Raw genomic sequence first — 110,155 nt, 5'->3', positions numbered from 1 at the left:
GCCCGCCGGCATCGTGGAGGCGCTCGGCTCGGGCAGGCGGCCCGCCGTGACGGTCACGGTCAACGGCTACAGCTACCGCAGCACGGTCGCCGTCATGGGCGGGCGCTACCTGCTGCCGCTCAGCGCCGAGCACCGGCAGGGCGCCGGGGTGGCGGCGGGCGACGAGGTCGAGGTGACGCTGGAGCTCGACACCGCGCCGCGCGAGGTGGCGGTCCCCGGCGACCTGGCCGAGGCGCTCGACCGGGCGCCGGAGGCGAAGGCGTTCTTCGACGGCCTGTCCTACTCCCGGAGGCGCCGGGTGGTCCTCCAGGTCGAGGGCGCCAAGAAGGCCGAGACCCGGCGGCGCCGCGTCGCCGACGCGGTCACCAAGCTGGCCGCCGGCGAGGCGTGACCTCCCGGCCGGGCCGTGCCGGTGAGGCGGATCGGTCGTGCCGGTGAGGCCGCCTCGCTCTTGAGAGTGAGAGCCAGGATCGCCCCGGGCGGCGATCCCTTTCGCGGCGGGAAATCCGAGGATGGGGACGTCAACCAGCGCCTTCCCCAGGAGAAGATCATGCGGATCCACCCCGCCTACCTCGCCGCGCCACTGCTCTCCGCGGGCTACGGAATCCTGCGGCTCGTCGACGGGATCGACGGCAGCCGAGGGCCGGGACCGGCCTGGACGGCCGGACATCTGGCATTCATGGGCGCACTGGTGCTCTTTGTCTACATATTTCGGGAAATGTGGCTGATGCTCGGGCGCAGCCGGGGCGCCACCGCCGTGCTCGTCGCCGGAGCGGCCGGGGCCGGGCTGGCGTTCGTCCAGTTCGCGATCGACGTCGTCGTGGGGTTCATGGCGGCCGACCACGAGGCGATGGGGCCGCTGTTCGACCAGGTGCAGGCGGTGCCGGGGGTGTCGTTGCTGGTCTACCAGGCCGGGCCGGTCCTCTTCTACGTCGCGCAGGTCGTGCTCGTGGCCATGCTCGCGGTCCGGCGCCAGGTGCCGGTCTGGGTTCCGGCGCTGGTGCTGGTCCAGGTGCTGCTGCCGTTCGTGTCGCTGGACCTGATCCCGCTCGGCGGGCTGCTCGCGCTGATCGCGTTCCTGCCGCTGGCGGTGAGTGACCGGCGAGTCCCCGCACATGCCTGATCTTGCGCGAAACTGGGACATCGTGCCCGAACCTCCGCTCGTCACCGTGCTCCGCCGCCGCTACCGGGCGCTCCCCCAGCCGCTGCTGGACGTGGCCCTCACCGGCGCGATCACGCTGGCCCAGCTCTGGCCGCTGCTGTCGAGCACCAGCTACTTCGGGGTGCCGTGGTCCTGGTGGGGCTACGCGGTGGCGGTCGGCTCGTCGCTGCCGGTGCTGTGGCGCCGCCGCTTCCCGGTGACCGTGCTGGTGACGTCGCTGATCGTGAGCGGGCTGTACGACCTCGCCGACAGCGTGGCCGACCAGCCGATCTGGTACGGCTCCCTGGTCGCCCTCTACACCGTGGCCACGAGCTCGCCCCGCTGGGTCCGCATCACCGCGCTCTGCCTCATGGCCGGCGGCATGTTCGCGCTGGTCGGCTCGTCGGAGACGGCCCTGCGCAGCACCGTGCTGTACGTGGCCGCGTACGCCATCGGCAGGGCGGCGGCCACGTCGCGCGCGCACGCGGCGGCGCTGGAGGAACGGGCCGCGAGGCTGGAAAGGGAGCGCGAGATGGAAGCCGAACGCGCGGCCGAACGCGAGCGGGCGCGGATCGCCCGCGACATGCACGACATCCTCGCCCACGCGGTCAGCCTCATGGTCGTGCAGGCGGAGGCGGGCCCGGTGGCGGTCAGGACCGACCCGGACCGCGCGGAGGCGGCGTTCGACGCGATCGCGGGGGCGGGCCGCGACGCGATGGTGCAGCTCAGGCGGATGCTCGGCGCGCTCAAGGAGGAGCACGCGCCGCTCGCCCCGCAGCCGACGCTCGACGAGCTGCCCGGCCTGGCGGACCAGGTGGCGGGCACGGGGCTGAAGGTCGCCTTCGAGACCACCGGCGAGCCGCGCCCGCTCCGGTCCGACTCGGCGGTCGCGGCGTACCGGATCACGCAGGAAGCGCTCACCAACATCGTCAAGCACGCCGGCGCGACCCGCGCGGACATCCGGCTCACCTGGGAGGACGACACCCTGATGATCGACATCACCGACGACGGCCGGGGCTCGGGCCGGGCCCTGCCCTCGGGCGGCAACGGGCTGATCGGCGTCCGCGAGCGCGCCGCCTCCTGCGGCGGCTCCGCTACGGCCGGGCCGCGCACCGACGGTCCCGGCTTCCGCGTCACCGCCCGGCTGCCGGCATGACGGTCCGGGTGGTCGTGGCCGACGACCAGGAGCTGGTCAGGGGCGGGTTCGCGATGATCCTGGCCGCGCAGCCCGACATCGACGTGGTGGCCGAGGCCGGCGACGGCGTCGAGGCGGTGGTGGCGGTGCGCGAGCACGCGCCCGACGTGCTGCTGCTCGACATCCGCATGCCCCGGATGGACGGCATCGAGGCGGCCCGGATCGTGTGCGCCGAGACGGCCTGCCGGGTGCTCATGCTGACGACGTTCGACCTGGACGACTACGTGTTCGACGCGTTGCGGGCGGGGGCGAGCGGGTTCCTGCTCAAGGACGTGCGCCGCGACGACCTGGTCAACGCGGTGCGGGTGGTCGCCGGCGGCGAGTCGCTGCTCGCGCCGGCGGTCACCACGCGGCTGATCCACGAGTTCGCCTCGCGGCCGGCGGCCAGGCCGGGCGCCGCTCCCGGGGCGCTGGACGTGCTGACGGCCAGGGAACGCGAGACGCTGCAGCTGATCGCGCGCGGCCTGTCCAACGCGGAGATCGCGCGGACGCTGGTGGTCAGCGAGCACACGGTGAAGACGCACGTCAGCAACCTGCTGACCAAGCTCGGGCTGCGTGACAGAGTGCAGGCGGTGATCGCCGCGTACGAGTCGGGGCTGGCCGTGCCGGGAGCGTAACGGGCCCGCGGACGGGTAGGCGGGCTCGTATGAGTGAGGGCTTCGAGACGGACATGCTCTGGGACGAGTTCCATCGGGTGGTCAACATGAACTCCGAGGAGCTGCGTTCCTACCTGCTGGCCGACGCCTCCGGCGAGGACGGTTTCAGCGCCGATCCCGACCTGGGCATCGACGAGCTCGGCAGGGGCGTGCTGCACGTGCTGAGCAAGCGGAAGATGGACCTGACCGACGCCGACCGCGACGTCATGCGCCGGGTGGTCGAGCTGGTGGAGACGGTCGGCAACAAGAGCGACGACCAGGCGCGGCACATGCTGATGTCCGCGGGGCACGACCCGCTGCGGGCATAGGCGATGATCCAGCCGCAGGACTGGATCGCGGGCTACCTGCGGGCCTGGGAGTCCAACGATCCGGACGAGATCGCCGCCCTCTTCACCGAGGACGCGGTGTACTACAACGAGCCGTACAGCATGCCGGTGCGCGGCCGGGACGCGATCGTCTCCAACTGGCTGGCCAGGCAGGACAGGCCAGGTGAGACGACGTTCCAGTGGCATCCGGTGTGCGTGACGGCCGAGGTGAGCGTCATCCAAGGTGTCACGACATATCCGGACAAGACGTACAGCAACCTCTGGGTGATCCGGTTCGTTCCCGACGGCAGGTGCCGGGAATTCACCGAATGGTGGATGGAGCATGACATCAGGTGATGCAATGAGCCGACGACCATCCGAGGAGGCCCGTTGAGAGACAACCTCGACCTCGCCGCGAGCGCCCAGCAGCTCGCCGACGCCGCGCCGGCCGGTTCGCTGGACCGGGCGGCGGCGAAGTCCGTGGCGATCACGCTGGCGACGACCCGCGACATCGCGCAGGCCAGGCAGACCCTGGACGGGGTCACGCCCGACGACGTGCGGCAGGCGGCGCTGGCCCTGTTCGAGCGCATCTCAGCGGACTGATCCCCCGAGCCGCGTCAGCCCGGGCCTGATCGGCGCCGGGCCTTCCGTCATGTCCCGGCCAGGTGCGCGACCAGGCGCCGGACCTGCTCGGCGTAGTGGCCGGCGAACTCCGGCGATTCCGGGTCGAGGCCGGTGGCGGCCCTGACGACCTGCGGGAACGTGATGCCGGCCGCCGCCATCGCGAACAGCGCCACCAGCACCGCCGCCGGGTCGAGGTCGGCGGGCAGCTCCCCCGCCTCCTGCCGCCGTCGTAGTTGCTCGACGTCGCGGCGCAGGTCGTCGGCGAAGCCCGGGTCGGGCGGGGCGTCGTCGGTCAGCCCCTGCCAGGCCATCAGCCTGCCGTAGTCGCGCCGCTCGGCGTTGGCCCGCACGTAGCCCGCCGCGAGCTCGCCCAGCGTGGCGCCCCGGTCGGCGAACGCGCTCTCCTCACGCTGCCAGCTCGCGCTGAGCGCCTGGTAGAGGCCCTCTTTTCCGCCGAAGTAGTAGGAGATGAGCTGCTTGTTCATCCCCGCTCTGGCGGCGATCTCGCCGACCCTCGCCCCGGCGAACCCCTTGGCCGCGAACTCCTCCAGCGCCGCCTGAAGGATGCGGGCCTTGGTCCGCTCGGGGTCGCGCTGCTTCTCCTCGGGTGCTCGCCTCATACCTGCACACTTTATCATCCATCCGTTTGGTTGACAGTTTCATCCATACGGGTGATAGTTGCGGCATGACGAACGACATCGCGATCATCGGCGGCGGCATCGGCGGGCTCTGCCTGGCGCACGGGCTGCGCAAGGCGGGCCTCGACGTGACGGTCTACGAGCGGGACCGCACCCCGGCCGACCGGCTGCAGGGCTACCGGGTGCACATCGACCCCCACGGCGCGCGGGCGCTGCGCGACTGCCTGCCGGCCCACCTGTGGCAGGCGTTCCTGGACACGACCGGGCAGGGCGGCCAGGACTTCGGCTTCCTCACCGAACAGCTCGACCTGCTCGCGCTCATCGAGACCCCGCCCGCCGCCGACCCGGCCGACGACCACCACTCGGTCAGCCGCATCACGCTCAGGCAGGTGCTGCTGTCGGACCTGGACGACGTCGTACGGTTCGGCAGGGCGTACGAGAGGTACGAACGGCTGCCCGACGGACGGGTCAGGCTGTTCTTCGCCGACGGCGCCAGCGAGACGGCCGGGATCGTGGTGGCGGCCGACGGCGGCAACTCGCGGGTGCGCAGGCAGTATCTGCCGCACGCGCGGCGGGTCGACACCGGCATCACCACGGTCGCCGGCAAGTTCCCGCTCACCGAGCGGACGCGGCGGCTGCTGAGCCCCCGGCTGGTCGACGGGCCCAACAACGTGATCCCGCCGTCGGGCCTGGGCCTGTTCTGCGCCCCGCACGACCTGAGCGACGCGCCCGCCACCGGCATCGGGCGCACCGAGCAGGAGGGCGCGCTGATGGACAACGGCAGCAGCTACATCCTGTGGGCGGTCGGCGCGGCCCTCGACCGCTTCCCGGGCGACATTTCAGAAATGTCCGGCCAGCAGCTCCGCGACGCCGTCTCCGCCATGATCACCTCCTGGCACCCCGACCTGCGCCGCCTCGTCGCCGACTCGGACCCCGACACGGTCTCGCTGCTGCCGATCCGCACGTCGGTCCCCGTCGACGCCTGGGAGCCGTCCACCATCACCCTGCTCGGCGACGCCATCCACAGCATGACCCCGATGCGCGGCATCGGCGCCAACACCGCCCTGCGCGACGCCCGCCTCCTCACCCAGGCACTCTCCGGTGGCGGCGACCCCGTCCAGGCCATCGGCCGTTACGAGGCGGAGATGCGCGGGTACGGTTTCACCGCCGTGCGCGACTCGCTGCGCGCGGCCGAGCAGTTCGTCGGCGGCGGCCGGCTGGCCCGCTTCGGCTTCAAGACGTTCCTGCGCACGGTCCAGCGGGTTCCGTCGCTCAAGGCCAAGGTCTTCGCCTGACTGCGGGGAGCGCACTGTAGCGGGTCGGGTACGCTCCGGGTGACGGGCGCCCGGCGCGACAGGCGATCTTCCGCAATGTCGGCGGATAAGCCAGTCTGGGGACAGCTACCGTCGCAACATGAGGAGACCAGTGGCCGATCCCGTCAAGCTAGAGACGCGGGGCAGCGATTTCGCCAGACTCGCCACCAAGATCACCGAAGCCGGGCTTCTGGACCGGCGTCCCGTCTATTACGCGGTCAGGATCAGCCTCGTCATGGGCGCCTATCTGGGCGGCTGGGGGCTGTTCGTCTGGGTCGGCGACTCCTGGCTGCAGCTTCTCGTCGCCGTCCTCATGGCCGTGGTCTTCACCCAGATCGGGTTCGTCGCCCATGACATCGGCCACCGGCAGGTGTTCCGCACCCGGCGGGCCAGTGACATGGCCGGGCTGCTGATCGGCAACCTGGCCATCGGCCTCGGCTGGGGGTGGTGGAACACCAAGCACAACCGCCACCACGCCAACCCCAACCACGAGGACCACGACCCCGACGTCTCCCCCGCGGTCATCGTCTGGTCGGAGGACCAGGTGGCCAGGAGTGTCGGGCTGCCCAAGTTCATCGCCAAGTGGCAGGCCTACTGGTTCTTCCCGCTGCTCACGCTGGAGGCCTGGCACCTGCACGTGGCCAGCGTGAAGGCCGTGTTCAAGCCGACGACCAAGCGCCGGGGCATGGAGGGCGCGCTGCTGCTGGCGCACTTCGCGCTCTACTTCGGCCTCGTCTTCGCCGTGCTGCCGTTCTGGATGGCGGTGGCCTTCCTGGTCGTGCACCAGGGCGTGTTCGGCGTCTACCTGGGCTGCTCGTTCGCGCCCAACCACAAGGGGATGCCGATCCTCACCGCCGAGGACAAGCTCGACTTCCTGCGCAAGCAGGTGCTCACCTCGCGCAACGTCAAGGGCGGCCTGCTCACCGACATCGGGCTGGGCCAGCTCAACTACCAGATCGAGCACCACCTGTTCCCCAACATGCCGGCCCCCAACCTGCGCAAGGCGCAGCCGATCGTCCAGCGCTACTGCGCGGAGATCGGGGTCAGCTATCTGGAGACGGGCCTGTTCAGATCGTACGGCCAGGCTCTCCAGCACCTGCACGAGGTCGGCGCGGCGCTGAGGTGATCAGCCCTGCTCCAGGCGCCGGCGCAGGGCCTCCCTGCGCTGCTCCAGCTCGGCGATGATCTCGGCCTGCTCGTCCGCCTGGGCGATCTGGGCCGAGATCTCGAACTGGTCGGTGGCGCCCTGGTCGCGGATCTGGTCGCGCTGCTCCTGGTTGTCCCGCTTCAGCTTCGCCAGCTCCTCGTCGAGTCGGGCGAGCTCGTCCTCTGTGCTCATCTCCCGCACCTACCCAGCGACCGGCCCGGGTCACGTCCCGTACAGAATGGGAGACATGCGGAGGAGCACCATCGTCTCGGTGGCCGCGGTGGCGATCATGCTGCTCGGCGTCCTGGCCGCCTGGATCATCCGGGCCGACCAGCCGCCCAACGCGCTCGACGTGGTGCTGCCGCTGATCACGGCGGCCGGGGTGCTGCTGCGCAAGCGCTACCCGGTGCTGACGCTGATCGTGGTGTCGGCCGCGGTGGTGGCCTACTACCCGTTCGCCCGGCTGGACGGGCCGCTCATCTTCGTGCCGTTCCTGATGCTCTACACCGCGGCCGACCACGGGCACCTCACCGCGGCCATCACCACCGGGTCGGCGTCACTGCTGCTCATGGGGCTCGGCGAGACCGGTGACGTGCGGCACGTCGACGACAGCGCGCTGGCGATGATCGCGGGCTGGGTGGTGGCGGCCATCGCGGCGGGCAGCGTGAGCCGCAACCGCCGCGCCTACCTCGAGGAGGCCGACCGCCGGGTGCGCGAGGCCGAGCACGGGCGTGAGGAGGAGGCCAGGCGGCGGGCCGGCGAGGAGCGGCTGCGCATCGCCAGGGAGCTGCACGACGTGCTCGGGCACAACGTCTCGATGATCAACGTGCAGGCGTCGGCGGCGCTGCACGGGCTGAAGAAGCGGCCGGAGGACGCCGAGGCGGCGCTGCGCGCGATCAAGGACACCAGCAAGGAGACGCTGCGCGAGCTGCGCACCACGCTGGGGGTGCTGCGCCAGGTGGACGAGGACGCGCCGACCGCGCCCGCCGACAGCCTGGGCCGCATCGACGCGCTGGTGGCGGCGTCGGGGCTGGAGGTGCGGACCGAGCTGTCGGGGCCGCTGGAGGAGGTGCCGGTCGAGGTGGACCTCGCGGCGACGCGGATCATCCGCGAGGCGCTGACGAACGTGTCACGGCACTCCGGGACGAAGGCGGCGACGCTCTCCGTCAGCAACACGTCCGGAAATATCCTGATCTGCGTGGAGGATGATGGACCGGGGGCCGTGTTCACCGAGGGCAGCGGCTACGGGCTGCAGGGCATGCGCGAGCGCGCCACGGCCCTGGGCGGCAGGCTCGACGCCGGCCCCCGCCCGGAGGGCGGCTTCCGGGTCGTCGCCGAACTACCCCTGAACGGAGCCACATGATCCGCACGCTGCTGGCCGACGACCAGACCCTGGTACGGGCCGGCTTCCGGTCCATCCTCAGCGACGAGGACGACATCGAGGTCGTCGCCGAGGCCGCCAACGGCACGCAGGCCGTGACCCTGGCCCGCGAGACCCGGCCGGACGTGGTGCTCATGGACATCCGCATGCCCGAGCTCGACGGCCTGGAGGCCACCCGCCAGATCGTCACCGACCCCCGGCTGGACGAGGTCAAGGTCATCATCCTGACCACGTTCGACCTCGACGACTACGTCTACGGCGCGCTGCGCTCCGGGGCCAGCGGCTTCCTGGTCAAGGACACCGAGCCGGCCGAGCTGATCCACGCCGTCCGGGTCGTGGCCAGGGGCGACGCGCTGATCGCGCCGTCGATCACCCGGCGGCTGATCGCCGAGTTCGCCGGCCGCGTCAAGCGCCCCGAGCCCGGCCCCGAGCTCAACTCCCTCACCGAGCGCGAGCGCGAGGTGATGAGCCTGGTCGCGGGCGGCCTGTCGAACGACGAGATCGCCGCCCGGCTGGTGCTGAGCCCCGCGACGGCCAAGACGCACGTCAGCCGCATCATGACCAAGCTCGGCGTGCGCGACCGGGCCCAGCTCGTGGTCCTCGCCTACGAGGCCGGCATGATCACCCCGGGCTGGCTTACAACCTGAGGTGTACGCCGCGGCCCGCCGTGTCACCCCAGGGGTACGGCGGGTGCCCGCCTGAGGTGGACGACCCGGGCGTAACCGTCATCGGATCCTGCTACGCATGGACACCGTTGAACTGGCCCGCCTGCAGTTCGCGCTCACCGCGGGCGCGCACTTCCTGTTCGTGGCGCTGACACTCGGCCTGGCGACGCTCGTGGCCGTCATCCAGACCCGGGCCACCTTCGGCGGCAACCCCGTCCACCAGGGGATGACGCGCTTCTGGGGGCAGCTCTACATCATCAACTACGCGATGGGCATCGTCACCGGGCTCGTCATGGAGTTCCAGCTCGGGCTGTCGTGGAGCGGGCTCACGGAGTTCGCGGGCAACGCGTTCGGCTCGGCGCTGGCCCTGGAGACGATGGTCGCGTTCTTCGTCGAGGCCACGTTCCTGGGCCTGTGGATCTTCGGCTGGAACAAGCTCAACCGGTGGGCGCACCTGGCGCTGATCTGGGTGGTCACGCTCACCGCGTACGCGTCCGCGTTCTGGATCATGGTGTCGAACGGCTTCCTGCAGAACCCGGTCGGCTACCGGCTCGACGGCGGCGTGCTGCACCTGGCGGACTTCGGCGCGATGGTCGCCAACCCGGCGGCGCTGGTGGCGTTCGCGCACATCCTGAGCGGCGCGATGGTCGTCGGCGGGTTCTTCATGGCCGGGGTGAGCGCCTACCACCTGAGCAAGCGGACCCCCGAGCAGGACTTCTTCCGCAAGTCGCTGCGGCTCGGGCTGGGCGTGGCCGCGCCCGCGCTGATGGTCACGGCGACGTTCGGCGGCATGGGGTTCGGCACGATGCAGGTGACCAAGCTCGCCGCCTGGTCGGGCGACCTGGCGGCGGCCCAGGCCGAGATGGTGGCCCGGCACGGGCCGGGCGACTGGCTGCCCCCGGTGGGCTGGGTGCAGGCAGGCGGCACCTGGATGATGGGGCTGTTCGCGCTCATGCTGTTCGTGGCCGCGCCGAGCACGCTGCTCATGCTGTTCAGGCCGGTGGTGCGCGGGCTGCGGGTGTGGCACTGGCTGCTGGTGGCGATGATCCCGGTGCCGTTCGCCACGATGCTCGCCGGGTGGATCTTCCGGGAGATGGGCCGCCAGCCGTGGGCCGTCTACGGGCTGCTGACCACCTCCGAGGCGATGTCGCCGGTGTCGGCCGGGCAGATGCGGTTCTCGGTCATCGCCTTCACCTCGGTGTTCGCCGTACTGGTCCTGATCAACTACTGGCTGCTGGCCAGGGCCGCCAAGGCGGGGCCGGCGGCCGTGGCCCTGGGCGACCGGCCCATCGACGCCCCCCAGCCCGTCCTGACCTTCTGAGGAGCCGACATGGAGATCTTCGTTCTGGCCTTCTTCGCGCTCGGCTACCTGGTGCTGGCCGGGGCCGACATCGGGGTCGGCATGGTGCTGCCGTACCTGGGGCGGACGCCGGGAGAGCGGCGGGAGACGATCGCCGCGATCGCGCCGTTCTTCCTCGGCAACGAGGTGTGGCTGGTGGTGACCGCGGGCGTGCTGGCCGGGCTGTTCCCGGCGCTGGAGGCGGAGCTGCTGCACGAGAATTACCCGCTGGTCGTGGTGCTGCTGCTGGCGTGGGTGATCCGCGACATGGGGCTGTGGCTGCGCGGCCGGGTGCCGGGACGCGGCTGGCAGGCGGTGTGGGACGGCGCGATCGTCGCCGGGAGCTGGGGGCTGGCGCTGTGCTGGGGGGCGCTGCTCAGCGTCGTGGCGCTGGGCATCCAGGGGCCGCTCCTGGCGCTGCCGGCGCTGGCTCTGGCCGCGCTGTTCGGCACGCACGGGCTGGCGTTCGCCGCGCTGCGGCTGCGCGGAGTGCTGCGCGAGCGGGCGGCGGTGCTGTCGGGCGGCGCGGGCGAGCTGCGCACGTTCGCGCTGACGGCGGTGGCGCTGGCCGCGGTCGGCGTGCTGGCGGGAGTGCGGCTGGAGCCGGTGGCCGGAACGTCCGGGGCGCTGCTGGTGCCGGTGACCCTGGTGATGATCCCGTTGCTGGTCGCGGCCCAGGCGTGGGTGTGGTGGACGTTCCGCCACCGCGTGACCGGCCCGTCGTACCTCTAGGGCCTCTTGGTCCTCCAGGGCCTCTAGAGGTTGCCGCCGCCGGTGGCGTCGAGCGTGGTGCCGGTCATGAAGCTCGCCTCGGGCGACGCGGCGAAGGCCACCACGTCGGCGATCTCCTCCGGGCGGCCGACCCGGCCCACCGCGTGATAGCCCGCCGCGTTCGCCAGGCCCTCCGGGTTGTCGCGCAGGAAGCCCGCGTTCATGTCGGTGTCGATGATGCCGGGGGCGACGTTGTTGACCGTGATCCCGCGCGGGCCGAGCTGCTTGGCCAGTGCCAGCGTGAACGTCTGGACGGCGCCCTTGGTCATCGAGTACGCGATCGCGCCGGGGAAGGCGATGCGCGTGACGCCGGAGGTGACGTTGACGATGCGGCCGCCGTCGGGGATGAGCGGCAGCAGCCGCTGGGTCAGGAAGAACAGGCCCTTGACGTTGACCGCGAAGTGCCGGTCGAACGACTCGGGCGTCTCCTCCTCGATGGGCCGGTGCACGGCGACGCCGGCGTTGTTGACCAGCACGTCCAGCACGCCGCTCTCCAGCTTGACCCGTTCGGCCAGCGCCTCCACCTGGGCCGGGTCGCCCAGGTCGGCCTGGACGGCGAGCGCACTGCCGCCCTGTTCCTCCACGAGCCGGACGACTTCCTTGGCGGCGGCCTCGTCGGCGGCGTAGTTGACGATGACGCGGAAGCCGTCACGCGCCAGGCGCAGCGCGATGGCACGGCCGATCCCCCTGCTGGAACCGGTGACGAGGGCAGTCTTCATGACGGGCTCTTTCTGTAGTGATCGATACAAAAGGAACCATAACATAGCGATCACTACAAAACCGACGCCCCGTCGCCGAAGTGCTCGTTTTATAGCGATCGCTCTAGAATGGGGTTATGGCGAGACAACGGGCGTTCGACCGGGACACGGCACTGCACAGCGCGGTGCTGGCGTTCTGGCGGCACGGCTACGAGGCCACCTCCGTCGCCGAGCTGACCGCCGCCATGGGCATCAGGCCCCCCAGCCTGTACGCGGCGTTCGGCGACAAGCGGCGGCTGTTCGAGGAGGCGCTGGGCCTCTACCAGGAGACCTACGGGGCGTTCACCGCCCGGGCGCTGGCCGAGGAGCCGACCGGCCGCCAGGCGATCGAACGGGTGCTGCGCGAGGCGGCCACCGAGTTCTCCGCCCCGGAGCACCCGCCCGGCTGCATGGTCGTCTCCGCCGGGGTCAACTGCGGGCCGGAGTCGGCCGAGGTGCAGGAGCTGCTGCGGCGGCAGCGCGAGCGGACGAAGGCGGCGATCCAGGCACGGTTCGACGACGACGCGGCGGCCGGGCGGCTGCCCCCGGGCACGGACACGGCGGCGCTGGCGACCTACTACGCGGCGGTGCTGCAGGGCATGTCCAACCAGGCACGCGACGGGGCCTCCCCCGAGGCGCTCACCGAGCTGGCCGCGCTCGCCATGCGCGCCTTCCCCGCCACCGCGGCAGCCTGACGTCACGGGGCCCTGACGTCACGGGGCTTGATGTCATTGGCCTTGACGTCACTGGGCCTTGACGGAGGCGTCCTCCGGGGAGACCTCGGGGGCCGACACCCGGAGCCAGCGGCAGCCGTACGGGTCCAGCGGGAGCCGCACCCGGCCCGAGCCGGGCACCTTCACCGTGCCGTCGACCAGGAGGTCGGTGAGCACGCAGCGTTCCAGGCCGGTCAGGTCGAGCTCGGCCTCGCACTCCCGGTCGTCCAGGTTGTGCACGGCCACGATCGTCGCCCCGTCGGCGTCGCAGCGGTGGGCCAGCACGGCCGGGTCGCCCGCGTCCAGCACCGTGTGGTCGCCCCAGGCCAGCTCCAGCGACTCCCGGTAGCGCTCGATGAGCAGCTGGATCCAGCGCAGCAGCGAGTCGTTGTCACGCCTCTGGTCGGCGACGTTCGGCCCGTCGGGCATGGCGCGCACGGGCCGCTCGGCCTGGGTGAAGCCGCCCTCGGCCGACCAGCGCATGGGGGTTCGCACAGCCATCCGGCCCTCCGCCGACAGGTCCTCGCCCAGCCCGATCTCCTCGCCGTAGAAGAGCACCGGCGTGCCCGGCAGCGAGAACAGCAGGCTGTAGGCCATCTTGATCCGCCTCTCGTCGCCGCCGAACATGGGCGGCAGCCGCCTGCGCAGGCCCCGGCCGAAGATCTGCATGTCCTTGTCCGGCCCGAACGCGGCGAAGATCTCCTGCCGCTCGTCCTCGGTGAGCTTGTCCAGCGTCAGCTCGTCGTGGTTGCGCAGGAACATCGCCCACTGGCAGTCCTTGGGCGGCTCGGGCCGTTCGCGCAGCGCCGAGGCGAGCGGCCCGGCGTCGCGTCTGGCCAGCGACAGCCAGGCGCGTTGCATGGCGACGAAGTCGAAGCACATCGTGAGCTGGTCGCCCAGCCCGTCGCCGAAGTACTCGAGAAGCTGGTCGTACTCCAGGTTGACCTCGCCGAGCAGGACCGAGCCGCCCTTGCGGCGGGTCATGAACGCGCGCAGCTCGGCCAGGAAGTCGTGCGGGTCGGCGAGCTCCGGCGAGACGTTCTCGATGAGGAACGGCACCGCGTCCACCCGGAACCCCGACAGCCCCAGCTCCATCCAGAAGCCGAGCACCCGGGCGATCTCGTCGCGCACCTCGGGGTTGGCGACGTTGAGGTCGGGCTGGTGGCGGTAGAAGGTGTGCAGGTAGTACTGGCCGGTGTGCGGGTCGTGCTCCCAGACGCTGTCCTCCTTGTCGGGGAAGACGACCTCCTTCGGGTTCGGCTCGGGCGTGTCGGACCAGACGTACCAGTCGCGTCTGGGCGAGTCGCGGCCGGACCTGGACTCCACGAACCACGGGTGCTGGTCGGAGGTGTGGTTGACGACGAGGTCGGCGATGACCCGCAGGCCGCGGTCGTGGGCGGTGCGCATGAACTCCACGAAGTCGCCCAGCGTGCCGAGCCTGGGGTCGACGCTGTAGAAGTCGGTGACGTCGTAGCCGTCGTCCTTGTTGGGCGTCGGGTAGAACGGCATCAGCCACAGGCAGGTGATGCCGAGGCCGGCGAGGTAGTCGATCTCCTGCGTGAGCCCGCGGAAGTCGCCGATGCCGTCGCCGTTGCCGTCCTTGAACGTCTCGACGTCGAGGCAGTAGACGACGGCGTTCTTCCACCACAGGTCGCTGGTGTACGTCATTCGCATGGGGGCCCAGCTACCCCCAAATGCGGTTAAAGAAGCGTCCCGCCCGTCACCTCGAACCGGCCGAGCGCTTCGTCGATGGTCGCGAGCGTGTCGGCGTGCAGCGTGATGCCGGCCGCTTCCACGTTCTCCCTGATGTGCGCGGGGGTGCGGCTGCCGGGGATGGCCACGACGTGGTCGTCCTGGTGCAGCAGCCAGGCCAGGGCGAGCTGGGCCGGGGTGATGCCGAGCCGGTCGGCCAGGCCGCGGATCGGCGCGTAGCGGTCGTTGTTGGCGGCCAGGTTCTCGGCGGAGAAGCGCGGCGCGTTGTGCCGGAAGTCGTTCTCGCCGAGCTGCTGGACGGTGCCGGTGAGGAAGCCGTTGCCGAGCGGGCTCCACGCCACGATGCCCACCCCGAGCTCGCCGGCCGTGCGCAGCAGGAGCGGGTCGATCGGCCGCCACATGGACCACTCGTTCTGCACGGCCGCCACCGGGTGCACGGCGTGCGCCCGGCGCAGTTGCGCGGCCGTCACGTTCGACAGGCCCAGGTGCCTGACCAGCCCGGCCTTGACCAGCTCGGCCATCGCCCCGACGGTGTCCTCGACGGGCACGCCGGGGTCGGCGTAGTGCAGGTAGTACAGGTCGATCACGTCGGTGTCCAGGTTGCGCAGGCTCGCCTCGGCGTAGCGCCGCACCAGCCGGGGCTCGGCGTTCACGCGCAGCTCGCCGAAGGCGTAGCCGACCGGCTGCGCCCGGCTGTCCTCCCCTTCGGGCACGGCCAGGCCGAACTTGGTGGCCACGACCACCTCGTCCCTGCGGCCCTTGATCGCCCGGCCGACCAGGCGCTCGTTCTGCCCGTCGGGCCCGTAGGCGTCGCTGGTGTCCACGTGGGTGGCGCCCGCGTCCAGCGCGGCCCGGATCGCCGCCTCACCCCGTTCCTCGTCGATGTCGCCGTAGATGCCGGGCGACAGCACCATCGCGCCGTAGCCGAGTGCCGGGACCGTCAAACCGCCGAGTTCGCGTGTCTTCATGCCGCCGATCCTGCTGCCGGGGTCCGGGTCCCGTCCAAGACCCTTTGCTATAACCATCAGCTATGGACGTGCATCTGCGGGATCTGCGGTATTTCGTGGCGGTCGCCGAGGAGCTGAACGTGACCCGGGCCGCCGAACGGCTGTTCGTCTCGCAGCCCGCGCTGTCCAAGCAGCTCAGGGCGCTCGAACGGCAGCTCGGCTGCCCGCTGTTCGACCGCGTGCCCGGCGGCGTCACGCTCACCCGGCAGGGCGCGGCGCTGCTGCCCGTGGCCGCCGACCTGCTCGACCGGTGGAACACCGGCTACGAGACCGCCAGGGCCGCAGCACCCACCGGCACGCTGGTCATCGGCCTGCAGACCGCCGTCGGCCGGGGCCTGCAGCAGGAGGCGCTGCGCGGCTTCCGCGCCGCCATGCCCGGCTGGGAGGTCGCGCTGCGGCTGGTGAGCTGGGAGGACCCCAGCGGCGGCCTGGCGGACGGCAGCTCCGACGTGGCCTTCCTCTGGCTGCCCGCCCCGCCCGGCCTGGAGACGCACGTGCTCGTCACCGAGCGCCGATGCGTCGTCATGCCCGCCGACCATCCGCTCGCCGGTCTGGACGAGATCCCCTTCGACCGGCTGCGTGACGAGCCGTTCATCGCCCTGCCGGCCGCGGCCGGGCCGATGCGCGACTTCTGGCTGGGCCGCGACGCCTCTCCCGGCGCGGGGCCCGTCGTCGGCGTCACCGCGAGCACCCCCGAGGAGGTCTTCGAGGCCGTCACCGGCGGTCTCGGCGTCGTGCTCGTCGCCGAGGGCAACGCCAAGCTGTACAAGCGGCCCGGCCTGCTCCACCGCCCGGTCACCGGCCTGCCGCCCGCCCGGCTGGCCATCGCCTGGCGGGCCGGCAACCGCAGCCCGCAAGTGACCGGGTTCGTGGACGCGCTCCGCCGGATCGCCACTAAGGTCTGACCCATGAGCGACTACGCGATCACCTTCGACCTGATCGACTCCGACGACGACGGCCGCATCTCGGCCGAGGAGCTGGTGCGGCTGATGGAGGTGCTGGGTCAGCCCATCACTCTCGAAGCCGCCCAGGCAGGCGTCCGGCGCCTCGACAAGGACGGCGACGGGCTCATCGACGTCGAGGAGTTCGGCAGCTTCCTCAAGCCTTGACCGTGCGCCGGAGCAGGCAGAACTCGTTGCCCTCCGGGTCCTGCAGCACGATCCACGTCTCCTCGCCGGTCTGGCCCACGTCGGCGTGCCGGGCGCCGATCGACAGCAGCCTGGCCAGCTCCGCCTCCTGATCGCGGTCGGTGGCGTTGACGTCGATGTGCAGCGGCAGCTTGCCCGTCTTCGGGTCGTCGGAGGGGCTGAGGACGAGCGTCGGCAGGTGCCCCGGCTGCTCCGGCCCGATCTCCACGCTGCCCTCTTCGCGGTCGAGCACGACATAGCCCAGCACGTCACACCAGAACGCCGCCAGGCGCTCGGGGTCACGGCAGTCGAGCACGAGCTCGGTGATGCGGCATGCCATGCGCTGATCATATGCTCATGGACGCTCGTGCGCGGGCGGGCTCAGCGGGGTGCCGGTGTACGCCTCCGGGGCCTCCTCCAGGTAGTCGGACAGGTTGCCGAGGAAGTCGCGCAGCGGCGGATACTGGTTGTGCAGCTCCAGGTCCTCCCGGGAGCGCCAGACCTCGTAGAGGAAGAACCGGCCGTCCTCCTGCTCGTGCAGGTCGTAGTGCAGGTTGCCGGGCTCGGCGCGGCTGGGCTCGACGAGCGACGTGAGGATGCGCCGGACCTCGTCCTTGCGCTCGGGCCGGGGACGAAGGAAGCCGTACAGGGAAATCTGTGTCATGCGGCCCACGTTAGGATCTCCAACGGTGTGAGGTTCAAGGTGAGGTGGGTCACGTGAAGATCGGCGATCTGGCGCGCGTCACCGGCGTCAACGTACGCCTGCTGCGCTACTACGAGGATCAGGGGCTGCTGGAGTCCGTCAGGACGAGCGGCGGTCACCGCACCTACGCGCCCGACGCCCCGGCCAGGGTGGGGCAGATCCGGGCGCTGCTGGGAGCCGGGCTGCCGACGAAGGTCATCCGGGAGGTCATGCCGTGCTTCCTGGACGACGGCGTGGGCCTCCAGGCGTGCGTGCTCGATCACGTACGGAGTCATCTGACGGACCTCGACCAGCGGATCGACGAGCTGCAGGAGGCGCGCGGGGCGCTCAGCGAGCTGCTGGACCGGTCGCTGGCGGCGGCTCACTAGCGAACCAGTCGAGCGACTGACCGTGCGGACCGGCGAACGCCAGCGGCCTGCCGTCGAGGGCGAGCACGAACACCGCGCGGCCGGCGGGCGGCTCGGGAGTGCCCGGGAGCGGCAGCACGCCGGGGGCCTCGTTGGAGATCCAGTGGCCGGGCAGGTCGCGCACGGTCCCGGCGAACGCCGCCCGCGCCTCCGGCGGCAAGTAGGCGAGCACCGCGCTGTGGAAGACGACCGGGGTGGCCCCGGCCGGCGCCTGGGCGATCAGGCCGGCGAGCGCCTCGTTGAGGTCGCCGCGCACGAGGCGGGGCGGGTCCGCGCGGGCCACGCGGACGGCGGCCCGCAGGCGGCGCAGGCGTTCCTGCCGCTCGGGCCAGATCAGCGACTCCAGCCAGCGCACGTCGCCGGGGTCGCGTACGTCGAGCGGATTGAGGTCGAGGCCGGCCCGCCAGGCGACGGCGGGCACCTCCCGCGGGAGCGGGGCCCGGCCGCCGGTGCGGCAGTCGAGGACGACCTCGGCGGAGCCGAGCACCGGGCGGTCGTCGTAGCGGTAGGCGTACCGGTCCGGGTAGAGGCACAGGCCGGCCGACGCGCCCACCTCGATCAGGGCCAGCGGCTGGGGCAGGGCGGCGAGGACCGGCAGGAGCGTGGCGCACCGGCCCGGCTCGTTCGTCTGGGTGCTGCGGGCGCGCATGGTGGCGCTGACCCGGTCCCAGTGGGCGGTCGTCCAGGCGCGGAATACCGCGTAGTCGTCGTGCGGGCCGCCGTGGTGGCGTACGGCTCCCAGCAGCAGGTTCGGCTGCCGTTTGGCCTCGGGGAGCCGGTCGATCAGGGCGAGCAGGCCGTCGTCGTCGGCGATCCTGCTCGCCAGGAGCTCGTAGGCGGGCGAGTGGCCGCGGGCTTCCAGGGCGAAGCCTCGGTAGCGCCCGGCGGTGTCCATGTCCGCCGGGGGGTCAGAGGCCGCTGTGGAGATACACCTGGCCGAAGACCTGCGCGAGGTTCTTCAGGTCCGTCGCCGCGTCCACCTCGGGGGCGGCCGGGTTGTACAGCGTGGCCAGGCGGGGCCGCACCGAGGTGAGCTTCTTGAGCTCGTCCCAGGTGGCGTTCGCCGCCCACTTCTCGCCGTAGGCCCGGTTGACCTGGCCCTGGTCGTTCTGCCAGCGGGTCCAGAGGGTGACGGTCTCGGCGGCGTCGGCCTGGAGCGGGGCGGCGACGCGGTCGGTGATCGACTGGGTGGCCTGCTCGGCGGTGAGCTGCGGGCCGCCGGGGGCGGCGAAGCCGGCGTCCTCGGCGGCGATCTGGCCGTAGGCGTCCCAGGCGCGGGCGCGGACCTGGATCCACTGGTTGCGCTGGGCGTCGGCGGCGGAGATCTGCCAGGTGGCGTACTCGGTGGCCAGGTGGCCGCCGTCGAGGGCGAGCTGGTCGACGAGGCCCTTGGCGAGCCAGCCGCCGACGCGCTCGGGGTCGAGGAGCGGGTACTTCTTGGTCAGCTCGGCCTTGCAGGCGTCGTCGGCGCCGCAGCCGAGGACCGGCACGACGGTGTGGACGGCGAGCTTCTTGCCGGGGGCGGAGTTGCGCAGGGCGGTGGACGCCTCGGTCAGGAAGGCGTCGATCTCGTCGGCGCTCTCGAAGGTGCTGTTGGCGCCGAGCTGGGAGCTGAACCGGACGCCGACGACGCCGGGCTGCACGGCGAGCGCGGCGACCTGCTTGGCGGCCTCGGCGAGCTTGCCGGCCTTGTAGTCGTCGGCCAGCTCGGCGTCGATCCAGATGCGCATGCCGGTCGCGGCGGCGGTCTTGACGCTCTGGCCGGTGGGGCTCTCGGCGGCCTGCTTGGCCTGGGCGGGCGTGACGTTGTCGGGGTCGACGTAGCAGGGCTCGGCGCCCTCGCACTCGGGGGTGCCGCCCTCTTCGGCGTCCTCGGGGACCGGGTCGCCGATCTCGTGCATCTCCCCGTCACCCTCGCCGCCGCCGGGGCAGACGTTGCCCGGCTGGGTGCAGTCGACGGTGCCCTTGTCCATGGGACCGGAGTCCTTCATGTTCTGGCCGTCGTTGCCGGCCCAGAACCTGGCGATGTCGGCCGCCTCCTCGGGCGTGGCGAGCCAGGTGCAGACGACATAGGCGGGGGCGTCGGCGTCCATCAGGTCGTTGCAGCTGCGCGGGTCGTCCTGCGACCAGGCGGGGACGCCGATGCCGAGCAGCGACAGGGTCAGGCCGATGACGAAGATCTGCCTCAGTCTCATGGCGCCTTCCGAGGGGGGTGATCGCCGGGCATATCGCACACTATCGGCCGAATCAGTATCGTTCAATCACATCAACGGGGTTTGCTTTACGACTGTCCTCCACGGCGAGTGCGGGGCTCAGCAAGGGGGAAGAGGCGTGCTCGGGGATCTCGCGCTGCTCCGGGACCGCCGGTTCGCGTTGCTGCTGTCCGCCCGGACGCTCTCGGTGCTGGGCAGCACGTTCGCGCCCGTCGCCCTGGCGTTCGGGGTGCTGCGCCTGCCCGGCGCGACCGCCACCACGCTGTCGGTGGTGCTCACCGCGCAGTCGCTGCCGACCGTGCTGTTACTGCTGTTCGGCGGGGTGATCGCGGACCGGCTGCCGCGCAACCGGGTGATGATGGCCGGCGAGTGGGTGAACGCCGCCGGGTTCGCCGCGCTGGCGGCCATGATGCTGACCGGCTGGACGCCGATGCCGCTCATGGCGGCGGCAGCGGCGGTGACCGGCATGGGGATCGCGGTGATCTTCCCCGCGCTGACCGGCATCATCCCCGAGGTGGTGCCGCCGGAGCGGCTGCAGGCCGGCAACGCGCTGCTGGGCCTGGGCGCGAACGTCTCCCGCGTGGGCGGCGCGGTCCTCGGCGGCGGCACGGTGGTGCTGGTCGGCGGCGGCTGGGCGCTGGCGGTCAGCTCCGGGCTGTACGCGCTGGCGGGCGTGCTCGTCGCGGGCCTGCGGATGACCCGGTCGGAACGTGCCAAGCCCGGCGACTCCGTGCTGGCCGATCTGCGGGAAGGATGGCGCGAGTTCAGGTCCCGGCAGTGGATCTGGGTGGTGGTGGCGCAGTTCTCCGTGCTGGTGATGGCGATCCAGGCCGGTCACGGGGTGCTCGGGCCGCTGCTGGCCGAGCAGAGTCTCGGCGGGGCGGCGGCCTGGTCGGCGTTCCTGGCCGGGGAGGGCGTGGGCACGATCGCCGGGGTGGTGGTGTCGCTGCGGCTGCGCCCGCGCCGCCCGATCCTGGTCGGCACGCTGTGCTGCCTGCCGGTGGCGCTGCCGTACTTCCTGCTCGGCGGGCAGGCCCCGCTGTGGGCCAGCGTGGCGGGCGCGTTCCTGCTGGGCGTCTGCTTCGACGTGTTCGGGGTGCTGTGGCAGACGACGATGCAGCGGGAGATCCCGCCCGAGTCGCTGTCGCGGGTGAGCTCGTACGACGCGCTCGGCTCGCTGATGTTCGGCCCGGTCGGGCTCATGCTGGCGGGGCCGGTGGCGGAGCGGGTGGGCGCGCCGGCGGCGCTGGTCGGCTGCGGGGTCCTGGTGCTGCTCTCGACGTGCGCGGCGCTGCTGTCCCCCGGGGTGCGCAACCTGCGCGCGCCGGAGCACGCCTCACGTTGAGCCGCTGGTCCGCAGGCCGCGTGCCGGGACCCGCTCGCGCAGGGCGAAGCGGGGCTCCGGCGCGTGATCGCCGTCAAGGACGCCCGCCACGTACTCGGCCAGCGCGGGGGCGTGCTTGAAGCCGTGGCCGGAGTCGCCGCCGAGCAGCCACACGCCGGGCGACGTCTCGGCGATGATCCACTCGGCGTCGGGCGTGAGCGCGTACTGGCAGACCTGGCTGAACAGCACCGGCGCCGACACCAGCGACGGGAAGCGGCGGCCCAGATAGGCGCGGGCGTTCGCGACGCTGGCCTCGTCGACCACGCGCTCGCCGTGTTCGGGCTCGTACGGCCTGCCCTCGGCGTCGGAGGTGGCCTTCATGCCCACGCCGTCGACGTCGCCGTGGCCGTAGGCCGAGGCGCCGTGGTCCACCCAGGCGGGAGTGCCGGGCGTGGTCCAGGCGGCAGGCACGGCGAAGTGCAGCGTGTCCTGCTTGGTCACGGTCATCGGCACCTGGAACAGCTCGGGCAGCCAGGCGCCGCAGGCCCACACGATCCGGTCGGCGGTGAGCACGTCGCCGCCCACGCGGACGCCGTCCGGGGCGGGAACGGCACGGGCGCGGACCAGGCGGACGCCGGCCGACACGGCGAGGGCGGCGGTGACCTGGGTGGCGCGGCGGGCGCGCAGCACGCCGGCGTGCGGCTCCCAGAGCAGGAAGCTGAGGTCGTCGCCGCGGAACTCGGGGAAGAACCTGGCGCCGTCGGCGGGGTCCAGCACCTCACACGGGATGTCGAGATTTTTCAGGACCTGGGCGCTGGTGTGCTCCCAGCCGTCCGGCGTCCCGGCGAACCACATCAGGCCCGCCTCGTGATAGAGCGGCTCGCCGGCCCGCTCCTCCAGCCGCCGCCAGCCCTCGCGCGCCCGCCAGGCCATCCGGGCGTACCACTCCTCGGAGCCGTGCGAGCAGCGCAGCAGCCGGGTCTCCCCCGCGCTCGCCTGGCGCACGTGCCCCGGGGTGTGCTGCTCGACCAGCGTCACCGCCCAGCCGGTCTCGGCCAGCCGCAAGGCCAGCGACGATCCCCAGATCCCTGCCCCGACCACAATGACCGATTTCATGGGATTCACGGTGACCGGAAAGCCGGTCCCGCCGCAAGGGTCAGACCACGATGAATGTGACCACGACGCCCGCGCAGTTGCCCGCCACGCAGATGCGCACCGGCACCCGCGTCACGCCCGCCGCCGTCGGCACGCCGCTGATGTTCCCGTCGGGGCCGATCGTGACGCCGTGCGGCAGCGCGTCGTGGTTCGTGACGCTGACGGTCGGCAGCACGCCCGACGGCCCGCCCTTGATCTGGATGCGCCCGGTCAGCGGCCGTCCGGCCGAGCCGGGGAAGGTGAGCACGCCCGGGTCCCACGGCACGTTGCGCAGCACAACGAACGTGATCCGCTCCTCGGTGCAGCTCTGGCCTGCGCAGACCTGGACGTGCCCCGCGTACGTGCCCGCGCGGTCGGGCGTGCCGTACAGCCTGCCCGCGGCGTCGACCCCGATGCCGGGCACGAGCTCCGCCGCGGCGCGGAAGGCGACGCCCTTCTCGACGGGCAGGAGCTGACGCGCCACCTCGATGCCCTCGGTGACGTAGAAGGTGTCCTCCACGAGCCGGTCGGACGGGGTCGCCACCGGCAGACCCCGGGCCATGTAGATCGCCTGCGCGCCGTCGGAGGGAAGGGCCGGAAGCAACCCGCACATGGCCAACCCGGCAACCAGGAGTATCCACGTTGACCGCATTTTTACCCCCCGGTGCTTCTGCTCCGTTACGTACCCCTTTCATCGCGTTACGTCACCCTCGGTTCACGCATAGATAATCGTTGTCATGGCCGCCGAATCCGCCCAGACCCTCGAACGCGGGCTGCGCCTGCTGCGCCTGCTCGCCGACGGCAAGGGCGGCCGCACGCCCACCGAGCTGAGCGCCGAGCTGTCGCTGAGCCGGCCCGTGGTCTACCGCCTGCTGACCACGCTGCTCAACGAGGGGTTCGTCCGCCGCGACGCCGAAGGGCGGGTGCACCTGGGGTTCGGCGTGCTCGTGCTGGCGCAGGCCGTGCAGCCGCTGTTGCGCGCGGCGGCGCTGCCCACGCTGCGGCGGCTGGCCGAGCAGGTGGGCGCGACCGCGCACCTGACCGTGGCCGAGGGCGACGACGGGCTCGCGGTGGCCGTGGTCGAGCCGTCGTGGACGGACATGCACGTGGCCTACCGCGAGGGCTCGCGCCATCCGCTGGCCAAAGGCGCGGCCGGGCAGGCGATTCTGGCGGCGCGCGAGGGCCGGGCCGATTATCTCGTCACCGAGGGGCAGTTGCAGGAGGGTGCGCGGGGGATGGCGGCGCCGGTGACGGGGCTGCCCTGGCTGGAGGCGTCCGTCGGGGTGGTGACGTTCGGGCCGCTGCCTCCCTCCACCGGCGCGCAGGTCGTCGAGGCGGCGGCCGGGCTCGCCGACGCGCTGGGTTGACATTGCGGAGGCTATGACGGACGGTTGTTACACATAAAGGACACATGCGTCCGATTAGCGGACAGTAGGTGGAGGAGCGGATGCCGTACTACCGCGTCGTGGGAGAGGTGCCTCGCAAGCGCCACGTCCAGTTCAGGCGGCCCGACGGCGGCCTGTACGCCGAGGAGCTGATGGGCGAGGAAGGCTTCTCGTCCGACTCCTCGCTGCTCTACCACCGCCACCTGCCGACCGCCATCCTCAAGGCCGAGGCCGTCACCCCCGAGATCAGCACGCGGCTCGAGCCCAACCTGCCGCTGTCGCCGCGCCACTTCCGCACCCAGCAGCTCACCAGCGCCGGCGACCTCGTGTCCGGGCGCGTCCTGCTGGCGGGCAACGGCGACGTCCGGTTGTCGTACGCCACCACCGACCGGCCCAGCGAGCTCTACCGCAACTCGATGGGCGACGAGTGCGTGTACGTCCAGGCCGGCCGCGCCCGGTTCGAGTCCACGTACGGGGTGATCGAGGCCGGGCCCGGCGACTACGTCGTCATCCCGACCGGCACCATCCACCGCTGGGTGCCCGACGGGCCCGTCAACGCGCTGATCATCGAGGCGTCCGGGCACATCAGGCCGCCCAAGCGCTACCTGTCGCAGCACGGCCAGTTCCTGGAGCACGCCCCCTACTGCGAGCGCGACCTGCGCGCCCCCGCCGAGCCGCTGACCGTCGAGGGCGAGGAGGTGCCGGTGCTCGTCCGCACCCGCGGCGGGCTCACCCGGCTGGTCTACCGCAACCACCCGTTCGACGTGGTCGGCTGGGACGGCTGCCTCTACCCGTACGCGTTCAACATCAACGACTTCGAGCCCGTGGTGAAGAAGACGCACGCGCCGCCGCCGGTCCACCAGACCTTCGAGGGCCCCGGCTTCGTCGTGTGCTCGTTCTGCCCCCGGCCGCTCGACTTCCATCCCGAATCCGTGCCGATCCCTTACAACCACCACAACGTGGACTCCGACGAGTTCATGTTCTACGTGGGCGGCGACTACTCCGCGCGCCAGGGCTCCGGCATCGACGTCGGCTCGATCTCGCTGCACCCGGCCGGATTCACGCACGGGCCGCAGCCCGGCGCGGTCGAGGCGGTCATCGACGCCGTCTCCAAGGGCCTCACGACCACCAACGAGGTGGCGGTGATGGTCGACACCTTCCGCCCGCTCGATCTCGGGCAGGGCGCACTGTCCTGCGAGGACCCCGGATACGCCTGGACCTGGTCACGATGACGCTTTTCACCGCACTCGTCGACGACGCGGGCCTGTTCCCGCCGACGTCGCTGCACATGTCCGAAGCCCTGGCCCGCAACCGGCGCGGCGTCGAGGAGGACGTCGAGGTGCTCACGCACCGCTTCCTGTGCCCGGCCAGCCGGCTCGACCGGCTGCGCGCCGAGGACTGGCAGCCGCGCCGCATCGGGCTGATCAAGGACACGCCCGAGCTGCCGCCCTTCGACGACCTGCCCGTCGACTTCGTCGAGGCCAGGCTGCCCGCCGAGCGCACCGTCGAGGACGTGGCCCGCGAGCTGGACCTGCCCTCGGGGATACGGCTGTTCGTCGAGGTGCCGCCGGGCAAGTTCGTCCCGGACGTGCCCGCCGGGGTGGGGCTGAAGATCCGCTGCGGCGGCGAGGCGGCCGACGCCTTCCCGCCGGTCGAGCAGGTCGCCGCGTTCATCCGGTTCTGCGCCGAGAACGACATCCCGTTCAAGGCGACCGCCGGGCTGCACCACGCCGTACGGCACTTCGACCCGACGCTCGGCGTGGACCGCTACGGCTTCCTCAACCTGGTGCTGGCCGTGTGCGAGGCCGTCGCGGGCCGCGACCCGGCGCCCGTGCTGCGCTCCACCGACGTGGGCCAGCTCGTGCAGCTCGCGCGCAACGTACCGGAGGAGACCGCGAAGCGGGCCAGGCACCTGCTGGTGAGCTACGGCTCGTGCAGCACCGGCACGCCCGTCGACGACCTGCGGGCCCTGGGACTGATCGAGGAGGAAGCGTGAGCTGGGGAGTGGACAACCTGCCCTACGGGGTGTTCTCACGGCACGGTGAGGCGCCGAGGGTGGGGGTGCGATACGGCGACCGGGTGCTCGACCTGGCGGCCGCGCTGCACGACGAGGTGTTCGCGGCGCCCACGCTCAACCCGTTCATGGCCCGCGGGCGCAGCGCCTGGCACGACACCCGCACGCTCATCCGCAACAAGCTCACCGGCGACCTGGCCATCACCGAGCCGCACCTGGTGCCGCTCGACCAGGTGGAGCTGCACCTGCCGTTCGAGGTGGCCGACTACGTCGACTTCTACTGCTCGATGGAGCACGCGGGCAACCTGGGCCGCATCTTCCGGCCCGGCAGCGAGCCGCTGCTGCCCAACTGGCGGCACCTGCCCGTCGGCTACCACGGCCGGGCGGGCACCGTCGTGGTGTCCGGCACCCCGATCAGGCGGCCGCACGGGCAGCTCGGCGCCGGCTCCTACGGGCCGACCGCCAAGCTCGACATCGAGGCCGAGCTGGGGTTCGTGGTCGGCGTGCCGGGGACCGGCGACTTCGAGGACCACGTGTTCGGGGTGACGCTGGTCAACGACTGGACCGCGCGTGACATCCAGGCGTGGGAGTACGTGCCGCTCGGGCCGTTCCTGGGCAAGTCGTTCGCCACGTCGATCTCGCCGTGGGTCACGCCGCTGGAGGCGCTGCCGCGCGTCCCCGGCCGCGAGCAGGACCCGCCGCCGCTCGACTACCTGCGCCGCAAGGGCGACTGGGGGCTCGACCTGACCATGGAGATCCGGCTCAACGGCGAGGTCGTCTCGCGCCCGCCGTACCGGGACATGTACTGGACGCCGGACCAGATGCTCGCGCACCTGACCTCTGGAGGCGCGCCGCTGCGCACCGGCGACCTGTTCGCCAGCGGCACCGTCTCCGGCGGCCAGGTGGACGAGCGCGGCTCGCTCATCGAGATCACCTGGAACGGCACCGACCCGCTCAAGCTCGCCGGCGGCGACACCAGGACGTTCCTCCAGGACGGCGACACGGTGACGATCAGCGCGATGGCCGGCGACATTTCCCTGGGGGAGGTAACCGGAACTGTCGGATAAGTGACTCGGCGTGCTCGATCCATGACTCCCCGCTACCCTTGAGGCTCCCCGGTCCCCGGAAAGCAGGAGTGTCATGCTGCGGCGTGCCGCGACGATCTGCGTGGCCGTGCTGCTCGCGGCAGCCGGCTGCGCCTCGGCCGAGCCCCCGCCCCGCCCGCCCGTCGTCCACGTCTCCCCCGCCTTCGACACCAAGCGCGCCCGCCTCGACCAGGGCCTGGTGGTCAGCGCCAAGGGCGGCACGCTCAGCCAGGTGCTCGCGTACGTGTCGGGCGTGCCCGTGCGCGGCACGCTCGACCCCACCCGCACCACCTGGCGCTCCTCCTGGACGCTGAAGCCCGGCGCCGAATACACCGTCACCGTCAAGGCCGCGGGCGCCGAAGGCCCCTCGACGGTGACGATGGGCCGCTTCCGCACCCGCCAGGCCGCCCGCTCCTTCGGCCTGGCCGTCACCACCCCGCAGCCCGGCGAGACCGTCGGCATCGGCATGCCGGTCATCCTCGACTTCGACACGCCCATCCGCGACAGGGCGGCCGTCGAGCGCGCCCTGGAGGTCCGGGCCGAGCCGCCCGCCGAGGGCGCCTGGCGGTGGATCGACGACACCCGGGCCGTCTACCGGCCCCGGCGGTTCTGGCGGCCCCGCCAGCAGGTCACGGTCACCGCCCACCTGGCCGGCATCCGCCTGGCCCCCGGCGTCTACGGCGTCAGCGACCAGACCTTCGCCTTCACCGTGGGCCGCGCGCAGACCAGCGCCATCGACACCCGCACCCACCAGATGACCGTCCGGCGCGACGGCCGCGTGGTGCAGCGCATGGCCATCAGCGCCGGCATGGCCACCACCCGCGAATACACCACGACCAGCGGCATCCACCTGACGATGGACAAGGGCAACCCGGTCCGCATGATCTCCCCCGGCCGCTCCGAAGGCGACCCTGATTACTACGACGTCATGATCGACCACGCCGTCCGCATCTCCGACAGCGGCGAGTACGTGCACGCCAAGGACAACGTGTGGGCCCAGGGCCGCGCCAACGTCAGCCACGGCTGCGTCAACGCCCGCCCCGACCAGGCCGCCTGGTTCTACGACACCTCGCTGCGCGGCGACCCCGTGACGATCACCGGCACCGACCGCCGGCTCGAATGGGACAACGGATGGGGCTTCTGGCAACTGTCGTGGGAGCAGTGGCTGCGCGGAAGCGCCCTGCGTTCGGCCCCGCCCCTGCCGTAGCGCCGCTTCCGGCATTACGGTGGAACAGGGGGGAACCGGTGCCTGCGCAGGCCCGTTGTCCCTATAGGAGGCCGGAGCATGGATGAATGGATCATCTGGATTATCCTCGCAGTCGTCCTCGGGGTGGCCGAGATCTTCACGCTCACCGCGGCCCTCGGCCTGCTCGGCGTCGCCTCCCTCCTGACCGCGGCGGGCGCCGCGCTCGGCCTGCCCGTCCCGCTCCAACTGCTGCTGTTCGCCCTCTCGTCCGCGGCCGGCCTGGTCGTGATCCGGCCCATCGCCGCACGTCACATCCGCCAGCCGCAACTGCGCCGCTTCGGCGTCGAAGCCCTCGTCGGCAAGCCCGCCTACGTCCTGTCCGAGGTCACCGGGCGAGACGGCCGCATCCGCATCGGCGGCGAGGAATGGTCGGCCCGCGCCTACGACGAGACCCTCGTGATCCCCACCGGCGCCACCGTCGACGTCATCGAGATCGACGGTGCCACCGCCCTCGTATATCCCCGGGAGTGAGCCATGGATCCGCTGTTGCTCGTCGGCATCTTCGTCATACTCTTCGCGGTGTTCACCGTGCTCAAGGCCGTGCGGATCATCCCGCAGGCGCGGGCGCGCAACGTCGAACGCCTCGGCCGCTACCACCGCACGCTCAAGCCCGGGCTCAACTTTGTCATCCCGTACGTGGACCGCGTCTATCCGATGATCGACCTGCGCGAGCAGGTGGTGTCGTTCCGCCCCCAGCCGGTCATCACCGAGGACAACCTGGTCGTCGAGATCGACACCGTCCTCTACTTCCAGGTCACCGACCCGCGCGCCGCCGCGTACGAGATCGCCAACTACATCCAGGCCGTCGAGCAGCTCACGGTCACCACCCTGCGTAACGTCGTCGGCTCCATGGACCTGGAGAAGACGCTGACCTCCCGCGACACCATCAACAGCCAGTTGCGCGGCGTCCTCGACGAGGCCACCGGAAAGTGGGGCATCCGGGTCAACCGGGTCGAGATCAAGGCCATCGACCCGCCCAAGACCATCAAGGACGCGATGGAGAAGCAGATGCGCGCCGAGCGGGACAAGCGCGCCGCCATCCTCAACGCCGAGGGCCAGCGCCAGTCGCAGATCCTCACCGCCGAGGGTGACAAGCAGAGCAGCATCCTGCGCGCCGAGGGCCAGCGCGCCGCCGCGATCCTCGAAGCCGAGGGCCAGTCGCGCGCCATCGACCAGGTCTTCCAGGCCGTCCACCGCAACGACCCCGACCCCAAGCTGCTCGCCTACCAGTATCTGCAGGTGCTGCCGCAGCTCGCGCAGGGCGAGGGCAACACGTTCTGGGTCATCCCCAGCGAGGTCACCTCGGCCCTCCAGGGCGTCTCCAAGGCCTTCACCGAAGCGCTCCCCCGCTCCGCCGCCACGCGCGAGGAGGCGCCGGAGACGTCGGCCATGGACGAGGAGATCGCCAAGGCGTCCGAAGCCGCCGCCGAGGCCGTCGCCGACGCCCAGGACGCCGAGAACCCCAACGGCCCCCGCCAGCTCACCCAGGCCGCCCAGGAGCCGTCGCCCTTCCCGGGCGTCGACCGCGACACCGCCCCCGCCGACCTGGACGAGCGCCACCGCGAATCCGGCCGCTGACCCGCCCGGCCGCGGGGTCCCGTCAGCGCTGGCCGCCGTCGAAGTAGGCGGCCAGCTCCGGGTCCAGGGGCGGCACGTCGTACGGAACGCCGCCGTCGCGCAGGGACAGGGTGGCCATGTAGCCGGCGGCGACGCTCATGCGGGCCGCCACCGGGGAGGTGTCGGTGACGCCGCCCTCGCGCACGAACCGGCGGAACTCCGCGACGATGTCCAGGTCGGCGCCGCCGTGGCTGCCCTGCGCCTGCGGGACCCGGTAGGCGATGTCGCAGTCGTCGCGGTAACCGGTGGGGCCGGTGTTCCACACCTTGACGGTGTCGCCGGGGCCGTCGCCGAAGTTCTCCAGGCGGCCTTCGGTGCCGATGACGGTGTAGTTGCGCCAGTAGTCGGGCGTGAAGTGGCACTGCTGGTAGGCGGCGACGACGCCGTTGTCGAGGCGCATGTTCATGACCGAGACGTCCTCGACGTCGACGACGTGGTGGAGGTCGCGGCGGCTGGTGGGCGGCCAGTCGAACTCGCGCAGCCAGCCCTCGGGGCGCGGCGTGCCGGGGGCGCGGCGCGGCAGGTCGCCGTAGAGGGCGAGGTCGCCGAGGGCGTTGACCCGGGTGGTGTAGCCGCCGGCCAGCCAGTGCAGGACGTCGAGGTCGTGGGCGGCCTTCTGCAGCAGCAGGCCGGTGGTGCGGGACCGGTCGGCGTGCCAGTCCTTGAAGTAGTAGTCGCCGCCGTAGGAGACGAAGTGGCGCACCCAGACGGTCTTCGGCTCGCCGATGTCGCCGCGGGCGATGATGTCGCGCATCAGCCGGACGACGCCCATGTGCCGCATGTTGTGGCCCACGTACAGGCGGGTGCCGGTGTCGCGGGCGGCGCGCAGGACGGCGTCGCAGCCCTCGACGGTGATGGCCAGCGGTTTCTCCAGGTAGACGGCCTTGCCCGCCTCCAGGCAGGCGATCGCGATCTCCTCGTGGGTGTCGTCGGGCGTCATCACGATGATCGCGTCGAGGTCGTCGCGGCGGAGCAGGTCGCGGTGGTCCGTGGTGGTCACCGGGTCGCCGAAGCGGGCGGCCTGCTCCTTGAGCGTCGCCGGGTCGGTGTCGCAGACCGCGGCCACCACCGAGCCCCGGCCGGGCTGGTGGGCGGCCACGGCGAGGCTCACGCGCAGGCCGAGGCCGATGACGCCGAATCGCAGGTCTTCCACGGATGCCCCTCTGGTCTTTTTGTGCCTGTAAGTCGGCATTTTTGCACATTAATGCGCATCAGCGTTGATGATCTCCTGCTCAGACCGCGTACGCCCTTCAGCGTGAAGCAGAGCTTGGGGGGCAGTTAAGAATCCCTCGATGGACACGCGGGAGGGGAAGCGGCACAGTGCGTTAGGTTCGGATCGAGGGGGATGCACGCGATGAAAGCGCTGGTCAAGGAGAGGGCGGAGCCGGGGCTCTGGCTGGTCGACGTCCCGGAGCCCGAGGTGGGGCCGGGCGAGGTGAAGATCAGGGTCCTGCGGACCGGCATATGCGGCACAGACCTGCATATTCGGAAATTTGATGATTGGGCGCGGCAAACGCTGAAGCTTCCGCTCATCGTGGGACATGAGTTCTCCGGGCACGTGGTCGAGGTGGCGCCCGGCGTCGAGGACATCGCGGTCGGAGACCTCGTCAGCGGCGAGGGCCACATCGTCTGCGGCAAGTGCCGCAACTGCATGGCCGGCCGCCGCCACCTGTGCCGCAACACCATCGGCCTCGGCGTCAACCGCGACGGCGCGTTCGCCGAGTACGTGACGCTGCCCGCCACGAACGTGTGGGTGCACCGCACCCCCGTCCACCCCGACGTGGCCGCCATCTTCGACCCGTTCGGCAACGCCGTGCACACCGCGCTCTCCTTCCCCCTCGTCGGCGAGGACGTGCTGATCACCGGGGCCGGCCCGATCGGGCTCATGGCCGCCGCCGTCGCCACCCACGTCGGCGCCCGCCACGTGGCGATCACCGACGTCAGCGACGAGCGGCTCAACCTGGCCGGCAAGCTCGGCGTCAACCTGGCGCTGAACGTCTCCCGCGACACCATCGCCGACGGCATGCGCCGCCTCGACATGCGCGAGGGCTTCGACGTCGGCCTGGAGATGTCCGGCAACCCGGCGGCGATGCGCGACATGATCGCGCACATGACCCACGGCGGCCGGATCGCCATGCTCGGCCTGCCCGCCGAGGAGTTCGCGATCGACTGGGCCACGGTCGTCACCTCGATGCTCACCATCAAGGGCGTCTACGGCCGCGAGATGTTCGAGACCTGGTACAACATGTCGGTCCTGCTGGAGAAGGGGCTCGACCTCACCCCGGTGATCACCGACCGCTTCCCGTACGACGAGTTCGACGCCGCCTTCGACACCGCCGCCAGTGGCCGCACGGGCAAAGTCATCCTGGATTGGAGCGCTTGATGTTCACGAACGTACGCGAGCAGCTGCGTGCGACGCTTGACGAGATCACCGAGGCCGGGCTGCTCAAGCCCGAGCGGGTGATCAGCACCCCGCAGAGCTCGGCGGTGAGCGTGGCCGGCCAGGAGGTGCTCAACTTCTGCGCCAACAACTACCTGGGCCTGGCCGACCACCCCGAGGTCGTCGAGGCCGCCAAGCAGGCGCTGGACCGGTGGGGGTTCGGCATGGCCTCGGTGCGGTTCATCTGCGGCACCCAGGAGGTGCACAAGGAGCTCGAAGCCCGGCTGTCCGACTTCCTCGGCCAGGAGGACACCGTCCTCTACAGCTCGTGCTTCGACGCCAACGGCGGCGTGTTCGAGACGCTGCTCGACGCGCAGGACGCGGTGATCTCCGACGCGCTCAACCACGCCAGCATCATCGACGGCATCCGGCTGTCGAAGGCCCGCCGCTACCGCTACGCCAACCGCGACATGGCCGAGCTGGAGTCCAGGCTGAAGGAGTCGGCCGACGCGCGGCGCAGGCTGATCGTCACCGACGGCGTCTTCTCCATGGACGGCTACCTGGCGCCGCTCGCCGACATCTGCGACCTGGCCGAGCGCTACGACGCCATGGTCATGGTCGACGACTCGCACGCCGTCGGCTTCGTCGGCCCCACCGGGCGCGGCACGCCCGAGCTGCACGGGGTGAGCGACCGGGTCGACATCATCACCGGCACGCTCGGCAAGGCGCTCGGCGGCGCCAGCGGCGGCTACGTCGCCGCCCGGCAGGAGATCTGCGACCTGCTCAGGCAGCGCTCGCGCCCGTACCTGTTCTCCAACTCGCTCGCCCCGGTGATCGCCGCGGCGTCGCTGCGCATCCTGGACCTGCTGGAGACCTCCAGCGACGCCCGCGAGCAACTGCGCGCCAACACCGAGCGGTTCCGCAGCCGGATGGCGGCCGAGGGGTTCGACATCCTGCCGGGCGACCACCCGATCGTCCCCGTGATGATCGGCGACGCCGCCGAGGCCTCCGCCATGGCCGAGCGGCTGCTGGCGCTGGGCGTCTACGTGATCGGCTTCTCCTACCCGGTGGTGCCGCACGGCCAGGCCAGGATCCGCGTCCAGCTCTCGGCCGCCCACTCCGCCGCCGACGTGGACCGGGCGGTGACCGCGTTCGTACGGGCACGCGCCTGACCCGTATCCTCGCAGCGTGATAGACACGCGGCGGCTGCGCACGCTGCGCGCGGTGGCCGACCACGGCACGGTCACCGCCGCGGCGGCCACCCTCCACCTGACGCCGTCGGCCGTCTCCCAGCAGCTCGTCGCCCTGGAGCACGAGGTGGGGCACCGGCTGTTCGTGCGCGACGGGCGCGGCGTCCGGCTCAACGCCGTCGGCAAGATCATGCTGGCCCACGCGAACGACGTGCTGGCCCAGCTCGAACGGGCCGAGGCCGAGGTCGCCGCCTACGCCACGGGCGCGGCGGGCGAGGTCACCGCGGCCTGCTTCGCCACCGCGATCAGCGCCGTGCTCTCCCCCGCGATCGTCGCGCTGCGCGCCGCCGCACCCGGCATCCAGGTGCGGGTACGCGACGCCGAGGGCCACCAGAGCCTGGCGATGCTCCTCGACGGCGAGGCCGACGTGGCGATCGCCGTCGAGTACCGAGGCGGCCCCGACGCGGCCGACCGCCGCCTGTTCCGCGTCCCGCTGTACGCCGAGCCGTTCGACCTGGTGCTGCCGGAGGGCCACCCGCTGTCCGGCTCCCCCGTGGACCTCGCCGCCGCCTCCGGGGAGACGTGGATCGGGCCCTACCCCGGCAACCCCGTGCACGACGTGATCGCGTTCGCCTGCGAGCAGGCGGGCTTCTCGCCCCGGTTCGCGCACTGCTCGGACGACTTCCGCGCCGTGGTGGCGCTGGTCGGGGCCGGGGCGGGCATCGCCCTGGTGCCCCGGCTGGCGCTGCGCGACATGACGCTGCCCGGCGTCACGGTGCACCACACGCCGGGCCCGCTCGCGGCCGGCATGGAGCGCCGCGTGTTCGCCGCCGTCCGGCGCGGGGCCGAGTCGCACCCGCTGCTGCGTCCGCTGCTGGACAGCCTCCGGCAGATCTCCGGCTCTCTCGGGATCGGATGAGACACCGGCAGTCCTGCACGCCGCCCCTACTCGGCGCGAGCCCTCTCCACGGCCTCGGTGAAGCGGGAGTGACGGGCCAGCTCCTCCTCCACCGGCCCCAGCACGTACGCCTGACCCACCTCGCCGATCGCGGCCCGCAACGCCCGCGCGGCCTTACGGGCACGACGGCGACCGCCCAGCCACGCGGCCAGCCTCGACAGCAGCGCCACCAGCACGCCCGCCAGCGCCCCGCCCACCAGCAGCGCCGTCGGCCACGGCACCTCCCACACCGTCGGCATCGGCGGCTCCGGCAACCGCAGGTAGTCCATCCCGAACAGCGCCGCCAGCCAGCCCGCGCCCGCCACCATGCCCGCGAACACCAGCCACTGCAGCACGTTCACCGCCCGCCACCAGCGCGGCCGCCGCGTCACCCCCAGCGAGGTGCGCCCCACCGCCCGGTCCACCGCGTCGGCCAGCTCCGCCGACCGCGACCGGGCCGCCCGCCGCACCGCCGCCGCCCACGCCGCCGGCAGCCCCCGCGCGGCCTGCTCGCCGACGTCCCGGATCGCCGTCTCCACCTGCGCCCGCTGCACCGCCGACGCCGCCGGCACCGACGTGCGGCTCACCGGCTCGACCCCCTGCCCCGTACGGGCCGCCGCGCTGTCCGCACGGTCGCCTCCGCCGCGCCCGGACGGGGCCGCCACCCCGATCCGCAGCCTGCGCAGCGGGTCCGGCCGGAACCTGCGCACCCACCGCGTCACCGGCCACCCGGTCGCCACGACCGCCCGATGCCGGTGCCCCTTCGCCACGGCCGCCACCACCAGCGGCACCCCGGCCGCCTTCGACAACGCCGCCGTCAACGCCCCCGCCAACCCCCCGACGCCCTGCTCCCCGGGCACGGTTGTCTCCCCCTGCTGAGGTCCCCCCTGAGCGAGCGCCGCCCGCCCCAACGCCAGAACCCCCCTCCCCTCCGCACCGGAAGCCGCCCCGTCGGAGGCGGTGGCCCGCCCCTGCGGGGACGCGTCCCCGGAGACGCCAGCGCCCTCCACCCCGGACGCTCTCCCCTCGGAAGCGGCGGTCCGGCCCTGTCGGGAGGGGCCCTCGGCCTCGGAGATGCCGGTGCCCGCGCTGGGAGGCGGTCCCTCGGGGGCGCGCTGGGGGTGGGGTGGGAGGGTGGAGGCGGTGGTGAGGAGGGTGGCGGCGTCGCGGACGTCGGCGGCGAGCCGGTCGGACCAGGCCTTGCGGCGGGCCACCCGGTCGGCCAGCAGCGCGCGGAGGTCGGCGACCCCCGCCCCCGTACGGGCCGAGACGCCGAGGACGGGCACGCCGGTGAGCCCGTCGTCGTCGAGGAGGCGGCGCAGGTCGCGCAGGCACCGCTCGACGGCTTCGGGCGGCAGCCGGTCGATCTGGTTGAGCACGACGACCATGACGTCCCGGTGCCCGGCGAGCGGCCGCAGGTAGCGTTCGTGCACGGCGGCGTCGGCGTACTTCTGCGGGTCGAGCACCCACACGAGCAGGTCGACGAGCTCGACCAGCCGGTCGACCTCCAGCCGGTGGGTGAGCCGGATGGAGTCGTGGTCGGGCAGGTCGAGCAGGACGAGCCCGCCGAGCCCGCCACCGGAGGCGGAGTGCCGGTGCGGCACCTCCAGCCAGTCGAGCAGCGGCCCGGCCCCTTCGCCGTCCCAGAGCGCGGCCTGGGCGGTGGCGGTGGTGGGCCGGGTGACGCCGACGCCGGCGAGTTCGGCCCCGGCCAGCGCGTTGTAGAGGGACGACTTGCCGCTGCCGGTGGCTCCGGCTAGCGCGGCCACGGTGTGGGCGACGGAGAGCCGCCGCCGGGTCCCGGCTCGTTCGGCGACTTCGCGGGCGGCCTGGACGGCGTCGTCGGCCAGCCGTCCTTCGCCGAGCGAGGCGGCTTCGAGCAGGGCGTCGAGCCGGGTTTCCAGGGTGGGCCGGTCCTTGCGGCGCAGCAGTTTCACGCCTGGTCACCGCCCGGCAGTTCGGCCCGGTGGCGGCGGACGGTGGCGGCGGCGTCGCGCAGGGCGGCGGCGGTGCCGGGCGGGGGTTCGACGGTGGCGAGCAGGTCCAGGTAGCGATCGGCTTCGTGGTCGAGCAGTTCGCGGACGCGTTCGCGCAGGTCGTCGCGGGCGCGGGCGGTGAGGGTGCGGACGGCCTGGTCGCCGAAGATCGCTTCGAGGAGTTTCTGGGACAGCACGCTGGTGCCGCCCGCGATGCCGACCTCGATGCCGGTCAGCCCGCCGGTGGAGGCGAACACGGCCAGCATCAGCAGCAGCCCCGCGCCGTTCACCCCGAACGACGCCATCCGTGCTGTGGTGCGCCGTTCGGCGCCTTCCTCCCGTACGAGGTCGAGAACGTACTCCTGCCAGCCGCGCACGGCGGTCTCGGCCTGTTCGCCGAGTGCGGCGGAGGCGCGGCCGAGACGGGCGGACTCGACGGGGCCGGCGCGTTCGAGGAGGCCGGGCCCGCCGGGCGCGGCGGCCCAGCCGTCGAGGGCGCGTTCGGCGGCGCTGTCGGCGACGCCCTTGATCAGGGTCTCGACGCCGCTCTCCAGGGCGTCGCGGAGCTCGACCTCGGGGGCGCGCCCGGTGAAGAAGCCGACGATGCGGTCGCGCAGCCAGCCGACGCGGCTCTCCAGGGAGCGCATCAGGTCGCCGGTGCCGATGAAGTCCTGCCAGCGGGCCAGCACTTCGCCACGCAGCAGCGACCCGTCGCGCATGCCCTCGTCGAAGTCGGCGAGCCCGCCCGCGTAGGCGGCGGTCACGATGGAGCGCAGCGCGTCGAGGCCGGCTTCCTGCCGTTCGACGGCGGTGGCCAGCGACGGCACGCGGGTGGCGAGGCTGTCGAGCGCGCCGGACAGCGTCTGGCGTACGACGCGGGAGCGTTCGGCGGCGTCGGCGGCGAGCCCGGCGAGCCAGCCGGCGATGGGCGCGACGGCGTCGGCGGGCAGCCGGGCCTTCTCGGTGGGCAGCGCGGCCTCGGGCACGGTGAACAGGCGGCTGCCGGCCAGGCCGTTCTCCTCCAGGAGGCGTTCGAGGTCGCGGGCGACGGGCCCGGCGGCCTCGGGCGGCACGCGGTCGAGCACGACGGCGAGGGCGGTGCTGCGTTCGCGGGCGGAGCGCAGGAAGCTCCACGGCACCTCGTCGGCGTAGCGGGCGGCGGTGGTGACGAACAGCCACAGGTCGGCGGCGGCCAGGAGTTGCGCGGCCAGCTCGCGGTTGGCGGTCACGACGGAGTCGATGTCGGGCGCGTCGAGCAGCGCCAGCCCGGCCCCCAGCGCGTCGGCGGTGACCACGCGCAGCGCGCCGGGCCCGACGCCGGTGGCGCGGGACAAGCCGGGCAGCACGTTCTGCGCCATGAACCAGTCGCGGTCGGCCGGGCTCACCACGAGCGTCGGCACGAGCGTGGTGGGCCGCAGCACGCCGGGCTCGGTCACGTCGACGCCGACCAGCGAGTTGACCAGCGTGGACTTGCCCGCGCCGGTGGAGCCGCCGACGACGGCGAGCAGGGGCGCGTCGATCGCCCGCAGCCGGGGCAGCAGGTAGTCGTCGAGCTGCCCGGTCAGCTCGCGCAGCGCGCGCCGATCGGTGGCGGCGTCGCCGATCTCGAGCGGGAACAGCTCCCGGTCGAGCGGCTGCCGCAGCTCCTCCAGCGCGCCGAGCAGGTCCATACGGACCACGCTAGCCCGCGGGTGGCTCTCTCAGCACGTAACCGACGCTGCGCAGCGTGTGAATGAGCCTCGGCTCCACGTCGTCGACCTTGCGCCGCAGGTAGGACACGTACGATTCGACCACGCCGGCGTCGCCGCCGAAGTCGTAGTTCCACACGTGGTCGAGGATCTGCGCCTTGGACAGCACCCGCCCGGCGTTGGCCATGAAGTAGTGCAGCAGCTTGAACTCCGTCGGCGACAGCCGCACCTGACGGCCGCCGCGCCACACCTCGCGCGCGTCCTCGTCCAGCTCCAGGTCGGCCACCTTCAGGCGGGTGGCGGGCGCGCCCTCGCCCCGGGTGCGGCGCAGCACGGCGCGGATGCGGGCCTGGACCTCCTCCAGGCTGAACGGCTTGGTGACGTAGTCGTCGCCGACGCGCAGCCCGGCGATCTTGTCCTCGGTGGCGTCGCGGGCGGTGAGGAAGAGCACGGGCGCGTCGATCCGCCTGGCCACCTCGAACCCGTCCAGGTCGGGCAGCATGACGTCGAGCACCACCAGGTCGGGCGCGGCCCGCTGGGCCACCTCGACGGCCTCGTTGCCGTCGGCGGCGGTGAGCACCTCGAACCCGGAGAAACGCAGGCTGGCCGAGAGCAGGTCCCTGATGCTGGGCTCGTCGTCCACCACCATGATCAGCGCTTCGCTCTTGCTCACCCTTCCAGGGTGACCCAGCGACCTGAGGGAATGCTGAATGCTCACTCCAAGGCGAGTGGGAGTTCGACGCGGAAGGTCGATCCCTCGCCCGGCGTGCTGCGGACGACGACGGTGCCGCCGTGGGCGTGCGCCAGCGCCTGGACGATGGCCAGGCCGAGGCCGCTGCCCCGGTCCTCGCCGGACCGGCGTCTGGACCTGGCCGAGTCGGCCCGGTAGAAGCGTTCGAAGACCCGCTCGACCTGTTCGGGGGTGAGGCCGGGGCCCTGGTCGGCCACCTCCAGGAAGACCGTGCCGTCGCCCGCCCCGACCCGGATGGTGATAGGCGTGCCCGGGTCGGTGTGGATGAGCGCGTTGGACATCAGGTTGCCGACGACCTGGCGCAGCCGTACCTCGTCACCGGAGACGATGAGCGCGGCGCCGCCCACGACGTCCAGCCCGATCTCGCGGTCGGGGGCCAGGATGCGGGCGTCCTGGACGGCGTCGGCGGCCAGCGCCAGCATGTCGACGGGCCGCATCTTCAGCGGTCTCGACTGGTCCACCTGGGCGAGCAGCAGCAGGTCGTCCACGAGCAGGCTCATGCGCCCGGCCGCGTGCTCGACCCGCTTCATCAGCTCGGCGGGGTCGGCGCCGGGGTTCTGGCGGGCGTACTCGGCGAAGCCCCGGATGGAGGTCAGCGGGGTGCGCAGCTCGTGGGAGGCGTCGGCGACGAACTGGCGCATCCGGTCCTCCGACCGGCGCGCCGCCGCCTCGCCCTCCGACCGCGCGGTGAACGCGCTTTCGAGCTGCGCCAGCATCCCGTTGAGCGCGGCGGCCAGGCGGCCCACCTCGGTACGGGGGTCGCCGTCGGGCACCCGGCGGCCGAGCTCCCCGGCGGCGATGGTGCCCGCGGTGCGCTCGATCTCGGCCAGGGGCCGCATGCTGCGCCGCACGGTCGCCACGCCGACGATCGCGAGCAGGATGACGATGCCGCCGCCGCCCAGCAGCTCGATGAGGACGAGCCGCCGGGTGATCTCGTTGACCTCGCCCAGGTCGGTGGCGACGACGAACGTGCCCTGCGGCGTCGTGCTCTGCCGCACCCGCCACTCGCCGTCGCCGCCGGCGGCCGGGGCGGTGTAGATGTCGCGTCCGCGTGACGGGTCGAGCACCGGCTTGGGCTTGACGTCGACGTCGCGCTCGCTCTGCGTGGGCGTGAGCACCCCGGCGGCGTCCTTGACCAGGACGATCGTGTCGGACTCGATGAGCAGCGGCTTCTCGGTGTTCTGCTTGCCCGCCGCGCGCCGCTGCGCGTCGTTGACCAGCCGCTTGTGGACCCGTACGGAGACGAGGTTGACCTGGCTGTCGACCCGGTCGAGCAGGTAGCCGTGCAGGACCGACACGCTGACCACTCCGATGAACGTCATGCCGAGCCCCAGCAGGGCCAGCATGACGGCCATCAGCTTGATCCTGAGCGGCATCTACGGGCCCGAGGGCAGGCGCAGGACGTAACCGACGCCGCGCAGGGTGTGGATCAGCCGGGGACTGCGGTTGTCGATCTTGCGGCGCAGCACCGACACGTACGACTCGACGATGCCGACCTCGCCGCGGAAGTCGTAGTCCCACACGTGGTCGAGGATCTGCGGCTTGGACAGCACCCGCCCGGCGTTCGTCATGAAGTAGCGCAGCAGCTTGAACTCGGTGGGCGACAGCGCGACCGCGTGGCCGCCGCGCCACACCTCGTGGCTCTCCTCGTCCAGCTCGATGTCGGCGAACGTCAGCCGGGGCGGCGGCGGCTGCGCCTCGCCGCTGGTGCGGCGGAGCACCGCGTGGATGCGGGCGACGACCTCCTCCAGGCTGAACGGCTTGGTCACGTAGTCGTCGCCGCCGATGGTCAGGCCCCGGATCTTGTCCTCGGTCTCGTCCCTGGCCGTGAGGAACACCACGGGCGTGTGGACGCCGCCGCCGCGCATCCGCCGGACGATCTCGAAGCCGTCCAGGTCGGGCAGCATGACGTCGAGCACGACCAGGTCGGGCCGCTGCCGCTGCACCGCCGCGACCGCGTCGTGGCCGCTCTTGGCGGTGCACACGTCGAATCCGGCGAACCGCAGGCTGGCGGCGAGGAGTTCGAGGATGTTCGGGTCGTCCTCGACGATCAGCAGGCGCGCTTCCATCATCGGCCGCCCGCCGGGTGCCGGCCCACCGGGCCTGACGTGCGGGAGCCGCGCGGGGACGCTCCGGATTGCCGGGGCGGACGAGCCGCGAACCTCAACCTGTCCTCCTGTCTGCACCTGTCGGCCTGGAAGGGGCCGGTGTCCTCTTCGTCCTCGAAGGGGATGATGTCCCCCTCAAGGATGCCCTCATCGGACAGGTGCTGGGACAATTCCGGCGATGTGCCGGGCGACGGCCAGGCTCGACGTGGCCGCGGGCGACGGGGCGTTGCGCACGAGCACCACGTCGCCGTGCACGTCCACGGCGAAGTCGTCGACCAGGCTGCCGTCGCGGGCGACGGCCTGCGCGCGCACACCGCCCTCGGTCCGGTGCAGGTCGGCGGAGGTGAGCTCGGGCACGTAGCGGCGGGCGGCGCGGACGAAGGCAGCCTTGGCGAGCGAGCCGTAGACCTCCTTGACGCCGGTGCGCCAGTGGTGGCGGGCCATGCGGAGGGTGCCGGGCCAGCGCAGAATTTGCCCGACATTACGGAAATTTCGCCACCTGTAGCCCTCGTACGCCCCGGCCAGCACCGCGTTCGGCCCCACCAGCACCTCCCCGTCGATGTGCCGGGTCAGATGCACCCCCAGGAACGGATACCGCGGGTCGGGCACCGGATAGATCAGCCCCCGCACCAGCTCCCTGGCCGACTCCCCGAGCGCGTAGTACTCGCCCCGGAACGGCACGATCCGCACGTCACCCGGCTGCCCCGCCATCCGCGCCACCGCGTCGGTGCCCAGCCCCGCGCACACCACCAGCCGGTCGAAGACGAACCTGCGCCTCCCGGCCAGCACCTCCACACCCGAGGCGCCCTGCCTGATCCCCCTGACCGGATGCCCGAGCCGTACCGAACCGCCCAGCTCGGCCACGTCCAGCGCGAGCCGGCGCGCCACGGCCGGGAAGTCGGCGATCGCCGTGTGCGGCGAGTGCACCGCGCCCACGCCCACCGCGTGCGGCTCGACCTCGCGCAGCGCCAGCGCGTCGAGCTCGGCGATCCCCGGCACGCCGTTGGCCCTGGCCCGCTCGGCCAGCACCGCCAGCCTCGGCCGCTCCGCCCGGGTGCTCGCCACGACGAGCTTGCCCACCTCCCGGTAGGGCAGCGCGTGCTCGGCGCAGTAGTCCTTGAGCATGGCCACGCCCTCGCGGCACAGCCTGGCCTTGAGCGAGCCCGGCGGGTAGTAGAGGCCGGCGTGCACGACGCCGCTGTTGTGGCCGGTCTGGTGGGCGCCGACGCGGCTCTCCTTCTCCAGCACGGTCACCTCGGCGCCCCGCGCGCCCGCGAGCTCGCGGGCCACCGCCAGGCCGACGATCCCGGCCCCCACGACTCCGATCTTCTCCGTCACGAGGCCAGTGTGCCTGCGTGGCAGCCGTTCGTCCGCTCTCGGGGGCAATGTATCCGAAACGGTAGGTGCTACTCGGCTCGACAATCGAACACGAGTACGATGGCGGCATGTACGTCCCGCCCGACTGGCCCGCGGAGGTCCGGCCGCCCAGCGTCCCCGACTGGGAGACCTCGGCCGTGGCGTGGCTGCTCGACGCCGTCCCGCCCGACTACCGCGCCTACGAGGTGCTCCGGCGCCACCCGGTCGCGCTGGCCCGCATGGCCGTCCACCACGTCCGCTCGGCCATCGAGGCGGCCCGCGCCGGCTATCGGGGCGCCGCCGTCGACCTCAAGGGCCACCTGCCGCCCCACGCCATCGAGGCCGTGCTCGACGCCTACCGCGAGGAGGGGCCCCGGCTGGTCCGCCTGTCGCGTTCGGTCGAGGCCGTCGAGCGCGCGCTGCGGGGCGACATGTTCACCGCCACCATGCGCGACACCTCGCGCTGAGCGGCGGCGTCAGCGGGTGCGGCGGGCCAGGAAGGTGATGAAGCCGATCGCGACCGCCGCCGCCGCGAGCCAGATGAGCACGTCGCGCACGGTCAGCCCCGGAGAGGCCGCCGGGGCGTCGGCCGCGGCCCTGGTGCCCTCGGCCTCCGGCCGCCCGGCGGAGGGCGACGGCGGTTCGGCGGTGGGCGAGGGCGCGCCGGCCGCCGGGATCGGCACCTTGTAGACGGGGCTGTTCTCGCCCTCCGACCCGGTCAGCAGCGCCTTGCCGTCGCGCGTGTAGGCGATGGACTCGGCCTGCTCCAGGTCGGGCATCGACACCCGGGTCAGCACCTCGCCCGAGGGCTTGTAGACGGTCGCCGAGAAGTAGGTGCGGATCACGTACGAGGAGCCGTCGGGGGCGTAGGCGGCGTCGGTGGCCATGATGGGCGCGGCGGCGACCTTGCGCAGGACGTTGACCCGCCCGGTGCGCAGCTTCTTCGGCGCCTCGTAGACGGACCCGCTGAACTCCTTGGAGACGACGTAGAGCCGCCCGGTCACCGGGTTGACCATGATGCCCTCGGCGTTGCGCCCGCCGCCCTCGTAGCGGAACCGGTAGCGGGTGGCGGGCAGGGTGGCGTCGGTCAGCGTGGCCGGCTCGGCGACCTTGTAGATCGAGACGTCGGGCCAGGCGCCGTCGAGGTTGTCGCCGATGTCGGCGAACCAGAGCACGCCGCGCCCGGTCCGGGGGTCGCGGGTGGCCGCCATGGCCTCCCAGTCGCGGGCCTCGGCGCCGCGCAGGCGGAAGGTGGCCCGGGTGCGGCCGTCGGGGCCGACGGCGTAGAACTCGGGCTGGGCGGCGCTGTCGTTGTGCGTGTAGTAGACGTCGTCGCGGGTGGGCGACAGGGCCAGCCCGCTGGACTCGGTGATCCGCGGGTCCTTGAACGTGAACAGCTTCTCCCCGTCGCGCGGCACGGGAGAGACGGCGGACACGTCGGACGCGGCGGCGGGGGCCGCGCAGGCGGCGAGCGCCGTCACCGCCACGGCGCAGGCTCGGATCAGGACCACGTCGCCATCATGCCGCAGCCCGGGCGGTGCCGACGCGAGCGCTGTGCCGGTGGAACCCCGCGCCCTGCAACGCCAGGAGCAGCGCGTTCCCGACGGCCATCGCGACCCACAGCCCGGTGACGCCCCAGGTGGCGGCCACCGGCACCGCCGCCAGCGCGAGCAGCCCGTAGCCGGCGGCGAAGTAGATCAGGCTGGCCCCGGACCGCTTGAGCGCGGTCAGCCCGAAGCCCTGCACGGCCTGGGCGGCGTCGGCCATCGAGGAGACGAGCATCAGCGGCATCAGCCCGAGCACCCGCGCCCGTACGCCGGGGTCGTCGCTGAACAGGCCGAGCAGCGGATCGCCGAGCGCCAGCAGCGCGAGCGCGGCCAGGGTGGTGCCGGCGACGGCGAGCAGCGCGGCGGTGCGGTTGGCGCGGCGCGCGGCGGCGGGCGTGGCGGCGCGGGCCACGTCCGGCACCGACGCCTGCGCCACGGCCAGCGAGGCCAGCATGGTGAAGCCGGTGAGCGTCGTCAGCACGGCGTGCGCGGCGGTGTCGCGGGTGCTGGTGGTGCTCGCGGCGAACGTGACGACGCCGAGCGCGCCGAACTTGATCAGCACCGTGGCCGCCAGCGGGACGCTCACCCGGGCCAGCCTGGCGATCTCGCGCGGGCGCGGCCGGCCCCTGCCGATGCGGCGGCCGAGCGCGCGGCGCAGGCAGAGGTCGGCGACGGTGACGGAGGCGACGCCCGACAGCAGCCAGGCGACGCCGACGCCGGTGAGCCCGAGCCGGGGCACCAGCGTGAGGGCGAGGACGACCATCACCGACGTGCCCGCGAGGCCCGCCCAGAGCACCGGCCGGCTGCGCCCGATGGCGACGAGCACCGACGTGGCGCCGCCCCCGGCCGCGAACACCAGCAGGTAGAGGGCCAGCAGCCAGGGCAGCGCGCCGAGCTCGGCCACCACCTCGCCGGGCACCCCGCTCACGCCCGCCAGCGCCGGGACGCCGAGCACGGCCAGCGCCCCGGCCGCCCCGACGAGCAGGCTGAGCCAGCGGGCGTCACGCAGGATCGGCAGCACGGTGTCGGGGTCGTCGCGGTGCGGCGCGACGAACGGCGCCAGCCCGCGCAGCGCCCCCGCGACGGCGGTGGAGGCCGGGGTGAGCACGGCGGTCATGACGGCGAAGGCGGCCAGCGTGACGGTCGCGTGGCGGCCGAGCACGGCGGTGACCACGAGCGTCCCCGCCAGCCCGGTCACCATGGACAGGAACAGCGGCGCGGCGGCCTTGAACAGGCCGGTCACCGAACTCACGCGATCACCCTATGGCCTGGAGTCCACTCCAGGTATTTAGGGTTGAATCCATGGACTACGTGAACCTCGGTCGCAGTGGCCTCAAGGTCAGCCCGCTCTGCCTCGGCACGATGAACTTCGGGCCCGAGACCTCGGAGGACGACTCCTTCGCGATCATGGACAAGGCGCACGAACTGGGCATCAACTTCTTCGACACGGCCAACGTCTACGGCTGGGTCAAGGGCGAGGGCATCACCGAGCAGATCGTCGGCCGGTGGTTCGCGCAGGGCGGCGGACGCCGGGAGAAGACGGTCATCGCGACCAAGCTCTACGGCGACATGGGCGACTGGCCCAACGAGCGGGGGCTGTCGGCGCTGAACATCCGCCGGGCCTGCGACGCCTCGCTGCGGCGCATGCAGACCGACTACATCGACGTCTACCAGGCCCACCACATCGACCGGAACACCCCGTTCGAGGAGTTCTGGGAGGCCATGGAGATCCTGCGCCAGCAGGGCAAGATCCTGTACGTGGGCTCGTCCAACTTCGCCGGCTGGCACATCGCCAAGGCGCAGGAGACGGCGGCGCGGCGCGGCTCGTTCGGCCTGACCAGCGAGCAGAGCCACTACAACCTGCTGACCAGGGCGGTCGAGCTGGAGGTGCTGCCCGCCTGCCTCGACTACGGGATCGGCGTGATCCCGTGGAGCCCGCTGGGCGGCGGCCTGCTCGGCGGCGTGCTGCGCAAGCTGGACAAGGGCCGCTCGGCGAGCGAGCACATGACCAGGGAGCTCGACAAGCACCGCGACAAGATCGTGGCGTACGAGAAGCTCTGTGACGAGCTCGGCGAGGACCCGGCGTACGTGGCGCTGGCCTGGCTGCTCGCGCAGCCCGCGGTCACCGCGCCGATCATCGGCCCGCGCACGCTGGCGCAGCTCGAAGGCACCATGCGCACGCTGGAGATCACGCTGGACGAGCAGACGCTGGCCCGCCTGGACGAGATCTTCCCCGGTCACCGCACGGCTCCCGAGGACTACGCCTGGTAGGTCAGGTCACCAGGGCGCCGACGATCACGATCAGCATCAGAAGGCCCAGCACGACGGGCAGCAGCCAGGAACGGGGACGGTCCACGCCCTGGAGCCTAGCCGCGCGGCGCGGGTGCCAGGTCCCATTCGTCGAGTGACTCGTACCTCACCTGCGCGCCGAGCTCGCTCTTGACGAGCCGTACGGTCTCCGCCCGCCAGGGCGAGCCGCTGAACCCGGACAGCGACTCGGCCAGCGGGCGGAGGTCCGTCTCGGCCTTGGCGCGGGCGAGCGTGAGATGCGGGTGGAACCGCTTCTCGTCGGTCTGCGAGGCGCCGGCCCGGCGGGCGCCCGCCTTGACCGAGTCGGCCAGCCGGTTCATCGGGTCGCCGGACAGGCCGGCCCAGAACACCCGGGCCCGGCGCAGCGACGAGAACGCCCCGAAGCCGGTGAAGGCCAGGCGGGCGGCGGGGTGGCGGGCGACGGCGCGGGCCAGCCTGGTGCGCAGGTCGGGCAGCGCCCGCTCGGGCACGTCACCGAAGAACGCCAGCGTGACGTGCCACGTGGCCCGGTCGGGCCAGCGCAGCTCCGGCACCTGCCCGACGTGCGGCGCGATCGCCCGCTCCAGCTCGTCGAGCACCTCGGCGGGCGGCACCACGGCCGCGAACAGTCTCATGCCCTCCGATTGTGCCCCCGCCGCCCGTTCCGCGCGGTCAGGCGGTGACCGTCGCGCGGCGGGCCAGCCGGTTGCGGATCAGGCGCGTCGCCAGCACCGCCAGCCCGGTGCCGACCAGCACGAGCGCGCCGGACAGCATGACGCCAGCCCGCGGCCCGGCCAGGTCCGACAGCCACCCGACCAGCGGCGCCCCCAGCGGCGCGCCTCCGGTGAACACCAGCATGTAGATGCCCATCACCCGGCCCCGCATCTCGGGCGAGGTGGCGAGCTGGACGCTGGCGTTGGCCGCCGTGTTGATGGTGATCAGCGCGATACCGGTGGGCACCAGCAGCGCCAGGTAGGCCGGGTAGACCGGGGCCAGCCCGGTCGCGATCTGGAACAGCCCGAACCCGATCGCCCCGGCGAACAGCACCTTGCGGGACAGCCTGACCCTGCGCGCGGCCAGCAGCGCGCCGCCGAGCGCCCCGACGGCGAACATGCTGGACGCCAGCCCGAACGAGGACGCCCCCGCGTCGAACACCTCGCGCGCCATGAGCGCTATCGACATGGAGAACGACTGCGAGAACATCGACACGAACGCGATCAGGAGGATCGGCATGAGCAGTTCCTCGCGCCGGATCACGTACTTCAGCCCCTCGCGGAGCTGCCCCTTGGCCCGGGGCACCGGGTCGGCCAGGTTCAGCTCCGACTTGCGCATGAAGGCCAGGCTGGAGATGACCGCGGCGAACGTGAGCGCGTTGATCAGGAAGATCGGGCCGGTCCCGCCGAGCAGGTAGATGAGTACGCCGGCCAGCGCCGGGCCGAGCACGCGGGCCAGGTTGAAGCTGGAGCTGTTGAGCGCGATCGCGTTGGGCAGGTCGCGCCTGCCGACCATCTCGACGACGAACGCCTGCCGCGCCGGCACCTCGACACAGGCGATGAGGCCGAGCGCGAACGCCATCACGTACACGTGCCACACCTGCGCGGTGCCCGTCATCGTGAGCACACCGAGCACGAGGGCGAGCACGGCCATCATGGACTGGGCGGTGATGAGGATGGGCCGCTTGGGGTAGCGGTCGGCGAGCACGCCGCCGAACATCCCGAACAGCAGCATCGGCAGGAACTGCAGGGCGGTGGCGGTGCCGAGCGCGGACGCGCTGCCCCCGGTCAGTTCGAGGATCAGCCAGTCCTGGGCGGTGCGCTGCAGCCAGCCGCCCACGTTGGACACAGCGCCGCCGACCGCGAACATGCGGTAATTGCGAATCTTGAGCGACCGGAACATCCCGGTCTTGGGTTGTTCAGGCTCTATATCCTGCTGAGCTTCTCCAGGATCGGCGCCGCCTGCCTGAGGATCGACCGCTCCTCGGGCGTGAGCTCCTTCAACTGCCTGGTCAGCCACGCCTCCTTGCGGCGGCGTTCCTCCTTCAGCAGCGTCTGGCCGGCCTCGGTCACGGTCACGGTCACCTGGCGCCGGTCGGTCGGATGCGGGGTGCGGTGCAGCAGGCCGCGTTCCTCGAGCGCGGCGATCACGCGCGTCATCGAGGGCGGTTGCACCTTCTCGAGCTCGGCCAATTCGCCGGGGGTTATCGCGGAATGCCGTTCCACGGCGGCGAGGGTCGCGAACTGCGTGGGCGTCAGCGGGTGCGCCGCTCCCTGTCGTCGGAGTCGCCTGTTCAGCCTTGCGAGGGAGACGCGCAAAGCCGTAGCCAGTCCTGCGTCGCTGCGCAGGTTGATCTTGGGCTGCTGGGGTCTGGTTAGCACGAGTCATTACCTTTGCTAACTATACAGGAAGACAAGATATTTCTCCCAAACGGTGCGTGTCTCACTCCTTGATACCCCGGGGCCGCCCCGCCGAGCATGGCGGCCCCTTCCTTCGTCAGAGCCCGAGCAGAACCTTGATCGGCCCGAGCGCGAAGTACACCACGAACAGCCCGGCGACCGCCCACATCAGCGGGTGCAGCTCCTTCGCCTTGCCCCGCACGACCTTGATCAGCACGTAGCTGATGAAGCCGGCGCCGATGCCGTTGGAGATCGAGTACGTGAACGGCATGATGACGATGGTCAGGAACGCCGGGATGGCGATCTCGTACTCGGTCCAGTCGATCTCGCGGATCGCGGTCATCATCAGGAAGCCCACGATGACCAGGGCCGGCGCGGCGGCCTCGTACGGGATGACCGTGACGAGCGGCGCGAAGAAGATCGCGACCAGGAACAGCAGGCCGGTGACGACGCTCGCCAGACCGGTGCGCGCGCCCTCGCCGACGCCCGCGGCCGACTCGATGTAGGTGGTATTGGACGACACCGAGCCGGCGCCGCCGGCGACCGCGCCGAGCGAGTCGACGAGCAGGATCTCGCGGGTGCGCGGCAGCGTGCCGTCCTCCTGGACCAGCCCGGCCTGGCGGCCGACGCCGACCATCGTGCCCATCGTGTCGAAGAAGTCCGTGATGAGCAGCGTGAACACCAGCAGGACGACCAGCAGCACCGAGACCCGGCTGAACGCGCCGAACGGGTCGAACTCGGTGAAGAGCGTGAACACGTTGTGCAGCCCGAAGACCTGCTCGGGCACGGACGGCACGTTGAGCTGCCAGCCGCCGGGGTTGTCGGGGCCGAACGCGCCGGACTTGGTGATCAGCTCGACCACGATGGCCAGCACGGTGGTGCCCACGATGCCGATCAGGATCGCGCCGCGCACCTTCCGCGCCACCAGCACGGCCGTGGTCAGCAGCCCGACGATGAACACGAAGATCGGCCACGACGTCAGGCTGCCGGCGATGCCCATCTCCAGCGGCGTCCCGGCGGCGCGGCGCACGAAGCCCGCGTCGACGAAGCCGATCAGCGCGATGAACAGGCCGATGCCCACGCTGATGGCCGTCTTGAGCTGGCCCGGGATGGCCTTGAACACCGCCACCCGCAACCCGGTCAGCACCAGGAGGCCGATGATGATCCCTTCGAGGAACACCAGGCCCATGGCCTCTTCCCAGGTCATCTGGGTGGCGATGTTGAAGGTGACGAAGGCGTTGAGCCCGAGCCCGGCGGCCATGGCGAACGGCACCTTGCCGATGACGCCCATGAGGATGGTCAGCACGCCGGCCACGAACGCGGTGCCCGCGGCGACGAGCGCCGTGTTGGGCGTCGTGCCGTCCCCGATGACCTGGCCCTCGACGTCGGTGCCGTTGGCGATGATGATCGGGTTCAGCACGACGATGTACGCCATGGTGAAGAACGTGGCCAAGCCGCCACGGATCTCCCGGGACATGGTCGAACCACGTGCGGTGATTGCGAAGTATCGATCGATTGCGTTACGAGTGTCACTCACGCGCGAAGAGTGACAGTCAACGGGTTTTGTGACAAATGCCGGTAATCGTATCGAGACCCGATTGGAAGCTAGGCTGGATCCCGTGACGCAGCAGTGGCACCCCGACCCCGAGCCGATCGAGACCAACGACACCGCGGCGATCGCCGCCGGCACCGGCCTGTGGGCGCTCGCCCTGGTCGCTCTGCTGATCTTCCGCCCCGCCCCCGAGAACACCTGGTGGATCTGGACCTGCGCCACCGGCGTCGGCTTCGGCCTGCTCGGCATGTGGATGGTCCGCAAACGCTGACATCTGTCACATCCGGCAGGTCCCGGATGTCATCCGCAACTGCTGTTACACGGCACTACCTGGGCAAAAGTGGCCGTACCATGCTGGATGCCATGAAGAAGTCCATGATTGCCCTGCTCCTGTGCGCCACCGCCGCCACCGCCTGCGGCACCGGCACCGAGCCGGCCGCCAAGAAGGAGGCCGGCCGCGACACCGGCACCGTCGCGTGGAGCCCGTGCACCGACCTGACCGGCGCCGACGGCAAGCCCATGGCCCCCGATCCCGCCGTCGAATGCGGCAAGGTCCCGGTGCCGCTCGACTACGCCAAGCCCAGTGGCGACACGATCGACCTGGCGCTGATCCGCGTCAAGGCCACCGGCGACAAGCTCGGCTCCCTCGTCTTCAACTTCGGCGGCCCCGGCGGGTCCGGCGTCGACACGCTCGCCCTCGCCCGCCAGGCGTTCGCCGGCCTCGGCTCCTCCTACGACCTGGTCAGCTTCGACCCCCGCGGCGTCGACCGCAGCGCCGGCGTCAAGTGCGGCGGCCAGATCGACAAGCTCCTCCAGATGACCGGCGACGGCTCCGACCAGCTCGCCAAGGAGTTCGCCGCCGCCTGCGAGAAGGACTCCGCCAAGGTGCTGCCGCACGTCGGCACCGTCAACGCCGCCCAGGACCTCGACCGCCTCCGCGTCGCGCTCGGCGACGACAAGCTCAACTACTTCGGCCTCTCGTACGGGACACACCTCGGCGCCGTGTACGCCACCAAGTTCCCCGGCAACGTCGGCCGCTTCGTCCTCGACAGCGCCTACGACCCGTCGGTCACCTTCGAGGAGCGGGCCGTCATCCAGGCCACCGGCTTCGCCGACGCCTTCGACGCCTTCGCCGACGACTGCGTCGCCCAGGGCTGCGACCTCGGCAAGACCCCCGCCGCCGTGCAGCAGACCGTCGAGAAGCTCCTGGACGGCCTCAAGACCAAGCCGCTCAAGGTCGGCGACCGCGAGCTCACCTACGGCCTCGCCCAGCTCTCGATCATCACCCCGCTGTACGCCAAGGCCACCTGGCCCATCCTGGAGCAGGGCGCCGCCGCGGCGCTCAAGGGCGACGGCGCCATGCTGCTCACGCTCGCCGACTCCTACACCGGCCGCAAGGACGACGGCACCTACTCGACCATGATGACCAGCCTCCAGGCGATCAACTGCGTCGACAGCGCCGAACGGCCCACCAAGGCCGAGACCGCCGCCATCAACGAGAAGGTCAGCAAGATCTTCCCCATCCTGGCCGCCGACGGCGCGAGCTCCGCCTGCGCCCACTGGCCCGTCGAGGGCACCGACGACGCCAAGCGCATCGACGCCACCGGCTCCGCCCCCATCATGGTGATCGGCGGCAAGGGCGACCCCGCCACCCCGTACCAGTGGGCGGTCTCCCTCACCGAGAAGCTCAAGACCGGCGTCCTGGTCACCTACGAGGGCGAGGGCCACGGCGCCTACCTGAGCGGCAGCACCTGCATCACCCGCGCGGTCGACTCCTACCTGCTCAAGGGCACGATGCCCGGCTCCGGCACCACCTGCCCCGCCGCCTGACCCCTTCCTGTCACGAGCCGGCGTGCTCGGCCTCCCGCAGTCTGCGGCGCAGGAGGGCGCGGTCGGGGGCGGTGCCCGCCAGGGCGAGCGCCTCGCGATAGGCAGCGGCGGCCTCGGCGTGGCGGCCGAGCCGATGCAGCAGGTCGGCCCGCGCCGCCGGGTAGGGGTGGTGGCCGCGCAGCAGCGGCTCCCCGGCCAGCTCGTCGAGCAGCGCCAGCCCGGCCCGGGGCCCGTCGCGCATCGCCACGGCGGCCGCCCGGTTCAGCGCCACCACCGGCGACGGCGTCAGCGCGAGCAGCACGTCGTACAGCGCCACGATCTGCGCCCAGTCGGTGGCGGCGACGTCGGCCGCCTCGTCGTGCAGGGCAGCGATGGCGGCCTGCACCCCGTACGGCCCCGGCGGGCCGCCGGTCAGCGCCACCGTCGCCAGGGCGGCCCCCTCCTCGATCATCGGCCGGTCCCAGCGCCCCCGGTCCTGCTCCTCCAGCAGCACCGGCTCCCCGCCGGGCCCGGTGCGGGCGTCACGCCGGGCGTGGACCAGCAGCATCAGGGCGAGCAGCCCGGCGACCTCCCGCTCGGCGGGCAGCAGCCGGCGCAGGATCCGGGCCAGCCGGATGGCCTCCTCGGCCAGGTCGAGCCGTTGCAGGAGCGGCCCCTCGCTGGCCGCGTAGCCCTCGGTGAAGATCGAGTAGATCACCTGGAGGACGCCGGGCAACCGCTGCGGCAGCTCGTCCACGTCCGGCGCCCGGAACGGGATGCGCGCCTCGCGAATCTTCTTCTTGGCCCGGGTGATGCGCTTGGCCATCGTCGGGGACGGCACCAGGAAGGCCCGCGCCACCTCGGACATGGTCAGCCCGGCCAGGCAGCGCAGCGTCAGCGCGGTCCGGTCCTCGGCGGCGAGCGCCGGGTGCGAGCAGGTGAAGAAGAGCTGCAGCCGCTCGTCGGGCAGGTCGTCGTCGAGCCCCGCGGCCGGGGCGGGTCCGGCCCGCTCGGCCTCGATCTGGAGGATGGCCAGCCGGGCCGCGTACGCCTGGTCGCGCCGCAGCCGGTCGACGGCCCGCCGCCGGGCGGTGGTCATCAGCCACGCGCCCGGCTTGGGCGGCACGCCGTCGACGGGCCAGCGCTCCAGCGCCGCCTCGATGGCCTCGGAGGTGACCTCCTCGGCCAGGTCGAGGTCGCCGAAGCGCCGGGCGAGCGCCGCCAGCAGCCGGCCGCGCTCCTCCCGGAACACCGCCTCCACCGACGCCACCGGCCCCAGCCCGCCCCCGCCAGGTCCGGCCGGGGAGCCGGTGTCCGCGCTCATGGGAGTCAGACCCCGAAGTCGGCGACCGGCCGGACCACCACGGAGCCGTCGCGCGCCCCCGGGCAGCGGGCCGCCCAGTCGAGGGCGGCGTCGAGGTCGGGCACGTCGATGACGTAGAAGCCGCCGAGCAGCTCCCGGGTCTCGGCGAACGGCCCGTCGGTCACGGTGCGCTCACCGTCGGCGCCGACCCTGACGGTCGTGGCGGTGACCAGGTCGGCCAGCGACTCCCCGGAGACCCAGATCCCGGCGTCCCGCACTTCCTTGTCGTAGGCCATCCAGTCCTCGGGCGTGCAGCCGGGGGCCTGGCCGCTGTCGTCGGCGGTGTTGGCCATGATCAGCATCATGTACTTCATGTTCGAACTCCTCGATGTCCCGTCGTGTCAGGTGCGGCAGGACCGCCGCATGCCATAACCACGAACGGGACACCGCCAGAAGGACACCTACCCGGAAAAACTTTCCGGCTACGACAGATCCGCCTCCGCGAGCAGCAGAGGGACGGCGGCCGGGTCGCGGAGCAGCGCGGCCACGGCGAGGCGGTCGTTCCACTGGCCGGTGGCCCAGGCGAGGCCGCGGGCCAGCCCGTCGACGCCGGTGCAGTGGACGGTGCCCTCGAAGAAGCGCCACGTGCACTCCGCGCCGTCGACCAGCAGCTTCTCGTGCTCGACGTACGTCTCGGGCGCCGTCGGCAGCAGGGAGCGCACCTGCGGCGGCACCGGCCGCGTCTCTCCGGACGAGGTGACCTCGCCGGAGGTCAGCTCGCCGGCGAGCGGCAGGTCGAGCAGCTCCGACAGCGACTCGGCCAGGTCGTACGGGGCCAGCACCAGCGGATGACGGGTCACCAGCTGGAGCAGGTCGGGGGCCTCGACCACGACGACGTCCTCGGCGTCGGCCACCACGATGTCGCCGCCGAGCACCGCCCGCAGCCTCGGCGGCGGCGCCACCCGGGACGGCTCGATCCCCGCCAGCGCGACCCACAGCGCCCGCAACTGGGCCCGGTCGACCACGATGGACTCGTCGGCCATCAGGTCGAGCAGCTCCTCCGGGCCGCCGTGGGAGTCGAGCAGCTCGGCCAGCGTGGTGCGCACGCCGAGCATCGCCAGCGCGCCTTCGTCCAGCCCGGCGGGCGCGTCACCGTAGAGGCCCTGGAGCAGCGGGTCGGCGCCCGGCAGCCGCAGCTCGCGCGGCTTGCGCCCGCCGAGCACCGGGTGGCCCGCCAGCCACCACGCGGTGTAGGAGGGCACCTCGACGCCCTCGACGCGCAGCGGGTGGAGCGCCGCGCGCAGCGGCGGCCTGGTCAGCAGCGTCAGCGCGGCCGGCCAGTCGGCCACCAGCTCCAGGTCGCGCACGGCGGCGAACTCCGGCACCACCGGCGGCACATCCAGCTCGGGGAGCAGGTCGAGGACGTGGTCGAGCCATTCGTCCTCGCCGTCCAGGTCGTGGTCGCAGTCGTCGTGGTCGAGCAGCACGTCGGAGTCGTGCACGACGGCGAACCCGTCGAGCACCCCGGCGGCGGCCAGCACGCGCGGCCCGTAGGTCTCCTCCAGCTCGCCCGCGGCCACGCCGAGATGCGTGTCGGGCTCCAGCAGCCCGGCCAGCGCGCCGCCGGACAGCATCAGCTCACCGGCCGGGTAGAGCTCGCCGTCGGCGCCGCGCAGCGCCAGCGCGCCCAGCCACGGCGCCTCGCCGGGAGCCAGCCCGGCGGCCTCGACCAGGGACAGCACGGCACGCGCCACCGGCTCCGGGTCGGGACTGTCGAGCGACTGGCCGACGGCGGCCTTGGTGAGCGGGTCTTCGAGGATGGTGCGCGGGCTCGCCTCGGCCGCGCCGAGCCGCAGCAGCACCGGGTGCGCGGCGTCGGGGTGCACGATCCGCAGCCCGAGCGGCGCCAGGTCCAGCCCCGCGTCGAGGCGTACGGAGCCGGGCTCCAGGATGAGCGTGCCGCGCGGGCCGCGCACCAGGCGGCCGTCGGTCAGCGGGACGGGCAGGGCGCCGAGCGACTCGGGGTCGTCGGCCGGCAGCACGTCGTAGAGGGAGCGCCACCACGACGGCTCCCTGCCCTCGACGGCCTCGCCCGACAGCAGGTCGACCACGTCGGCGAGCTCCACGCGGCGCACGCCGAGCGAGGCCATCGCCGGATGGCGGGCGGGCCAGCCGGCGGGCAGCAGCCCGGGCACGAAGTCGGCGACGGCCGCCAGCAGCTCGCCGGACCCGGCGACCACGGCGGCCTCCTTGCCCGCGACCACCCAGCCGTCCGCGCCGGGCTCCTGCGCCGGGTGCTCGACCTGCCATTCGGCGTCGGGCTCGTAGACCTCGGCGTCGGCGAACGACGGCGTCTGCACGGCGGGCGCCGGGGCGGACAGCGCGGGCAGCAGCGGCGTGCCGGGCAGCCGCCGCAGCACGGCCCGCCGGATGCGGGCGTCGAGCTCGCCCTTGCCCATCAGCGCGGGCACCAGGTCGAGCAGCTTCGGGGTGCGCGGCAGCTCGCGCATCAGCCGGACGTAGGCGTCGGCGACCCGCTCGACCAGGAAGTCGGTCAGCGGCCCCGGCGCCACGTGACGCCGGTCGGTGGCCATCGGGAACGACGCGATGAGCAGCGCCGGCAGGTCGAGCGGCTCGTCGCTGGGCGTGGGCGCGTGCACGACCGGGGGCACCGTCGCGGGCGGCGCGGCGGGCTCGCCGCCGGCCGTGAGCGGCACCGCCCAGCGGACCGACCAGAACGGCCGGGCCCGCTCCTCGGTGGGACGATCGGCGAACAGCTCGGCCACGTCGTCAGGGCCGAACTCACCGGAATCGGACACCACGTGCCAGCCGTCGGCCGACACCGTGCGGACCGTGCCGTCGAGGTCGATCTCGATGGCCGCCAGCGCCGGCATGCCGAGCGGGAGCGCCGGGCTCGTCTCCTCCAGCATGCGGCGCACCGCCACGGCCGACGCCTCGTCACGCAGCGGGAGCCGTACGAGCGTGTCAAAACCCTCGGGGACGTCGAGCGGGTCGGCGGCGAACGGCAGGCGCAGCAGCGGCACGTGCCCGGAGCGCGAGGCGAGCTCGCCCGCCAGCTCCGGCACCGCGCCCACCAGCGCGGCCGTCTCGGCGCGCGACCAGCGGACGGCGCCCGTCTCACGCGAGCCGACGGCGGGCTCGTCGCAGACGGACACCACGGCGGCGAACCCGACGCCGAACCGACCGGCCGCGCCCGCCTCGTCACGCTTGCCGGAGACGCGCAGCGTGGACAGGCCCTCCACGCCGGTCGCGTCCAGCGGCGCGCCGGTGTTGGCGGCCGTCAGCACGCTGCCGCGCAACGTCAGCCGGAGCACCCCTGGCACGCCTGCCCGCAGCGCCGCGTCGGCGGCGTTCTGCGCCAGCTCCACGATCAGCCGGTCGCGGTAGCCGCCGAGGGCGAAGTCCTCCTCGGCGTTGGCGTCCTCGCGGAACCTGGCGGGCGAGGCCGTCCACGCGGCGAGCACGGCGGCTCGCATCCGGTCGGCGCCAAAGGTGTCGGTCATCGATCACGATCCCGGGGTAGAGAGTTGGGGGCCACCGTAGGCTAGCGGCCCGCGCCGACACTCCCCGCCAGAAACGATCAGGAGTGGCCGAGCTCCTCGGAGGCGGATTCGTCGACCGAGCCGGCCTCTTCCTCCATCAGGTCGTAGCCCAGGTCGTCGAGGATCGGCGTCGCCTGCTCCACCGGCGGCGGCATGACCGCGGCCTCGGAGTGGGCGCCGCAGCCGTGGTCGGCGGCCACCACCTTGCCGTCGTCGGGCGCGTACTCATTGGCGCAGACCCCGAACGTGCGCCGGAGCCCACCCGCGAGCGGCCAGTAGAAGCCGCAGGTGGAGCACTGCGCGGGCGCGGCGTGTGCGATCGGAGTGTGCGGCCCGTGCTCGCCCGAGTGCCAGCGCCTGGCCGCCCGGTCCTTGCCGACGGCCGAGAGCACACGGGCCCGGCCCAGGCCGTACTCGAAAATCATCTGGTGGTCGACGTCGTCGTCGGTCTCGGTGAAGCCCGGCTCCAGCCTGTCGTCGTCCTCCGCGGTCGGCAGCAGGTCGCCGACGCCGAGGTCACCGGGGCGCAGCCGCTCGCTCCACGGCAGCCACTCGGGCGCCAGCAGCGCGCCGGCGCCGGGCAGCAGGACGGCCTCGCTGACCGTGACCTTCTTCGCCCGCGAGGCGCGGGTGACGGTCACGGCCCAGCGCCAGCCCCGATAAGCGCGGTCGAGGCAGGCGAAGTAATGGGTGACGATCCGGTCGCCCTCGCTCTCGAAACCGAGGTGCTCGCCCGGCTCGCCCGGACGCGCCAGCTCCTCGGCCGCGGTGCGCGCCAGATCGACGGCGGCGACACAGGCCTGGTCGGGGGCGGAGACGCGGGTCCTGGCACGGGTCATCGGCCCGCCTCCGCCGAAAGGTGCTGTTCGCTCACACTTCATTCTCACCCATGCCCGGACCTCGCGGGGCCGACTGGCCCGGATCCGGCCACGAGTTCCGCCACCACCGGAACCCCGAACGGGTGGGAGCCGACCCTCCCGCCCGGATCCGGCCCACGAGTTCCACCGGGACCCCGAGCGGGTGGGAGGGGACCCTTGTGGAGGGGATCCGGCGCGGAGATCGCCAAGGAATCGGGTAAGACTGGTAGGCGTGGAGGGAGGCTGGGAGCGAGCACGGGAGATCTCGCGGCGCGTGGGGCGCGGCGTCGCCGGCGCGGGCCGTGCGACCGCGCGCGCCGCGAAGGCGACCGCGGGCGGCACCGCGCGAGCCGGCCGGGCCACCGCGGGCGGGGCGCGCAAGGTCGGCCGGGCCACCCGGCGGCTCACCCACGCCAACGGCGCCGACCGCACCGGCCTGGGCCGCCTGATCGAGCTCACCGCCGGGCACAGCGCGGGTGACACGCTCGTCACGGTCGCGCTGGCCAGCACCGTGTTCTTCGGGCTCCCGGTCGGCGAGGCGCGCGGGCCCGTCGCCCTCTACCTGGTCATCACGATGCTGCCGTTCGCGCTGCTGGCGCCGTTCGTGGGGCCGATCCTGGACCGCTTCAGGTCCGGCCGCCGCTACGTGATGGCCGGCACGCTGTTCGGCCGCGGGCTGCTGTGCTTCGCGATGGCGGCGGCGGTGGGCCCGCAGGACCTGCCGACGCTGTTCGCCGGGGCGCTGGGCGTGCTCGTGCTGTCGAAGGCCTACAACGTGTCCCGCGCGGCGATCATGCCGAGCGTGCTGCCCGCCGACATCACGCTCGTCTCGGCCAACGCGCGGGTGGCGCTGTTCTCGCTGGTGACGGCGGGCGTGATGGTGCCGGTCGGCGCGGGCCTGACCGCGTGGCTGGGCAGCGCCGCGATCCTGCGGGTGGCGATGGTCGCGTTCCTGGTGGCGGGGGTCTTCGCCGTACGGCTGCCGCGCCACGTGGACTCGCCGGACCTGGAGGAGGAGACGCCGGCGGAGGGCCGGGCGCCGCGCTGGCGGACGCTGTTCAACGTGGGCCCGGCGGTGGCCGAGGCCGTCTGGGCGAACGTGGCCATCCGGCTGTTCTCCGGGTTCCTGCTGTTCTTCCTGCTGTTCCTGGTGCAGGACGGCGGGGTGCCGTGGCTGGCGGAGCCCGACCCGTTCTTCGACGTGCCGAAGACGATCGCGGTGCTGGCGGCGGCGGCCGGGCTGGGCGGTCTGATCGGGGCGGTGGTGGCCAACTGGGCGCGCAACCACGCTCCCGGCGCGCTCGTGCTCGTCACGCTGGCGCTGACGGTGGTCACCATGATCGTGTCGGCGGTCTTCTTCGGCCTGTGGGCGGCGGTCGCGATCTCGCTGGTCACCGCGTTCGCCCAGGAGCTGGGCAAGCTGGCCCTCGACGCGATCGTGCAGCGGGAGATCGGCGAGGAGATGCGCTCGTCCACGTTCGGCGTGGTCGAGGCGATGCTGCAGCTCGCCTGGGTGTTCGGCGGGCTGGTGGGGCTGGTCCTGTCGCTGACCGAGAGCAGCACGGCGGGCCTGGTCACGCTGGCCGTGACGCTGACCGCGATGCTCGGCTGGCTGGTGGTGACGCGGCGCCGCCGCGTCCGGGCCGCCAAGCGGGCGGTCCGGGTCCGGCATCCCGAGCCGGAGCCGCGGACCGAGCCGCTCGACAGGACCAAGCCGCTGACGAACCCGAACGGCTAGGCGTCCAGGTCGTCGGCGACCGCCCGCAACACCTGCGCGATCTTCTTGGCGTGGGCCGCCTCGGGATGCTTGCCACGCTGGTAGGAGGTGGACACGCCGTCGAGCAACTTGATCAGGTCCTCGACGATGACCACCATCTCGTCCGGCTTCTTGCGCTTGCCCTTGGGCTTGGTCTTGGCCAGGGTCGGCGGCTGGTCGAGAATGCGCACCGAGAGCGCCTGCTGACCGCGGCGGCCCTCGGCGACGCCGAACTCGACTTTCTGCCCCGGCTTGAGTGGCCCGGCATTGGCAGGAAGCGCGGAGGAATGCACGAAGACCTCACCGCCGTCGTCGCGGGTGAGGAAGCCGAAACCCTTGTCGGCGTCGTACCACTTGACCTTGCCACTCGGCACAGGAGGACCTCGTTCAAACAGTCGTGATAGGGATGGACGTAGGTTATGCCCCGTAGAGCGACGGGGCGACCGGGTAAATGCCGATGAATTACACGAGTTCGGCGTGCGGGCGCCATCCGGCGAACCAGGTGGCGAATTCCGTCAGGTCGCCCAGGGCGACATCGGCGCCGTGCTCGCGCAGCTCTCCCGCGCTGTAGGGGCCGGTCGCGACCGTGACGCTGAACGCGCCTCCGGCCCGCGCCGCCGCGATGTCCGCCACATGGTCACCAACATAAGCCGCCGCGCCGAACCTCGCGAGCGCCGTTCCCTTGGCCGCGCCGAAGACGGAACCGGCCACCTCGTCGACGTCCAGCCCGAGGTGCCGCACGGTGCTGGTGGCGTCGCGCTCGTTCTTGCCGGTCACCACGATGACGCGGCCGCCGCCCGCGCGCACGCTCTCGATCGCCTCGTGCGCCCCTTCCATCGCCACGTGCGAGGGCACGCCGACGTGCTGGTAGATCTCCCGGTAGAGGTCGGCCGCGGCCGGGATCTCCTCCGGCGGCAGCCAGTAGGCCAGCTCCTGTTCGAGCGGCGGGCCGAGCCGCGTGACGACCAGCGCGCTGTCGATCGGGACGCCGAGCCGCGAGGAGAGCTCGTCGTAGACCGCCGCGATCCCCGCTCGCGTATCAGCCAGTGTCATGTCCAGATCAAAACCCACCGATGTCGCCACATGTGAAGGATGCCAAAGAACGGGGTGATACGTGTAACGGCGGTTGTTGTGGGACCGTAGGAAAGGAATTACTTATCTGCCGGAGGTAGCGGGAAACAGATGGCCACGAGCACGCGTGAGCGGATCATCGACGAGTCGTTGCGGCTGTTCGCCGAGCGCGGCTACGCCGCCACGTCCGTCGCCGAGATCGAGGCCGCCGCCGGGCTCTCCCCCGGCGCGGGCGGCCTCTACCGGCACTTCAAGTCCAAGTACGAGGTGCTGGCCGCGGCGATCAACGAGCACGCGGCCAGGACGAGCGGCCAGATCGCCGAGAGCCTGGCCGAGCTGAACGGCATGGAGTCCTCGGCCGGCCTGGAGGAGCGGCTGTCGCTGCTGTGCCGGGCCGGGCTGGCCAAGGTGCGCGAGGAGTCGGAGCTGACCCGGGTCTTCTTCCGCGACCTCAGCCAGTTCCCCGAGCTGGTGGCGGTGGTGCGGCAGGGGCTGTTGCAGCCGATGTTCGACGCGATCGTCAGCTGGTTCGAGACCCAGCCGGAGTATCACGACGTCAAGCTCGACTGGGCGGGCATCGCCGCCGTCCTGGGCGGGTCGGTCGTGCAGTACCGGCTGTTCCAGGAGACGGTGGGCGAGACGCCGGGCCATGCCGAGAAGGACCAGTTCGTCGCGGCCTGGGTGCGGCTGGCGGCGGGCCTGACGCCCACCCCCGCGCCCGTCACCTGAGGGTCAGTCGCGGTCGAGCAGCCGGAGGAACAGCCAGCACACCCCCGCCCCGGCGCCGATCATGAACATGATCCCGCTGGTGTTGAAGAACTCCAGCACGAACGCCTCCAGCCCCGGCCGGTCGCCGACCCGCAGGCCGCCCACGACCACGCCGCCCGCCGTGTAGCCGAGCATCGGCGCCCCGGCGCCGATCAGCCGGTCGCGCAGCGTCCAGGTCTCGCTGGACATCACCAGCGCCGCCGCCACCCCCCAGGCGATCGCCGGCGGCCGGAAGATCGCGACGGCCGGCAGGTCGAACGGCACCAGCAGCGCGGCCACCACCAGGACCACCAGGGCGGCGGCCTCGCGCGGACGGTCCTTGACCACGGTCCTGGCGGCGGTCCTGGCCATGCGCGTGTGGCGCGCCACGCCCGGCGGCACGGCGTCGTCCACGACCCTGGGGAAGGCCGCCGTCGTGCCGGACCGCGCGGCTCCCGTACCGGCTCCAGGCGAGGGCGGTGGCGAGGCCGGGGACGGCGCGGAGGCGTCCGCCAGGCGGCGCGCCTCGCGCTCCACCAGCGCCGCCGGATCGCCGAACCGGGCCAGCACCCTGGCCACGTCGCGGGCGTTCTGGCTGCCGCCGCGCTCCTCCTCGATGCGGGCGCGCAGCCGCCTGGTGAAGTCGAGCCGCTGCTCCGGCCTCAGCACGCCGTACGCCGCGTCAGCGGCCTTGCTGACGTAGTTGAGTATGAGCTGGTCCGCTCGCTCCATCACGCCAAGCAATGCTGCCTCAACGAGCAGGGACATACCATGGCAACGATGGAGTTCACGGAGTGGATCAGGGGGCGTTCCGACGAGGAGCTGCGGGCGCTGGTGTCAGCGCGCCCCGAGCTGATCACCCCGGTGCCGGCCCACCTGGAGGGCCTGGCCTCCCGGGCGGGCAGCCCGTCGGCGATCGCCAGGGTGCTCGACCGGCTCGACCGGTTCCGGCTCGCCGTCGTCGAGACGCTCGCCGTACAACCGGGCCCGATCAGGAAGACGGCGCTGCGCGAGCTGATCGGCGGCGCGCTGGCGGCGGGCAAGCCCGAGCCCGCGCTGACCGCCGCCCTCGACCACCTGCGCGGCCTGGCACTCGTGTACGGGCCCGACTCGGCGCTCGACCTGGCCCCAGGCGTGCGCAAGGCGCTGGACGACCCGGCCGGGCTGGGTCCGACGGCCGAGGCGGCGTTCCGGCACCATCCGCCGGAGCAGCTCGACGAGATGGCCGACGACATCGCGCCCGGCACTGAGGGGCCGGGCCGCGAGCGGCTGGCCGCCGTGCTGGCCGAGCCCGCCGCCCTGGTCGAGGCCGTCTCGCCGGAGGCCAGGGCCGCGCTCGACCAGCTCGCCTGGGGGCCGCCGACCGGCCGGGTGCCCAACGCCAGGCGCGAGGTGCGCATCGGCTCGGCCCGCTCGCCCATCGAGCAGTTGCTGGCGCGCGGCCTGCTGGCGGCGACCGGCGAGGAGAGCGTGGTCCTGCCCCGCGAGGTTGGCCTCTACCTGCGCGGCGGGCGCGTGCACCGCGACCTGCTGGCCGTGCCGCCCGCGCTCGACGGCGCCGCCCGTGACCCGAAGCTGAGCGACGGCACCGCGGCCGGGCAGGCGTTCATGTTCGTCCGGGCGGTCGAGGAGCTGTGCGAGCGGTGGAGCATCGACCCGCCGGGCGTGCTGCGCACCGGCGGCCTCGGCGTGCGTGACATGAAGCGCACCGCCACCGAGCTCGACCTGCCCGAGTGGGCGGCGGCGCTGGTGGTGGAGGTCGCCCACGCGGCCGGGCTGGTCGCGGCGGGCGGCAACGTCGACGGCGAGTGGCTGCCCACGCCCGGCTACGACCTGTGGCGGGTCAGGGGCACCGCCGAGCGGTGGGTGACGCTGGCCTCGACCTGGCTGCACATGGACCGGGTGCCCGGCCTCGTCGGCGAGCGCGACGACCGTGACCGGCCGCTCAACGCCCTGCACACCGATCTGCGCCGCTCGTCGGCCCCGGCCGTACGGGCCGCCACGCTCGGCGTGCTCGCCGCCGCGCCCGGCCTGGCGCCCTCGCGCGACTCCGTGCTCGAACGCCTCGCCTGGGAGCAGCCGCGCCGCCGGGGGCCGCTGCGCGAGCAGCTCACCGAGTTCGCGCTGCGCGAGGCCGAGCAGCTCGGGCTGACCGGGCTGGGCGCGCTGTCCGGCCACGGCCGGGCCCTGCTCACCGGCGACGACCCCGCCTCGGCGCTGGCCCCGCTGCTGCCCGAGCCGGTCGACCACGTGCTGCTCCAGGCCGACCTCACCGCCGTCGCCCCCGGCCCGCTCACCAGCGAGCTCAACCGGTGGATGACGCTCGCCGCCGACGTCGAGTCCAAGGGCGGCGCGACCGTCTACCGGTTCGCCGAGAGCTCCATCCGGCGCGCCCTGGACGCCGGGCAGGCGGCCGAGGATCTGCTGGCCATGCTCGAACGCCACTCCGCCACCCCGGTCCCGCAGGCGCTGTCCTACCTGGTGACCGACGTGGCCCGGCGGCACGGGCGGATGCGGGTCGGCACGGCCAGCGCGTACGTCCGCTGCGACGACCCGGCGCTGCTCGACCAGCTCACCGCCGACCGCCGCTCGGCCGCCCTGCGGCTGCGCCGCCTGGCGCCCACCGTGATCGCCTCCCGCTCGTCGCGGGCGGCCCTGGTCGACTCGCTGCGCGCCATGGGGTACGCGCCGGTCCCCGAGTCGCTCGACGGCGACGTGATCATCACCCAGCTCGACAGCCGGCGCACCGAGGGCGGCCCGCCCGTCCGCCCGCTGAGCTCACCCAACGGCCTCGACCCCGAGGTGGCGGTGGCGGCCGTCCGCGCCCTGCGCGCCGGTGACGCGGCCCACCTGGCGCGCCGCGAGCCCGTCGACTCCCCCGGCGGCCAGCTCCCCCGCACGCCGGCCACGGCGACGATCTCCGCCCTCCAGGACGCGATCCGGCAGGGCGTGCGGGTGTGGATCGGCTACCTCGACTCCCAGGGCAACGCGACCTCCCGCATCCTGGAGCCGGCGCGCATGGAGGGCGGCTATCTGACCGCCTACGACGAGACGAGGGCGGCGGTGCACCGGTTCGCGCTGCACCGGATCACCGGGGTCTCGGGGATCTGACGCCGGCCGGCCCGGCGGGGACGAGCTCGGCGATCGGGGTGTCCAGGCGGGTCACCTGGGTCGCGAGCGCGACGACGGCGGCCGGTGAGGTGAGGGTGGCGGCGTGGTCACGGCCCGCCGCGAGGTCGGCCGCGCATCGGTGCGGCGGCGTGCCGAAGGTCGCCAGGCAGAGGTCGAAGAGGTCGCCTCCCGGCGGCGGCGCCCAGGGATGCTGCAGGTCGGTGGGGTGCGTGTGGGTGACGACGAGATACGCGCCGATCTCGGCCAGGGCGCGGGCCAGCGGGGTGAGCGGCTGCCCGGCGTGCGGCCAGTCGGGCAGCAGGTAGGCGCGGCCGGGGTCGAACGGCATCCGCGCGAGCAGGTCGGGCACGGTCGTGCCGGGCGACAGGATGGTGATGCTGCCCTCGGCCAGCGGCATCCGCGACAGCAAGGCGATGGCGCCCAGCCGCCTGCCGGTCGCCTCGGGGCCGACCAGCGCCAGCAGGTGGCGTTCGGCCAGGCGGCGCACCGCGGGCGGGAAGCAGGCGGGCTCCAGGTAGGTGCGCAGCAGGTGCGCCACGTCGCAGGGCGTCAGCCGGGCGGCCGTCAGGTCCGTGAGCGGCGGGAATCCGTCGGCGAGCGTCGTTTCGCCCTGGCGGGGTTCGGTGTCGTTCGTCACTGGACACCTCTGGAACTTTCACGGAAAGTCGCGACCGGTGCGGCGGTGTAATTTTCCTTCGCCAGTAATCGCGGGCCAACGGATTGTTCCGGTTTCCCGTCGGAGGGGCGTGACCAGGCACCTTCGGCGGCGGATGGGTGCTGGACCATGTCGATCATGCTCTCCCTTGCTCGGGACAGTCAGGGTTTGACAAGTACGGAGTTGCCTACCTGCGCCACATTATCCCCATAAGTCACCTCAAAAGTGGATCGGGCCCCCACTGGGCACAGGAATCACGCCAGAGGCGGATTTATGACTATTTAAGGGCAGGCGGACCGCACTCCACAATGACCAGTCAGGAAAGCCGTCCGGTCGATGCGGACAGGGTTGACTCCATGCCGAGGCGCGCAGCAAGTTGGGACCTGTGACCGAGCAAACGCTGGGCCGGTTGGCCGAAGAGTCCTGGAACCGGTTCGAGGACTACGACTCGCTGTTCTACGAGGGAAACTGGCACCGCAGCCACAGCCTGGCCGAGCGGGCCAGGAAGGTCTGCGGCGGCTTCGTGGCGGCCGGGATCCGGCCCGGTGACCGGGTCGTCGTCATGATGGCCACCTCACCCGACGTGCCCGTCGTCTGCCAGGCGCTGTGGGCCGCCGGGGCGGTGGTGACGCCTGTCGTGTTCCTCGTCGGAGCCGCCGAGCTGCGCCACATCGTGCGCGACAGCGGCGCCCGCGCGATCGTCACCTCCCCCGAGCTCCTGCCCACCGTCGAGGCCGCCGAGGTGGACGTACCCATCCATGTCGGCACCGCCGAGCTCGAACGCTCGGCCGAGCACGGGCCGGTGCGGCGCGACCCCGGCGACCTCGCCGCGCTCATGTACACGGGCGGCACCACCGGCCGGGCCAAGGGCGTGATGCTCAGCCACGCGGGCCTGTGGCAGGTGGCCAAGGCTTCCTACGACATGTCACACCAGCCTGGGATCAACCGCGCCATCGTCCCCGTCCCGCTCTCCCACGCCTACGGGCTGATCGTCACCGTCGCCGGGATGCACGCCACCGAGCCGCCCCAGGCCGTGCTCATGCGCTGGTTCGACCCCGGGCTGTTCCTGCGGCTGGCCGCCGAGGAGCGCGTGCAGTACGGCACCGTGGTGCCCGCCATGCTGCGGATGCTGCTGGCCGAGCCGCTGGAGGAGCACCCGCTGCCCGACCTGGCCTTCCTCACCTGCGGCGCGGCGCCGCTCGGCCGCGAGACGCTGGCGGAGTTCGAGCGCCGGATGCCCGGCGTGCGCGTCCTGGAGGGCTACGGGCTGACCGAGACCAGCGCGGTCACCACGTTCAACCCGCCGGACCGGCCCAAGGCCGGCAGCGTCGGGCTGCCCCTGCCCGGCTACACGATCACGATCCGCGACACGGACGGCGAGGCCGTCGAGCCCGGCGACGTGGGCGAGATCTGCGTGGCCGGCGAGGCGCTGATGCTCGGCTACTGGGGCGAGCACGAGCCCGACCCCGACGGCACCGCGCTGGCCGGCGGCGAGCTGCGCACCGGCGACCTCGGCTGCGTGGACGACGACGGCTACCTGTACGTGGTCGACCGGAAGAAGGACCTGATCATCCGGGGCGGCTTCAACGTCTTCCCGCGCGACGTCGAGGACGCCCTGAACGCCCACCCCGACGTGGTCATGTCCGGCGTCGTCGGCCGGCCGGACCCGCGCCACGGCGAGGAGGTCGTGGCCTTCGTCCAGCTCGGGCCGGGCGCGACGGCGACCGCCGACGAGCTGATCACCTGGGCCCGCGACCGGGTCGGCCGGGTCAAGTATCCGCGCGAGATCACGTTCGTCGACGCCATCCCCGTCACCAGCGTGCTCAAGCTGGACCGCAAGGCCCTGAGGGCCCGCATTCGGGCAGGGCACCTGACCAATCCGTGATAAATGTTGACCGGACAGGAGGTGGCATGAGCCAGCAGGATCAGCCCGGCGGCTATCCGTACCAGCCCTACGGCGCAGACTACGGCTCGCAGCCACCTCCCGAATACGGCTATGGCTACGGCTACGGCTATCCACCGCCGCCGCGCAACCAGCCCAGCGCCAACGCGATCGTCTCCCTCGTCCTCAACCTGCTGGCCGTGGTGAGCTGCTGCAACCTGCTCGGCATCCCCGGCGCGATCCTGGCCGGCCTGTCGATGCGGGCCTCGGCCTCCCCCGAGTCCGCCCGGTCCATGGTCGTGTGGAGCTGGGTGCTGTTCGGGGCCGGGTTCGTGCTGACCGTCGGCCTGTTCGTCTTCCTCGGCGTCAACGGCTATCTAGAGGACGACTAGCCAGTCCGGGGACTGTATTGGCCTTCGCGCGTGTTGGATAGGCGTCAACCGTAGAAGGGATGCTGGTGAACGACGGCCCGCTCATCGTCCAGTCCGACAAGACGCTGCTGCTCGAAGTCGACCACGAGAAGGCCGACGCGTGCCGGAAGGCCATCGCGCCGTTCGCCGAGCTCGAACGGGCGCCCGAGCACGTCCACACCTACCGCGTGACGCCGCTGGCGCTGTGGAACGCGCGTGCCGCCGGGCACGACGCCGAGCAGGTCATCGACGCGCTGATCAGCCACAGCCGCTACCCGGTGCCGCACGCCCTGCTGGTCGACATCGCCGAGACCATGGCCCGCTACGGCCGGCTGCGCCTGGAGAAGGACCCGGTCAACGGCCTGGTGCTGACCTCGACCGACCGGGCCGTGCTCGAAGAGGTGCTGCGCTCGAAGAAGATCCAGCCGATGCTGGGCGAGCGGCTGGGCGGCGACTCGGTCGTCGTGCACCCGAGCGACCGGGGCAACGTCAAGCAGGCGCTGCTCAAGCTGGGCTGGCCGGCCGAGGACCTGGCCGGTTACGTCGACGGCGAGCACCACACGATCAAGCTCGCGCAGGACGGCTGGTCGCTGCGCCCCTACCAGCAGGAGGCGGCCGACGCGTTCTGGCACGGCGGCTCCGGCGTGGTCGTGCTGCCGTGCGGCGCGGGCAAGACGATCGTCGGCGCGGCCGCGATGGCCCACGCCCAGGCGACGACGCTCATCCTGGTCACCAACACGGTCAGCGCCCACCAGTGGAAGCAGGAGCTGCTCAAGCGCACCTCGCTGACCGAGGACGAGATCGGCGAATACTCCGGCTCGAAGAAGGAGATCCGCCCGGTCACGATCGCCACCTACCAGGTGATGACGACCCGGCGCAAAGGCGTCTACAGCCACCTGGAGCTGTTCGACGCGCGCGACTGGGGGCTGATCGTCTACGACGAGGTGCACCTGCTGCCCGCGCCGATCTTCCGGATGACCGCCGACCTGCAGGCCCGCCGCCGCGTCGGCCTGACGGCGACGCTGGTGCGCGAGGACGGCCGCGAGGGCGACGTGTTCTCGCTGATCGGCCCCAAGCGCTACGACGCGCCCTGGAAGGAGATGGAGAACCAGGGCTGGATCGCCCCGGCCGACTGCGTCGAGGTGCGGGTCACGCTGAGCGACGAGGAGCGGCTGGCGTACGCGATGGCCGAGGCGGAGGAGCGCTACCGGTTCTGCGCGACGACGCCGTCCAAGACGCACGTGACGGAGGCGCTGGTCCGGCGGCACCTGGGCGAGCAGGTGCTGGTCATCGGCCAGTACATCGACCAGCTCGACGAGCTGGGCGAGCACCTGAACGCGCCGGTCATCAAGGGCGAGACGCGGATCAAGGAGCGCGAACGGCTCTACCAGGCGTTCCGCGACAAGGAGATCCAGGTCCTGGTGGTGTCGAAGGTGGCCAACTTCTCCATCGACCTGCCGGAGGCGGCGGTGGCCATCCAGGTGTCGGGCACGTTCGGGTCGCGCCAGGAGGAGGCGCAGCGGCTCGGGCGGGTGCTGCGGCCCAAGTCCGACGGGGGCGGCGCGCGCTTCTACACGGTGGTGAGCCGTGACACGGTCGACCAGGAGTTCGCGGCGCATCGTCAGCGGTTCCTGGCCGAGCAGGGATACGCGTACCAGATCATCGACGCCGACGACGTGCTGGGCGGGGTGTGAGCCCGGCCGCTCCGTAAGAGCGGCCAGGCCAGGTCTAGTGCCTCACGTCCACGAGACTCCGCGGGCCGTCGACAATCGAACCACCCCCCTCACTGCGTCCTCTCATCGGCGCTGCCAGTCCGGCAGCGACATACCCTGATGATCCGACAAACGCACCTGGTATGCCCGGATTTTTCGGTATTTCCCAGCTTCGTTACAGCTAGGTGCGGAGCAGCAGGCCGCCGAGGAACAGCACTCCTTCGGCCGCGATCCACGCCGCGGCCCCCGCTCCCATCAGCCTGCCGAACAGCCGCGGGTCGCGCCGGGCCGCTCCGGCCAGCCAGGCCGCCAGCGTGCAGCCCGCGGCGGCGACGGCGAACAGCCCCGACACCGCGGACACCCCGGCGAGCCGGCGCGAGCAGTCGGCGGCGAGCTCGGTCCCCGAGCAGAACGCCTGCAGCCCCCAGCCCGCGAACACCGACAGCCCCCACAGCGCCGCCAGCAGGAAGCTCGCGACGGTGGGAATGATCGGCGAGATGCCGAGCCGGACGCGCGCCACGCCGGTTTCCTACCCCCTCGCGCGCCCGGCTAAATGCTTTTGAGGCCCACCGGCACGGCCACTAAACTGGCGGATTCGCTGCCTGTTACCACCACCTCCGACCACCACCGGGAGGCGCTTTCGCATGCCCACAGACCAACTGGCCCCCGACATACCCTCCGACGTGCTCGCGGCCGAACAGGCCCACCTGGCCGAGTCCCGCGCCGCGCTGAAGGCCATGCGCGCCCACGCGCAGTCGCTGTCGGCCGACGCCGCCGGCGACTGGGTGTCGCAGCAGATCCTCCAGTCGCTGCTCGACCAGCGGGTCGCCGCGCTGGCCGACCACCCCGACACACCGCTGTTCTTCGGCCGCCTCGACCGGGGCGCCGACGACGACCTGCCGCCCACCATCTACGTCGGCCGCCGCCACGTCCACGACGGCGGCAGCCGGCCCCTGGTGATCGACTGGCGGGCCCCGGTGTCGCGGGCCTTCTACCAGGCGAGCCCGGCCGACCCGATGGGCGTCGTGCTGCGGCGCCGCTTCGGCTATCACGGCGGGGCGCTGACCGCGTTCGAGGACGAGCCGCTCGGCCAGGGCGGCGACATCGGCCCCTCCAGGATTCTCACCGAGGAGATCGAACGCCCCCGCACCGGCCCGATGCGCGACATCGTGGCCACCATCCAGCCCGACCAGGACGAGATCGTCCGCGCCGCGCTCGCCCAGACCGTGTGCGTGCAGGGCGCCCCCGGCACCGGGAAGACCGCGGTCGGCCTGCACCGGGCCGCCTACCTGCTGTTCACCCACCGCGAGCGGCTCGCCAGGTCCGGCGTGATGATCGTCGGGCCGAACCGCGCCTTCCTGTCCTACATCTCCTCCGTGCTCCCCGCGCTCGGCGAGGTCAAGGTCGACCAGACGACGGTGGCCGGGCTGCTCGGCGAGCACGCCGCCGCCGAGGACCCCCTGGTCGCCGCCGTCAAGGGCGACGCCCGCATGGCCGCCGTCCTCGAACGCGCCCTGTGGCTGCACATCGTCAAGCCCGAAGAGGGCCTGGTGTTCACCAAGGGCGCCTACCGGCACCGGGTGGCCGACTACGAGGTGCGCGAGATCGTCGCCTCGCTGCGCGGCACCACCCGCTACGGTCCCGGCCGGGCGGCGCTGGCCCAGCGGCTGGCGCACCTGGTGCTCGTACGGATGGAGCAGCGCGGCGAGTCGCCCGACGACCGGGTGCAGGACGCGGTGGCCCGGTCGAAGCCGGTCAAGCAGCTCGTCGACGCGGTGTGGCCGAAGCTGACGCCGGAGCAGGTGCTGTATCGGCTGCTGTCGGACGCGGAGTTCCTCGCCAAGGCCGCCAAATCCGATTTGTCGCCTGACGAGCAGCAGATGATCCTTTGGCGGAAACCGTACCGGAGCTGGAAGTCCGCGAAGTGGTCCGCGGCCGACGCCGCGCTCCTCGACGAGCTCGCCGACCTCGTCGAACGCACGCCCTCACTCGGCCACCTGGTGGTCGACGAGGCCCAGGACCTGTCGCAGATGCAGCTCCGCGCGCTCGGCCGGCGCTGCCGCAACGGCTCCGCCACCGTGCTCGGCGACCTCGCCCAGGGCACCACCCCGTGGTCCACCAGCTCCTGGGAGGACGTGCTGCGCCACCTCGGCCAGGACACCGGCGAGGTCACCGAGCTGACGCTCGGCTTCCGCGTGCCGCGCGAGGTCCTCGACTACGCCGCCCGCCTGCTCCCCTCCATCGCCCCCGGCCTGGCCGCCCCCCGCTCCCTGCGCCCCGGCGCCGGCTCACTCTCGGTACGGCCCGGCGGCGAGCTCCGCCAGGCCGTGACCGAAACCCTGGCCAAGGAGGGCTCGATCGGCGTCATCGTCCCCGACGCGCAGGTGGCGTCCGCGTCCGCCGCGCTCGACGGCGTCGCCCACGCCGTCCTCGACCCCGACGCGGCCGACGAGCACCGCCTGCTGATCGTCCCGGCGACGCTGGCCAAGGGCCTGGAGTACGACCACGTGATCGTGGTCGAGCCCGCCGACATCGTCGACGCCGAGCCCCGCGGGCTCGCCCGCCTGTACGTGGTGCTCACCCGTGCCGTGACGTCCCTGACCGTCCTGCACGCCAAACCCCTGCCCGCCCAGCTCACCGGCTGACACGGCGCGCGGGGCAGTGGCAGCGGCGCCGATCGCTCCTAGGATGACGGGGAAAAGCCATCACCCCTAGGAGGAAACCGTGCCGGCACCGCTGCCACACGAACACCTGCCGTCCGCCCCGGCGCTCGTCGTGCAGAGCGACGACATCACCGACGGCGACCGGCTGAACGACCTCCACGTCTTCAACGACTGGGGCATGACGGGCCAGAACCTGTCCCCCGCCCTGCGCTGGTCCGGCGCCCCCGACGGCACCAGGAGCTACGCCGTCACCTGCTTCGACCCCGACGCCCCCACCGGCAGCGGGTTCTGGCACTGGGTGCTGTTCGACATCCCCGCCTCGGTGACCGAGCTGCCCACCGGCGCCGGCACCGGCCCCGAGTTCAAGGGCCTGCCGCAGGGCGCCGTCCACGCCCGCAACGACTACAACACCAAGGAGTACGGCGGCGCCGCGCCCCCGCCCGGCGACCCGCACCGCTACGTCTTCACCGTGCACGCGCTGTCGGTCGACAGCCTCGGCGTCGACAGCGACACCTCCCCCGCCGCGGTCGGCTTCAACATCACCGCCAACACGCTGGCGCGCGGCCACATCATCGCCCATTACGGCGTCTGACCGGCTCTGATCGGTTCGCGGCCATTTGATAAGTTCGCGAACCATGAGAGACCTCGGGGTGGACATCCGGTTCGGCGGCCCGGGCGACGTGGAGCCCGTCCTGGACTTCTGGCTCCACGCCGCCGAAGGCACCGACCGCCGCGACTCCCCCGACAAGGTCACCGCCCTGCTCGAACGCGACCCGGAGGCGCTGCTGATCGCCGAGCTCGACGGCGCGCTCGCGGGCACCCTCATCGCCGGTTGGGACGGCTGGCGGGCACACCTGTACCGCCTCGCCGTCCACCCGGCCCACCGCCGCAAGGGCATCGCCACCGCGCTGCTCGCCGCCGCCGAACGCCGCTTCACCGCCTTCGGCGCCTTCCGGGCCGACGCCATGGTGCTGCACGACAACACCCTCGCCCACCCGGCCTGGTCCGCCGCCGGCTACTCACCCCAGCCAGAGTGGTCCCGCTGGGTCAAGCCCCTGCCCTGACCGCCCCACCGCCCGGACCACCCCGCAGGGTCTCCGGCCCCCACCCCAAGGTCCTCGACCCACGCGCTTCGCGCGCCGGCGGCTCGGGCCGCGTCCAAACGGGGGCAAGCCCCCGCGCCCCCGGCAAGGGGCCTCCGGCCCCCTGCACCCCCGAGCGTTACGCACTTACCGCAACCACCAGAACGCCGGCCGAATCGGGACGTCCCAGCGATGCCCCGCCACAAGCGCCGCGCTCGCCAGGCCCGCAACGTGACCACCTCGTCCCACCCCCACGGGAACCGCGGACGAGAGCGGCCACCCACCACCCGGAAGCAGGCCCAGAACCACCTTCACCCCTGCTTGAAGATCTCGAACATGGCGAAGTAGTTCTCGCTCCCGTGCCCCTCCGCGATCGCCCGTTCGGCGAGCTCCTTCATCAACCGGGGCTGCTCGGAATGGACGCCCTGTTCGGCGCTGGTCCGGAGGATGTGCTCCAGCGCGTTGAAGTTCATCTGCAGCGTCCCCAGATCTCCCGGATACGCCCCTTCGTCCAGGCTCGGCGCCTGCTGGGCGAGCCAGGCGGGGTTGAGCACCACGGGCATGAACCAGCCCAGCGCGAGCTCGGAGAACTCGGCCGCCGGCACCCCCGCCGAGCCGACCAGCGCGGCGGCGTGCAGGAACCCGTTCACGGTCGCGTACATCATCTCCAGCATGGCGGTGTTGAACAGCACGGCCAGGCCGGGGTCGGCGCCGAGGTGGCGGGGGTCGCCCAGGAGCGCCAGCGTCTCCAGGTGCCGGTCGAAGACGTCCTGCGGCCCGGCGTACAGGAAGACCGACCCGGGCTCGCCGACGAGCGGCGGGGGCACCATGATCGCGCCGTCGAGGTAGCCGAGGTCACGCCCGGCGGCCCAGTCCGCCGTGTCGCGCGCTTCGGCGGGCGTCCCGGAGGTGAGGTTCACCAGCGTGCGGCCCTGGAAGGCGGCACCGGCGGCGTCGAGGACGCGGTGCGTGGTCGGGTAGTCGTTGAGGCACAGGATCGTGACGGGGCTGGCGGCCACGGCCTCGGCGACGGTGGCCGCGCGGCGCGCCCCCTTGGCGGCGAGGGCGTCGGCCTTGCCGGGGGTGCGGTTCCACACCGTCAGGGTCAGGCCCTTGCCGAGAAGCGTCTCCGCCAGGACCAAGCCCATGGGGCCCAGGCCGATGACGGTGACCGCGGTGCTGTTCTGTCCGGATGGATGCTGTTCTGTCATACACATAGGCTGGACTCTCACATCGGCGTGAGAGTCAACTCGAAGTGGCGGTCGTCACATGCGGATCGGAGAACTGTCGCGGCTCACGGGCGCCAGTGTGCGCTCGTTGCGTTACTACGAGGAACAGGGCCTGCTCCGGCCGTTGCGCCGGCCCAGCGGCTATCGGGAGTATCGCGAGGAGGACGCCGCCACGGTGCGGGGCATCCGGCTCCTGCTCGCCGCCGGGCTCAGCACCACGACGATCGGCGAGGTGCTCCCGTGCATGGTCGACGACGGCGGGATGCTGGCGCCGGCCTGTGGCGGGATGATCCCCGACCTGCTGCGCGAGCGTGAGCGGCTCAGCGCCGCCGCGGTCGACCTCCTGGCCGCCCGTGACCGGCTGGACGCCATCCTCGCGACCACCTCGGCGCTCGATCCCGTGGACCCGTCGGAGTGCGAAGCGATCGCACCGGCCACCTGACCGGGCGTCACCCGGCGGCCCCCAGCACGAGGGACGCGACGGCGAACGCGAGGAAGACCCCCGGGAAGCCGATGTTCCCGAACATCCGTTGCCGGACGTGGAGAGCCACCGCCCCCACGAAGAACAGCACGAGCCCCAGAGCGGCGGCGCCCCCCACGAACGGCACCCCCACCAGCCCGAGGAGCAGTCCCACGGCCCCGGCCGCCTTGAGCAGGCCCAGCAGCGGTATCCAGGACGGCGAGATGCCGACAGCCGCGGCGTTGGCCAGGACGATCTCGGCGCGGGCGAAGTCGGCGACGGCGGCCCAGAGGTTGATCACGATCGTGGCCACCGTGACGACCACATAGGCGACGTACATTGCCTTTCCCCCTTTCCTCCCGCATCCCAGCCTTGTCCCGCGCCCCCACCGGCGTCCAATACCTGCGTCTATAACCTGGGGGCATGGATGTGGACACGAGGTTGCTGCGCTACTTCGTCGCCGTGGCGGAGGAAGGCAGCCTCACCCGGGCCTCAGCTCGCCTGTACGTGTCGCAGCCGGCGCTGACCAAGCAGATCAAGCAGCTCGAAGCGCTGCTCGGCGCCGAGTTGTTCCATCGTTCCCGGGCCGGGATGTCCCTGACCGAGGCGGGCCGGGCGCTGGCGGAGCGGACGCCCGCCCTGCTGGCCGACTGGGACGTGGCGCTGCGGCGCACCAGGCAGGCGGCCGGCCGGGCGGCCCGCGTGCTGCGGGTGGGCTTCCTGGCCAGCGCCGCCAACGAGGCCACCCAGCGCATCGTGGCGGAGTTCGCCCGTGCCAGGCCGGGCTGGCGGGCCGACCTGCGCCAGGCCGCCTGGTCGAACCCGACGGCCGGGCTCGCCACGGGGGACGTCGACGTCGCCCTGCTGCGCCTGCCGTTCCCCGGCCAGGACGCGCTGCGCGTGGAGGTGCTCTTCTCCGAGCCCCGCTGGGTGGCGCTGCCCTCGGCCCATCCGCTGGCCGCCCGCGACGTGATCGCCTTCGAGGAGCTGTGGGACGAGCCGTTCGTGGCGGCTCCGGTGGAGACGGGCCCGTGGCGGGACTACTGGCTGGCGGCGGACGAGCGCGACGGCCACCCGGTGCGCGTCGGCGCCGTCACGGAGCAGCCCGACGACTGGCTCAGCGCCATCGCCAACGGCTACGGCGTCGCCCTGGCCCCGGAGTCCGCCGCCCGCTTCTACGCCCGCCCAGGCGTCACGTACCGCCCCGTCAGCGGCGTCAGCCCCACCCGCGTGGGCGTCGCCTGGACCCCGGCCGACGACGCCAACCCCGTCGTCCAGGACTTCGTCCGCTGCTGCCTGGCCGTCAGGCGGAACGACTGACCGGCGGGCGGCAGGCGTCGGCGATGGCCTGGGGGTCCCAGTAGAAGGGCCGGCATTCGAGCATGCGCCCGTCCCGTACGGTGATCAGCTGCATGATCAGGGCGTCGACGTCCCGCCCGGTGGCGCGGGCGCGGAAGCGGACCCGGTTGCGGACGACCACCGTGCTGTCGTCGCCCCAATGCTCCTGCTCCAGGAATTCCATCGACTCCCACACCTCGCTGAAGGCGGCGAGAAAGCGTTCCATCCCGTCATGCCCGCGCCAGGTTCCCGTTCCGGTGAAAGGCAGTCCCGGCGCCTGGTGCAGCACCACTTCGGGGTCGAGGTGTACGGCGACGTCGTCGTACGACGCCTTGCCGAATCCGCCGGCGGCGACGTACGCGGCCTCGGCGGCGTAAAACTTCTCCATGACTGCCCAAGCGCTCATTGCCCCAGAGTTCCACCCGGACCGGAACCTGGCTGGCGTGGATCAGACCTGTTTGTCGCGCACAAGAGAAGAAGCCGCCCCTATTTAGGGACGGCTCCGATAAACACATCAGCCCGAGCCGGAAATCCGGACCGGGCTGACGCTATCGCCACGTGGAACGCGATCGGACCTAGAAGTCCATGTCGCCGCCGCCGGGCATGCCAGCGGGAGCGGCCGGGGTCTTCTCGGGCTTCTCGGCGATGACGGCCTCGGTGGTGAGGAAGAGCGCCGCGATGGAGGCGGCGTTCTGCAGCGCCGAGCGCGTCACCTTGGCCGGGTCGAGGATGCCCGACTCGAACATGTTGACGTACTCGCCGGTGGCCGCGTTGAGGCCCTCACCCGGGGTGAGGTTGCGCACGCGCTCGACCACGACGCCGCCCTCGAGGCCGGCGTTGACCGCGATCTGCTTGAGCGGCTCCTCCAGGGCCTTGCGGACGATCGCGGCACCGGTGGCCTCGTCGCCGGTCAGCTCCAGCTTGTCGAAGGCCTTGGCGCCGGCCTGCAGCAGCGCCACGCCACCACCGGGGACGATGCCCTCCTCGACGGCCGCCTTGGCGTTGCGCACGGCGTCCTCGATGCGGTGCTTGCGCTCCTTGAGCTCGACCTCGGTGGCCGCGCCCGCCTTGATGACGGCGACGCCACCGGCGAGCTTGGCCAGGCGCTCCTGGAGCTTCTCGCGGTCGTAGTCGGAGTCCGTGCGCTCGATCTCGGCGCGGATCTCGTTCACGCGGCCGCTGATCGCGTCGGCGTCACCGGCGCCGTCGACGATCGTGGTCTCGTCCTTGGTGACGACGACCTTGCGGGCGCGGCCGAGCAGGTCGAGGGTGGCGTTCTCGAGCTTGAGACCGACCTCCTCGGCGATGACCTGACCACCGGTGAGGATGGCGATGTCGCCGAGCATGGCCTTGCGGCGGTCACCGAAGCCCGGGGCCTTGACGGCCACGGAGCGGAACAGGCCGCGGATCTTGTTGACCACGAGGGTGGCCAGGGCCTCGCCCTCGATGTCCTCGGCGATGATGAGGAGCGGCTTGCCGGACTGCACGACCTTGTCGAGCAGCGGCAGCAGGTCCTTGTTGGCCGAGACCTTCGAGTTGACGATGAGGATGTACGGGTCCTCGAGCACGGCCTCCATACGGTCGGAGTCCGTCACGAAGTACATCGACGTCATGCCCTTGTCGAAGCGCATGCCCTCGGTGAGCTCGAGCTCGAGGCCGAAGGTGTTGCTCTCCTCGACGGTGATGACGCCTTCCTTGCCGACCTTGTCCATCGCCTCGGCGATGAGCGAGCCGATCTCGGGGTCGGCGGCGGAGATGGAGGCGGTGGAGGCGATCTGCTCCTTGGTCTCCACGTCCTTGGCCAGCTTGGACAGCTCCTCGCTGACCCGCTCGACCGCGGACTCGATGCCCTTCTTCAGAGCCATCGGGTTCGCGCCGGCGGCCACGTTGCGCAGGCCCTCACGGACGAGCGCCTGGGCGAGCACGGTGGCGGTGGTGGTGCCGTCGCCCGCGACGTCGTCCGTCTTCTTGGCGACTTCCTTGACCAGCTCGGCGCCGATCTTCTCCCACGGGTCCTCGAGCTCGATCTCCTTGGCGATGGAGACACCGTCGTTGGTGATCGTGGGGGCGCCCCACTTCTTCTCCAGCACGACGTTGCGGCCCTTGGGCCCCAGGGTCACCTTGACGGCGTCGGCGAGCTGGTTCATACCGCGCTCGAGACCGCGCCGGGCGTCCTCGTCAAACGCGATCATCTTGGCTGCCATAAGGCTAGACCTCCCAGACACAGGGTGGCTGCTGCGATCGAGCCGACGCCCGCGACGGCATGTGGGCCCGCAGCTCCTTCGGCGGACCCCATCGTCTCGATCCCAGGGTTGGCACTCTGCGACAGAGAGTGCCAACGAATTGTTTAGCACTCTACCCGGTCGAGTGCAAGCCGACAGCACCCCGCCCCAGGTCACGTCGGTACGGCGGGCCCGTGAGCCCGCCGTACGTGAGGGGACGAGAGGTGGCGGTTCGCACGTACTGCGCTGACGTGCGAGCCGCCGGTGCTCACCACGTCAGACCGAGCGGACGGACTCCGCCTGCGGTCCCTTCTGGCCCTGCGTGATCTCGAACTCGACCCGTTGGCCCTGCTCGAGAGACCGATACCCGTCCATCAAGATTGCCGAGTAATGGACGAATACATCCTTACCACCGTCTACCGCGATGAAGCCGTAGCCCTTGTCCGCGTTGAACCACTTGACGGTGCCCTGCGCCACTTCCGACTCCTCTTACTGGGCTCATAGATCCCGCCCATTCCTCCGCGAGACCCACAATCGCCTGACTAATGGATATCAGCCGTACGATCGCACTCGACCATACCTGTGGGAAGGCGTTTGGCAACAGAGTCAATCGGCAAATCGGGTATTTCACCTCACGCTAACTGGTTCAACCTTGTATTTCACAAAAGAGAAGGCGCCCACATGGGGCGCCTTCTAGAGGTTCGTTCTGGAGATCGGGGGGTTCTCAGCCGCCCGCGACCGCCGGGATGATGGAGATCTGAGTGCCCTCAGGGGCGGGAGTGTCGAGCCCCTCGGCGAAACGGACATCCTCTTCGCCAACGTAAACGTTGACAAAACGACGAATCTTGCCCGATTCATCAAGAATGCGCGCGCCGATGCCCGGGTAGTCGGAGTCGAGCTTGGCAAGCACGTCACGCAGCGTCGCGCCCTCTCCACTCACCTCCGCGTTACCGCCGGTGTAGGTGCGCAGGATGGTGGGAATCCGCACAGAAACGCTCATGGTAAATCTCGCCTTTCCTGGTTGTCAGACAGTCGCGCGGAACGCGTCGAGAGAGGGCCGGATCACGGCCGTGGGGGTGACGTCGGTGACCGCGTCGAGCGTCTTGAGCCCGTCACCGGTGTTGAGCACCACGGTTTCGGCCTCGGGGTCGAGCTGGCCGGTCTCGACGAGCTTCTTCAGCACCCCGACGGTCACACCGCCGGCCGTCTCGGCGAAGATGCCCTCGGTCGAGGCCAGCAGTTTGATCGCGGCGACGATCTCGGCGTCCGTGACGTCCTCCACCGCCCCGCCGGTGCGGCGCGCGATGTCGAGCACGTAGGGGCCGTCGGCGGGGTTGCCGATGGCCAGCGACTTGGCGATGGTGTCGGGCTTGACCGGCTGGACGACGTCGTGGCCGGCCTTGTAGGCGGCCGAGACCGGCGAGCAGCCGAGCGCCTGCGCCCCGAACACCTTGTACGGGCTGTCCTCGACCAGGCCGAGCTGGATGAGCTCCTTGAAGCCCTTGTCGATCTTGGTGAGCTGGGAGCCGGAGGCGATCGGGATGACGATCTGCTCGGGCAGCTTCCAGCCGAGCTGCTCGGCGATCTCGTAGGCGAGCGTCTTGGAGCCCTCGGCGTAGTAGGGCCGCAGGTTGACGTTGACGAATCCCCACTTGTCGCCCAGCGGGTCGCCGATGAGCTCCGAGCAGAACCGGTTGACCTCGTCGTAGGTGCCGTCGATGCCGATCAGCTTGCCGCCGAACACCCGGGCCATGGCGATCTTCGCCTGCTCCAGGTCGGCGGGGATGAAGACGCAGGCCTCCAGGCCGGCCCTGGCGGCGGCGGCCGTCACCGCGCCGGCCAGGTTGCCGGTGGAGGAGCACGACAGCGTGTGGAAGCCGAAGTTGCGGGCCGCCTCGACGGCGATGGCCACCACCCGGTCCTTGAAGGAGTGGGTGGGGTTGCCCGAGTCGTCCTTGACGTACAGGGACTTGATGCCCAGCGCCCGGCCCAGGTTGCCCGCCTTGACGAGCTTGGTCCAGCCGGGGTTCATGTTGGGCTTGGACGCGACGTCGACCGGCACCGGCAGCAGCGAGCGGTAGCGCCAGATGTTGGCCGGGCCCGACTCGATGTCGGCGCGGGTCACGTTCCCGAAGGAGTAGGCCGCCTCGAGCGGCCCGAAACACTCCAGGCAGGCGAAGCTGGGGCCCAGGGGGTAGCGGGTGCCGCACTCGCGGCAGGAGAGAGCGACGGCGGGACCGAAGTCGAGCGACATGAAGCGAGGCCTTCCCTCATCTTCGTCCGCGGCCACCCTGACCACGGACCGGAATTGGCACCCTGTCCCGGTCGGCCTCGCAGGTCGCGAGTCACAAGCCGGGAGGGTTGCCGGGGCTTCGCAGGGCCGGTCCCTCCACCCCTCTGGATGAGCAATATTCAGTTGGAGTTGCTGACTCGGACTCTACCCAATCCGAGCCGTGAACTGACCAGTCGTCTCACTCCGCGAGACAACCGGTCTCACCGATAGTCCTCGCCGAGCGCCGCCTGCACGTATTTGCGGGCCTGGTGGATGCGCGACTTGGCCGTGCCGAGCGGGATGTTGAGCTGCTCGGCCACCTCGCTGTAGTCGAGCTGGACGATGTCGCGCAGCACCAGGGCCTGCGCGAGGTCGGGCTTGTCGGCCTCCAGCGCCTCCATCGCGTCGAGCAGGTCGAGCCGCGACCCGGCGATCACGCTGACCCGCCGCACGTCGGGCTTCTGCATGGGCAGCTCGTCGGAGCTCTGCTCCGCCGCCCTGCGCTTCAGCGACCGGTAGGTGGTCCGCGCGCAGTTGGCGGTCACGATGTGCAGCCACGTGCTGAACCTGGCGCGCCCCTCGAACCGCCCGATGTTGCGGGCGACGGCCAGCAGGGTGTCCTGGGCCGCCTCCTCCGCGTCCTGGTGGTAGGGCAGGATGCGGGCGCAGTGCCGCAGCACGTCCGGCTCGATCCGGCGCAGGAGCTCGCCGAGTGCGCGATGATCTCCTACGGCGGCCGAGCGGGCGAGTTCTTCGGTTGCCTCATCTAGCGCCATAGCTGGGATCCTAAGGTCGGGAGACACCTCCGTGACATCTCCTCGTCGTAACTCCTGGGAGCGTCGATGAACAGCGTCCTGCTCGCCTCCAACAGAGGCCCGGTCTCGTTCACCGTCTCCGACGACGGCGAGCTGACGATGAGACGCGGCGGCGGCGGCCTGGTGTCCGGCTTGTCCGGAGTCGCCCGGGACGCGGGCGTGCTGTGGGTATGCGCGGCGCTGTCCGACGGCGACCGCAGCGCGGTGCGGCAGGCCCCCGGCGGCCGGCTCGACCAGGCGGGCTACGACACCGGGGCGCTGCGGATGCTCGACATCGCGCCGGCCACCTTCCACCGCGCCTACAACTCGATCGCCAACTCGACGCTCTGGTTCGTCAACCATCTGCTCTACGACATCCCCAACGCGCCGGTGTTCGGCACCAGGTTCCAGCGCGACTGGGAGTCCTACCGCGACTACAACGGCGCGTTCGCGCTGGCGCTGGCCGAGGAGGCGGGCCACGGGGCGCGGGTGATGGTGCAGGACTACCACCTGACGCTGACCCCGGCGATGCTCCGGGCCGAGCGGCCCGACCTGCGCATCGCCCACTTCAGCCACACGCCGTGGGCGCCGCCCGAATACTTCTCGCTGCTGCCCGACGAGGTGGCCCGCGAGGTCCTGGAGGGCATCCTGGGCGCCGATCACGCCGGGTTCCTCACCGGGCGGTGGGCGGAGGCGTTCATGGACTGCTGCGCGGCCCTGCTCGGCGCCGAGGTCGACGGCGCGGCCCGTACGGTCACGCACGAGGGGCGCGTCACCCGGATCGGCGTCCACGGGCTGGGCGTCGACGGCAAGGCGCTGTGGGCGCGGGCCGGGGAGCCCGACGTCGAGTCGCACATGGCCGCGCTGCGCGAGCAGGTCGGCGACCGCAAGCTGATCGTCCGCATCGACCGCACGGAGCTGTCGAAGAACATCGTGCGCGGCCTGCTCGCCTACCGCGAGTTCCTGGACGCGCATCCGGAGTGGCACGGCCGGGTGGTGCACCTGGCGTTCGCCTACCCGAGCCGCCACGACCTGCCCGAATACCGCGAGTACACCGCCTCGGTGCAGCGCTGCGCGCAGGAGATCGAGGACGCCTACGCCACCGAGGACTGGGACCCGCTGATCCTCAACGTCAACGACGACTACCCGCGCTCCCTGGCCGCCTACAGGATGGCCGACGTGCTGCTGGTCAACCCGATCCGCGACGGCATGAACCTGGTGGCCAAGGAGGGCCCGGTGCTGTCGCCGCGCTGCGCGCTGGTGCTGTCGCGGGAGGCGGGCGCGGCGGCCGAGCTGGGCGCCGACGCGCTGCTGGTCAACCCCTACGACGTCAGCGGCACGGCCGGCGCGCTGCACCGGGCGCTGGTGATGCCCGAGGAGGAGCGGACGCGCCGCCGGGCCCGGCTGGAGGCGGCGGCCACGGCCCTGCCGCCGCAGCGCTGGCTGGCCGCCCAGCTCGACGCGCTAGGCTGACGGGTCACCGCCAGTCGGCGTTGCGCAGCGTGTCGGTCAGGCCCGGCGTCTTCCACTCGTCGACGACCAGCACCTTCGTGGCCGGCAGATACCACTCGCGGGTGGTGAACCTGGTCCTGGTGCTCTTGCCCGAGTGGGTCCGGCAGCGGGTGGTGAACTCGTGGTAGTGGGCCTTGTGGCCGGGCCCGACCTGGCGCAGGCCCTTGACGTGCCTGCCGATGCGCTCGCCGCGCAGCAGCCGCCCGTCGGCCGGGCAGCGCTGCACGTCGGAGGCCGGGTAGTAGCCGCCCCGCTGGGCGTTGTAGGGCCCGAAGCCCTCGGCGCCGCTCTTGATGGCCTTCGGACCGAAGATCCAGAAGCCCTTGCAGTCGGGGGTGAAGAAGCCGCCGCCGGGGTGGGCGCACTTCCCGGTCACGACGTGCACGTAGTCGGTGCCGCCGCCGTACACCTTCCACTTGATCGGCACGTAGAGGGTCAGGCCGCCGCGCAGCTTCAGCTGCTGGGCGGGCGCCGCGTTCGCGGCGGCGGCGGGGACCAGGAGGAGGGCGGAGGCGGCGACGGCGGTTACGGCCAGTGAGCGCTTGAGCATGATCCCGACGGTAGCCGAGCCGGCTTGCAAGCCGCTCATGAACGGCTGAAAGCCGACGTCAACTCCTTGAGCAGGGCGACCACGCCGTCAGGCCCGTCCACGACGATGTCGGCCCGTTCGGCCAGCGCCGTCACCTCGGCAGAGCCGCTGCAGACGGTCACGCCGGGCACGCCGGCTCCCCTGACCGCCTCGAACGCGGCCAGGTCGCCGAGGTCGTCGCCCGCGAACAGCACCGACCGCGCCTCCCGCTCGGCCAGGAACAGGCTGAGCGCCTGGCCCTTGTCCATGCCGGGCGGGCGCAGCTCCAGCACCAGCCTGCCCGGCTCGACGACCAGCCCGTGCTTCTCGGCCAGCTTGGCCATCGGCTCGCGCAGCTTGGCCAGCGTCCCTTCGGGGTCGGGGGCGCGGCGGGTGTGCACGGCGACGGCGCGGCCCTTGTCCTCGACGGCCACGCCCGCCGTCAGGCCGAGCGCGTCGAGCACGAACGGCAGCTCGGCCTCGGCCCTCGGCACCCCGGGCGGGGGCGGCGGCCCGGTGATCTCGCCCTGCTCCCAGCGCTCGAACCCGTAGTGGCCGAGCACCACCAGGCCGGGCACGTCGGCCAGCCCGGGGCCGAGCCGCAGGGCGGTGGCCACCGGCCGGCCGGTCACGATGGTGATCGCCTTGACGTGGCGGCCCAGCTCGGCGAGAACGGCGGCGGCCTCGGGGTGGATCCGGGCGGCCGCGGGGTCGGGCACGATCGGCGAGAGGGTGCCGTCGAAGTCGAGCCCGATCACGGCGCCCGCCGGATCCTTCAGTATCGCTTCCATTCCAGGGATGTTCTCCACGCGCCTGCCGTACCCAACAGGTCAGGGGCGCATGCCAAGCCGTCTGGCCGCGCGCTCGCGCTGTCGCGTGGCACGCAGCCTGCGCAGGCGCTTGACCAGCATCGGGTCCTGCGCCAGCGCCTCCGGCCGGTCGATGAGCTCGCCGAGCAACTGGTAGTAGCGGGTGGCGGAAAACCCGAAGGTCTCCTTGATGGCCTGCTCCTTGGCGCCCGCGTAGCGCCACCAGTGGCGTTCGAAGGCGAGGAGCTCGAGTTCGCGGTCGGTGAGGGGCTGTCGAACGGGTTCCTGGGCAGCACTGTCACCGCTGACCGGTGCAGTGTCCATGGTCTCCTCCTCGGGATGAGCGCGTGACGATCACGTCGCGCGCACGCGGCCCGTGGCCATCGTAATGTGCCGAGTGCGGCTGTTCACGGCGGATTGGGAGACGTACAGTCACCAAGTGTGACCTCAGTCATCACACTTCTCACCGACTACGGCCTCGAAGACGGCTATGTCGCGGCGTGTCATGGCGTGATCGCGGGCATCGCCCCGGAGGTCCGGGTGATCGACGTGTGTCACCTGGTCCCTTCCGGCGATGTACGGCGTGGCGCGGCGATTCTCGCCCAGACGATCCCGTACCTGCCCCAGGGTGTGCACATCGGCGCGGTGGATCCGGGCGGCGGCGGGGTGCGGCGGCCGGTGGCGATCGAGGCGGGCGGCCGGGTGTTCATCGGGCCGGACAACGGGCTGCTGTCGTGGGCGGTGGCCGCGAACGGCGGCGCGTCGGCGGCGTACGAGATCAGCAACGACGAGCACTTCCTGCACCCGGTGTCGCCCACCTTCCACGGGCGTGACGTGTTCGCGCCGGTGGCGGCGCGGCTGTGCGGCGGGCTGCGGCCGGCCGACCTGGGGCCGGAGGTGCCGCTCGACCGGCTGATCTCGCTGCCGGAGCCGACCTCGGTGGTGCGCGGCGGCGCGGTGGAGGGCGAGGTGGTCTCGGTCGACCGCTACGGCAACGCGCAGCTCTCGATCCCGGCGGGCGACCTGGAGGCGCTGGGGCTGCGGGTCGGCGGCACGGTGGGGGTGTGGCTGGGGCGGCGCCGGCTGTCGATGCCGTACCGGGAGACGTACGCGGCGGTGCCGCCCGGGGAGCTGGTGGCGTTCGCGGACTCGGCGGGGCTGGTCGCGTTCGCGGTGAACTCGGGCGACGCGGCCCAGCGGCTGGGACTGCCTCCGGGAGCGCATGTCCGGCTCGCCCCCGTCAGCTAGTACGAAAGCCGCAGAACGGAATTACTCCGCGTATCGGACCGTTTACCGAAGCATCACATCGAATCGTCGGCCGCGTGTCAGAATGCAGGGCAGTTCGGCGCCTCCTCCCTCCGAGGTCGACGTGTACTACCTGTCCGTTGCCCTGCTCGCCCTGCTGACCGCGGCCTGGCCCACTGCCGGACCGCCCGTTCCCGATCGCTGGCGCTCCTGGCCGGTGACGCGCGTCTTCCCCCCGGCCGTGGCCGGCACCAGCCCCTCGGGCGCCCGGGTCACCTACGTCCTGACCGGCGTCGCGCCCGAGGCGCCCTGCCCGGCCGCCTTCCAGCCGGGCGCCGTCCTCGCCCTGCCCGCCTGCGTCACGGCGCTGCGCGCCACCTACGCCGACAGCACGTCCACGTTCGTCGCCACCGTCGGCATCGCGGTGCTCGCGCGGCAGCGCGCCCCGATCGCGGCCGCCGCCTCCACCGTCATGGGCCAGCGGCCGCCCACCGTCCGGCCCGTCGCCTTCCCCGGCGGTCCCGCCGAACGGTTCGGCGAACGCCAGTACTTCACCGGCGCACTGATCTCCACCCATGAGCGCTACCTGGTGGCCACGGCCGCCGGGCACGCCGACGGCAGGCCCTACCGCCCCGGCGACCCGGCCACCGCCCGCTTACGCGGCATCGCCCTCCAGCTCGCCACCACGCTGCACCGGAGCCTCACCCGGTGATCCGATCCCTGCTGCTGCCGCTCATGCCGCTGCTGCTCCTGGTCGGGGTGGCCGCGTTACCCGCGGGCGGCGCGGCGCTCAGCCCCGCCGACGAGCTGGCCGTCGCGGCGCGGGCCCGGCAGTGGCAGCTCGACGCGCTGCGGCTGCCGGAGGCGTGGCGCTCCAGCAGGGGCGAGGGCGTGCTCGTCGCCGTCCTCGACACCGGTGTACGCGCCCACCCCGACCTGGCGGGGGCGGTGCGGCAGGGCCCCGACCTGACCGGCGTCGGCAGGCGGGCGGGCCTGTGGGGGCACCACGGCACGGCGATGGCCAGCCTGATCGCCGGGCGCGGCCACGGCGACGGCCGCAGCCAGGGCGTGCTCGGCGTGGCCCCGGCGGCCCGGGTGCTGTCGGTCCGCGTCACGCTGGAGAGCTCCGACCCGATGCGCGAGAAGCAGCGCGGCGGCGGCAGGGACGCGCTCGCCCGGGGCATCCGCTACGCCGTCGACCAGGGCGCCGACGTCATCAGCATGTCGCTGGGCGGCGGCAGCGGCGCCTGGGAGGGCTCGGCCGCCGAGGAGGAGGCCGTGCAGTACGCCGTCTCCAAGGGGGCGGTGCTGGTCGCCTCGGCCGGCAACGACGGCGAGAGCGCCAACAGGAAGAACTTCCCCGCCGCCTACCCCGGCGTGATCGCCGTCGGCGCGGTCGACCGCAGGCTCCGCCCCGCGCCCTTCTCCAACCGCCGCGACTACCTGTCGGTCGTCGCCCCCGGCACCGGCATCGTCACCGCCGGCCCGTCCGGCTCGTACGTGGTGGGCGACGGCACCAGCTCGGCGGCGGCCCTGGTGGCGGGCATCGCGGCGCTGATCAGGGCGGCCCACCCGGAGCTGTCACCCTTCCAGGTGCGCCGGGCGATCGAGGCGGGCACCCGCAGGCGGCCCGACGGCGGCTACGACCGCTCCTACGGCCACGGCGTGGTCAACGCGGCCCTGGCCCTGCGCCAGGCGGCCCGGCTGGCCGGCCCGGCCCCGCCGCCGCCGATCCCCGGCGCCCACTTCGGCGCGGGCCTGCCGCCGCCCGAGCGGCCCTGGTCGCGCACGCCGGTGGTGGCGGGCCTGCTCGTGCTCGCCTGCGTCCTGGCCACCCGCGTCGTCGTGCGCCACCGCAGACGCGCGAGGCCCCCCGCGGACCGGTCCGCGGAGGGCCTCGGAAGGCGGAGTGCGCCCTAGTTCACGTGCACCACGTCGTGCGTCTCAGCGAAGTGGCACGCGCTCTCGTGCGTGGTCCCCGGCCGGATCTGCAGCAGCGGCTCCTCGGTCGCGCAGATCTCCTGCGCCTTCCAGCACCGGGTGCGGAACCGGCAGCCGGACGGCGGGTTGGCCGGCGACGGCGGGTCACCCTGGAGGATGATCCGCTCGCGCTGCTCCCGCCCCTCGGGGTCGGGCACCGGCACGGCCGACAGCAGCGCCTGCGCGTAGGGATGCGCGGGCTTGTCGTAGATGTCGACGTCCTTGCCGATCTCCACGACCTTGCCCAGGTACATCACCGCGACCCGGTCGGAGATGTGGCGCACCACCGACAGGTCGTGCGCGATGAAGATGTAGGCCAGGTTGAACTCGTTCTGCAGCCGCTCCAGCAGGTTGATCACCTGCGCCTGGATCGACACGTCCAGCGCCGAGACCGGCTCGTCACAGACGATGATCTCGGGCTGGAGCGCCAGCCCGCGGGCGATGCCGATGCGCTGCCGCTGACCGCCCGAGAACTGGTGCGGGTAGCGGTTGATGTGGTCGGGGTTGAGGCCCACGACCTCCAGCAGCTCCTGCACCCTGCGGGCCCGGTCACCCTTGGGCGCGACCTCGGTGTGGATGTCGTACGGCTCGCCGATGATGTCGCCGACCGTCATCCGGGGGTTCAGCGAGGTGTACGGGTCCTGCATCACCATCTGGATGTTGCGCCGCATCCGCTTGAGCTCGGCGCCCCTGGCCTTGGCGATGTCCCGGCCGTTGATCTTCACCGAGCCGGACGTCGGCCGCTCCAGCGCCATCAGCACCTTGGCCAGCGTGGACTTGCCGCACCCGGACTCGCCCACGATGCCCAGCGTCTCGCCCCTGTCGAGATCGAACGAGACCCCGTCGACGGCCTTGATCGCGCCGATCTGCTTCTTGAACATGATCCCCTGGGTCAGGGGAAAATGCTTCACCAGATCGCGGACCTCGAGGATGCGCTCACCTTTGGTCGCCATCGAGGACCTCCCTCCAGTAGTGGCAGGCGCTGTTGCGCGTACCGCTGATCTCGTGCAGCGGGGGGACGTCGGTCACGCAGTTGTCCTGGCGGTACGGGCACCGCGGGTGGAAGGCGCAGCCGGTCGGCATGTCGAGCAGGTTGGGCGGCAGGCCCTTGATCGCGTAGAGCTCCTGGCCCTTGAGGTCGACCCGGGGGATCGACTCCAGCAGCCCCTTGGTGTAGGGGTGAGCCGGGGACTTGTAGATCTCGTGCACGGTGGCGTTCTCGACGATGCGCCCGCCGTACATGACCGCGATCTTGTCGGCGACGTCGGCGACGACGCCGAGGTCGTGCGTGATCAGGATCATGCCCATGTTGCTCTCGCGCTGCAGCTCGGCGAGCAGCTCCATGATCTGGGCCTGGACCGTCACGTCGAGCGCGGTCGTCGGCTCGTCGGCGATCAGCACCTCGGGGTCCAGCGCGATCGACATGGCGATCATGATGCGCTGCCGCATGCCCCCGGAGAACTGGTGCGGGTAGTCGTTGACGCGCTGCTTGGCGGCGGGGATGCGGACCTTGTCCATGAGCTCGACGGCCTTCTTCATGCCGTCGCGCTTGGACATGCCGCGGTGCACCCGGAACATCTCGCTGATCTGCCAGCCCACGGTGAACACCGGGTTGAGCGCGGAGAGCGCGTCCTGGAAGATCATCGCGATGCGCTGGCCGCGCACCTGGGTGCGCGCCTCCTCCGACAGCCTCAGCAGGTCGGTGCCGTGGAAACGGATCTCCCCCTTGGGGATCCGGGCCGGCGGCATGTCGAGGATGCCCATGATCGCCTGGGCGGTCACGGACTTGCCCGAACCCGACTCGCCCAGCACGGCGACCGTCTCACCGGGGTTGAGCGAGTAGCTCACCCCGTTGACGGCCCGCACGAGGCCCGCGCGCGTGGCGAACTCCACGTGCAGGTTGTCGACCGCGAGCAGCGGCTCGTTGCTGCGCCCTCCCTCGGCGAGCAACGTGTCCAGCGATGTCTTTCTCACTTATCCCCCCTCCTACCTGAGCTTCGGGTCGAGCGCGTCGCGCACGGCGTCGCCCAGCATGATGAACGCGAGCACGGTGATGCTCAGGAACACCGCGGGGAACACCAGCGGCAGCGGCGCCTCCAGGAACCGGCTGCGCGCGTCGGCGATCATCAGGCCCCACGAGATGTCGGGCGACTGCACGCCGACCCCGAGGAAGGACAGCGCGGCCTCGGCCGCGATGAACCCGCCGAGGTTGATGGTGGCCACGACGATCACCGGGGCGACCGCGTTCGGCAGCAGGTGCTTGAACATGATCCGGCTCTGGCTCGCGCCCAGCGCCCGCGCCGCCATGACGAAGTCCTGGCTCCTGGCGGTGATGACGGCGGCCCGCATGATGCGGAACGTCATCGGCCAGGCGATGATCGACAGGGCGAAGACCACGATCCAGATGCCCAGCTCGGCGTCCCGGAAGGTCGCCGTGATGAGCAGCGCGCCCAGGATGGACGGGATCGCGAAGAAGACCTCGGTGATGCGGGAGGTGATCGTGTCGGTGATGCCGCCCCGGGTGCCGGCGATGAGGCCGAGCAGCCCGCCCACGATCGCGGTGATGGCCATGGTGGCGACACCGATGATGATCGAGTTCTTGGCGCCGTAGATGGTCCTGGCGAACACGTCGCAGCCGAGGTTGTCGCGGCCGAACAGGTGGCCGGGGCTCGGTCCCTGACGGGCCGTCGACAGCTCGCAGGTGCGGGCGTCGAACGGGTCGATCGAGGTGAACAGCGACGGCCAGAACGACATGACCAGCAGGATCGCGATGAGGACCAGCGAGAAGATGAACATCGGCCTGCGGCGCAGGTCGTGCCAGGCGTCGCTCCACAGGCTGGCCGACCGGGCTTCCTTCTTGCGGTGCTTGACCGGGGGCGGCGGCGCCGGCTTGGCCTGGTCCGCCGTCAGCGTCTGGGTGTCCGGGCTTGGTGTGTCACTCATAGCGGATCCTCGGGTCGAGCACGGCGTACAGCATGTCGACGATGAGGTTCGCCACGATGTACACCAACACCAGGATTGTCACGATACCTACGACGATCGGCTGCTCTCGCAGGTAGACGCCATCGTAGAGCTGCTTGCCGATGCCCGGCAGGTTGAAGATCGTCTCGGTGATGACCGCGCCGCCCATCAGCGCGCCGAGGTCGGCGCCCAGATAGGTGACCATCGGGATGAGCGCGTTGCGCAACCCGTGCCTGCCGACGACCCGGCGCCTGGACATGCCCTTGGCGGTGGCCGTGCGGATGTAGTCGGATCTCAGCGTCTCGACGAGGCTCGTCCTGGTGAGCCGGGTCAGATAGGCGATCGACGTGCCGGCCAGGACGAACCCGGGCAGCAGGTACGACTTCAGACCCTGGGTGGCGCCCGCGATCGGGAAGATCTCGGTGCCCACGGCCTGCTTGAGCCAGACGCCCAGCCAGAGCTGCAGCACGAATCCGGTGACCAGGGTCGGCACGGAGATGAGCAGCAGGGTCGAGGCGAGGATCGCGGTGTCGGTGGCCCGCCCGCGACGCAGCGCCGCCCAAAGACCGAGCACGACGCCGATGATGGCCTCGAGGGTGAGCGCTACCAGCGCGAGGTTCAGCGTGACCTGGAGCTTGCCGGCCAGCAGCTCGGTCACGGGGACCCCGGCGAAGGTCTTGCCGAAGTCGCCTTCGAAGATGATCCCGGTGATGTAGTGCCAGTACTGCACCAGAAGCGGATCGTTCAGGTGGTACTGCTCCCGGATGACGGCCAAGATGGCCGGGTCCTGGCGCTTCTCGCCGGCCAGCGCTTCCACGGGGTCACCGGGAAGTGCGAAGACGATGGCGAAGATGAACAGGGTGGCGCCCAGCAGGACTGGTATCGCCTGGATCAGGCGCCTGATGACATAACGGCCCATACAAGCCTCCCGTACATGCCTGAAGGCAGTCCCTGGGAACCTGGGGTAAAACGGCCCAAGCGACTGCCTTCGAGGCGGGCTCTCAAGGGGTGGACGAGCGCGCCGCCCACCCCTGGATCAACGTCAGGCCTTCTGGACGTCGGCCCACTCGACCTGGTTAAGAAGGTTGATCTTGACGTTCTTGACCTTGGTTGAGTACCCGGAATTGTTCCGGTAGAAGTACACCGGAATGTAGGGGAGATCCTTGATCAGGACGTCATCCGCCTGCTGGTAGAGCTTCAGGCCCTCTTCGGCCGTCGGCGCCTGGTCACCCTTGGCCACCAGCTCGTCGAACTCCTTGCTGGAGTAGCCGGAGTAGTTGGAGCCGGTGGTCATGGCGCCGGTGGAGAAGATCGGCGTCAGGTAGTTCTCGGCGGACGGGTAGTCGATCGCCCAGCCCATCCGGAACATGCCCTTGTACTTCTTGGCGTCCAGGTCGTCCAGGATCGCCGCGAACTTCTCGAACGGCTTGACCGTCACCTCGACGCCGAGGTTGGCGCGGAGGTTGTTGGCGACGGCCTCGATCCACTCCTTGTGGCCACCGTCGGAGTTGTAGCCGAGCTCCAGCTTCTTCGGGCCGTTGGCCGCGGCGTACTGCTCCTTGGCCTTGCCCGGGTCGTACGTGCAGGCCGCGCAGGCGCCCTGGCGGTAGCCCGCGATGGCCGGGTTGATGAAGTCGTCGGCCGGGGCGCGGGTGCCGGAGAAGACCGTCTCGGCGATGGTCTTCCGGTCGATGGCCATGGAGATGGCCTCGCGGACCTTGATGTCCTTGTACTCGTCGTTGTACTTCAGGGGGAAGCCGACGTAGCCGATGCCGGCGTCGGGCTGGTCCTGGTAGCGGTCGCCGAGCGCGGTCTTGGCGCTGGCGATCGCCGACGCGGGCAGCGAGTCGTGGATGTCCACGTTGTCGGCCTGGAGGTCGTTGTAGGCCGTCTCGGAGCTGTTGTAGAGCTTGAACTGCAGCTTGGTCCAGCCGGTCGGCTTGGTGCCGGGGTACTTGTCGTACACCGTCAGGTCGACCGTCTGGTCGGTGCCCTTCTTGTAGGGCTTGTCCAGCTTGAACAGGCCCTGACCGATCGGCTGCTCGCCGAAGGCGTCGGTGACCTTGCCGTCGGGGCCGAAGGCCGCCTTGGGCAGGGGGTAGAACGCGGTGTAGCCGAGCATCACCTTGAACTGCGAGAACGGCGCTGCCAGCGTCACCGTGAAGGTGGTGTCGTCGACGACCTTGAGACCCTTCATCTCCTTGGTCGTGACTTCCTTGCCCTCACCGGGGGCGAGGTCGCTGTAGCCGTCGATACGGCCGAAGAAGTAGCCGGCGCCCTGGGCGTTGTCCTGGTTGGCGGCGTAGTTCCACGCGTCGACGTAGTTCTGCGCGACGAGCGGCTCACCGTTGTGCCAGGTGTAGCCCGGCTTGAGCTTGATCGTCCAGGTGGTGTTGTCCTCGGTGGTGATCGACTCGGCAGCGGCCTCGACGGCCTGCTTGTTCTCGTCGTAGTTCACCAGGGGCTCGAAGACGGCCGCGAGGAGCTCGGCGCCCTCGGACTCCGTGGTGTTGGAGGGGACCAGCAGGTTCTGCGGCTCGCCCAGCTCCATGCGGACCGGCGTCTCCCCGCCGCCCGCATTGGGGTCTCCGCCGGACGGAGTGGCGCCGCCGCCACACGCGGCGACCGCGAGAGCGAGCAGCGCGGTACCGGCGACGATTCGTGCGCCTCGAGTAACACGCATGGTGAAAAACTTCCTCCCTCTACAAGTGGGCGTAAGCGCTGAGCTGCGATGATCGTGAGCAGCCTGACGGGGGGTTCCTTGTAATCCCCCGGGTTTGGCTGACCTGGTCAAACCAGCCGACGCCCTGCCAGTCGATCGCGACTATCCCTTACTACTTGCCACCAGGGAGTCTCTGGCGCGTTGCAGTTCGGTCACACGTGCGCCTATCCCACGTCACACCCATACAACGCACGCCGCGACAAAGGTCATGAAACGGTCATGTGAGCACAGGAGTGGACGTGAACAGTTGATGAAAAATACCTCCTACCAAACAGTGCTCGCGCCGTTCCGGGCAGAGTCGTTCTAGCTGAGCTACGGTTGAGCGAGTCTTGACGGTGCCTTGGAACCGGGCACCCGGGACGACCGTCCAACAGTCGGCCACAGTCCCCGTGGCAGCCACCCCAACGACCCGGATCCAATAGAGTCCTTGCCATGAGCCAGCCGGAATCCGCTGTCGCGGACGCCCAGGCGGGCGGCCGAAGCGGGCAGGAGCCGCTGGCCAAGCTCGCCGAGAGATACGGTCTTCGCCGTGCCATCGCGCGGCCGAGGTTCCCCGTATACATGCGCCAGCTGTGGGAGCGGCGTCACTTCGTCATGACCTACGCGACCTCGCGTAACGTCTCGAAGTACTCCAACTCGGCGCTGGGCCAGCTGTGGCAGGTGCTGACCCCGCTGCTCAACGCCGGCATCTACTACGTGATGTTCGGCCTCATCCTGGGCGGCAAGGGCAACATCGAGAACTACCCGGCGTTCCTCATCACCGGGATGTTCGTCTTCACCTTCACCCAGCGCACGGTGACCGCGGGCGCCAAGTCGATCTCCGGCAACCTGTCGATGATCCGCGCCCTGCACTTCCCCAGGGCCACGCTGCCGCTCGCCTACACGATCCAGGAGCTGCAACAGCTCGCGATCTCCATGGGCGTGCTGGCCGTCATCGTGGTGGCCACCGGCGAGTTCCCGACCTGGGCCTGGCTGATGATCCCCGTGGTGCTGCTGCTGCAGACGATGTTCAACATCGGCGCGGCGCTGATCATCGCCCGGCTCGGCGCCTCCATGCGCGACCTCAACCAGTTGCTGCCCTTCATCACCCGCACCTGGCTCTACGCCTCCGGCGTCTTCTTCGCCATCCACGACAAGGTCGTCAACGTCGCCAAGCTGCCCGAGTGGGTCGCCACCGCGATGTACCTCAACCCGGCCGCTTCCTTCATCGAGTGGATGCGCGAGATCATGATCACGACCTACAACCCCGACTACGGGCACCACCCCCCGACGATGGTCTGGGCGTCTTGCGTATTCTGGGCAGTGTTCGCACTCGGATTCGGCTTCTGGTACTTCTGGCGAGCCGAGGAGAGGTACGGGCGTGGCTGAGCTGACCAAGGAGCTGTCAAAGGTGAAGGGCGAGGAGCCCGCCGTCCCCGGCAAGGACGTGAGGGTGCACCCCAACCCGGAGCCCGCGACCAAGGGCCCCTTGGACGCACCCACCGGGACGCCGACGGTCATCGTCGACGACCTGCACATCATCTACCGGGTCTACGGCGCGGCGTCGGACAACGAGAAGGGCAACGCGGTCAACGCCCTCACGCGCATCCTCAAGCGCCAGGGCCGGCCGCAGATGAAGGAGGTGCACGCCGTCAAAGGCGTCACCTTCGTGGCCTACCACGGCGACGCCATCGGGATCGTGGGCCGCAACGGCTCCGGCAAGTCCACGCTGCTGCGCGCCATCGCCGGCCTGCTGCCCCCGCACTCCGGGGCCGTCTACACCGACGGCCAGCCGTCGCTGCTGGGCGTCAACGCGGCCCTCATGCGCGAGCTGACCGGTGAGCGCAACATCGTGCTCGGCTGCTACGCCATGGGCATGTCGCCGGCCGAGGTGCGCGAGAAGTACCAGGAGATCGTCGACTTCTCCGGCATCGATGAGTTCGTCCAGCTCCCGATGTCCACCTACTCCTCCGGCATGGGCGCCCGCCTGCGCTTCGCCATCTCCTCGGCCAAGACGCACGACGTGCTCCTCATCGACGAGGCCCTGGCGACGGGCGACCGCGAGTTCCGCAAGAAGAGCGAGCAGCGCATCCGGCAGATCCGCGAGTCCGCCGGCACCGTCTTCCTCGTCGCCCACGACCTGCGGGTCATCGAGCAGACCTGCAACCGCGTCATCTGGCTGCACAAGGGCAAGATCAAGATGGACGGCGACCCCAAAGAGGTCCTCGCCGCCTACACCAAGGGCTGACGCCCGCCCTCCCGTCCGTGCGCCCTCCCTCCGGAGGGCGCCGTCGGCATGCCTGCGATCGCTCATGCGTGCGAAAAGCGCCGTGACACGTGAGGCAAGAGACTGACAGCGAGACGGCCGGTCCGATAGGATTCGAACGTCGGTTCGAGCTGTTGACGGTGATGGAGTGGGGGGCGCGATGGGTGAGCTCTCGGCCGCGATCGACCACCTGGCCACCGAGGATGTGTCCGAGATACCCAAGACGCAGCTGGTCGAGCAGCTGCTCGAGTTGCACTGGCAGATGGCCCGGCTGCAGGCGCAGATCGCCCGCCGCACCGGCGTGCGCCTGCCCTGACCACACACACGCGCACACGAAAAGGCCGCCGGCCCGGTGAAGGGGCCGGCGGCCTTTGACGAGCGGCTCCGCGGGCGCCGCCGCCCTGCAGTGGCGGCGGCTCCGGCGAGCCGGGGCCGGGGTGACACCCCGGCGGGGATGAGCCTCCGAACGGGCCCCGGCATCTCAAGGGGCGTTCGAGAAGGTCTCAGGCGGGCCGCAGACGCGGGGTCGGCACCTCAAGGAAGACTCCCGCCGCGACCGCGCGGGGTGTCAGTTCGTGGGCCAGGCGTCGGCCGCGTGGCGGGTGAGGGCGGCGGTGGACCAGCCCAGGGAGGTGATGGTCTCGTTGTAGGACCCGGTGGCCTTGGTGCCGTTGGTCGACAGGACGTTGGAGACGTCCTCGACAAGCGGCGACACCTCGTCGACCGCCGCGATCTGGGTGGTGCCGGGCAGCGACTCGATGAGCGGCGCGGCCTCGGCGGGGGTCAGGTGGCCGATGAGCGGCGACAGCTCGCCGCGCGAGGCGTGGGGCAGCGCGTGCTTGGCGGCCGCGCCCAGGCCGGCCATGGTGCTCTCCAGCGACAGGTTCTCCAGCCCCTTCGTGGTGCCGTTGAGCGTGTCCGTGGTGGTGTTGCTCGCGTCGACGACGCTGGTGGTGCCGCCGGGCAGCAGGCGGGTGGTCGACAGCTTGGCCATGGCCCCGCTCAGGGAGCCCTCGACCAGGTCGGCCACCGACGCGAACGCGCCGTGCAGCGTGCCGTCGACGTTGGGCTTGACCTGCGCGTTCTGCGGCACGGCCAGGCGGGAGGCGCCGGGCACGACGCCGCCCAGCGGGAGGCCGCCCGCCAGCGGCAGGCCCTTGCCGAGGCCGCCGAGCAGCGGCAGGCCGGCGACCCTCGGGGCCAGCTCGGGCCGCGGCTCCGACCAGCGGGTGGCGTCCTCGTAGGAGTTGGGGCCGATCGGGCCCCGGGGCTCGGCCTGGCCTTCGTACTTCTCGGCGGGCGCGGACTTCTTGCCGCCGCCCAGCAGGCCGCCGCCGCCGCCGAGCAGGCCGCCCAGCAGGCCGGTGACCGGGCTGAGCAGACCGCCCAGCGGCCCGCCGCCCTTGCCGCCCGGCTCGTCGGCCTGGGGGGCGGCCCGGTGGCCGAGCTCCTGGACGTCGGCGTGCACCGGCGGGGCCAGCGCCGCCGCAAGCCCGAATGATGTGACAGCCACGGCCGTCTTGATTGCGCGTTTCATGATTGCCTTCCCGGCTCGTTGATCGATCGCTCTCGAATGCAGCGAATAATGCGAATCGATAACCCCCGAATGCCGAGTCGTCCGCGCTATGGGCACCACACGAAGCGCGACGTCCCGGCTGAGCTACTAACGCAGTTCTATCACCCCGTACGAGCCCGGGGCAGCTGCTGGAAGCCCGCGTGACACGGGCTTTGTGGGTAAGTTACCGAGCGGCGGAAAGGTAATGCGCGGCCGGACAAAGCGGGAAATACCAGGAGGCGATTTCGGATATTCCCGGGACAAGGAAGTGCGCCCGCACGGCCCGCCGGCATCATCGTCAAAACGAAATGCCAGGGGCCGGGGGCGCAGATTTTCCGGTTGCGGTAGACGCGCTTGAACCGGTCAGACCGTCAGCAGGGCCTGCTCGGCCTCGAACGGAAAACGGTCGGCGAATGCCGGACGCAGATCCGTCAGCCACACCGCTGTGGGGTCGTACCGGGCGAAGAACGGCCGCCCGACCAGGCCGGGATCGCGGGCCTGGATGAAGTGGAGGACGAACACGCGCTGCCCGTCGATCTCCGTGACTCCGTCGACGCACACCTTGCCCGGCGTCGCCGACATCGAGGGCCCCCGGACCGTCCGGCAGAGCCCGGAGACGCCGGCATAGGCGTCCCTGAAGACCTCGTACGCCCGCGCGAGCGGCACCGCGAAGTAGTCCTGCGGGCCGGTGTCCCGCTCGATGAACATGTAGTAGGGGATCATCCCCATCCGGAGCTGCCGCCGCCACATGTACGACCAGATGTGCGGGTCGTCGTTGATGGACCGGATGAGCGGCGCCTGGGTCCTGATCGTGGCCCCGCTGCCGAGGATGCGCTTGACCGCCGACTCCACCAGCGGTGACTCCAGTTCGCGCGGGTGCGAGAAGTGGGCCATGAAGGCGAGGTTCTTGCCCGACTCCACCACCTGCTCGAACAGGCCGAGCGTGGCGTCGGCGTCGGGGTCGGTGACGAAGCGCTGCGGCCAGTACGCCAGCGCCTTGGTGCCGATCCTGACGGATTCGAGCTGGTCGAGCTCCAGCAGCGGCTCGATGTAACGCCGGATCACCGGCTCACCCATGATCATGGCGTCACCGCCGGTGATCAGGACGCTGGTGACCTCCGGGTGCCGGCGGATGTAGCCGACCATCTGGTCGATGTCGTCCGAGGCGAACTTCAGGTCGGCGTCGCCGACGAACTGGGCCCACCGGAAGCAGTAGGTGCAGTACGCGTGACAGGTCTGGCCCTGCTTGGGGAAGAAGAGCACCGTCTCCGGATACTTGTGCTGCATCCCCGGCACCGGCTCGTCCCCGATGCGGGGGACGTTGAGCTCCTTCTGCCCGGCGGGGTGCGGGTTGAGCTGCGCGCGCACACGGTTGGCCTCGGCCTGGATCTCCGCGTTGGGCGCCTCGGCCTTGAGCAGGTCCGCCAGCCGGGCCACGTCGGCCGCGGGCAGCATGTCCTCCTGCGGGAAGACCAGGCGGTACATGGGGTCGTCGGGCGCTGCCGACCAATCTATGAGTTCATCCACGACGTAGGCGTTGGTCCGGAAGGGGAGCACCGTGGCCACGGCGCGTACCCTGAGCCGCTCCTCGTCGTCGAGCCCGGCTCGCAGCAGGAGGTCGTCGAGGTGCTTGGACGTGTACGCCTTGAAGCGTCGGGTTCCTGCTTGGTTCAAGATCACTAGGCCGTTCCCATCTTTTTTGTTCGATCGTGTAAACCTGATGCCTCCGTCGCGCGTCTAACGCTCTTATATCGGGACGCGGCATGCCGGGGCTACGGTTCCGCGTGGGCTCCAAGTTTCTCTGGAGACTTCCTCTCGCGACATATCGCGTTTTGACCTAGACTGGCGGGCGTGACCGACGACCCGACGATGCGCGCCTCCGACGCCGACCGTGACCGCGCGGCCACGGTGCTCGGCGAGGCGTTCGCCAGTGGACGACTCACCAGCGTCGAGCACGCCGACCGGCTTGAGGCCATCTACACCGCCAAGACCGTCGGCGAGCTCGTCCCCCACACCAAGGACCTCCCCCAGACCTCCGCCTCGGGCGGCGCCCCGGCCACCGTGGAGCACCAGCAGGTCAGCGCCGTGTTCAGCAAGGTGATCAAGCGCGGCCGCTGGATCGCCTCCCGCCACACCCACCTGGCCGCCACCTTCGGCGCCCTCATCGTCGACCTGTCGCAGGCCGTGCTCCCCGGCCGCGAGATCACCGTCTCCGTCAGCGCCTTCTGCGCCAAGACGATCGTCAGGGTGCCGCCGAACGCCCAGGTCATCGACGAGGTCGGCGCGGTGTTCGCCAAGCGCCAGGTGTCAGGCGGCTCCGGCGGCGACGGCCCGGTCATCAGGATCACCGGGCGGGTCACGTTCGGCAAGGTCATCGTCGCCCGCACCGTCACGGACTGGAACCTGCACGGCGACGCATAGTGCGACTACTGACCGGTTAACCTGGTAGTGGCCTGTGAAGACATGCCGTACGAGGTGACCATTGTCCGACAGCAGGCCGATCGCGGTCGACGCCATGGGCGGCGACCACGCGCCGCACGAGATCGTGGCCGGCGCCGTCCACGCGGTGCGTGAGCGGGGGCTGCAGGTCGTGCTCGTCGGCGCCCCGCGCGTGCTCTACGAGTCGCTGGCCGACCACGGCGCCACCAACGAGCTGCCCATCGTGCGCGCCGAGGAGGCGCTGGCGATGGACGAGGGCGCGCTGGCCAGCCTGCGCCGCCCCCGCTCCAGCATCGCCGTCGCCTGCCATCTGCTGCGGCGCGGCGACGTGTCGGCTGTCGTGTCGGCCGGCTCGACCGCGGGCATCGTGGCCACCGGCAAGCTCCGGCTCAAGGCCCAGCAGGGCGTGCTGCGCCCGGCCATCGCCGTCGCCCTGCCCACCCTGCCGCACCCGACCGTGCTCCTCGACGCCGGCGCGAACGCCGAGGTCAAACCGGAAGCGCTGGTGCAGTTCGGCCACCTGGGCGCCGCCTACGCCGAGCTGGCCCACGGCGTCGAACAGCCCCGGGTCGGCCTGCTGACGATCGGCAGCGAGGCGGGCAAGGGCAACAAGCTCGTCCGCCGCGCCCACGAGCTGCTGGAGGCCGCGCCCGGCCTGCACTTCGCCGGCAACGTCGAGGGCTACGACCTGCTGACCGGCAAGGCCGACGTGATCACCACCGACGGCTTCACCGGCAACGTCGCGCTCAAGACCATGGAAGGCGCGGTCCGCTACGCCTTCGACGAGCTCAGGCAGTCCATCGGCGACAGCCCGGTGGCCAGGCTGGGCGCGCTCATGCAGCGCAACCGGCTGCGCGAGCTGAGCCGGCGGCTCGACGCCGAGGCCCACGGCGGCGCAGTGCTGCTCGGCCTCAACGGCACCGTGGTCATCGCGCACGGCTCCTCCCGGGCCGCGAGCATCAGCGCGGCCTGCCGGCTGGCCGCCGACCTGTCCGAAGGCGGCCTGGTGACCAAGATCGGCGAGCGGATCGCGAACGCCGGCCGGTCCCACAGGTCGCGCTAGGGTGTGGCAGGGCCAGGGGGATGGCGGGGGGAACTGTCGTGACAACGGGGCAAGGGCTGACGGCTGCGCAGGTGGCCGCGGCGAAGCCCAACCACGTGCCCAAACGGTCGAGCAGGTCGCTCGCCGCGATCGTACGGGCGAACTTCTGCACGCTCTTCAACCTGGTCATCGGCGTCTTATGGCTGCTGATCCTGATCTTCGGCGAGTGGCAGGACAGCGTGTTCGGCCTGATCATGCTGGCCAACGTGCTCGTCGGCGTCGTGCAGGAGCTGCGCGCCAAACGCACCCTCGACCGGCTGGCCGTCGTCAGCCAGAGCCCGGTCACGGTCCGCCGCGACGGCCGCGAGCAGGAGATCGCCCCTGACCGGGTGGTGCTCGGCGACCTCGTCCTGCTCTCCCCCGGCGACAACCTGCTGGTCGACGGCGAGGTGGTCGAGTCCGCCGGGCTGGAGGTCGACGAGTCGCTGCTGACCGGCGAGGCCGACCCGGTGCTCAAGCGGCCCGGCGACCGGGTGCTGTCGGGCAGCTTCGCCGTGGCCGGCACCGGCGCGTTCACCGCCACCGCCGTCGGCACCGACGCCTACGCCGTGCGGCTGGCCGAGGAGGCGGCCAGGTTCCACCTGTCGCACTCCGAGCTGCGTGACGGCATCAAGAAGTTCATCCGTTACGTCACCTGGCTGGTCATCCCGATCGGCGCGCTGCTCATGTACAGCCAGCTGCGTCACTCGGTCGACTTCGGCACCGCCATCACCGGCGCCGTCGCGGGCATCGTCACCATGATCCCCGAAGGGCTCGTGCTGATGACCTCGATCGCCTTCGCCATCGGCGTCGTACGGCTCGGCCGGCGCCGCTGCCTGGTCCAGGAGCTGCCCGCGATCGAGGGCCTGGCCAGGGTCGACGTGCTCTGCCTGGACAAGACCGGCACGCTCACCGCCGGCGGCATGGAGCTGGACCAGATCCTGCCGCTGCGCGACGGCGAGCCGGTCGGCGACGCGCTCGCCGCGCTGGCCGCCGCCGACCCCCGTCCCAATGCCACCGCCCGGGCCATCCTGGAGCGCCACCCGGCCGCGCCCTGGCGGGCGCGCGCCGCCGTCCCGTTCTCCTCCGCCCGCAAGTGGAGCGGCGCCGACTTCGGACCGCACGGCGTCTGGGTCCTCGGCGCCCCCGACGTCCTGCTCTCCGACGGCGAGGAGGGGTACACGCGAGCCGCCGGCCTGAGCGCCACCGGTGCCCGCGTGCTGGCGCTGTGCCGTACGGACAAACTCCCGGAAAGCGGCACACCCGAGGTCGAGCCCGTCGCGTTGGTGACGCTCAAGCAGCGGATCAGGCCCGACGCGCGCGAGACCCTGCGCTACTTCGACAAGCAGGGCGTCACCGTCAAGGTGATCTCCGGCGACAGCCCGGCGGCGGTCTCCGCGATCGCCGTCGACCTGGGCATCCCGGGCGGCGAGCGCGCGGTCGACGCCCGCACGCTGCCCGACGACCCGGACGAGCTGGCCGAGACGCTCGACGCCAACACCGTCTTCGGCCGCGTCACCCCGCAACAGAAACGCCTGTTCGTCGGCGCCCTGCAGGCCCGCGGCCACACCGTGGCCATGACCGGCGACGGCGTCAACGACGTGCTGGCGCTCAAGGACGCCGACCTCGGCATCGCGATGGGCGCGGGCAGCCCGGCCACCAAGGCGGTCGCCCAGGTGGTGCTGCTCGACAACACGTTCGCCACGCTGCCGCACGTGGTCGGCGAAGGACGCCGGGTGCTCGCCAACATCGAACGCGTGTCAGGACTTTTCCTGACCAAGACCTTCTTCGCCATCGTGCTGGCGCTCACCACCGGCGTGGCCGGGATGATGTTCCCCTTCACCCCCCGCCACTCGACGCTGGTCAACGCGCTCACGATCGGCATCCCGGCGCTCTTCCTGGCGCTGGCGCCCACGCTGGAGCGGGCCAAGCCCGGGTTCGTGCCGAGAGTGCTGCGCTTCGCCGTGCCCGCCGGGGTGTTCTGCGCCCTCGCCGTGCTGGCCGCCTACGCGGCGGCGGCCACCGGCTCGCTGGAGCAGGACCGCACCTCGGCCGTGCTCGCCCTGTTCCTGACCACCTGGTGGGTGCTCGTGCTCGTCGCCAGGCCGCTCACCCGGGGCCGGATCGTGCTGGTCGCCGCCATGGCCGGGCTGTTCGCACTGGCCCTGGCCATCCCCGCCGTACGCGAGCTGTTCACGCTCGAACCGGGCGGCGTACGGGCCGATCTGATCGCCGTCGGCGTCTCCGTCGCGGCGGCCGCCGCGCTCAGCGCCGTGCTCAAGGCCACCGGTACCCTTAGGACATGACCGACCCGCAGCTAGTGCTCACCGAGCGCGTCCAGCAGGCGCTGGCCGCCGCGTTCGGTGCGGAGCACGCCGACGCAGACCCGCTGATCCGGCCCTCCCAGTTCGCCGACTTCCAGGCGAACGTCGCGATGAGCCTGGCCAAGCGGCTGCGACGGTCCCCGCGGGAGGTCGCCGAGGCGATCCGGGCCGAGCTGTCCGACTTCCCCGGCACGGTCGAGGTCAGCGGCCCCGGCTTCCTCAACATCACCCTCGACGGCTCCTGGATCGAGTCCGAGGTCAACCGCATGGCCGCCGACCCGCGCACCGGCGTGGGCACGATCGCCCCGGCCCAGACCATCGTCATCGACTACTCCGCGCCCAACGCGGCCAAGGAGATGCACGTCGGCCACCTGCGCACCACGATCGTCGGCGACTCGCTGGCCCGCGTGCACGAGCACCTCGGCAACCAGGTGATCAGGCAGAACCACCTGGGCGACTGGGGCACCCCGTTCGGCATGCTCATCGAGCACCTGCTCGACATCGGCGAGGAGGCCGCGGTCCAGCAGCTCGAAGCCGGCCAGGGCACCGAGTACTACCAGGCGGCCCGGGTCAAGTTCGACAACGACGAGGCGTTCAAGTCGCGGGCCCGCGCCCGGGTGACCACGCTGCAGTCGGGCGACCCCGAGACGATGCGGCTCTGGCACGTCTTCATGGACGCCACCGTCCGCTACTTCAACAAGATCTACGACCTGCTCGGTGTCACGCTCACCGACGCCGACATCGCCGGCGAGAGCATGTACAACCCGATGCTGGAGAAGACCTGCCGCGACCTGGAGGACGCGGGCACGGCGGTGATGAGCGAGGGCGCGCTCTGCCTGTTCCCGCCGGGCTTCACCGGCTCCGACGACAAGCCGCTGCCGCTCATCATCAGGAAGAGCGACGGCGGCTACGGTTACGCCTCCACCGACATGGCCGCGATCCGCTACCGGGTCCACGACCTCAAGGCCGACCGGATCCTCTACGTCGTCGGCGCCGACCAGGCGCTGCACTTCCGGATGGTGTTCGCCTCCGCCCGGATGGCCGGCTGGCTGCCCGACACCGTCTCGGCCGAGCACGTGCAGATCGGCATGATGCTGGGCAAGGACGGGCGCCGGTTCAAGACCCGCTCGGGCGAGTCGGTCAAGCTGATCGCCCTGCTCGAAGAGGCCGTCGACCGGGCCCAGCAGAAGCTCGCCGACCGCGAGTACGACGAGGCGACCCGCCGGGAGATCGCCAACGACGTCGGCATGGGCGCGGTGAAGTACGCCGACCTCTCGGTCAGCCACGACACCGAGTACGTCTTCGACTTCGACCGGATGCTGGAGTTCCACGGCAACACCGGCCCGTACATGCAGTACGCCACGGCCCGGATCCGCTCCATCTTCCGCAGGGCCGAGCTGGAGCCGTCGCAGGCCACCGCCGGCATCGTGCCCGCCGAGCCGGCCGAGCGCGCGCTGGTGATGCACCTGCTCGGCTTCGGCCAGATCGTCGAGCAGGTGGCCGAGCACTCCGAGCCGCACCGGCTGTCCACCTTCCTGTTCGAGGCCGCCAAGCTGTTCAGCGGCTTCTACGAGGAGTGCCCGGTCGTCAAGCCGGGCGTCGACCCGCAGATCCGGGCGCACCGGCTCGCGCTGTGCGCGCTGACGCTGCGCGTCCTCGAAACCGGCCTCGACCTGCTCGGCGTCCCCGTCCCCGAGCGCATGTAACAGGCAGTTAGCGCGAAAGACCCCTGTTCCGTTGGGGCGCGCCTCCACCTCGAAGGCACGCTCCAACGGTTAGGCTTTACGCGGTCATGAACTGAGGCCGAAATGGGGGAGTTCTCTGCCTTGAGCACGGACCTGACTGCGAGCCCCCAGACAGCGGCGGAGCTGCGCCGCTACGCCGAGGCGCTGCTGGCCCACCTGGCGGCCAACGGCTCCGCGCCCCCTGCCCCGCCCGGCTTCGCCGACATCCCGGGCAACTGGCTGCCGCCCGCCGTCGAGGCGCTGGTGGCGATCCTGGCCGGCGACGACCCGCTGGAGCCGCTGAGCAAGGCCGCCGGCCGCGACCAGCAGCAGACCGCGCTCTTCCTGTGCCTGGCGCTCGCCGTGGCCGGCCACGGCAGCCGCATCCACGCCTCCTGGCTCGGCACCGCGTTCGGCGACCTGTCACTCGACCAGCCCGTCAGCCACGGCCAGCGCTCGCTCTGGCTCGCCGCCGCCCGCGGCGCCTACGGCCCGGCAGGCAAGATCTTCGTGCTGCGCAAGCTCGACGCGCTCGCCGTCCAGGAACACGCCGACCCGTCGCAGTGGACCCAGGCCCTCGTGCCCGGCGAACCCTCGGTCGTGGTGCCCGCCTCGCTCGTCGACTTCCCGGAGATGGCCGAGATCCCCGAGCTGGCCCGGCCCGCCCAGGCCGCCGCCCGGCTCGACCGGCTGCGCGCCCGCTGCGCGGAGATCACCTCCACCCCGCAGGCCGGGCAGAGCGCGTCGACGCCGCTCACCAACTCCGACGCCAGCCCCGCCGCGGCCTGGCAGGAGGACGAGCCGCTGGCCGTCCTGCGCACCCTCATCGGCCTGGGCGGACCGCCCGGCCCGATGGCCTCGCTCAGCTCCCACCTGCTCGACGACCTGCGCCCCGGCGCCGACCCGCACCTGGCGGCGATCGCCCTGCACGTGGCCGGCCCGATCCTGCGCGGCGTCGCCGAGGAGCTGGAGGCCGACACCCGCCTGGAGCCGCCCGCCACGGTCACCGTCGCGCTGCTCGGCCACCACATCAAGCTGCACCCCGAAGGGCCGGACGAGAGCTCGATGGCCGCTGCCGAGGCCGCCATCGTCAGCGCCGGCACCACCCCGCGCCGCCGCCCGTGGGACGTCGCGCTGCTGGTCCTGGCCGGGCTGGCGTGCTTCGCCGGCGCGGTGCTCGGGCCGCCGCTGCTCGCTGTGGCGGGCGCCGGCCTGCTCGGCGCGGCGGGCTGGCTGCTCTGGCGGCGGCGCAAGGCCGCCGAGGCCGACGCCCGCTGGGTGGCCTCCCAGGTCGCCGAGCTCAAGGAGCTGGCCGACGGGGCCGTGTGGGCACTGCACGCCTACGCGCACGAGGCGGAGGGGCGTGCCAAGCAGGCCAGTGAAGACTGCGCCGAGCTCACCCGCCTGATCCGCCGCGGCCCCCGAGCCGCCTGACCCGGGCTCTTTTTGTCGGAGGGGCCTCAGCCCTTCTCGCTCCTGGGCTCTTCTCGCTCCTAGGCTCTTCTCCCCGGAGGCGCCTGGGCCCTTGTCGCTCCTGGACCCTGCTCCCGGACCGGCCGGCGGAGCCGAGCGCCCGCTTCCGCTCGGAAGGAGTGCCCAGAAGTGGGGATGGAGGCGTGTGAGCGCCTGCTCGCCCCCCGAGACGGCGAGGTGCATGAGCTGAGCATCCGGCCCCACGGTATGGCGCCCGAGGCGCGTGGCCACCTTCTCCCCCGAGAAGGCGGCGGAGGCGAGCCGCCCCGGCTTCCCCTGAAGCCGGGCTCAGCTCGTCTCGATCTCCACGTGTGCGGGCGCCAGCAGGAAAACCCGATCGGCGATGCGCTCGATCCGCCCTTCACAGCCATAGGCCAGGCCGGCCGCGAAGTCGACCATCCGGGTCGCCTCCGGCATCGCCATGCCCGTCACATCCATGATCACCGTCTGGCCCTCGCGGAAATACTGGCCGATCAACGGTGCGTCGTTGTACTTGAGCGGCTGCACCATCACGATGCGCGACGACTCGATCGTGGACCGCCACCTACGCGCGGCCCGCTCCGTCGCGGGCATGTACTCCTCTTCGTACTGCCCGTCGTCGTCGTAACCCTCGTCGTAGTGATCGATCCCGCCCAGGCCAAGGTATCCCGCAACCTTACGCACTGCCCCCATCGGCTTGTCCTTTCCTCAGGAACTCACCGCAATCGGCACGTCCCGACACATTGGACGGTAACCGACGATTCCGCGTTCGCCATGCGACACGCCCAGCACTAATTCCATTTTGTACGGCTAGCGTCCTGGTTTCACCCCGATATCCGGCCCCGTATAGCATCGAGCCATGCGCCTGTTCATCGTCGATGCCTTCACCAGCACCGCATTCAAGGGTAATCCCGCGGCCGTGTGCCTGCTGGAGGATCGAGTTCCGGACGAGTGGATGCAGGCCGTCGCGGCCGAGATGAACCTGTCTGAGACGGCGTTCCTGCTGGACGATTCGCTGCGCTGGTTCACGCCGAAGGTCGAGGTCACGCTGTGCGGCCACGCCACCCTGGCCACGGCCCACGTCTTGTATTCGACGGGCGCGGCGACGGGTCCGGTGAAATTCGCCACGGCGAGCGGTCCGCTCACCGTGAATCGCATGCCGGACAACATGATCACTATGGATTTTCCGGCCAAGGAAGTGACACCCGCCACAGTTCCGGACGGCTTGGAAAAAGCACTCGGGGCTTCCCCGGTGAGCGTCGGCAGGAGCGCTCTCGACCTGCTGGTCGAGCTCGAATCCGAAGAAGTCGTCCGGTCGTTGACGCCCGACATCCCCGCATTGGCGGCGATCGACGCGCGCGGTGTCATCGTGACGGCCGCCGGCTCGGCGACCGATTTCGTCTCACGCTTCTTCGCCCCGAACGTCGGCGTGCCCGAGGATCCGGTGACCGGCTCGGCGCACTGCGCGCTCTCGCCGTACTGGACGGCACGGCTGGGCCGCGACACCCTGACGGGCGCGCAACTGTCGGCACGGGGCGGGGTCGTACGGGTGACGCTCGACGGCGACCGCGTCCAGCTCGCGGGACACGCTGTCACCGTCGTCACCGGCACCCTCCACATCTGAGGCCTCATCAGTCACGTGGATGTGCCCCGCTCAGGCCACGCACACACTCCGAGGCTGATCACAATTTGATCACATTTGATCATGAAGGTAAAGCCGCAGGTCACTGAGCCTTGAGCCGCCGATGGCGCCGGGATTCCCAGCGCTTGAGACACGGCTCCCGCCCCCGGAGCCGGCACCCAGGGTTACGGGCCTCCGTAACGGGCCCTACGGCCCGTACGGACACGCTCAGGGCCGCCGAGCGGCCGTCGTGATCCCGGCGGCCGTCGTAGTCGCGGCGGCGGTCGTAGTCGCGGCGGCGGTCGTAGTCCGGGCGACCGTCGCAGTCTGGGCGACCGTCGCAGGCCGGGCGACCGTCGTGCTCCGGGTGGCGAGGAGGCGGAGCGCGGCTTCGGAGGGCGAGCCGGGCGCGGCGTTGAACACCGCCACCCGCTGCCCCTCGTCGTCCGGCAGCGTCATGAACTCGGCACTGAGCTCCATCGTCCCCACGGTCGGATGCCGATAGACCCGCGGCCCGGTGTCGCACTCGCTCACCGGATGCGCCGCCCACAGCTCCGCGAACTCGGCGCTGCCCACGGTGAGCTCGTCGACCAGCGCGGCCAGCTCGGGAGAGCCGGGATACCGTCCCGCGATCAGCCGGAGGTCGGCAACGGTCGAGCGGGCCTTGCCCGCCCAGTCCGCATACAGCTCACGCAGCCTCGGGTCCAGGAACAGCATGGCCGCCACGTTGGGCCGCCCGGCGGGGTCGTCCGGCGCGTCGAAGTCCAGGTGTCCGGCCAGCAGCGCGTGCGCCGTGGCGTTCCAGCACAGGATGTCGCAGAAGCGCCCCATGACCAGCGCGGGCACCTCCCGCAACGACTCGATCATCACCCGGACGCCCGGCCGCACCCGTTCCGCCTCTGCGGCCCGACGCGGCGGCCGAGGCTTCGCCCTGGCCAGCGAGTAGAGGTGCCCCCGCTCGTCGTCGTCCAGCCGCAGCACCCGGGCTACGGCGTCGAGCACGGCATCGGAGGCGTTGGGACTCTGCCCCTGCTCCAGCCGGGTGTAGTAGCCAGCACTCACCCCGGCGAGCTGAGCCAGCTCCTCCCGGCGCAACCCGGGCACCCGCCGCCGCCCGTACACCGGCAGCCCGAGCTCCCCCGGCCGCAACCGCGCCCGCCTCGACCGCAGGAACTCCCCCAGATCCGCACGCCCGTCCACGCCCCCAGTATCCCGGCACCCGCCCCCGCCAACCTGCACCTGCCAGATGTACCCACACCAGACCTCTGCCTGGGCCAGCAGCCCGCCTGCACGCTGGACTGCGCTCTGCCTGAGCCACCAGCCCGCCCCCACGCTGGCCTGCGAACCACCCGCCTGAGGAGACAACTGTGAGAATCATCGTGATCGGCGCGACAGGCACCATCGGAAGCGCGGTCGCCGCCCTCCTGGCAGCGAACCACGAGGTGGTGCCGGCATCCCGCCGCGGCCCGGCGCGCGTGGACCTGACCGACCCCGCGTCGCTCGACGCCCTGTTCGCCACCGTCCCCGACGTCGACGCCGTGGTGTGCTGCGCGGCCTCTGGCGCCCTGGCGCCACTCGACACCCTGCCGGACGCCGACTACTGGCGCGGCCTCGACGGCAAGCTCATCGGCCAGGTCAACCTGGTCCGCCGCGCCACCCTGCACCTGCGGCCTGGCGGCTCGGTGACGCTCACCAGCGGACGCATCCCCGACCCCCTGCCGGGCAGCACCCTCGGCCACCTGGTCAACGCCGGCCTGGAGTCCTTCGTACGCGCCGCCGCCCCCGAGATGCCGCGCGGCATCCGCCTCAACGCCATCAGCCCCGGCTGGGTACGCGAAACCAGTCTCGCCCTGGGCATGGACGGCACAGCCGGCATCCCGGCACACGACCTGGCCCGCATCTACGCGGACACCGTCGAGGGCACCGCCCACAGCCAGGTCATCAGCCCCTGAAGCTCCCAGTCTCCTGGAGACCGGCGAATTCCAGGGGGTCGCAACACACGACCGACAATTGGCTGCTGCAGCACAGTAAGACGCTCGGCTGGATATCTCGGCCTAGCGTCATGAACGCTTTGACCGGCCTCGAGACATCATGCCTGAGCCGGGCCATCATGGATGGCGGCTACGAACGCCGCCCGGTTGGCGTTTCGGGAAGCTGGCCGACTACCTTGCCCTCGGAGTCCAGCACTTTGATCGCCGGCTGGTCGTCGCCGTCGATCTCCAGCACGATCCTCGGGCATCCTCGCGAGTCGCTGAGCACCAGGAAAGCTCCTTCCGGAGTGCTGTAGCCGAGCTGGACGCGAGGCGGCATGGCGGGTACCTGGTCGATCGGGAGCGATGGATCAGGCATGTGCTTCATCTCCAGCAGCGCTGCGCCCTGAACGCCTTCCCAGCGGGTGGCCATCGTGATCGCCTGCGCGTTGGTGTAGTCGAGCGAGAGGCTGGCCCCGGCAGAGGAGGCAACGATTCCTCCCTTCTCGTTGCCGTCGCCGTCATTGAAGATCAGGTAGGTGCCTTCCGGCCCCTGGCGTTGGTCGGCAGGGTACGTCTTACCTCCAATGATCACCGGAGGTTTGCTTGAGCTGGCCAGGAAACGCTGTCGGCCTCGGCGGTCTACAACCCGGAACGACTTTCGGGCCTGCTCGCCGGAGGACTCCGCTCGGGCGGACTCGCTGCTCGCCATCACGGTCATGCCATTCGCCAACAGCGCGGTCGCCGCTCCGATCGCAGCCCGCCGATCACACTGCTCCATCTCCCGCTCCCTTCTCGTGCGAGGGCAACCAGTCGATCATCTGGGCGCTGCTGTGTCCCTACGGCAAACATGAAGATCAAAGGTATGGATAACTTCCCTACGCTGATAGACCTGTCCATACGTCGTCGCGTCGTCACTCGCCGAGAAAGCCCTGACGCCGACCGACGCCTATAGACCATGCCGGCACCGCGCTCGCCCTACCACTCCTATGGGCCAGACAGGCGCGCGTCGCCACGGGCCTGAGCTGCCTTATCGTGAACGCAGAAAAGGCCCCCGGGGATACCCGAGGGCCTACTTCGCTACAAACGCAGAGAAGGCCCCGCACAGTCGAAACTGTCGGGGCCCTCTCTGAAAGATTGTCCGGCGGTGACCTACTCTCCCACACCCTCCCGAGTGCAGTACCATCGGCGCAGGGAAGCTTAACTTCCGGGTTCGGAATGTA

111 protein-coding genes, 1 rRNA gene and 1 riboswitch (1 of these 113 cut by a window edge) are annotated in these 110,155 nt (G+C 71.6%); of the genes, 57 read left to right on the top strand and 55 right to left on the bottom strand.

Features of this window, described 5'->3' with window-relative positions; genetic code table 11:
• The 7 genes from AB0J53_RS36335 to AB0J53_RS36305 form a co-directional block, all read left to right on the top strand.
• Positions 1–391: the 3' portion of a YdeI/OmpD-associated family protein gene (locus tag AB0J53_RS36335; RefSeq protein ID WP_364180654.1), read on the top strand. Its footprint begins 56 nt before the window's first position; the window shows 391 of its 447 coding nt (coding positions 57–447); its start codon lies beyond the left edge, outside the window; it ends in the stop codon at positions 389–391.
• A 159-nt stretch (positions 392–550) separates the two neighbouring features.
• Entirely contained in the window at positions 551–1,123 is a 573-nt protein-coding gene (locus AB0J53_RS36330) for a hypothetical protein (RefSeq protein ID WP_364180652.1), read from the top strand.
• Between the two features lie 22 nt (positions 1,124–1,145).
• Positions 1,146–2,297, top strand: a complete 1,152-nt coding sequence (locus AB0J53_RS36325; protein WP_364180650.1) for a histidine kinase — start codon at positions 1,146–1,148, stop codon at positions 2,295–2,297.
• Positions 2,294–2,953 carry a response regulator transcription factor gene (locus AB0J53_RS36320; protein WP_364180648.1) on the top strand — a complete coding sequence of 220 codons (660 nt, stop codon included), beginning with the start codon at positions 2,294–2,296 and terminating at the stop codon, positions 2,951–2,953. Before AB0J53_RS36325 ends, AB0J53_RS36320 begins: the two co-directional genes overlap by 4 nt.
• 29 nt (positions 2,954–2,982) lie before the next feature.
• A complete protein-coding gene (locus tag AB0J53_RS36315) occupies positions 2,983–3,300 on the top strand; it encodes a DUF3140 domain-containing protein (RefSeq protein ID WP_219506400.1) in 318 nt (105 codons plus the stop codon).
• 3 nt (positions 3,301–3,303) lie between these two features.
• Positions 3,304–3,654 (top strand): nuclear transport factor 2 family protein, encoded by a 351-nt coding sequence (locus AB0J53_RS36310; RefSeq protein WP_219506399.1) that lies wholly within the window; start codon positions 3,304–3,306, stop codon positions 3,652–3,654.
• Between the two features lie 33 nt (positions 3,655–3,687).
• Positions 3,688–3,900 (top strand): hypothetical protein, encoded by a 213-nt coding sequence (locus AB0J53_RS36305; protein ID WP_219506397.1) that lies wholly within the window; start codon positions 3,688–3,690, stop codon positions 3,898–3,900.
• A 47-nt stretch (positions 3,901–3,947) separates the two neighbouring features.
• Here AB0J53_RS36305 and AB0J53_RS36300 read toward each other — a convergent pair whose 3' ends face one another.
• Positions 3,948–4,541, bottom strand: coding sequence for a TetR/AcrR family transcriptional regulator (locus AB0J53_RS36300; RefSeq protein ID WP_219506388.1), 594 nt, complete (start codon positions 4,539–4,541; stop codon positions 3,948–3,950).
• 65 nt (positions 4,542–4,606) lie between these two features.
• On the opposite strand from AB0J53_RS36300, the gene AB0J53_RS36295 reads away from it, so the two are divergent.
• Together AB0J53_RS36295 and AB0J53_RS36290 are read left to right on the top strand one after the other, a co-directional pair.
• A complete protein-coding gene (locus AB0J53_RS36295; protein ID WP_364180644.1) occupies positions 4,607–5,854 on the top strand; it encodes an FAD-dependent oxidoreductase in 1,248 nt (415 codons plus the stop codon).
• 118 nt (positions 5,855–5,972) lie between these two features.
• A complete protein-coding gene (locus tag AB0J53_RS36290; protein ID WP_219506384.1) occupies positions 5,973–6,998 on the top strand; it encodes an acyl-CoA desaturase in 1,026 nt (341 codons plus the stop codon).
• On the opposite strand, the gene AB0J53_RS36285 is transcribed toward AB0J53_RS36290, so the two are convergent.
• Positions 6,999–7,211, bottom strand: coding sequence for a hypothetical protein (locus AB0J53_RS36285; RefSeq protein WP_219506382.1), 213 nt, complete (start codon positions 7,209–7,211; stop codon positions 6,999–7,001).
• Positions 7,212–7,266: 55 nt separating this feature from the next.
• Here AB0J53_RS36285 and AB0J53_RS36280 point away from each other — a divergent pair, with 55 nt between their 5' ends.
• The 4 genes from AB0J53_RS36280 to AB0J53_RS36265 all read left to right on the top strand — a co-directional run bounded on the left by AB0J53_RS36280 (position 7,267) and on the right by AB0J53_RS36265 (position 11,136).
• Positions 7,267–8,382 carry a sensor histidine kinase gene (locus AB0J53_RS36280; RefSeq protein ID WP_364180641.1) on the top strand — a complete coding sequence of 372 codons (1,116 nt, stop codon included), beginning with the start codon at positions 7,267–7,269 and terminating at the stop codon, positions 8,380–8,382.
• Complete coding sequence (locus AB0J53_RS36275; protein WP_219506378.1) at positions 8,379–9,047, top strand: response regulator transcription factor; 669 nt, start codon at positions 8,379–8,381, stop codon at positions 9,045–9,047. The genes AB0J53_RS36280 and AB0J53_RS36275 overlap by 4 nt, the downstream gene beginning before the upstream one ends.
• Positions 9,048–9,144: 97 nt before the next feature.
• Positions 9,145–10,386, top strand: coding sequence for a cytochrome ubiquinol oxidase subunit I (locus AB0J53_RS36270; protein ID WP_364180639.1), 1,242 nt, complete (start codon positions 9,145–9,147; stop codon positions 10,384–10,386).
• A 9-nt stretch (positions 10,387–10,395) separates the two neighbouring features.
• On the top strand, positions 10,396–11,136 hold the full coding sequence (locus AB0J53_RS36265; protein ID WP_219506374.1) for a cytochrome d ubiquinol oxidase subunit II: 741 nt from the start codon (positions 10,396–10,398) through the stop codon (positions 11,134–11,136).
• Positions 11,137–11,159: 23 nt separating this feature from the next.
• Here AB0J53_RS36265 and AB0J53_RS36260 read toward each other — a convergent pair whose 3' ends face one another.
• Complete coding sequence (locus AB0J53_RS36260; RefSeq protein ID WP_364180636.1) at positions 11,160–11,894, bottom strand: SDR family oxidoreductase; 735 nt, start codon at positions 11,892–11,894, stop codon at positions 11,160–11,162.
• A 116-nt stretch (positions 11,895–12,010) separates the two neighbouring features.
• Between AB0J53_RS36260 and AB0J53_RS36255 the strand changes: the two genes are divergently transcribed.
• Positions 12,011–12,607 (top strand): TetR/AcrR family transcriptional regulator, encoded by a 597-nt coding sequence (locus tag AB0J53_RS36255; RefSeq protein ID WP_364180634.1) that lies wholly within the window; start codon positions 12,011–12,013, stop codon positions 12,605–12,607.
• A 48-nt stretch (positions 12,608–12,655) separates the two neighbouring features.
• On the opposite strand, the gene AB0J53_RS36250 is transcribed toward AB0J53_RS36255, so the two are convergent.
• Positions 12,656–14,299, bottom strand: coding sequence for an alpha-amylase family protein (locus AB0J53_RS36250; RefSeq protein ID WP_357591429.1), 1,644 nt, complete (start codon positions 14,297–14,299; stop codon positions 12,656–12,658).
• 26 nt (positions 14,300–14,325) lie between these two features.
• The gene (locus tag AB0J53_RS36245) at positions 14,326–15,306 is read right to left on the bottom strand and encodes an aldo/keto reductase (protein WP_246645090.1); all 981 of its coding nucleotides are present in this window, start codon (positions 15,304–15,306) and stop codon (positions 14,326–14,328) included.
• A 62-nt stretch (positions 15,307–15,368) separates the two neighbouring features.
• Between AB0J53_RS36245 and AB0J53_RS36240 the strand changes: the two genes are divergently transcribed.
• A complete protein-coding gene (locus tag AB0J53_RS36240; protein WP_219506367.1) occupies positions 15,369–16,250 on the top strand; it encodes a LysR family transcriptional regulator in 882 nt (293 codons plus the stop codon).
• A gap of 3 nt (positions 16,251–16,253) precedes the next feature.
• Positions 16,254–16,454: an EF-hand domain-containing protein gene (locus AB0J53_RS36235; protein ID WP_219506365.1), complete on the top strand. Its 201-nt coding sequence runs from the start codon at positions 16,254–16,256 to the stop codon at positions 16,452–16,454.
• On the opposite strand, the gene AB0J53_RS36230 is transcribed toward AB0J53_RS36235, so the two are convergent.
• Positions 16,444–16,812, bottom strand: coding sequence for a VOC family protein (locus tag AB0J53_RS36230; RefSeq protein WP_364180631.1), 369 nt, complete (start codon positions 16,810–16,812; stop codon positions 16,444–16,446). The genes AB0J53_RS36235 and AB0J53_RS36230 overlap by 11 nt on opposite strands.
• 15 nt (positions 16,813–16,827) lie before the next feature.
• Positions 16,828–17,136, bottom strand: a complete 309-nt coding sequence (locus AB0J53_RS36225; protein ID WP_364180629.1) for a putative quinol monooxygenase — start codon at positions 17,134–17,136, stop codon at positions 16,828–16,830.
• A 53-nt stretch (positions 17,137–17,189) separates the two neighbouring features.
• Here AB0J53_RS36225 and AB0J53_RS36220 point away from each other — a divergent pair, with 53 nt between their 5' ends.
• The gene (locus AB0J53_RS36220) at positions 17,190–17,543 is read left to right on the top strand and encodes a MerR family transcriptional regulator (protein WP_219506362.1); all 354 of its coding nucleotides are present in this window, start codon (positions 17,190–17,192) and stop codon (positions 17,541–17,543) included.
• Here the strand turns inward: AB0J53_RS36220 and AB0J53_RS36215 are convergent.
• Together AB0J53_RS36215 and AB0J53_RS36210 are read right to left on the bottom strand one after the other, a co-directional pair.
• Positions 17,503–18,477, bottom strand: a complete 975-nt coding sequence (locus tag AB0J53_RS36215) for a DUF2332 domain-containing protein (RefSeq protein ID WP_364180627.1) — start codon at positions 18,475–18,477, stop codon at positions 17,503–17,505. The two genes, AB0J53_RS36220 and AB0J53_RS36215, sit on opposite strands and share 41 nt — an antisense overlap.
• Before the next feature lie 13 nt (positions 18,478–18,490).
• Positions 18,491–19,777 carry a hypothetical protein gene (locus AB0J53_RS36210; protein ID WP_364180625.1) on the bottom strand — a complete coding sequence of 429 codons (1,287 nt, stop codon included), beginning with the start codon at positions 19,775–19,777 and terminating at the stop codon, positions 18,491–18,493.
• A gap of 136 nt (positions 19,778–19,913) precedes the next feature.
• On the opposite strand from AB0J53_RS36210, the gene AB0J53_RS36205 reads away from it, so the two are divergent.
• Positions 19,914–21,140 (top strand): MFS transporter, encoded by a 1,227-nt coding sequence (locus AB0J53_RS36205; RefSeq protein ID WP_219506359.1) that lies wholly within the window; start codon positions 19,914–19,916, stop codon positions 21,138–21,140.
• On the opposite strand, the gene AB0J53_RS36200 is transcribed toward AB0J53_RS36205, so the two are convergent.
• Complete coding sequence (locus AB0J53_RS36200) at positions 21,132–22,235, bottom strand: FAD-dependent oxidoreductase (RefSeq protein WP_364180622.1); 1,104 nt, start codon at positions 22,233–22,235, stop codon at positions 21,132–21,134. The two genes, AB0J53_RS36205 and AB0J53_RS36200, sit on opposite strands and share 9 nt — an antisense overlap.
• A gap of 40 nt (positions 22,236–22,275) precedes the next feature.
• The gene (locus tag AB0J53_RS36195) at positions 22,276–22,866 is read right to left on the bottom strand and encodes a hypothetical protein (RefSeq protein ID WP_357591439.1); all 591 of its coding nucleotides are present in this window, start codon (positions 22,864–22,866) and stop codon (positions 22,276–22,278) included.
• A 124-nt stretch (positions 22,867–22,990) separates the two neighbouring features.
• Between AB0J53_RS36195 and AB0J53_RS36190 the strand changes: the two genes are divergently transcribed.
• The 7 genes from AB0J53_RS36190 (at position 22,991) to AB0J53_RS36160 (ending at position 29,561) form a co-directional block, all read left to right on the top strand.
• A complete protein-coding gene (locus tag AB0J53_RS36190; protein ID WP_364180620.1) occupies positions 22,991–23,620 on the top strand; it encodes a helix-turn-helix domain-containing protein in 630 nt (209 codons plus the stop codon).
• 80 nt (positions 23,621–23,700) lie between these two features.
• A complete protein-coding gene (locus AB0J53_RS36185) occupies positions 23,701–24,870 on the top strand; it encodes a homogentisate 1,2-dioxygenase (protein ID WP_364180618.1) in 1,170 nt (389 codons plus the stop codon).
• A complete protein-coding gene (locus AB0J53_RS36180) occupies positions 24,867–25,634 on the top strand; it encodes a hypothetical protein (protein ID WP_364180616.1) in 768 nt (255 codons plus the stop codon). The genes AB0J53_RS36185 and AB0J53_RS36180 overlap by 4 nt, the downstream gene beginning before the upstream one ends.
• On the top strand, positions 25,631–26,719 hold the full coding sequence (locus tag AB0J53_RS36175) for a fumarylacetoacetate hydrolase family protein (RefSeq protein ID WP_364180614.1): 1,089 nt from the start codon (positions 25,631–25,633) through the stop codon (positions 26,717–26,719). Before AB0J53_RS36180 ends, AB0J53_RS36175 begins: the two co-directional genes overlap by 4 nt.
• A gap of 73 nt (positions 26,720–26,792) precedes the next feature.
• The gene (locus tag AB0J53_RS36170; protein WP_364180612.1) at positions 26,793–27,944 is read left to right on the top strand and encodes an Ig-like domain-containing protein; all 1,152 of its coding nucleotides are present in this window, start codon (positions 26,793–26,795) and stop codon (positions 27,942–27,944) included.
• Between the two features lie 78 nt (positions 27,945–28,022).
• Positions 28,023–28,454: an NfeD family protein gene (locus tag AB0J53_RS36165; protein WP_219506337.1), complete on the top strand. Its 432-nt coding sequence runs from the start codon at positions 28,023–28,025 to the stop codon at positions 28,452–28,454.
• A gap of 3 nt (positions 28,455–28,457) precedes the next feature.
• Entirely contained in the window at positions 28,458–29,561 is a 1,104-nt protein-coding gene (locus tag AB0J53_RS36160; protein ID WP_364180609.1) for an SPFH domain-containing protein, read from the top strand.
• A gap of 22 nt (positions 29,562–29,583) precedes the next feature.
• On the opposite strand, the gene AB0J53_RS36155 is transcribed toward AB0J53_RS36160, so the two are convergent.
• Complete coding sequence (locus AB0J53_RS36155; RefSeq protein ID WP_364180607.1) at positions 29,584–30,753, bottom strand: Gfo/Idh/MocA family oxidoreductase; 1,170 nt, start codon at positions 30,751–30,753, stop codon at positions 29,584–29,586.
• 201 nt (positions 30,754–30,954) lie between these two features.
• On the opposite strand from AB0J53_RS36155, the gene tdh reads away from it, so the two are divergent.
• From tdh to AB0J53_RS36140, 3 genes are read left to right on the top strand one after another with little or no spacing between them, the layout of a single operon-like run.
• Positions 30,955–31,983: an L-threonine 3-dehydrogenase gene (gene tdh, locus AB0J53_RS36150; RefSeq protein WP_364180605.1), complete on the top strand. Its 1,029-nt coding sequence runs from the start codon at positions 30,955–30,957 to the stop codon at positions 31,981–31,983.
• A complete protein-coding gene (locus AB0J53_RS36145; RefSeq protein WP_364180603.1) occupies positions 31,983–33,152 on the top strand; it encodes a glycine C-acetyltransferase in 1,170 nt (389 codons plus the stop codon). Before tdh ends, AB0J53_RS36145 begins: the two co-directional genes overlap by 1 nt.
• A gap of 16 nt (positions 33,153–33,168) precedes the next feature.
• Complete coding sequence (locus AB0J53_RS36140; protein ID WP_364180601.1) at positions 33,169–34,089, top strand: LysR family transcriptional regulator; 921 nt, start codon at positions 33,169–33,171, stop codon at positions 34,087–34,089.
• A 26-nt stretch (positions 34,090–34,115) separates the two neighbouring features.
• Here the strand turns inward: AB0J53_RS36140 and AB0J53_RS36135 are convergent, their stop codons facing one another.
• From AB0J53_RS36135 to lhgO, 6 genes are all read right to left on the bottom strand, one after another.
• Positions 34,116–36,044: a GTPase gene (locus tag AB0J53_RS36135; protein WP_364180599.1), complete on the bottom strand. Its 1,929-nt coding sequence runs from the start codon at positions 36,042–36,044 to the stop codon at positions 34,116–34,118.
• Positions 36,041–37,753 carry an ABC transporter gene (locus tag AB0J53_RS36130; RefSeq protein ID WP_364180597.1) on the bottom strand — a complete coding sequence of 571 codons (1,713 nt, stop codon included), beginning with the start codon at positions 37,751–37,753 and terminating at the stop codon, positions 36,041–36,043. Before AB0J53_RS36130 ends, AB0J53_RS36135 begins: the two co-directional genes overlap by 4 nt.
• A gap of 10 nt (positions 37,754–37,763) precedes the next feature.
• Entirely contained in the window at positions 37,764–38,420 is a 657-nt protein-coding gene (locus AB0J53_RS36125) for a response regulator transcription factor (RefSeq protein ID WP_246645101.1), read from the bottom strand.
• A gap of 65 nt (positions 38,421–38,485) precedes the next feature.
• Complete coding sequence (locus AB0J53_RS36120; protein WP_246645088.1) at positions 38,486–39,877, bottom strand: HAMP domain-containing sensor histidine kinase; 1,392 nt, start codon at positions 39,875–39,877, stop codon at positions 38,486–38,488.
• A gap of 21 nt (positions 39,878–39,898) precedes the next feature.
• Positions 39,899–40,594, bottom strand: coding sequence for a response regulator transcription factor (locus AB0J53_RS36115; protein ID WP_357591452.1), 696 nt, complete (start codon positions 40,592–40,594; stop codon positions 39,899–39,901).
• Positions 40,595–40,777: 183 nt separating this feature from the next.
• On the bottom strand, positions 40,778–41,968 hold the full coding sequence (gene lhgO, locus AB0J53_RS36110; protein ID WP_364180594.1) for an L-2-hydroxyglutarate oxidase: 1,191 nt from the start codon (positions 41,966–41,968) through the stop codon (positions 40,778–40,780).
• Between the two features lie 107 nt (positions 41,969–42,075).
• Here lhgO and AB0J53_RS36105 point away from each other — a divergent pair, with 107 nt between their 5' ends.
• Positions 42,076–42,453 (top strand): hypothetical protein, encoded by a 378-nt coding sequence (locus AB0J53_RS36105; protein WP_219506305.1) that lies wholly within the window; start codon positions 42,076–42,078, stop codon positions 42,451–42,453.
• Positions 42,454–42,462: 9 nt separating this feature from the next.
• Here AB0J53_RS36105 and AB0J53_RS36100 read toward each other — a convergent pair whose 3' ends face one another.
• Together AB0J53_RS36100 and AB0J53_RS36095 are read right to left on the bottom strand one after the other, a co-directional pair.
• Positions 42,463–43,497, bottom strand: coding sequence for a hypothetical protein (locus tag AB0J53_RS36100; protein WP_364180591.1), 1,035 nt, complete (start codon positions 43,495–43,497; stop codon positions 42,463–42,465).
• Between the two features lie 7 nt (positions 43,498–43,504).
• The gene (locus tag AB0J53_RS36095; protein ID WP_364180589.1) at positions 43,505–44,785 is read right to left on the bottom strand and encodes a polysaccharide biosynthesis C-terminal domain-containing protein; all 1,281 of its coding nucleotides are present in this window, start codon (positions 44,783–44,785) and stop codon (positions 43,505–43,507) included.
• Positions 44,786–44,835: 50 nt separating this feature from the next.
• Between AB0J53_RS36095 and AB0J53_RS36090 the strand changes: the two genes are divergently transcribed.
• Positions 44,836–45,804, top strand: a complete 969-nt coding sequence (locus AB0J53_RS36090) for an aldo/keto reductase (protein ID WP_364180587.1) — start codon at positions 44,836–44,838, stop codon at positions 45,802–45,804.
• A 95-nt stretch (positions 45,805–45,899) separates the two neighbouring features.
• Here the strand turns inward: AB0J53_RS36090 and thpR are convergent, their stop codons facing one another.
• The 4 genes from thpR to AB0J53_RS36070 all read right to left on the bottom strand — a co-directional run bounded on the left by thpR (position 45,900) and on the right by AB0J53_RS36070 (position 49,692).
• The gene (thpR, locus tag AB0J53_RS36085) at positions 45,900–46,457 is read right to left on the bottom strand and encodes an RNA 2',3'-cyclic phosphodiesterase (protein WP_219506300.1); all 558 of its coding nucleotides are present in this window, start codon (positions 46,455–46,457) and stop codon (positions 45,900–45,902) included.
• A gap of 37 nt (positions 46,458–46,494) precedes the next feature.
• On the bottom strand, positions 46,495–47,718 hold the full coding sequence (locus tag AB0J53_RS36080; protein WP_364180585.1) for an MFS transporter: 1,224 nt from the start codon (positions 47,716–47,718) through the stop codon (positions 46,495–46,497).
• A gap of 23 nt (positions 47,719–47,741) precedes the next feature.
• On the bottom strand, positions 47,742–48,134 hold the full coding sequence (locus AB0J53_RS36075) for a MarR family transcriptional regulator (protein ID WP_357591515.1): 393 nt from the start codon (positions 48,132–48,134) through the stop codon (positions 47,742–47,744).
• A gap of 178 nt (positions 48,135–48,312) precedes the next feature.
• Positions 48,313–49,692 carry an NCS2 family permease gene (locus AB0J53_RS36070; protein ID WP_219506295.1) on the bottom strand — a complete coding sequence of 460 codons (1,380 nt, stop codon included), beginning with the start codon at positions 49,690–49,692 and terminating at the stop codon, positions 48,313–48,315.
• 142 nt (positions 49,693–49,834) lie between these two features.
• On the opposite strand from AB0J53_RS36070, the gene AB0J53_RS36065 reads away from it, so the two are divergent.
• Positions 49,835–50,038, top strand: a complete 204-nt coding sequence (locus AB0J53_RS36065; RefSeq protein ID WP_219506294.1) for a DUF2530 domain-containing protein — start codon at positions 49,835–49,837, stop codon at positions 50,036–50,038.
• A gap of 92 nt (positions 50,039–50,130) precedes the next feature.
• A complete protein-coding gene (locus AB0J53_RS36060; RefSeq protein ID WP_364180583.1) occupies positions 50,131–51,597 on the top strand; it encodes an alpha/beta hydrolase in 1,467 nt (488 codons plus the stop codon).
• Positions 51,598–51,607: 10 nt separating this feature from the next.
• Here AB0J53_RS36060 and AB0J53_RS36055 read toward each other — a convergent pair whose 3' ends face one another.
• From AB0J53_RS36055 to AB0J53_RS36040, 4 genes are all read right to left on the bottom strand, one after another.
• Entirely contained in the window at positions 51,608–52,900 is a 1,293-nt protein-coding gene (locus tag AB0J53_RS36055; RefSeq protein WP_364180581.1) for a DUF6596 domain-containing protein, read from the bottom strand.
• Positions 52,901–52,905: 5 nt separating this feature from the next.
• Entirely contained in the window at positions 52,906–53,253 is a 348-nt protein-coding gene (locus AB0J53_RS36050) for a YciI family protein (RefSeq protein WP_219506287.1), read from the bottom strand.
• A gap of 108 nt (positions 53,254–53,361) precedes the next feature.
• Positions 53,362–56,403 carry a hypothetical protein gene (locus AB0J53_RS36045; protein ID WP_364180579.1) on the bottom strand — a complete coding sequence of 1,014 codons (3,042 nt, stop codon included), beginning with the start codon at positions 56,401–56,403 and terminating at the stop codon, positions 53,362–53,364.
• Positions 56,404–56,480: 77 nt separating this feature from the next.
• Positions 56,481–57,281: a DUF3027 domain-containing protein gene (locus tag AB0J53_RS36040; RefSeq protein WP_364180577.1), complete on the bottom strand. Its 801-nt coding sequence runs from the start codon at positions 57,279–57,281 to the stop codon at positions 56,481–56,483.
• A 250-nt stretch (positions 57,282–57,531) separates the two neighbouring features.
• On the opposite strand from AB0J53_RS36040, the gene AB0J53_RS36035 reads away from it, so the two are divergent.
• Complete coding sequence (locus tag AB0J53_RS36035; protein WP_364180575.1) at positions 57,532–59,037, top strand: MFS transporter; 1,506 nt, start codon at positions 57,532–57,534, stop codon at positions 59,035–59,037.
• Here the strand turns inward: AB0J53_RS36035 and AB0J53_RS36030 are convergent.
• A complete protein-coding gene (locus AB0J53_RS36030) occupies positions 59,034–59,429 on the bottom strand; it encodes a cold-shock protein (protein WP_219506279.1) in 396 nt (131 codons plus the stop codon). The genes AB0J53_RS36035 and AB0J53_RS36030 overlap by 4 nt on opposite strands.
• Before the next feature lie 88 nt (positions 59,430–59,517).
• Entirely contained in the window at positions 59,518–60,126 is a 609-nt protein-coding gene (locus AB0J53_RS36025; RefSeq protein ID WP_364180807.1) for an HAD family hydrolase, read from the bottom strand.
• Positions 60,127–60,237: 111 nt separating this feature from the next.
• On the opposite strand from AB0J53_RS36025, the gene AB0J53_RS36020 reads away from it, so the two are divergent.
• Complete coding sequence (locus AB0J53_RS36020; RefSeq protein WP_364180572.1) at positions 60,238–60,855, top strand: helix-turn-helix domain-containing protein; 618 nt, start codon at positions 60,238–60,240, stop codon at positions 60,853–60,855.
• Positions 60,856–60,858: 3 nt separating this feature from the next.
• Here the strand turns inward: AB0J53_RS36020 and AB0J53_RS36015 are convergent, their stop codons facing one another.
• Positions 60,859–61,608 (bottom strand): hypothetical protein, encoded by a 750-nt coding sequence (locus AB0J53_RS36015; protein WP_364180570.1) that lies wholly within the window; start codon positions 61,606–61,608, stop codon positions 60,859–60,861.
• 45 nt (positions 61,609–61,653) lie between these two features.
• Between AB0J53_RS36015 and AB0J53_RS36010 the strand changes: the two genes are divergently transcribed.
• Entirely contained in the window at positions 61,654–63,984 is a 2,331-nt protein-coding gene (locus tag AB0J53_RS36010) for a helicase C-terminal domain-containing protein (RefSeq protein ID WP_219506273.1), read from the top strand.
• Here the strand turns inward: AB0J53_RS36010 and AB0J53_RS36005 are convergent.
• Complete coding sequence (locus AB0J53_RS36005) at positions 63,962–64,642, bottom strand: hypothetical protein (RefSeq protein WP_364180568.1); 681 nt, start codon at positions 64,640–64,642, stop codon at positions 63,962–63,964. The genes AB0J53_RS36010 and AB0J53_RS36005 overlap by 23 nt on opposite strands.
• A 403-nt stretch (positions 64,643–65,045) precedes the next feature.
• Between AB0J53_RS36005 and AB0J53_RS36000 the strand changes: the two genes are divergently transcribed.
• From AB0J53_RS36000 to AB0J53_RS35990, 3 genes are read left to right on the top strand one after another with little or no spacing between them, the layout of a single operon-like run.
• Complete coding sequence (locus tag AB0J53_RS36000) at positions 65,046–66,545, top strand: AMP-binding protein (RefSeq protein ID WP_364180566.1); 1,500 nt, start codon at positions 65,046–65,048, stop codon at positions 66,543–66,545.
• A 26-nt stretch (positions 66,546–66,571) separates the two neighbouring features.
• A complete protein-coding gene (locus AB0J53_RS35995; protein WP_364180564.1) occupies positions 66,572–66,934 on the top strand; it encodes a hypothetical protein in 363 nt (120 codons plus the stop codon).
• Between the two features lie 59 nt (positions 66,935–66,993).
• Positions 66,994–68,646 carry a DNA repair helicase XPB gene (locus AB0J53_RS35990; protein WP_219506264.1) on the top strand — a complete coding sequence of 551 codons (1,653 nt, stop codon included), beginning with the start codon at positions 66,994–66,996 and terminating at the stop codon, positions 68,644–68,646.
• Between the two features lie 199 nt (positions 68,647–68,845).
• On the opposite strand, the gene AB0J53_RS35985 is transcribed toward AB0J53_RS35990, so the two are convergent.
• Positions 68,846–69,184, bottom strand: a complete 339-nt coding sequence (locus AB0J53_RS35985) for a hypothetical protein (protein WP_219506262.1) — start codon at positions 69,182–69,184, stop codon at positions 68,846–68,848.
• 124 nt (positions 69,185–69,308) lie between these two features.
• On the opposite strand from AB0J53_RS35985, the gene AB0J53_RS35980 reads away from it, so the two are divergent.
• The 3 genes from AB0J53_RS35980 (at position 69,309) to AB0J53_RS35970 (ending at position 72,391) form a co-directional block, all read left to right on the top strand.
• A complete protein-coding gene (locus AB0J53_RS35980; protein ID WP_357591479.1) occupies positions 69,309–71,309 on the top strand; it encodes an AAA family ATPase in 2,001 nt (666 codons plus the stop codon).
• A gap of 79 nt (positions 71,310–71,388) precedes the next feature.
• Entirely contained in the window at positions 71,389–71,919 is a 531-nt protein-coding gene (locus AB0J53_RS35975) for a YbhB/YbcL family Raf kinase inhibitor-like protein (RefSeq protein ID WP_219506258.1), read from the top strand.
• Between the two features lie 43 nt (positions 71,920–71,962).
• Positions 71,963–72,391, top strand: a complete 429-nt coding sequence (locus tag AB0J53_RS35970; RefSeq protein WP_357591481.1) for a GNAT family N-acetyltransferase — start codon at positions 71,963–71,965, stop codon at positions 72,389–72,391.
• Positions 72,392–72,720: 329 nt separating this feature from the next.
• Here AB0J53_RS35970 and AB0J53_RS35965 read toward each other — a convergent pair whose 3' ends face one another.
• Positions 72,721–73,620 (bottom strand): NAD(P)-binding domain-containing protein, encoded by a 900-nt coding sequence (locus AB0J53_RS35965; RefSeq protein ID WP_364180560.1) that lies wholly within the window; start codon positions 73,618–73,620, stop codon positions 72,721–72,723.
• A gap of 58 nt (positions 73,621–73,678) precedes the next feature.
• Between AB0J53_RS35965 and AB0J53_RS35960 the strand changes: the two genes are divergently transcribed.
• Positions 73,679–74,080, top strand: a complete 402-nt coding sequence (locus tag AB0J53_RS35960; RefSeq protein ID WP_364180558.1) for a MerR family transcriptional regulator — start codon at positions 73,679–73,681, stop codon at positions 74,078–74,080.
• 7 nt (positions 74,081–74,087) lie between these two features.
• On the opposite strand, the gene AB0J53_RS35955 is transcribed toward AB0J53_RS35960, so the two are convergent.
• Complete coding sequence (locus tag AB0J53_RS35955) at positions 74,088–74,438, bottom strand: DoxX family protein (RefSeq protein WP_364180556.1); 351 nt, start codon at positions 74,436–74,438, stop codon at positions 74,088–74,090.
• 83 nt (positions 74,439–74,521) lie between these two features.
• Here AB0J53_RS35955 and AB0J53_RS35950 point away from each other — a divergent pair, with 83 nt between their 5' ends.
• Complete coding sequence (locus tag AB0J53_RS35950) at positions 74,522–75,418, top strand: LysR family transcriptional regulator (RefSeq protein WP_364180554.1); 897 nt, start codon at positions 74,522–74,524, stop codon at positions 75,416–75,418.
• Here the strand turns inward: AB0J53_RS35950 and AB0J53_RS35945 are convergent.
• The 6 genes from AB0J53_RS35945 to AB0J53_RS35920 all read right to left on the bottom strand — a co-directional run bounded on the left by AB0J53_RS35945 (position 75,402) and on the right by AB0J53_RS35920 (position 80,706).
• Positions 75,402–75,824: a nuclear transport factor 2 family protein gene (locus tag AB0J53_RS35945; protein ID WP_364180552.1), complete on the bottom strand. Its 423-nt coding sequence runs from the start codon at positions 75,822–75,824 to the stop codon at positions 75,402–75,404. The two genes, AB0J53_RS35950 and AB0J53_RS35945, sit on opposite strands and share 17 nt — an antisense overlap.
• A 187-nt stretch (positions 75,825–76,011) precedes the next feature.
• Positions 76,012–77,640, bottom strand: a complete 1,629-nt coding sequence (gene groL / locus AB0J53_RS35940; RefSeq protein WP_364180550.1) for a chaperonin GroEL — start codon at positions 77,638–77,640, stop codon at positions 76,012–76,014.
• Between the two features lie 294 nt (positions 77,641–77,934).
• Positions 77,935–78,135, bottom strand: a complete 201-nt coding sequence (locus AB0J53_RS35935) for a cold-shock protein (RefSeq protein WP_090947280.1) — start codon at positions 78,133–78,135, stop codon at positions 77,935–77,937.
• Positions 78,136–78,382: 247 nt separating this feature from the next.
• Positions 78,383–78,658, bottom strand: a complete 276-nt coding sequence (locus AB0J53_RS35930) for a MoaD/ThiS family protein (RefSeq protein ID WP_043633550.1) — start codon at positions 78,656–78,658, stop codon at positions 78,383–78,385.
• Positions 78,659–78,682: 24 nt separating this feature from the next.
• A complete protein-coding gene (thrC, locus tag AB0J53_RS35925) occupies positions 78,683–79,912 on the bottom strand; it encodes a threonine synthase (protein WP_219506243.1) in 1,230 nt (409 codons plus the stop codon).
• Between the two features lie 13 nt (positions 79,913–79,925).
• Positions 79,926–80,066: riboswitch (SAM riboswitch) on the bottom strand.
• Positions 80,067–80,151: 85 nt separating this feature from the next.
• Positions 80,152–80,706 carry an RNA polymerase sigma factor gene (locus tag AB0J53_RS35920; protein ID WP_219506241.1) on the bottom strand — a complete coding sequence of 185 codons (555 nt, stop codon included), beginning with the start codon at positions 80,704–80,706 and terminating at the stop codon, positions 80,152–80,154.
• 66 nt (positions 80,707–80,772) lie between these two features.
• Here AB0J53_RS35920 and AB0J53_RS35915 point away from each other — a divergent pair, with 66 nt between their 5' ends.
• Positions 80,773–82,197 carry a trehalose-6-phosphate synthase gene (locus AB0J53_RS35915; RefSeq protein WP_364180547.1) on the top strand — a complete coding sequence of 475 codons (1,425 nt, stop codon included), beginning with the start codon at positions 80,773–80,775 and terminating at the stop codon, positions 82,195–82,197.
• A 4-nt stretch (positions 82,198–82,201) separates the two neighbouring features.
• Here AB0J53_RS35915 and AB0J53_RS35910 read toward each other — a convergent pair whose 3' ends face one another.
• From AB0J53_RS35910 to AB0J53_RS35900, 3 genes are read right to left on the bottom strand one after another with little or no spacing between them, the layout of a single operon-like run.
• A complete protein-coding gene (locus AB0J53_RS35910) occupies positions 82,202–82,786 on the bottom strand; it encodes a hypothetical protein (RefSeq protein ID WP_357591492.1) in 585 nt (194 codons plus the stop codon).
• Positions 82,787–82,821: 35 nt separating this feature from the next.
• Complete coding sequence (gene otsB / locus AB0J53_RS35905) at positions 82,822–83,595, bottom strand: trehalose-phosphatase (protein WP_219506234.1); 774 nt, start codon at positions 83,593–83,595, stop codon at positions 82,822–82,824.
• A 39-nt stretch (positions 83,596–83,634) separates the two neighbouring features.
• Positions 83,635–83,937 (bottom strand): DUF3263 domain-containing protein, encoded by a 303-nt coding sequence (locus AB0J53_RS35900; RefSeq protein WP_364180544.1) that lies wholly within the window; start codon positions 83,935–83,937, stop codon positions 83,635–83,637.
• A 117-nt stretch (positions 83,938–84,054) separates the two neighbouring features.
• Between AB0J53_RS35900 and AB0J53_RS35895 the strand changes: the two genes are divergently transcribed.
• The 3 genes from AB0J53_RS35895 to mycP all read left to right on the top strand — a co-directional run bounded on the left by AB0J53_RS35895 (position 84,055) and on the right by mycP (position 86,778).
• Positions 84,055–84,861 carry an SAM-dependent chlorinase/fluorinase gene (locus tag AB0J53_RS35895; protein ID WP_364180542.1) on the top strand — a complete coding sequence of 269 codons (807 nt, stop codon included), beginning with the start codon at positions 84,055–84,057 and terminating at the stop codon, positions 84,859–84,861.
• Positions 84,862–84,943: 82 nt separating this feature from the next.
• The gene (locus tag AB0J53_RS35890; RefSeq protein ID WP_219506225.1) at positions 84,944–85,570 is read left to right on the top strand and encodes a hypothetical protein; all 627 of its coding nucleotides are present in this window, start codon (positions 84,944–84,946) and stop codon (positions 85,568–85,570) included.
• Positions 85,567–86,778: a type VII secretion-associated serine protease mycosin gene (mycP, locus tag AB0J53_RS35885; protein WP_364180539.1), complete on the top strand. Its 1,212-nt coding sequence runs from the start codon at positions 85,567–85,569 to the stop codon at positions 86,776–86,778. Before AB0J53_RS35890 ends, mycP begins: the two co-directional genes overlap by 4 nt.
• Here mycP and AB0J53_RS35880 read toward each other — a convergent pair.
• The 5 genes from AB0J53_RS35880 to AB0J53_RS35860 all read right to left on the bottom strand — a co-directional run bounded on the left by AB0J53_RS35880 (position 86,775) and on the right by AB0J53_RS35860 (position 92,482).
• Positions 86,775–87,791, bottom strand: coding sequence for a dipeptide ABC transporter ATP-binding protein (locus AB0J53_RS35880; RefSeq protein WP_364180537.1), 1,017 nt, complete (start codon positions 87,789–87,791; stop codon positions 86,775–86,777). The genes mycP and AB0J53_RS35880 overlap by 4 nt on opposite strands.
• The gene (locus AB0J53_RS35875; RefSeq protein ID WP_308125795.1) at positions 87,775–88,812 is read right to left on the bottom strand and encodes an ABC transporter ATP-binding protein; all 1,038 of its coding nucleotides are present in this window, start codon (positions 88,810–88,812) and stop codon (positions 87,775–87,777) included. The genes AB0J53_RS35880 and AB0J53_RS35875 overlap by 17 nt, the downstream gene beginning before the upstream one ends.
• Positions 88,813–88,824: 12 nt before the next feature.
• Positions 88,825–89,781, bottom strand: coding sequence for an ABC transporter permease (locus AB0J53_RS35870; protein ID WP_219506220.1), 957 nt, complete (start codon positions 89,779–89,781; stop codon positions 88,825–88,827).
• Positions 89,774–90,718, bottom strand: coding sequence for an ABC transporter permease (locus tag AB0J53_RS35865; RefSeq protein WP_219506218.1), 945 nt, complete (start codon positions 90,716–90,718; stop codon positions 89,774–89,776). The genes AB0J53_RS35870 and AB0J53_RS35865 overlap by 8 nt, the downstream gene beginning before the upstream one ends.
• Before the next feature lie 123 nt (positions 90,719–90,841).
• Complete coding sequence (locus tag AB0J53_RS35860) at positions 90,842–92,482, bottom strand: ABC transporter substrate-binding protein (RefSeq protein ID WP_364180534.1); 1,641 nt, start codon at positions 92,480–92,482, stop codon at positions 90,842–90,844.
• 471 nt (positions 92,483–92,953) lie between these two features.
• Between AB0J53_RS35860 and AB0J53_RS35855 the strand changes: the two genes are divergently transcribed.
• From AB0J53_RS35855 to AB0J53_RS35845, 3 genes are all read left to right on the top strand, one after another.
• Positions 92,954–93,889 (top strand): ABC transporter permease, encoded by a 936-nt coding sequence (locus tag AB0J53_RS35855; protein ID WP_219506215.1) that lies wholly within the window; start codon positions 92,954–92,956, stop codon positions 93,887–93,889.
• Positions 93,882–94,748 carry an ABC transporter ATP-binding protein gene (locus tag AB0J53_RS35850; protein WP_219506213.1) on the top strand — a complete coding sequence of 289 codons (867 nt, stop codon included), beginning with the start codon at positions 93,882–93,884 and terminating at the stop codon, positions 94,746–94,748. Before AB0J53_RS35855 ends, AB0J53_RS35850 begins: the two co-directional genes overlap by 8 nt.
• 178 nt (positions 94,749–94,926) lie before the next feature.
• Positions 94,927–95,082, top strand: coding sequence for a hypothetical protein (locus tag AB0J53_RS35845; RefSeq protein WP_219506210.1), 156 nt, complete (start codon positions 94,927–94,929; stop codon positions 95,080–95,082).
• Positions 95,083–95,334: 252 nt separating this feature from the next.
• Here AB0J53_RS35845 and AB0J53_RS35840 read toward each other — a convergent pair whose 3' ends face one another.
• Positions 95,335–96,279, bottom strand: coding sequence for a hypothetical protein (locus tag AB0J53_RS35840; protein ID WP_364180532.1), 945 nt, complete (start codon positions 96,277–96,279; stop codon positions 95,335–95,337).
• A gap of 405 nt (positions 96,280–96,684) precedes the next feature.
• Positions 96,685–98,001: a lysine 2,3-aminomutase gene (locus AB0J53_RS35835; protein WP_219518516.1), complete on the bottom strand. Its 1,317-nt coding sequence runs from the start codon at positions 97,999–98,001 to the stop codon at positions 96,685–96,687.
• A gap of 171 nt (positions 98,002–98,172) precedes the next feature.
• Here AB0J53_RS35835 and AB0J53_RS35830 point away from each other — a divergent pair, with 171 nt between their 5' ends.
• The 5 genes from AB0J53_RS35830 (at position 98,173) to AB0J53_RS35810 (ending at position 105,323) form a co-directional block, all read left to right on the top strand.
• The gene (locus tag AB0J53_RS35830; RefSeq protein ID WP_364180529.1) at positions 98,173–98,742 is read left to right on the top strand and encodes a DUF1707 domain-containing protein; all 570 of its coding nucleotides are present in this window, start codon (positions 98,173–98,175) and stop codon (positions 98,740–98,742) included.
• 61 nt (positions 98,743–98,803) lie between these two features.
• The gene (gene plsX, locus AB0J53_RS35825; protein ID WP_364180527.1) at positions 98,804–99,823 is read left to right on the top strand and encodes a phosphate acyltransferase PlsX; all 1,020 of its coding nucleotides are present in this window, start codon (positions 98,804–98,806) and stop codon (positions 99,821–99,823) included.
• Between the two features lie 38 nt (positions 99,824–99,861).
• Positions 99,862–102,147, top strand: a complete 2,286-nt coding sequence (locus AB0J53_RS35820) for an HAD-IC family P-type ATPase (RefSeq protein ID WP_364180525.1) — start codon at positions 99,862–99,864, stop codon at positions 102,145–102,147.
• On the top strand, positions 102,144–103,871 hold the full coding sequence (gene argS, locus AB0J53_RS35815) for an arginine--tRNA ligase (protein ID WP_364180523.1): 1,728 nt from the start codon (positions 102,144–102,146) through the stop codon (positions 103,869–103,871). Before AB0J53_RS35820 ends, argS begins: the two co-directional genes overlap by 4 nt.
• Before the next feature lie 120 nt (positions 103,872–103,991).
• Positions 103,992–105,323, top strand: coding sequence for a hypothetical protein (locus tag AB0J53_RS35810; RefSeq protein WP_364180521.1), 1,332 nt, complete (start codon positions 103,992–103,994; stop codon positions 105,321–105,323).
• A 327-nt stretch (positions 105,324–105,650) separates the two neighbouring features.
• Here AB0J53_RS35810 and AB0J53_RS35805 read toward each other — a convergent pair whose 3' ends face one another.
• Entirely contained in the window at positions 105,651–106,034 is a 384-nt protein-coding gene (locus AB0J53_RS35805; protein ID WP_219518525.1) for a cell division protein SepF, read from the bottom strand.
• Positions 106,035–106,200: 166 nt separating this feature from the next.
• Between AB0J53_RS35805 and AB0J53_RS35800 the strand changes: the two genes are divergently transcribed.
• Positions 106,201–106,965, top strand: coding sequence for a PhzF family phenazine biosynthesis protein (locus AB0J53_RS35800; protein WP_364180518.1), 765 nt, complete (start codon positions 106,201–106,203; stop codon positions 106,963–106,965).
• A 225-nt stretch (positions 106,966–107,190) separates the two neighbouring features.
• Here the strand turns inward: AB0J53_RS35800 and AB0J53_RS35795 are convergent, their stop codons facing one another.
• On the bottom strand, positions 107,191–108,162 hold the full coding sequence (locus AB0J53_RS35795; RefSeq protein ID WP_364180515.1) for a helix-turn-helix transcriptional regulator: 972 nt from the start codon (positions 108,160–108,162) through the stop codon (positions 107,191–107,193).
• 167 nt (positions 108,163–108,329) lie between these two features.
• On the opposite strand from AB0J53_RS35795, the gene AB0J53_RS35790 reads away from it, so the two are divergent.
• On the top strand, positions 108,330–108,914 hold the full coding sequence (locus tag AB0J53_RS35790; RefSeq protein WP_364180513.1) for a short chain dehydrogenase: 585 nt from the start codon (positions 108,330–108,332) through the stop codon (positions 108,912–108,914).
• A gap of 169 nt (positions 108,915–109,083) precedes the next feature.
• On the opposite strand, the gene AB0J53_RS35785 is transcribed toward AB0J53_RS35790, so the two are convergent.
• The gene (locus AB0J53_RS35785; protein WP_364180511.1) at positions 109,084–109,713 is read right to left on the bottom strand and encodes a hypothetical protein; all 630 of its coding nucleotides are present in this window, start codon (positions 109,711–109,713) and stop codon (positions 109,084–109,086) included.
• A 358-nt stretch (positions 109,714–110,071) separates the two neighbouring features.
• Positions 110,072–110,155 (bottom strand): 5S ribosomal RNA (gene rrf / locus AB0J53_RS35780); the annotation flags it as partial.

It is taken from the genome of Nonomuraea sp. NPDC049725, assembly GCF_040674795.1.
GTDB classification, from domain to species: domain Bacteria; phylum Actinomycetota; class Actinomycetes; order Streptosporangiales; family Streptosporangiaceae; genus Nonomuraea; species Nonomuraea ceibae.
This window is presented reverse-complemented; position numbering and strand designations above follow the sequence as displayed.

Excerpts from the sequence above, each read along its gene's own strand:
- AB0J53_RS36330 (WP_364180652.1), top strand. The coding sequence starts at position 551 with ATGCGGATCCACCCCGCCTACCTCGCCGCGCCACTGCTCTCCGCGGGC.
- AB0J53_RS36320 (WP_364180648.1), top strand. The coding sequence starts at position 2,294 with ATGACGGTCCGGGTGGTCGTGGCCGACGACCAGGAGCTGGTCAGGGGC.
- AB0J53_RS36315 (WP_219506400.1), top strand. The coding sequence starts at position 2,983 with ATGAGTGAGGGCTTCGAGACGGACATGCTCTGGGACGAGTTCCATCGG.
- AB0J53_RS36310 (WP_219506399.1), top strand. The coding sequence starts at position 3,304 with ATGATCCAGCCGCAGGACTGGATCGCGGGCTACCTGCGGGCCTGGGAG.
- AB0J53_RS36300 (WP_219506388.1), bottom strand. The coding sequence starts at position 4,541 with ATGAGGCGAGCACCCGAGGAGAAGCAGCGCGACCCCGAGCGGACCAAG.
- AB0J53_RS36295 (WP_364180644.1), top strand. The coding sequence starts at position 4,607 with ATGACGAACGACATCGCGATCATCGGCGGCGGCATCGGCGGGCTCTGC.
- AB0J53_RS36290 (WP_219506384.1), top strand. The coding sequence starts at position 5,973 with ATGAGGAGACCAGTGGCCGATCCCGTCAAGCTAGAGACGCGGGGCAGC.
- AB0J53_RS36285 (WP_219506382.1), bottom strand. The coding sequence starts at position 7,211 with ATGAGCACAGAGGACGAGCTCGCCCGACTCGACGAGGAGCTGGCGAAG.
- AB0J53_RS36280 (WP_364180641.1), top strand. The coding sequence starts at position 7,267 with ATGCGGAGGAGCACCATCGTCTCGGTGGCCGCGGTGGCGATCATGCTG.
- AB0J53_RS36275 (WP_219506378.1), top strand. The coding sequence starts at position 8,379 with ATGATCCGCACGCTGCTGGCCGACGACCAGACCCTGGTACGGGCCGGC.
- AB0J53_RS36270 (WP_364180639.1), top strand. The coding sequence starts at position 9,145 with ATGGACACCGTTGAACTGGCCCGCCTGCAGTTCGCGCTCACCGCGGGC.
- AB0J53_RS36265 (WP_219506374.1), top strand. The coding sequence starts at position 10,396 with ATGGAGATCTTCGTTCTGGCCTTCTTCGCGCTCGGCTACCTGGTGCTG.
- AB0J53_RS36260 (WP_364180636.1), bottom strand. The coding sequence starts at position 11,894 with ATGAAGACTGCCCTCGTCACCGGTTCCAGCAGGGGGATCGGCCGTGCC.
- AB0J53_RS36255 (WP_364180634.1), top strand. The coding sequence starts at position 12,011 with ATGGCGAGACAACGGGCGTTCGACCGGGACACGGCACTGCACAGCGCG.
- AB0J53_RS36250 (WP_357591429.1), bottom strand. The coding sequence starts at position 14,299 with ATGCGAATGACGTACACCAGCGACCTGTGGTGGAAGAACGCCGTCGTC.
- AB0J53_RS36245 (WP_246645090.1), bottom strand. The coding sequence starts at position 15,306 with ATGAAGACACGCGAACTCGGCGGTTTGACGGTCCCGGCACTCGGCTAC.
- AB0J53_RS36240 (WP_219506367.1), top strand. The coding sequence starts at position 15,369 with ATGGACGTGCATCTGCGGGATCTGCGGTATTTCGTGGCGGTCGCCGAG.
- AB0J53_RS36235 (WP_219506365.1), top strand. The coding sequence starts at position 16,254 with ATGAGCGACTACGCGATCACCTTCGACCTGATCGACTCCGACGACGAC.
- AB0J53_RS36230 (WP_364180631.1), bottom strand. The coding sequence starts at position 16,812 with ATGGCATGCCGCATCACCGAGCTCGTGCTCGACTGCCGTGACCCCGAG.
- AB0J53_RS36225 (WP_364180629.1), bottom strand. The coding sequence starts at position 17,136 with ATGACACAGATTTCCCTGTACGGCTTCCTTCGTCCCCGGCCCGAGCGC.
- AB0J53_RS36215 (WP_364180627.1), bottom strand. The coding sequence starts at position 18,477 with ATGGACACCGCCGGGCGCTACCGAGGCTTCGCCCTGGAAGCCCGCGGC.
- AB0J53_RS36210 (WP_364180625.1), bottom strand. The coding sequence starts at position 19,777 with ATGAGACTGAGGCAGATCTTCGTCATCGGCCTGACCCTGTCGCTGCTC.
- AB0J53_RS36200 (WP_364180622.1), bottom strand. The coding sequence starts at position 22,235 with ATGAAATCGGTCATTGTGGTCGGGGCAGGGATCTGGGGATCGTCGCTG.
- AB0J53_RS36195 (WP_357591439.1), bottom strand. The coding sequence starts at position 22,866 with ATGTGCGGGTTGCTTCCGGCCCTTCCCTCCGACGGCGCGCAGGCGATC.
- AB0J53_RS36190 (WP_364180620.1), top strand. The coding sequence starts at position 22,991 with ATGGCCGCCGAATCCGCCCAGACCCTCGAACGCGGGCTGCGCCTGCTG.
- AB0J53_RS36185 (WP_364180618.1), top strand. The coding sequence starts at position 23,701 with ATGCCGTACTACCGCGTCGTGGGAGAGGTGCCTCGCAAGCGCCACGTC.
- AB0J53_RS36180 (WP_364180616.1), top strand. The coding sequence starts at position 24,867 with ATGACGCTTTTCACCGCACTCGTCGACGACGCGGGCCTGTTCCCGCCG.
- AB0J53_RS36170 (WP_364180612.1), top strand. The coding sequence starts at position 26,793 with ATGCTGCGGCGTGCCGCGACGATCTGCGTGGCCGTGCTGCTCGCGGCA.
- AB0J53_RS36165 (WP_219506337.1), top strand. The coding sequence starts at position 28,023 with ATGGATGAATGGATCATCTGGATTATCCTCGCAGTCGTCCTCGGGGTG.
- AB0J53_RS36160 (WP_364180609.1), top strand. The coding sequence starts at position 28,458 with ATGGATCCGCTGTTGCTCGTCGGCATCTTCGTCATACTCTTCGCGGTG.
- tdh (WP_364180605.1), top strand. The coding sequence starts at position 30,955 with ATGAAAGCGCTGGTCAAGGAGAGGGCGGAGCCGGGGCTCTGGCTGGTC.
- AB0J53_RS36145 (WP_364180603.1), top strand. The coding sequence starts at position 31,983 with ATGTTCACGAACGTACGCGAGCAGCTGCGTGCGACGCTTGACGAGATC.
- AB0J53_RS36130 (WP_364180597.1), bottom strand. The coding sequence starts at position 37,753 with ATGGACCTGCTCGGCGCGCTGGAGGAGCTGCGGCAGCCGCTCGACCGG.
- AB0J53_RS36125 (WP_246645101.1), bottom strand. The coding sequence starts at position 38,420 with ATGGTGGTGGACGACGAGCCCAGCATCAGGGACCTGCTCTCGGCCAGC.
- AB0J53_RS36120 (WP_246645088.1), bottom strand. The coding sequence starts at position 39,877 with ATGGCCGTCATGCTGGCCCTGCTGGGGCTCGGCATGACGTTCATCGGA.
- AB0J53_RS36115 (WP_357591452.1), bottom strand. The coding sequence starts at position 40,594 with ATGATGGAAGCGCGCCTGCTGATCGTCGAGGACGACCCGAACATCCTC.
- AB0J53_RS36105 (WP_219506305.1), top strand. The coding sequence starts at position 42,076 with ATGTACGTCCCGCCCGACTGGCCCGCGGAGGTCCGGCCGCCCAGCGTC.
- AB0J53_RS36090 (WP_364180587.1), top strand. The coding sequence starts at position 44,836 with ATGGACTACGTGAACCTCGGTCGCAGTGGCCTCAAGGTCAGCCCGCTC.
- thpR (WP_219506300.1), bottom strand. The coding sequence starts at position 46,457 with ATGAGACTGTTCGCGGCCGTGGTGCCGCCCGCCGAGGTGCTCGACGAG.
- AB0J53_RS36080 (WP_364180585.1), bottom strand. The coding sequence starts at position 47,718 with ATGTTCCGGTCGCTCAAGATTCGCAATTACCGCATGTTCGCGGTCGGC.
- AB0J53_RS36070 (WP_219506295.1), bottom strand. The coding sequence starts at position 49,692 with ATGTCCCGGGAGATCCGTGGCGGCTTGGCCACGTTCTTCACCATGGCG.
- AB0J53_RS36060 (WP_364180583.1), top strand. The coding sequence starts at position 50,131 with ATGAAGAAGTCCATGATTGCCCTGCTCCTGTGCGCCACCGCCGCCACC.
- AB0J53_RS36055 (WP_364180581.1), bottom strand. The coding sequence starts at position 52,900 with ATGAGCGCGGACACCGGCTCCCCGGCCGGACCTGGCGGGGGCGGGCTG.
- AB0J53_RS36050 (WP_219506287.1), bottom strand. The coding sequence starts at position 53,253 with ATGAAGTACATGATGCTGATCATGGCCAACACCGCCGACGACAGCGGC.
- AB0J53_RS36045 (WP_364180579.1), bottom strand. The coding sequence starts at position 56,403 with ATGACCGACACCTTTGGCGCCGACCGGATGCGAGCCGCCGTGCTCGCC.
- AB0J53_RS36040 (WP_364180577.1), bottom strand. The coding sequence starts at position 57,281 with ATGACCCGTGCCAGGACCCGCGTCTCCGCCCCCGACCAGGCCTGTGTC.
- AB0J53_RS36020 (WP_364180572.1), top strand. The coding sequence starts at position 60,238 with ATGGCCACGAGCACGCGTGAGCGGATCATCGACGAGTCGTTGCGGCTG.
- AB0J53_RS36010 (WP_219506273.1), top strand. The coding sequence starts at position 61,654 with ATGGAGTTCACGGAGTGGATCAGGGGGCGTTCCGACGAGGAGCTGCGG.
- AB0J53_RS35995 (WP_364180564.1), top strand. The coding sequence starts at position 66,572 with ATGAGCCAGCAGGATCAGCCCGGCGGCTATCCGTACCAGCCCTACGGC.
- AB0J53_RS35990 (WP_219506264.1), top strand. The coding sequence starts at position 66,994 with ATGCTGGTGAACGACGGCCCGCTCATCGTCCAGTCCGACAAGACGCTG.
- AB0J53_RS35980 (WP_357591479.1), top strand. The coding sequence starts at position 69,309 with ATGCCCACAGACCAACTGGCCCCCGACATACCCTCCGACGTGCTCGCG.
- AB0J53_RS35970 (WP_357591481.1), top strand. The coding sequence starts at position 71,963 with ATGAGAGACCTCGGGGTGGACATCCGGTTCGGCGGCCCGGGCGACGTG.
- AB0J53_RS35965 (WP_364180560.1), bottom strand. The coding sequence starts at position 73,620 with ATGACAGAACAGCATCCATCCGGACAGAACAGCACCGCGGTCACCGTC.
- AB0J53_RS35960 (WP_364180558.1), top strand. The coding sequence starts at position 73,679 with ATGCGGATCGGAGAACTGTCGCGGCTCACGGGCGCCAGTGTGCGCTCG.
- AB0J53_RS35955 (WP_364180556.1), bottom strand. The coding sequence starts at position 74,438 with ATGTACGTCGCCTATGTGGTCGTCACGGTGGCCACGATCGTGATCAAC.
- AB0J53_RS35950 (WP_364180554.1), top strand. The coding sequence starts at position 74,522 with ATGGATGTGGACACGAGGTTGCTGCGCTACTTCGTCGCCGTGGCGGAG.
- AB0J53_RS35945 (WP_364180552.1), bottom strand. The coding sequence starts at position 75,824 with ATGGAGAAGTTTTACGCCGCCGAGGCCGCGTACGTCGCCGCCGGCGGA.
- groL (WP_364180550.1), bottom strand. The coding sequence starts at position 77,640 with ATGGCAGCCAAGATGATCGCGTTTGACGAGGACGCCCGGCGCGGTCTC.
- AB0J53_RS35930 (WP_043633550.1), bottom strand. The coding sequence starts at position 78,658 with ATGAGCGTTTCTGTGCGGATTCCCACCATCCTGCGCACCTACACCGGC.
- thrC (WP_219506243.1), bottom strand. The coding sequence starts at position 79,912 with ATGTCGCTCGACTTCGGTCCCGCCGTCGCTCTCTCCTGCCGCGAGTGC.
- AB0J53_RS35920 (WP_219506241.1), bottom strand. The coding sequence starts at position 80,706 with ATGGCGCTAGATGAGGCAACCGAAGAACTCGCCCGCTCGGCCGCCGTA.
- AB0J53_RS35915 (WP_364180547.1), top strand. The coding sequence starts at position 80,773 with ATGAACAGCGTCCTGCTCGCCTCCAACAGAGGCCCGGTCTCGTTCACC.
- AB0J53_RS35910 (WP_357591492.1), bottom strand. The coding sequence starts at position 82,786 with ATGCTCAAGCGCTCACTGGCCGTAACCGCCGTCGCCGCCTCCGCCCTC.
- otsB (WP_219506234.1), bottom strand. The coding sequence starts at position 83,595 with ATGGAAGCGATACTGAAGGATCCGGCGGGCGCCGTGATCGGGCTCGAC.
- AB0J53_RS35900 (WP_364180544.1), bottom strand. The coding sequence starts at position 83,937 with ATGGACACTGCACCGGTCAGCGGTGACAGTGCTGCCCAGGAACCCGTT.
- AB0J53_RS35890 (WP_219506225.1), top strand. The coding sequence starts at position 84,944 with ATGCAGGGCAGTTCGGCGCCTCCTCCCTCCGAGGTCGACGTGTACTAC.
- AB0J53_RS35880 (WP_364180537.1), bottom strand. The coding sequence starts at position 87,791 with ATGGCGACCAAAGGTGAGCGCATCCTCGAGGTCCGCGATCTGGTGAAG.
- AB0J53_RS35870 (WP_219506220.1), bottom strand. The coding sequence starts at position 89,781 with ATGAGTGACACACCAAGCCCGGACACCCAGACGCTGACGGCGGACCAG.
- AB0J53_RS35865 (WP_219506218.1), bottom strand. The coding sequence starts at position 90,718 with ATGGGCCGTTATGTCATCAGGCGCCTGATCCAGGCGATACCAGTCCTG.
- AB0J53_RS35860 (WP_364180534.1), bottom strand. The coding sequence starts at position 92,482 with ATGCGTGTTACTCGAGGCGCACGAATCGTCGCCGGTACCGCGCTGCTC.
- AB0J53_RS35855 (WP_219506215.1), top strand. The coding sequence starts at position 92,954 with ATGAGCCAGCCGGAATCCGCTGTCGCGGACGCCCAGGCGGGCGGCCGA.
- AB0J53_RS35845 (WP_219506210.1), top strand. The coding sequence starts at position 94,927 with ATGGGTGAGCTCTCGGCCGCGATCGACCACCTGGCCACCGAGGATGTG.
- argS (WP_364180523.1), top strand. The coding sequence starts at position 102,144 with ATGACCGACCCGCAGCTAGTGCTCACCGAGCGCGTCCAGCAGGCGCTG.
- AB0J53_RS35805 (WP_219518525.1), bottom strand. The coding sequence starts at position 106,034 with ATGGGGGCAGTGCGTAAGGTTGCGGGATACCTTGGCCTGGGCGGGATC.
- AB0J53_RS35800 (WP_364180518.1), top strand. The coding sequence starts at position 106,201 with ATGCGCCTGTTCATCGTCGATGCCTTCACCAGCACCGCATTCAAGGGT.
- AB0J53_RS35785 (WP_364180511.1), bottom strand. The coding sequence starts at position 109,713 with ATGGAGCAGTGTGATCGGCGGGCTGCGATCGGAGCGGCGACCGCGCTG.